At 70.1% G+C, this 111,628-nt stretch carries 105 protein-coding genes and 3 tRNA genes (2 of these 108 cut by a window edge); 60 read left to right on the top strand and 48 right to left on the bottom strand.

Annotation, left to right across the window (positions count from 1 at the left end):
- The 7 genes in view from zigA to KTR66_RS13380 are tightly spaced (at most 45 nt apart) and all read left to right on the top strand, a layout consistent with a single transcriptional unit that may run on beyond the window.
- Positions 1-14: the 3' end of a zinc metallochaperone GTPase ZigA gene (zigA, locus tag KTR66_RS13410; protein ID WP_213613140.1), read on the top strand. It extends 1,201 nt beyond the left edge of the window; the window shows 14 of its 1,215 coding nt (coding positions 1,202-1,215); its start codon lies off the left edge, out of view; the stop codon is at positions 12-14.
- A 45-nt stretch (positions 15-59) separates the two neighbouring features.
- Positions 60-1,001: an NAD(P)/FAD-dependent oxidoreductase gene (locus KTR66_RS13405; RefSeq protein ID WP_213613138.1), complete on the top strand. Its 942-nt coding sequence runs from the start codon at positions 60-62 to the stop codon at positions 999-1,001.
- A complete protein-coding gene (locus tag KTR66_RS13400; protein ID WP_213613136.1) occupies positions 998-1,597 on the top strand; it encodes a pyridoxamine 5'-phosphate oxidase family protein in 600 nt (199 codons plus the stop codon). The genes KTR66_RS13405 and KTR66_RS13400 overlap by 4 nt, the downstream gene beginning before the upstream one ends.
- The gene (locus KTR66_RS13395; RefSeq protein ID WP_213613134.1) at positions 1,594-1,881 is read left to right on the top strand and encodes a DUF3253 domain-containing protein; all 288 of its coding nucleotides are present in this window, start codon (positions 1,594-1,596) and stop codon (positions 1,879-1,881) included. Before KTR66_RS13400 ends, KTR66_RS13395 begins: the two co-directional genes overlap by 4 nt.
- Entirely contained in the window at positions 1,878-3,101 is a 1,224-nt protein-coding gene (locus tag KTR66_RS13390) for a DUF1499 domain-containing protein (RefSeq protein WP_213613133.1), read from the top strand. Before KTR66_RS13395 ends, KTR66_RS13390 begins: the two co-directional genes overlap by 4 nt.
- Positions 3,101-5,281, top strand: a complete 2,181-nt coding sequence (locus KTR66_RS25190; RefSeq protein WP_213613131.1) for a glycosyltransferase — start codon at positions 3,101-3,103, stop codon at positions 5,279-5,281. The genes KTR66_RS13390 and KTR66_RS25190 overlap by 1 nt, the downstream gene beginning before the upstream one ends.
- The gene (locus KTR66_RS13380) at positions 5,278-7,011 is read left to right on the top strand and encodes an ABC transporter ATP-binding protein/permease (RefSeq protein WP_213613129.1); all 1,734 of its coding nucleotides are present in this window, start codon (positions 5,278-5,280) and stop codon (positions 7,009-7,011) included. The genes KTR66_RS25190 and KTR66_RS13380 overlap by 4 nt, the downstream gene beginning before the upstream one ends.
- On the opposite strand, the gene KTR66_RS13375 is transcribed toward KTR66_RS13380, so the two are convergent.
- From KTR66_RS13375 to KTR66_RS13365, 3 genes are all read right to left on the bottom strand, one after another.
- Entirely contained in the window at positions 6,998-7,885 is an 888-nt protein-coding gene (locus tag KTR66_RS13375; RefSeq protein WP_213613127.1) for an S-methyl-5'-thioadenosine phosphorylase, read from the bottom strand. The genes KTR66_RS13380 and KTR66_RS13375 overlap by 14 nt on opposite strands.
- Positions 7,886-7,957: 72 nt before the next feature.
- A complete protein-coding gene (locus KTR66_RS13370; protein ID WP_213613125.1) occupies positions 7,958-9,331 on the bottom strand; it encodes a dihydroorotase family protein in 1,374 nt (457 codons plus the stop codon).
- 92 nt (positions 9,332-9,423) lie between these two features.
- Complete coding sequence (locus KTR66_RS13365; RefSeq protein WP_213613123.1) at positions 9,424-9,801, bottom strand: hypothetical protein; 378 nt, start codon at positions 9,799-9,801, stop codon at positions 9,424-9,426.
- Between the two features lie 161 nt (positions 9,802-9,962).
- On the opposite strand from KTR66_RS13365, the gene KTR66_RS13360 reads away from it, so the two are divergent.
- Together KTR66_RS13360 and KTR66_RS13355 are read left to right on the top strand one after the other, a co-directional pair.
- On the top strand, positions 9,963-11,084 hold the full coding sequence (locus KTR66_RS13360; protein ID WP_213613121.1) for a bifunctional 2-methylcitrate synthase/citrate synthase: 1,122 nt from the start codon (positions 9,963-9,965) through the stop codon (positions 11,082-11,084).
- Between the two features lie 580 nt (positions 11,085-11,664).
- Complete coding sequence (locus KTR66_RS13355; protein WP_213613120.1) at positions 11,665-12,165, top strand: hypothetical protein; 501 nt, start codon at positions 11,665-11,667, stop codon at positions 12,163-12,165.
- Positions 12,166-12,247: 82 nt separating this feature from the next.
- Here the strand turns inward: KTR66_RS13355 and KTR66_RS13350 are convergent, their stop codons facing one another.
- Genes KTR66_RS13350 through otnK form a run of 3 tightly spaced genes read right to left on the bottom strand, consistent with a single transcriptional unit; the run spans position 12,248 to position 14,726 of the window.
- Complete coding sequence (locus KTR66_RS13350) at positions 12,248-12,832, bottom strand: nitroreductase family protein (protein WP_213613118.1); 585 nt, start codon at positions 12,830-12,832, stop codon at positions 12,248-12,250.
- Between the two features lie 8 nt (positions 12,833-12,840).
- Positions 12,841-13,461 (bottom strand): aldolase, encoded by a 621-nt coding sequence (locus tag KTR66_RS13345; RefSeq protein WP_213613172.1) that lies wholly within the window; start codon positions 13,459-13,461, stop codon positions 12,841-12,843.
- Positions 13,462-13,463: 2 nt separating this feature from the next.
- The gene (gene otnK, locus KTR66_RS13340) at positions 13,464-14,726 is read right to left on the bottom strand and encodes a 3-oxo-tetronate kinase (protein ID WP_213613116.1); all 1,263 of its coding nucleotides are present in this window, start codon (positions 14,724-14,726) and stop codon (positions 13,464-13,466) included.
- Positions 14,727-14,811: 85 nt separating this feature from the next.
- On the opposite strand from otnK, the gene KTR66_RS13335 reads away from it, so the two are divergent.
- Complete coding sequence (locus tag KTR66_RS13335; RefSeq protein ID WP_249732095.1) at positions 14,812-15,126, top strand: hypothetical protein; 315 nt, start codon at positions 14,812-14,814, stop codon at positions 15,124-15,126.
- An 8-nt stretch (positions 15,127-15,134) separates the two neighbouring features.
- On the opposite strand, the gene KTR66_RS13330 is transcribed toward KTR66_RS13335, so the two are convergent.
- Positions 15,135-16,073, bottom strand: coding sequence for a Gfo/Idh/MocA family protein (locus tag KTR66_RS13330; protein ID WP_213613114.1), 939 nt, complete (start codon positions 16,071-16,073; stop codon positions 15,135-15,137).
- Between the two features lie 91 nt (positions 16,074-16,164).
- On the opposite strand from KTR66_RS13330, the gene secD reads away from it, so the two are divergent.
- From secD to KTR66_RS13315, 3 genes are all read left to right on the top strand, one after another.
- A complete protein-coding gene (gene secD / locus KTR66_RS13325) occupies positions 16,165-18,744 on the top strand; it encodes a protein translocase subunit SecD (RefSeq protein WP_213613112.1) in 2,580 nt (859 codons plus the stop codon).
- A 41-nt stretch (positions 18,745-18,785) separates the two neighbouring features.
- The gene (locus tag KTR66_RS13320) at positions 18,786-19,814 is read left to right on the top strand and encodes a S1C family serine protease (protein ID WP_213613110.1); all 1,029 of its coding nucleotides are present in this window, start codon (positions 18,786-18,788) and stop codon (positions 19,812-19,814) included.
- A gap of 125 nt (positions 19,815-19,939) precedes the next feature.
- Positions 19,940-21,109, top strand: coding sequence for an EAL domain-containing protein (locus tag KTR66_RS13315; RefSeq protein WP_213613108.1), 1,170 nt, complete (start codon positions 19,940-19,942; stop codon positions 21,107-21,109).
- On the opposite strand, the gene KTR66_RS13310 is transcribed toward KTR66_RS13315, so the two are convergent.
- From KTR66_RS13310 to KTR66_RS13300, 3 genes are read right to left on the bottom strand one after another with little or no spacing between them, the layout of a single operon-like run.
- Positions 21,085-22,254, bottom strand: coding sequence for an iron-containing alcohol dehydrogenase (locus KTR66_RS13310; RefSeq protein WP_213613106.1), 1,170 nt, complete (start codon positions 22,252-22,254; stop codon positions 21,085-21,087). The two genes, KTR66_RS13315 and KTR66_RS13310, sit on opposite strands and share 25 nt — an antisense overlap.
- 44 nt (positions 22,255-22,298) lie before the next feature.
- A complete protein-coding gene (locus KTR66_RS13305; protein ID WP_213613104.1) occupies positions 22,299-22,493 on the bottom strand; it encodes a hypothetical protein in 195 nt (64 codons plus the stop codon).
- A 12-nt stretch (positions 22,494-22,505) separates the two neighbouring features.
- The gene (locus KTR66_RS13300) at positions 22,506-22,775 is read right to left on the bottom strand and encodes a PepSY domain-containing protein (RefSeq protein ID WP_213613102.1); all 270 of its coding nucleotides are present in this window, start codon (positions 22,773-22,775) and stop codon (positions 22,506-22,508) included.
- 138 nt (positions 22,776-22,913) lie between these two features.
- Between KTR66_RS13300 and KTR66_RS13295 the strand changes: the two genes are divergently transcribed.
- Genes KTR66_RS13295 through KTR66_RS13285 form a run of 3 tightly spaced genes read left to right on the top strand, consistent with a single transcriptional unit; the run spans position 22,914 to position 25,251 of the window.
- Positions 22,914-23,219: a PepSY domain-containing protein gene (locus KTR66_RS13295; RefSeq protein ID WP_213613100.1), complete on the top strand. Its 306-nt coding sequence runs from the start codon at positions 22,914-22,916 to the stop codon at positions 23,217-23,219.
- The gene (locus KTR66_RS13290; protein ID WP_213613098.1) at positions 23,219-23,884 is read left to right on the top strand and encodes a response regulator transcription factor; all 666 of its coding nucleotides are present in this window, start codon (positions 23,219-23,221) and stop codon (positions 23,882-23,884) included. Before KTR66_RS13295 ends, KTR66_RS13290 begins: the two co-directional genes overlap by 1 nt.
- Positions 23,881-25,251, top strand: a complete 1,371-nt coding sequence (locus tag KTR66_RS13285) for a HAMP domain-containing sensor histidine kinase (protein WP_213613096.1) — start codon at positions 23,881-23,883, stop codon at positions 25,249-25,251. The genes KTR66_RS13290 and KTR66_RS13285 overlap by 4 nt, the downstream gene beginning before the upstream one ends.
- Here the strand turns inward: KTR66_RS13285 and KTR66_RS13280 are convergent.
- The 7 genes from KTR66_RS13280 to KTR66_RS13250 are packed head-to-tail and all read right to left on the bottom strand — an operon-like array spanning position 25,248 to position 33,835.
- Positions 25,248-26,321, bottom strand: a complete 1,074-nt coding sequence (locus KTR66_RS13280; RefSeq protein ID WP_213613088.1) for an ABC transporter ATP-binding protein — start codon at positions 26,319-26,321, stop codon at positions 25,248-25,250. The genes KTR66_RS13285 and KTR66_RS13280 overlap by 4 nt on opposite strands.
- Positions 26,318-27,304, bottom strand: coding sequence for an ABC transporter ATP-binding protein (locus KTR66_RS13275; RefSeq protein WP_213613087.1), 987 nt, complete (start codon positions 27,302-27,304; stop codon positions 26,318-26,320). Before KTR66_RS13275 ends, KTR66_RS13280 begins: the two co-directional genes overlap by 4 nt.
- Before the next feature lie 7 nt (positions 27,305-27,311).
- Entirely contained in the window at positions 27,312-28,745 is a 1,434-nt protein-coding gene (locus KTR66_RS13270; RefSeq protein WP_213613086.1) for an amidohydrolase family protein, read from the bottom strand.
- A gap of 3 nt (positions 28,746-28,748) precedes the next feature.
- On the bottom strand, positions 28,749-30,353 hold the full coding sequence (locus KTR66_RS13265) for an ABC transporter substrate-binding protein (protein WP_213613085.1): 1,605 nt from the start codon (positions 30,351-30,353) through the stop codon (positions 28,749-28,751).
- A gap of 17 nt (positions 30,354-30,370) precedes the next feature.
- Positions 30,371-31,240 (bottom strand): ABC transporter permease, encoded by an 870-nt coding sequence (locus KTR66_RS13260; protein WP_213613084.1) that lies wholly within the window; start codon positions 31,238-31,240, stop codon positions 30,371-30,373.
- A 13-nt stretch (positions 31,241-31,253) separates the two neighbouring features.
- Complete coding sequence (locus KTR66_RS13255) at positions 31,254-32,195, bottom strand: ABC transporter permease (protein ID WP_213613083.1); 942 nt, start codon at positions 32,193-32,195, stop codon at positions 31,254-31,256.
- The gene (locus KTR66_RS13250) at positions 32,195-33,835 is read right to left on the bottom strand and encodes an amidohydrolase (protein ID WP_213613082.1); all 1,641 of its coding nucleotides are present in this window, start codon (positions 33,833-33,835) and stop codon (positions 32,195-32,197) included. The genes KTR66_RS13255 and KTR66_RS13250 overlap by 1 nt, the downstream gene beginning before the upstream one ends.
- Before the next feature lie 150 nt (positions 33,836-33,985).
- Here KTR66_RS13250 and KTR66_RS13245 point away from each other — a divergent pair, with 150 nt between their 5' ends.
- The 8 genes from KTR66_RS13245 (at position 33,986) to KTR66_RS13210 (ending at position 40,142) form a co-directional block, all read left to right on the top strand.
- Complete coding sequence (locus tag KTR66_RS13245) at positions 33,986-35,296, top strand: FAD-binding oxidoreductase (protein ID WP_213613081.1); 1,311 nt, start codon at positions 33,986-33,988, stop codon at positions 35,294-35,296.
- Positions 35,296-35,718, top strand: coding sequence for a cupin domain-containing protein (locus tag KTR66_RS13240; RefSeq protein WP_249732094.1), 423 nt, complete (start codon positions 35,296-35,298; stop codon positions 35,716-35,718). The genes KTR66_RS13245 and KTR66_RS13240 overlap by 1 nt, the downstream gene beginning before the upstream one ends.
- A 98-nt stretch (positions 35,719-35,816) precedes the next feature.
- Positions 35,817-36,797 carry a tripartite tricarboxylate transporter substrate binding protein gene (locus KTR66_RS13235; protein ID WP_213613079.1) on the top strand — a complete coding sequence of 327 codons (981 nt, stop codon included), beginning with the start codon at positions 35,817-35,819 and terminating at the stop codon, positions 36,795-36,797.
- Positions 36,794-37,222 (top strand): tripartite tricarboxylate transporter TctB family protein, encoded by a 429-nt coding sequence (locus KTR66_RS13230; protein WP_213613078.1) that lies wholly within the window; start codon positions 36,794-36,796, stop codon positions 37,220-37,222. The genes KTR66_RS13235 and KTR66_RS13230 overlap by 4 nt, the downstream gene beginning before the upstream one ends.
- Complete coding sequence (locus KTR66_RS13225) at positions 37,219-38,703, top strand: tripartite tricarboxylate transporter permease (protein WP_213613077.1); 1,485 nt, start codon at positions 37,219-37,221, stop codon at positions 38,701-38,703. The genes KTR66_RS13230 and KTR66_RS13225 overlap by 4 nt, the downstream gene beginning before the upstream one ends.
- 48 nt (positions 38,704-38,751) lie before the next feature.
- A tRNA-Leu gene (locus KTR66_RS13220) sits at positions 38,752-38,838 on the top strand.
- Positions 38,839-38,901: 63 nt separating this feature from the next.
- Entirely contained in the window at positions 38,902-39,690 is a 789-nt protein-coding gene (locus tag KTR66_RS13215) for a helix-turn-helix transcriptional regulator (RefSeq protein WP_213613076.1), read from the top strand.
- An 11-nt stretch (positions 39,691-39,701) separates the two neighbouring features.
- Positions 39,702-40,142, top strand: coding sequence for a nuclear transport factor 2 family protein (locus KTR66_RS13210; RefSeq protein WP_213613075.1), 441 nt, complete (start codon positions 39,702-39,704; stop codon positions 40,140-40,142).
- A gap of 6 nt (positions 40,143-40,148) precedes the next feature.
- On the opposite strand, the gene KTR66_RS13205 is transcribed toward KTR66_RS13210, so the two are convergent.
- From KTR66_RS13205 to hpnA, 4 genes are all read right to left on the bottom strand, one after another.
- Positions 40,149-41,324, bottom strand: coding sequence for an NAD(P)/FAD-dependent oxidoreductase (locus KTR66_RS13205; RefSeq protein WP_213613074.1), 1,176 nt, complete (start codon positions 41,322-41,324; stop codon positions 40,149-40,151).
- Between the two features lie 69 nt (positions 41,325-41,393).
- Positions 41,394-43,409, bottom strand: a complete 2,016-nt coding sequence (gene shc / locus KTR66_RS13200; RefSeq protein WP_213613168.1) for a squalene--hopene cyclase — start codon at positions 43,407-43,409, stop codon at positions 41,394-41,396.
- Positions 43,410-43,524: 115 nt separating this feature from the next.
- Entirely contained in the window at positions 43,525-44,646 is a 1,122-nt protein-coding gene (locus KTR66_RS13195; RefSeq protein WP_213613073.1) for a glycosyltransferase, read from the bottom strand.
- Positions 44,643-45,641 (bottom strand): hopanoid-associated sugar epimerase, encoded by a 999-nt coding sequence (hpnA, locus tag KTR66_RS13190; protein ID WP_213613072.1) that lies wholly within the window; start codon positions 45,639-45,641, stop codon positions 44,643-44,645. The genes KTR66_RS13195 and hpnA overlap by 4 nt, the downstream gene beginning before the upstream one ends.
- 108 nt (positions 45,642-45,749) lie before the next feature.
- On the opposite strand from hpnA, the gene KTR66_RS13185 reads away from it, so the two are divergent.
- Positions 45,750-46,352 carry an ABC transporter substrate-binding protein gene (locus KTR66_RS13185; protein WP_213613071.1) on the top strand — a complete coding sequence of 201 codons (603 nt, stop codon included), beginning with the start codon at positions 45,750-45,752 and terminating at the stop codon, positions 46,350-46,352.
- The gene (locus tag KTR66_RS13180) at positions 46,349-47,674 is read left to right on the top strand and encodes a cytosine deaminase (protein WP_371819118.1); all 1,326 of its coding nucleotides are present in this window, start codon (positions 46,349-46,351) and stop codon (positions 47,672-47,674) included. Before KTR66_RS13185 ends, KTR66_RS13180 begins: the two co-directional genes overlap by 4 nt.
- Here KTR66_RS13180 and KTR66_RS13175 read toward each other — a convergent pair.
- From KTR66_RS13175 to KTR66_RS13165, 3 genes are read right to left on the bottom strand one after another with little or no spacing between them, the layout of a single operon-like run.
- Positions 47,664-48,911: a hypothetical protein gene (locus KTR66_RS13175; protein WP_213613070.1), complete on the bottom strand. Its 1,248-nt coding sequence runs from the start codon at positions 48,909-48,911 to the stop codon at positions 47,664-47,666. The two genes, KTR66_RS13180 and KTR66_RS13175, sit on opposite strands and share 11 nt — an antisense overlap.
- 8 nt (positions 48,912-48,919) lie before the next feature.
- Complete coding sequence (locus tag KTR66_RS13170) at positions 48,920-50,326, bottom strand: amidase family protein (RefSeq protein WP_213613069.1); 1,407 nt, start codon at positions 50,324-50,326, stop codon at positions 48,920-48,922.
- Positions 50,313-51,029: a pyridoxamine 5'-phosphate oxidase family protein gene (locus tag KTR66_RS13165; protein WP_213613068.1), complete on the bottom strand. Its 717-nt coding sequence runs from the start codon at positions 51,027-51,029 to the stop codon at positions 50,313-50,315. Before KTR66_RS13165 ends, KTR66_RS13170 begins: the two co-directional genes overlap by 14 nt.
- Positions 51,030-51,140: 111 nt before the next feature.
- On the opposite strand from KTR66_RS13165, the gene KTR66_RS13160 reads away from it, so the two are divergent.
- The gene (locus KTR66_RS13160) at positions 51,141-52,562 is read left to right on the top strand and encodes a PLP-dependent aminotransferase family protein (protein WP_213613067.1); all 1,422 of its coding nucleotides are present in this window, start codon (positions 51,141-51,143) and stop codon (positions 52,560-52,562) included.
- A 3-nt stretch (positions 52,563-52,565) separates the two neighbouring features.
- Here KTR66_RS13160 and KTR66_RS13155 read toward each other — a convergent pair whose 3' ends face one another.
- The 10 genes from KTR66_RS13155 to htpX form a co-directional block, all read right to left on the bottom strand.
- Entirely contained in the window at positions 52,566-53,327 is a 762-nt protein-coding gene (locus tag KTR66_RS13155) for an SDR family NAD(P)-dependent oxidoreductase (protein ID WP_213613066.1), read from the bottom strand.
- Positions 53,324-54,304 (bottom strand): 3-hydroxyacyl-CoA dehydrogenase family protein, encoded by a 981-nt coding sequence (locus KTR66_RS13150; protein ID WP_213613065.1) that lies wholly within the window; start codon positions 54,302-54,304, stop codon positions 53,324-53,326. Before KTR66_RS13150 ends, KTR66_RS13155 begins: the two co-directional genes overlap by 4 nt.
- Before the next feature lie 142 nt (positions 54,305-54,446).
- Positions 54,447-54,914 (bottom strand): MaoC family dehydratase, encoded by a 468-nt coding sequence (locus KTR66_RS13145; RefSeq protein WP_371819117.1) that lies wholly within the window; start codon positions 54,912-54,914, stop codon positions 54,447-54,449.
- Positions 54,911-56,533, bottom strand: a complete 1,623-nt coding sequence (locus KTR66_RS13140) for a hydantoinase B/oxoprolinase family protein (RefSeq protein ID WP_213613064.1) — start codon at positions 56,531-56,533, stop codon at positions 54,911-54,913. Before KTR66_RS13140 ends, KTR66_RS13145 begins: the two co-directional genes overlap by 4 nt.
- The gene (locus KTR66_RS13135) at positions 56,530-58,575 is read right to left on the bottom strand and encodes a hydantoinase/oxoprolinase family protein (RefSeq protein WP_249732093.1); all 2,046 of its coding nucleotides are present in this window, start codon (positions 58,573-58,575) and stop codon (positions 56,530-56,532) included. The genes KTR66_RS13140 and KTR66_RS13135 overlap by 4 nt, the downstream gene beginning before the upstream one ends.
- Positions 58,576-58,577: 2 nt before the next feature.
- Positions 58,578-59,561: a tripartite tricarboxylate transporter substrate binding protein gene (locus tag KTR66_RS13130; protein ID WP_213613063.1), complete on the bottom strand. Its 984-nt coding sequence runs from the start codon at positions 59,559-59,561 to the stop codon at positions 58,578-58,580.
- 17 nt (positions 59,562-59,578) lie between these two features.
- Positions 59,579-60,943, bottom strand: coding sequence for a TRAP transporter large permease (locus KTR66_RS13125; protein WP_213613062.1), 1,365 nt, complete (start codon positions 60,941-60,943; stop codon positions 59,579-59,581).
- Complete coding sequence (locus KTR66_RS13120) at positions 60,940-61,533, bottom strand: TRAP transporter small permease subunit (RefSeq protein ID WP_213613061.1); 594 nt, start codon at positions 61,531-61,533, stop codon at positions 60,940-60,942. The genes KTR66_RS13125 and KTR66_RS13120 overlap by 4 nt, the downstream gene beginning before the upstream one ends.
- Before the next feature lie 2 nt (positions 61,534-61,535).
- Positions 61,536-62,612 carry a TRAP transporter substrate-binding protein gene (locus KTR66_RS13115; protein ID WP_213613060.1) on the bottom strand — a complete coding sequence of 359 codons (1,077 nt, stop codon included), beginning with the start codon at positions 62,610-62,612 and terminating at the stop codon, positions 61,536-61,538.
- 123 nt (positions 62,613-62,735) lie between these two features.
- The gene (htpX, locus tag KTR66_RS13110) at positions 62,736-63,647 is read right to left on the bottom strand and encodes a zinc metalloprotease HtpX (protein ID WP_213613059.1); all 912 of its coding nucleotides are present in this window, start codon (positions 63,645-63,647) and stop codon (positions 62,736-62,738) included.
- Positions 63,648-63,683: 36 nt separating this feature from the next.
- Between htpX and KTR66_RS13105 the strand changes: the two genes are divergently transcribed.
- The 5 genes from KTR66_RS13105 (at position 63,684) to prpF (ending at position 71,426) form a co-directional block, all read left to right on the top strand.
- Positions 63,684-63,872: a DUF1674 domain-containing protein gene (locus KTR66_RS13105; RefSeq protein WP_213613058.1), complete on the top strand. Its 189-nt coding sequence runs from the start codon at positions 63,684-63,686 to the stop codon at positions 63,870-63,872.
- Between the two features lie 45 nt (positions 63,873-63,917).
- A tRNA-Ser gene (locus KTR66_RS13100) sits at positions 63,918-64,008 on the top strand.
- Positions 64,009-64,376: 368 nt separating this feature from the next.
- The gene (locus KTR66_RS25295; RefSeq protein WP_213613057.1) at positions 64,377-67,355 is read left to right on the top strand and encodes a calcium-binding protein; all 2,979 of its coding nucleotides are present in this window, start codon (positions 64,377-64,379) and stop codon (positions 67,353-67,355) included.
- Positions 67,356-67,607: 252 nt separating this feature from the next.
- Entirely contained in the window at positions 67,608-70,214 is a 2,607-nt protein-coding gene (gene acnD / locus KTR66_RS13090; protein WP_213613056.1) for a Fe/S-dependent 2-methylisocitrate dehydratase AcnD, read from the top strand.
- A gap of 30 nt (positions 70,215-70,244) precedes the next feature.
- Positions 70,245-71,426 carry a 2-methylaconitate cis-trans isomerase PrpF gene (prpF, locus tag KTR66_RS13085; protein WP_213613055.1) on the top strand — a complete coding sequence of 394 codons (1,182 nt, stop codon included), beginning with the start codon at positions 70,245-70,247 and terminating at the stop codon, positions 71,424-71,426.
- Between the two features lie 75 nt (positions 71,427-71,501).
- Here prpF and KTR66_RS13080 read toward each other — a convergent pair whose 3' ends face one another.
- The 3 genes from KTR66_RS13080 to KTR66_RS13070 are packed head-to-tail and all read right to left on the bottom strand — an operon-like array spanning position 71,502 to position 73,887.
- The gene (locus KTR66_RS13080) at positions 71,502-71,825 is read right to left on the bottom strand and encodes a hypothetical protein (RefSeq protein ID WP_213613054.1); all 324 of its coding nucleotides are present in this window, start codon (positions 71,823-71,825) and stop codon (positions 71,502-71,504) included.
- A 38-nt stretch (positions 71,826-71,863) separates the two neighbouring features.
- A complete protein-coding gene (locus tag KTR66_RS13075; RefSeq protein WP_213613053.1) occupies positions 71,864-72,859 on the bottom strand; it encodes an isopenicillin N synthase family oxygenase in 996 nt (331 codons plus the stop codon).
- Entirely contained in the window at positions 72,856-73,887 is a 1,032-nt protein-coding gene (locus tag KTR66_RS13070) for a ring-opening amidohydrolase (protein WP_213613052.1), read from the bottom strand. The genes KTR66_RS13075 and KTR66_RS13070 overlap by 4 nt, the downstream gene beginning before the upstream one ends.
- Before the next feature lie 133 nt (positions 73,888-74,020).
- On the opposite strand from KTR66_RS13070, the gene KTR66_RS13065 reads away from it, so the two are divergent.
- Together KTR66_RS13065 and KTR66_RS13060 are read left to right on the top strand one after the other, a co-directional pair.
- Positions 74,021-75,295, top strand: a complete 1,275-nt coding sequence (locus tag KTR66_RS13065) for a DUF1800 family protein (RefSeq protein WP_213613051.1) — start codon at positions 74,021-74,023, stop codon at positions 75,293-75,295.
- Between the two features lie 48 nt (positions 75,296-75,343).
- Positions 75,344-76,534 carry a DUF1501 domain-containing protein gene (locus KTR66_RS13060; RefSeq protein WP_213613050.1) on the top strand — a complete coding sequence of 397 codons (1,191 nt, stop codon included), beginning with the start codon at positions 75,344-75,346 and terminating at the stop codon, positions 76,532-76,534.
- 36 nt (positions 76,535-76,570) lie between these two features.
- On the opposite strand, the gene KTR66_RS13055 is transcribed toward KTR66_RS13060, so the two are convergent.
- Genes KTR66_RS13055 through KTR66_RS13045 form a run of 3 tightly spaced genes read right to left on the bottom strand, consistent with a single transcriptional unit; the run spans position 76,571 to position 79,003 of the window.
- Positions 76,571-77,758 carry a urate hydroxylase PuuD gene (locus KTR66_RS13055; protein WP_213613049.1) on the bottom strand — a complete coding sequence of 396 codons (1,188 nt, stop codon included), beginning with the start codon at positions 77,756-77,758 and terminating at the stop codon, positions 76,571-76,573.
- Positions 77,758-78,108, bottom strand: coding sequence for a hydroxyisourate hydrolase (uraH, locus tag KTR66_RS13050; protein WP_213613048.1), 351 nt, complete (start codon positions 78,106-78,108; stop codon positions 77,758-77,760). Before uraH ends, KTR66_RS13055 begins: the two co-directional genes overlap by 1 nt.
- Before the next feature lie 58 nt (positions 78,109-78,166).
- On the bottom strand, positions 78,167-79,003 hold the full coding sequence (locus tag KTR66_RS13045; RefSeq protein WP_213613047.1) for a hypothetical protein: 837 nt from the start codon (positions 79,001-79,003) through the stop codon (positions 78,167-78,169).
- Positions 79,004-79,120: 117 nt separating this feature from the next.
- Here KTR66_RS13045 and KTR66_RS13040 point away from each other — a divergent pair, with 117 nt between their 5' ends.
- Both KTR66_RS13040 and serA read left to right on the top strand, forming a co-directional pair.
- Positions 79,121-80,401 (top strand): M20 family metallo-hydrolase, encoded by a 1,281-nt coding sequence (locus tag KTR66_RS13040; protein WP_213613046.1) that lies wholly within the window; start codon positions 79,121-79,123, stop codon positions 80,399-80,401.
- A 30-nt stretch (positions 80,402-80,431) separates the two neighbouring features.
- Positions 80,432-81,676, top strand: a complete 1,245-nt coding sequence (serA, locus tag KTR66_RS13035; protein WP_213613045.1) for a phosphoglycerate dehydrogenase — start codon at positions 80,432-80,434, stop codon at positions 81,674-81,676.
- A gap of 7 nt (positions 81,677-81,683) precedes the next feature.
- Here serA and KTR66_RS13030 read toward each other — a convergent pair whose 3' ends face one another.
- Positions 81,684-82,274, bottom strand: a complete 591-nt coding sequence (locus KTR66_RS13030; protein ID WP_213613044.1) for a transposase — start codon at positions 82,272-82,274, stop codon at positions 81,684-81,686.
- 104 nt (positions 82,275-82,378) lie between these two features.
- Between KTR66_RS13030 and KTR66_RS13025 the strand changes: the two genes are divergently transcribed.
- Entirely contained in the window at positions 82,379-82,885 is a 507-nt protein-coding gene (locus tag KTR66_RS13025; RefSeq protein ID WP_213613043.1) for a GNAT family N-acetyltransferase, read from the top strand.
- A gap of 38 nt (positions 82,886-82,923) precedes the next feature.
- Here KTR66_RS13025 and KTR66_RS13020 read toward each other — a convergent pair whose 3' ends face one another.
- Both KTR66_RS13020 and KTR66_RS13015 read right to left on the bottom strand, forming a co-directional pair.
- On the bottom strand, positions 82,924-83,895 hold the full coding sequence (locus tag KTR66_RS13020; protein WP_213613042.1) for a tripartite tricarboxylate transporter substrate binding protein: 972 nt from the start codon (positions 83,893-83,895) through the stop codon (positions 82,924-82,926).
- A gap of 120 nt (positions 83,896-84,015) precedes the next feature.
- Positions 84,016-84,089, bottom strand: a tRNA-Gln gene (locus tag KTR66_RS13015).
- A gap of 192 nt (positions 84,090-84,281) precedes the next feature.
- On the opposite strand from KTR66_RS13015, the gene KTR66_RS13010 reads away from it, so the two are divergent.
- The 9 genes from KTR66_RS13010 (at position 84,282) to KTR66_RS12970 (ending at position 93,503) form a co-directional block, all read left to right on the top strand.
- A complete protein-coding gene (locus KTR66_RS13010; protein ID WP_249732092.1) occupies positions 84,282-85,235 on the top strand; it encodes a Ppx/GppA phosphatase family protein in 954 nt (317 codons plus the stop codon).
- A 32-nt stretch (positions 85,236-85,267) separates the two neighbouring features.
- Positions 85,268-85,951: an RlmE family RNA methyltransferase gene (locus KTR66_RS13005; protein WP_213613040.1), complete on the top strand. Its 684-nt coding sequence runs from the start codon at positions 85,268-85,270 to the stop codon at positions 85,949-85,951.
- Positions 85,952-86,216: 265 nt separating this feature from the next.
- Positions 86,217-87,707: an IMP dehydrogenase gene (gene guaB, locus KTR66_RS13000; protein ID WP_213613039.1), complete on the top strand. Its 1,491-nt coding sequence runs from the start codon at positions 86,217-86,219 to the stop codon at positions 87,705-87,707.
- A complete protein-coding gene (locus tag KTR66_RS12995) occupies positions 87,700-88,410 on the top strand; it encodes a haloacid dehalogenase type II (RefSeq protein WP_213613038.1) in 711 nt (236 codons plus the stop codon). Before guaB ends, KTR66_RS12995 begins: the two co-directional genes overlap by 8 nt.
- Positions 88,407-89,714 carry an RsmB/NOP family class I SAM-dependent RNA methyltransferase gene (locus KTR66_RS12990; RefSeq protein ID WP_213613037.1) on the top strand — a complete coding sequence of 436 codons (1,308 nt, stop codon included), beginning with the start codon at positions 88,407-88,409 and terminating at the stop codon, positions 89,712-89,714. The genes KTR66_RS12995 and KTR66_RS12990 overlap by 4 nt, the downstream gene beginning before the upstream one ends.
- A gap of 60 nt (positions 89,715-89,774) precedes the next feature.
- Positions 89,775-90,296: a GNAT family N-acetyltransferase gene (locus KTR66_RS12985; RefSeq protein WP_249732091.1), complete on the top strand. Its 522-nt coding sequence runs from the start codon at positions 89,775-89,777 to the stop codon at positions 90,294-90,296.
- 2 nt (positions 90,297-90,298) lie between these two features.
- Entirely contained in the window at positions 90,299-91,126 is an 828-nt protein-coding gene (gene bla, locus KTR66_RS12980) for a class A beta-lactamase (protein ID WP_213613035.1), read from the top strand.
- A gap of 98 nt (positions 91,127-91,224) precedes the next feature.
- A complete protein-coding gene (gene guaA / locus KTR66_RS12975; RefSeq protein ID WP_213613034.1) occupies positions 91,225-92,793 on the top strand; it encodes a glutamine-hydrolyzing GMP synthase in 1,569 nt (522 codons plus the stop codon).
- Positions 92,790-93,503, top strand: coding sequence for a methyltransferase domain-containing protein (locus KTR66_RS12970; protein WP_213613033.1), 714 nt, complete (start codon positions 92,790-92,792; stop codon positions 93,501-93,503). Before guaA ends, KTR66_RS12970 begins: the two co-directional genes overlap by 4 nt.
- A 19-nt stretch (positions 93,504-93,522) precedes the next feature.
- On the opposite strand, the gene KTR66_RS25085 is transcribed toward KTR66_RS12970, so the two are convergent.
- Positions 93,523-93,840: a multidrug efflux SMR transporter gene (locus KTR66_RS25085; protein ID WP_213613032.1), complete on the bottom strand. Its 318-nt coding sequence runs from the start codon at positions 93,838-93,840 to the stop codon at positions 93,523-93,525.
- A 111-nt stretch (positions 93,841-93,951) separates the two neighbouring features.
- Here KTR66_RS25085 and KTR66_RS12960 point away from each other — a divergent pair, with 111 nt between their 5' ends.
- The 11 genes from KTR66_RS12960 (at position 93,952) to KTR66_RS12910 (ending at position 104,496) form a co-directional block, all read left to right on the top strand.
- Positions 93,952-94,491, top strand: coding sequence for a TetR/AcrR family transcriptional regulator (locus tag KTR66_RS12960; RefSeq protein ID WP_213613031.1), 540 nt, complete (start codon positions 93,952-93,954; stop codon positions 94,489-94,491).
- Between the two features lie 32 nt (positions 94,492-94,523).
- Entirely contained in the window at positions 94,524-94,868 is a 345-nt protein-coding gene (locus KTR66_RS12955) for an ArsC family reductase (protein WP_213613030.1), read from the top strand.
- Positions 94,869-94,941: 73 nt separating this feature from the next.
- Entirely contained in the window at positions 94,942-95,799 is an 858-nt protein-coding gene (locus tag KTR66_RS12950; protein WP_213613029.1) for an amino acid ABC transporter substrate-binding protein, read from the top strand.
- Between the two features lie 80 nt (positions 95,800-95,879).
- Positions 95,880-96,092, top strand: a complete 213-nt coding sequence (locus KTR66_RS12945; protein WP_213613028.1) for a hypothetical protein — start codon at positions 95,880-95,882, stop codon at positions 96,090-96,092.
- Positions 96,093-96,155: 63 nt separating this feature from the next.
- Positions 96,156-97,721 carry an ABC transporter substrate-binding protein gene (locus KTR66_RS12940; RefSeq protein ID WP_213613027.1) on the top strand — a complete coding sequence of 522 codons (1,566 nt, stop codon included), beginning with the start codon at positions 96,156-96,158 and terminating at the stop codon, positions 97,719-97,721.
- A 19-nt stretch (positions 97,722-97,740) separates the two neighbouring features.
- Positions 97,741-99,027, top strand: coding sequence for an ArgE/DapE family deacylase (locus tag KTR66_RS12935; RefSeq protein ID WP_213613026.1), 1,287 nt, complete (start codon positions 97,741-97,743; stop codon positions 99,025-99,027).
- A gap of 433 nt (positions 99,028-99,460) precedes the next feature.
- A complete protein-coding gene (locus KTR66_RS12930; RefSeq protein ID WP_213613025.1) occupies positions 99,461-101,311 on the top strand; it encodes a ribonucleoside-diphosphate reductase subunit alpha in 1,851 nt (616 codons plus the stop codon).
- 219 nt (positions 101,312-101,530) lie between these two features.
- Positions 101,531-102,586 (top strand): ribonucleotide-diphosphate reductase subunit beta, encoded by a 1,056-nt coding sequence (locus tag KTR66_RS12925; protein ID WP_213613024.1) that lies wholly within the window; start codon positions 101,531-101,533, stop codon positions 102,584-102,586.
- 56 nt (positions 102,587-102,642) lie between these two features.
- Positions 102,643-103,338: an SCO family protein gene (locus KTR66_RS12920; RefSeq protein WP_213613023.1), complete on the top strand. Its 696-nt coding sequence runs from the start codon at positions 102,643-102,645 to the stop codon at positions 103,336-103,338.
- A 79-nt stretch (positions 103,339-103,417) separates the two neighbouring features.
- The gene (locus KTR66_RS12915) at positions 103,418-103,705 is read left to right on the top strand and encodes a hypothetical protein (RefSeq protein ID WP_213613022.1); all 288 of its coding nucleotides are present in this window, start codon (positions 103,418-103,420) and stop codon (positions 103,703-103,705) included.
- 77 nt (positions 103,706-103,782) lie between these two features.
- Positions 103,783-104,496 (top strand): response regulator, encoded by a 714-nt coding sequence (locus KTR66_RS12910; protein WP_213613021.1) that lies wholly within the window; start codon positions 103,783-103,785, stop codon positions 104,494-104,496.
- Positions 104,497-104,826: 330 nt separating this feature from the next.
- Here KTR66_RS12910 and htpG read toward each other — a convergent pair whose 3' ends face one another.
- On the bottom strand, positions 104,827-106,641 hold the full coding sequence (gene htpG / locus KTR66_RS12905) for a molecular chaperone HtpG (protein WP_213613020.1): 1,815 nt from the start codon (positions 106,639-106,641) through the stop codon (positions 104,827-104,829).
- A gap of 127 nt (positions 106,642-106,768) precedes the next feature.
- On the opposite strand from htpG, the gene KTR66_RS12900 reads away from it, so the two are divergent.
- Genes KTR66_RS12900 through KTR66_RS12890 form a run of 3 tightly spaced genes read left to right on the top strand, consistent with a single transcriptional unit; the run spans position 106,769 to position 109,203 of the window.
- Positions 106,769-107,737, top strand: a complete 969-nt coding sequence (locus KTR66_RS12900; RefSeq protein ID WP_213613019.1) for a tripartite tricarboxylate transporter substrate binding protein — start codon at positions 106,769-106,771, stop codon at positions 107,735-107,737.
- A gap of 10 nt (positions 107,738-107,747) precedes the next feature.
- Positions 107,748-108,905: a mandelate racemase/muconate lactonizing enzyme family protein gene (locus KTR66_RS12895; protein ID WP_213613018.1), complete on the top strand. Its 1,158-nt coding sequence runs from the start codon at positions 107,748-107,750 to the stop codon at positions 108,903-108,905.
- A gap of 55 nt (positions 108,906-108,960) precedes the next feature.
- Entirely contained in the window at positions 108,961-109,203 is a 243-nt protein-coding gene (locus tag KTR66_RS12890; protein ID WP_213613017.1) for a hypothetical protein, read from the top strand.
- Positions 109,204-109,246: 43 nt separating this feature from the next.
- Here the strand turns inward: KTR66_RS12890 and KTR66_RS12885 are convergent, their stop codons facing one another.
- The 3 genes in view from KTR66_RS12885 to KTR66_RS12875 are tightly spaced (each overlapping or abutting the next) and all read right to left on the bottom strand, a layout consistent with a single transcriptional unit that may run on beyond the window.
- The gene (locus KTR66_RS12885) at positions 109,247-110,107 is read right to left on the bottom strand and encodes a CoA ester lyase (RefSeq protein ID WP_213613016.1); all 861 of its coding nucleotides are present in this window, start codon (positions 110,105-110,107) and stop codon (positions 109,247-109,249) included.
- Entirely contained in the window at positions 110,107-111,309 is a 1,203-nt protein-coding gene (locus tag KTR66_RS12880; RefSeq protein WP_213613015.1) for a CaiB/BaiF CoA-transferase family protein, read from the bottom strand. The genes KTR66_RS12885 and KTR66_RS12880 overlap by 1 nt, the downstream gene beginning before the upstream one ends.
- Positions 111,306-111,628, bottom strand: partial view of a MaoC family dehydratase N-terminal domain-containing protein gene (locus KTR66_RS12875; RefSeq protein WP_213613014.1) — the 3' end only. It continues 544 nt past the right edge of the window; the window shows 323 of its 867 coding nt (coding positions 545-867); its start codon lies off the right edge, out of view; the stop codon is at positions 111,306-111,308. Before KTR66_RS12875 ends, KTR66_RS12880 begins: the two co-directional genes overlap by 4 nt.

Raw genomic sequence — 111,628 nt, 5'->3', positions numbered from 1 at the left:
CCTGGTCCCGCTGAGGCCCCCCACTTGCGCGGCGCGCTGCAAATGCCGTTGATGCAGGCATGCTCCCCATCGCTGTCCTCGGCGCCGGCCTCGCCGGCCTCTCCGCCGCCCAAGCCCTGACCGCCGCGGGCCGCACGGTCCGGCTCTTCGACAAGGGCCGCGCCGCCGGAGGGCGCCTCGCCACACGGCGGATCGAGCATGCGGGGCGGAGCCACCGCTTTGACCATGGCGCGCAGTATCTCCGCGCCGAGCGGTCGGGCTTCGCCGCCCTGCTGGAGGCGGCGCGCACCCTGCCCTGGCCGGACGCGAAGCGCCGCGTGCCGAGCCCCGGCATGTCGGCGCTGGGCCGTCATCTCGCGCATGGGCTCGATCTCCAGGCGAGCCGCCATGCCGGCGCACTGCACCGGACGGAGGCGGGCTGGATGGTGGCGCATTGGGACGCGGCCCTGGTCCGCCCCGGCAAGCCATTGCCCGAGACGCCACCCGAGATGGCGGGCCCCTTTTCCGCCGTGCTCGTCACCTTCCCGGCCGAGCAGGCGCGCGCGATCCTGCCTCGCGATTTCGCGGCACCCCTCGCCCCCATCGAATACGCGCCCTGCTGGACGGTGATGGCGGCCTTTCCGGGGAAGCTCGATCTGCCGGACACGCTGCGCTACCACGGCCCCATCGGCTGGGCGGCGCGGGACAGCGCCAAGCCCGGCCGCGACCGCGCGCAGGAGAATTGGGTGATCCAGGCCGGACCGGAATTCAGCCGCGAGTTCCTCGAAGCGGCGCCCGAAGAGGTGATCGCGCGGCTGCTGGCGGCGCTGCCCGCGCCGCCCCCGCTCTTCGCGGTCGCGCATCGCTGGCGGTATTCGTTGCTGGAGGTGGCCTTGGGTCAGCCCTGCCTGTGGGATGCGTCGCTCGGCCTCGGCTATGCCTCGGATGGCTGCCTCGCGGGCCGGGCGGAATCCGCCTGGGAGAGCGGGCAGGCGCTGGCCGCCCGGGTGCTCGGCGCATGAGCGCGCGCGCGCAACCGGCGCCCCGGCCGGCCCATGCCGATGACCTCGGCGCCGTGCGCGAGGCCGCCTTCGCCCTGCTTGCCGAGGGTGTCACCAACCGCCGCAGCCCCCTGCACACGCCGACACTCGCCAGCATCGGCCTGGACGGCACGCCGCGCGCCCGCACGCTGGTGCTGCGCGGCTTCGACGCCGGCACCCGCACGCTGCGCCTGCACAGCGACCGCCGCAGCGAGAAATTCGCGGAACTGACGCGCGACCCGCGCTGCGCCCTGCACGCCTATGACCCCGTGGCGCAGGTGCAGATCCGCCTCGAGGGCATCGCCTCGCTCCATACCGAGGATGCGGTGGCGGAGGCCGCCTGGCAGGCCAGCCGCAGCTTCAGCCGCATGTGCTACGCGATCGAGCCCGGGCCGGGTGCCGAGATCGCCGCCCCGCTGCCCGCCCCGCAGGACCCGGTGAGCGGGCGCGCGCATTTCGGCACCATCCTGCTGCACGCGCACGCCATGGAGTGGCTCTGGCTCGCCGCCGAGGGGCACCGCCGGGCGCGCCTGGAATGGCTGCCGGGCGGGGAGCGCGCCAGCTGGCTCGTGCCATGAGCCGCCCCACGCCCGCACCCGCGGCGATCGAGGCGGAGATGCTGCGCCGCCTGGACGCGACCGCGAAATCCATCTGCCCCTCCGAGGTGGCGCGCGGCCTGGAGGCGGAGAACTGGCGCCCGCTGATGCATCTGGTGCGCCAGGCGGCGGCGCGGCTTTCCGCGGCGGGCGAGATCGAGATCCTGCGCAAGGGCAAGCCCATCCCGCCCGAGGCGATGCATGGCGTGATCCGCCTGCGCCGGAAGCGGGCCGGCGCTGAAACCCAGGGCGAAGACGAGGCGTGAGCGGCCTGTCCGCGCTGCTGGGCCAGGGCCCGAACGGCCTTGAAGGGCCAAGCCCGGTCGAATTCGCCTCCCTCGTGCCGCCGCCCTCTCCCAATGCCTGCCTCGCGGCCCCCGCCTCGCATCCCGGGCCGAAGCAGGTGGTGGCCCCCACCCTGCCAGGCACGCCCGATGCGGTGTTCGAGCGCCTGCTGGCCCTTGCCAAGGGCTTCCCGCGCACCTGGCAGCTCGCCGCATGGCCGGAGCGGCGGCAGGCGCAATGGGTGGAACGCTCGGCGCTGAACTTCCCCGATATCATCGTGGCCGAATGCGTGGCGACGCCGGAGGGAAGCAGCCTCTTCCTCTATTCGCGCCGCCTGCTGGGCCCCGCGGATTTCGGCGCCAGCCGCCGCCGCGTCGAACGCTGGCTCGGCGCGCTCGAGGCCCTGGCCGCCGAAGCCGCCCCCGAACCGCCGCCCCTGCCGCCCAGCCGCTTCGCCGCGCGCGCCATCGAGGCCGCGCAGGGGCAGCGCGTCCTGCTCGCCTGGGGCGATGCGCGCGAGACGCCCGAGATCACGCTCCGCGCACTCGCCGCGGGCGCCGTCGCGGTGCAGGTGATGTCCGCCGAACGGCCTGACCAAGCCGATGCGCTGCTGCTGGAGGCCGGCCAGCGCCTTGGCCTCACCGCCGAGGCGGAAGCGGTGGTCGAGGCTCGAGCGGCGGCACGCGACCCATTGCCGCCGCCCCTGCATGCGGACCCGGGGGCCTGGCGCGCCTGGTGGATGCGCGGCTCGCTCGATGCGCCGGATCTGCGCGAGCGTCTGCCGGAGGTGGACCTCGTGCTGGACGGCGCCGATCTGGCCCGGCTGGATGGGGATCCGCCGCGCCGCCTGCGGGGCCTCGCCGCCACGGGCGGGCGGCGGCTCATCCTGCGCAGCAGCGTGGTGCCGGCCACACCCGACCTCGCCGCGCTGGGCTTCGATGCCTGGCATGCGGGGGAGCTGGATGCGGCACGCGCCGCGGCGCTGGATGCGGCCCTGCAGGCCCATGGCATCACCCTGCCGCAATTCGCGGCCTTCCCAGGCCGGCTGACGCGCGAGGCCGCAGAGGCCGCCGGTCTCGCCGCCCCCTGGTGGTGGTTCATCGGCGAGGCCGCGCTGGAGGAATGGCTGGGCGAAGCCGGCTGGCGCATCCAGGAGCGCGAACGGGACGGCATCGCGTTCATCGTCACGGCGATCGCCTGATGCGCATCTGCCTGCTGACGCTGGATTTCGTGGGGCCCATCCGCAATGGCGGGATGGGCACGGCCTTCCTGGCACTGGCGGAAACGCTGGTCGCCGCCGGGCACCAGGTCACCATCTGCTACCCTTCCTCCTACACGGAGAACGAGCCGGTCACGCGGTGGCGGCGGCATTACGCGAAGCGCGGCATTGATTTCGTCTCGCTCTTCCTGGAGGGCGGCGAGGCGGAGCTTTCGCTCGGCGCCTATCACTGGCTGAAGACGCGCGACTTCGACGCGATCCATTTCCACGAGATGCGCGGCATCGGCTACTGGATCACGGTCGCCAAGCGCTGCGGCCTCGCCTTCCAGCGGACGCGCCTGATCTGCCAGATCCATAGCCCGACCTTCTGGCACTTCGCCCATTCCGCCCAGTTCATCACCCATAGCGGCGAGCTGGAGACCGACTGGATGGAGCGGCGCAGCGCGGAGGGGGCGGATCTCGTCACCGCGCCGTCGCGCTACATCCTCGACCAGGTGGCGGAGATGGGCTGGAAGCTGCCGCAGGCGGCGGTCATGCCGAACCTGCTGCCGGCGAGCTTCCTCGGCCGCGCGGCAACCGATTTCACGCCGCGCCCGGTGACGGAGCTGGTCTTCTTCGGCCGGCTGGAGGAGCGCAAGGGCCTCGGCCTCTTCTGCGAGGCGGTGACGCGGCTGGTGCGCGCCGGCCAGGCGCCGGCGCGGGTCACCTTCCTCGGCAAGGTCGGGCACATGGCGGGCGTGCACGCGCTCGCCTGGATCGGCGCCGCGGCCGAGGCCTGGCCCATGCCCTGGACGGTGGTGAACGACCTCGATCCGCATGAGGCGCGGGAATATCTGGCGGGGCCCGGGCGGCTGGCGGTCATCGCGTCGCGCATGGAGAACGCACCCTATGTGGTGCTGGAGTGCCTGGCGGCGGGGCTGCCCCTGCTGGCGCCAGATGTCGGCGGCATCGGGGAGCTGGTGGCCGAGGCGGACCGCGCGCGGCTGCTCTATCCGCGCAACCCCACGGCCCTGAGCGCGGCACTGGGCCGCGCGCTGAACGAAGGCGCCGCACCCGGGCGTGCGGCCATCGCGCCCGAGGATGCGGCGCGGCTCTGGCTCGACTGGCATGCGGCGCTGGCGCCGCTGCCCGCGCCGCCCGTGCTGGAGGGCCATCCCCTCGTCTCGGTCTGCATGGCGGCCTTCAATCGGCACGGGCCGCTGGCCCACGCCATCGCCTCCATCGAGGCACAGGATTATCCGCACCTCGAACTCGTCCTGGTGGATGACGCGAGCACGGACCCCGCGGCCCAGCGCTTCCATGAGGCGCTCAGGCCCCGCTTCGCCGCGCGCGGCTGGACGCTGCTGCGCAATGCGGAGAATTCCTGGCAGGGCATCACCCGCCACCGCGCGGTGGAGGCGGCGCGCGGCGAGTTCCTGCTCTTCATGGATGACGACAACGCCGCCTGGCCGGATGAGGTCTCGACCTTCGTCGCCGCCGCGCGCCGTTCGGGCGCCGATGTGCTCACCTGCCAGATGCAGTCCTTCCGCGGTGCCGGCGCGCCGCCGCGCCATCGCAGCGCACGGCCCATCGGCTGGATCCCGACCGGGCCCAACTCGGCACTCGGCGTCTTCCGCAACGGCATGGGCGACGCCAACATGTTCATGCGCCGCAGCGCGTGGGACCGCATGGGCGGCTTCACCCTGGACCGCGCCTATTTCGAGGATTGGGAATTCCTGCAGGCGGCGGCCCTGGCCGGGCTGCACCTCGAATGCCTGCCCGAGATCCTCTACTGCTACCGCATCTGGGAGGGCGCGCAGACGGCGGCGCATGATCCGGATTTCCTCTATCGCAGCTATGCCCGCGCCATGCGCCCGGCGCTGGCCGCCTTGCCCGAGGCGCTTCGCCCGGCCATGCGCCTCGCCCTCGAGAGGGAGCTCGCCGGCATGCAGGCGCGGCGCGAAGCCTATTGGCAGCACGCGCCGCACGTGACCGAGGCCCAGGGCGAGGTCGCGCGGCTGCCGCCCAACAGCGCCGAGGCCATGCTGGCCACCGCCCGCCTCGCGCTGCGGCAGGAGCAGCCGGCCAGTGCCAGGCTGCTGGCAGCGCAGGCGCTGCGCATCGCGCCCGGCCATCCGGGCGCGCTCGATCTTCTCTCCCGCATTCCGGAGCTTCCCGCATGACGGCCATCCGCGAGGCCCTCTCGCTCGCCCTGCCCTATTGGCGGAGCGAGGAACGCTGGGCCGCGCGCGGCCTGCTCGGCATCGTCGTCGGGCTGAACCTCGCGCTGGTCGCGATGTCGGTGATGCTCTCCTACTGGAACCGGGAGTTCTTCAACGCGCTGGAGGCGCGCGACGCCGAGGCCTTCTCGGCCCTGCTCTTCACCTGGAAGGACACCGAGAGCGGCCTGATGCCGGGCTTCGTCTGGATCGCGACGGCCTATATCCTGATCGCGGTCTACGCGATCTACCTGCGCCAGGCGCTGCAGATCCGCTGGCGCCGCTGGACGACGGAGACGCTGCTGGCGGGCTGGCTCGCGGATCGCGTCTATTATCGGATGGCGCTCAGCAGCTACGGCACCGACAACCCGGACCAGCGGCTCTCCGAGGATGCGCGCCTCTTCGTGGATGAGACGCTGGCGCTGGGGCTCGGGCTGATGCGCAGCGTGGTGACGCTCTTCTCCTTCCTGCTGGTGCTCTGGGCGCTCTCGGGGCCGGCGACCCTCTTTGGCATCACCATCCCGGGCTACATGGTCTGGGTCGCCATCCTCTATGCGGCGCTGGGCACCTGGCTCGCGCATCTGATCGGGCGGCGGCTGACGCGGCTGAACTTCAACCAGCAGAAGGTGGAGGCGGATTTCCGCTACGCGCTGGTGCGCTTCCGCGACAGCACGGAAGGGGTGGCGCTGCATCGCGGCGAGGCGGAGGAGCGCGGCGCGCTCGTCACCCGCTTCCGGGCGCTGATGGAGAATTTCTGGGCGCTGATGGTGGCGACCAAGCGCCTGACTTTCTTCACCGCCGGCTATACCCAGGTGGCGACGGTGTTTCCCTTCGTGGTCGCCGCCCCCGCCTTCTTCGCCGGGCGCATCCCGCTGGGCGGGCTGACCCAGACGGCGCAGGCCTTTGGCGAGGTGCAGGGCGCACTTTCCTGGATCGTGGACAATTACGCGAGCCTGACGGAATGGCGCGCGACGGTGACGCGCCTCACCGGCTTCCGCGACGCGCTGGACGCCGCGCGCCTCGCCGCGCGCGAGGGGGAGGGCATGCGCGCGGAGACGGGTGAGCCCGGCCGCATCCGCCTTTCGGGCCTGACGCTGCGCCTGCCCGATGGCCGCGTGCTGCTGGAGGATGCGGCGCTGGAACTGCGCGCGGGCGAGCGCGTGCTGCTCACCGGCGCCTCGGGCAGCGGGAAGTCCACGCTGTTCCGCGCGCTGGCCGGCATCTGGCCCTTCGGCCATGGCCGGCTGGAGACGCCGGAAGGCGGGCGCGCGCTTTTCCTGCCGCAGCGGCCCTATCTGCCGCTCGGCACGCTGCGCCGCGTGCTGTGCTACCCCGCCCCGGCCGATGCCTTTACCGATGAGCAAATCCTGGCCGCGCTGGAGGATGCGGGCCTCTCGCATCTGGCGCCCAAGCTCGATCTGGAGGAGGCCTGGTCCCAGCTCCTCTCGGGCGGCGAGCAGCAGCGGGTCGCGCTGGCCCGCGCCCTGCTGCTGAAGCCCGACTGGCTCTTCCTGGATGAGGCGACGGCGAGCCTCGATCCGGCCGGCGAGCGGCGGCTCTATGAGGTGCTGGCCGAACGCCTGCCGGGGGCGATGATCTTCTCCATCGCGCATCGTCCGGCCGTGGCGGAATACCACAGCCGGCACATCGCCTTCCGGGACGGGGCGCTGGTGGAGCCGCTCAGCGCGGGTTGAGGACGCGGCCGGCCACGGCGTCCAGCTTGGCCAGCATCCGCGGGTCGCGCATCTCGGGTGCCGTGATCAGCGCATGGTCCAGCGCGCGGTCGCAGCCCGCCTCGCAGGGGCCGCGCGGCGCGCCGATGCGGGGGATCAGCGCCTTGACCAGCGCGCGTGCCTTGTCGGCATTGGAGAAGAGGACCTTCACCACCTGGTCCACCGTGACGTGGTCATGGTCCGGGTGCCAGCAGTCGAAATCCGTCACCATGGCGACGGAGGCGTAGCAAAGCTCCGCCTCGCGGGCGAGCTTCGCTTCGGGCATGTTGGTCATGCCGATCACGTCGCAGCCCCATTGGCGATAGAGCAGGCTCTCGGCCTTGGTGCTGAATTGCGGACCTTCCATGACGAGGTAGGTGCCGCCCTTGGTCATCGGCAGGTCGAGCTCCTTGCCGGCCTCGGCGATGGCGTCGGACAGGCGCGGGCAGGTCGGGTGCGCCACGCTGACATGGGCGACGCAGCCCGGGCCGAAGAAGGATTTCTCGCGGGCGAAGGTGCGGTCGATGAACTGGTCCACGATCACGAAATGGCCGGGCGGGTATTGCGGCTGCAGCGAGCCGACCGCCGAGAGCGAGATCACATCGGTGACGCCGCTGCGCTTCAGCGCATCGATATTGGCGCGGAAGTTCAGCGCGGAGGGCGGGTTGGGGTGGCCGCGGCCATGGCGCGGCAGGAAGACGCAGCGCACGCCCCCCAGCGTGCCGAAGAGCAGCTGGTCGGAGGGCGAACCCCAGGGGGTGGGCACATGCCGCCACTCGCGGTCCTGCAGCCCGTCAATGTCATAGAGGCCCGAACCGCCGATCAGGCCGATGACGGGGGTGATGCTGGCGGACATGGGCAGGCGCTCCGGGTGGTGACGGGACGTCCATACCGGCGCCCCGCCTTCCCGCCAACCACCCGGCAGGCGTCAGCCCGTGAAGGTCTCGCGATGCTGGCGCGGCACGAAGCGGCCGGTGCCCGGGCGGGCCAGCACCTTCTGGCCGTCCCAGATGCAATGGCCGCGCAGGAAGGTACCGGCGACCCGGGCCTTCATCGCCATGCCGTCATAGGGCGACCACTTGGCGTCCTCGCGGTCCTGGATGTCGCGCGCGTCGAAGGTGAACTCGCCCTCCTCCATCACCAGCAGGTCGGCGTCGCAGCCGATGCGGATGGCGCCCTTCTTCGGAAAGAGGCCGTGGAACTTCGCCGGGCGCTCGGCGCAGAGGCTCGCCATCAGCGTGGGCGAGAGGCCGCGCTGGCGCAGCAGGGTGAACATGAGCGGCGCGAAGCTCTGCAACCCGGTCAGGCCCGCGCCACAGGCGAAGATGTCGCCCGTATATTCCTTGCGGTGGCGCGGCCAGGGCGCGTGGTCGGTCGAGACATAGGCGACCTTGCCCTCGGCGATGCTGCCCCAGATGCGCTCCACCTCATCCTTCGTGCGGAAGGGCGGGTTGCACTTGCCGAAGCCCTGGAGCCGGACGAGGTCCTCCTCCGTCATGCACAGGTACTGGATGCAGGCCTCGCCCGAGGTCTTGCCGCCCTGCCTGCGGAAGATCTCGGCGAGGTCAAAGCCGCGGGCGAGGGAGGAATGGGCGATATGGACATGGGCGCCGGTCTCCAGCGCCATTTCGAAGATGGCGAGGTCCGCCATGGTCTCGCAGAGCGGCGGGCGGGTGCGGGCATGCATGATCGGGTCGGTGCGGCCGGTGGCTTTCGCCGCGGCGATGGCGCCCTCGACGATCTCCTGATCCTCATTGTGGATGCCCACCATCAGGCCGGTCTTGGCGATCTCGGCGAAGGCCTCGACCATCATGGTGTTGTTGATGCGCGGGAAGCGCACCGCGTCATATTCATAGGTGGAGAGCTTGAAGGAGCAGACGCCGGCCTTGGCGAGGCCCGCGATCTCCTCCACGCCACCATCCTTCCGGATGGTGCCATAGAGCGCCATGTCCACATGGGAGGTGGCGTTCACCACCTGGATCTTCTCGGCGAGGATGCCGGCATCCGTCACCGGGCGCGGCACGTCATAGGGCATGTCCACGCAGGTGGTGACCCCGCCGGCGGCGGCGGACATGGAGGCGCCCTCGATTCCCGGCCAGCCGGTACTGCTGCTGGTGTGCATGTGGCCATCCACGAGGCCCGGGAAGATCAGCTTGCCGCGATGGTCCACCACCTCGGAGGCGGCGGGCGGGCTGCCCTGGCCGATGGCGGCGATCACGCCGCCGGCCACCGCCACGTAGCCGTTCTCCAACATCCCATCAGGCAGCACCAGGCTGCCGCGCACCACCAGATCGAAAGCCATGCTCGCGTCTTCCCCAACCGTGCCGCGATCGAGACGATGCGGCGCGAGGGAAAGCTAGGCGCGGAGGCCGCGCGCGCCAACCCGTTTCAGCCTCAGGCCGGCGTGCAGTTCACCCGCAGGCCATTCCGCAACTCGCTGTCGGAGAGGGGCGGGCCGTTGCGGGTACCCAGTGACACCCGGGTCGGCACGCCGACGGGCAGCTCGGGCGCGATGGAGACGAGAGGCGCATTCGGCGCGGTGAACAGGACATTGACGAAGCGCACAGGCCGGGTGGCGCGGAGGGTGACCACATACTCGAGGATCAGCGATGGCGTCTCGAGCCTCCCCCCGACGATCCGCGTCTCGAAGCCGGCCAGGGCGATCAAGCCGGCCGTGACGCACTCGGGCGGGGGAGGCGCGAACTGCGCCCGCGCCGGCTGGACCGCGAAGACACAGGCGGCAAAGCCAAGGGCGGCGAAGGGGCGAAGCATGGTTCTCTCCTGTCATGCGAGGGCAAAGCATGCCGCTGCGGGAAGCTTCGGGAAAGAAGATCGGCCCGATGCCCGTGATCGGCGCGGCCCATGGACAGAAGCGCGCGCGCGCTTAAGCTGCACCGCACAAGAAACCGCCCGTGCACACGATGAGGAATGCCATGGCTGAACAGATCGAAGTCCGCAAAGGGCTGGTCGGCGTCTATGCCGACGAGTCGAGCGTCTCGAAGGTGATGCCCGAGACCAACAGCCTGACCTATCGCGGCTATGCCGTGCAGGACCTGTGCGAGAACTCCAACTTCATGGACGTCGCCTACCTGCTTTGGAATGGCGAGTTGCCGAATGCCGCCGAGCGCGCCGCCTTCGCCGAGGCTGAGCGCTCGCAGCGCGCCCTCTCGCCCGAGCTGATGCGCGTGCTGGCGGAATTCCCGAAGGAGGCGCATCCGATGGATGCGATTCGCACCGCCGTTTCCTTCATGGGGATGGAAGACCCCGAGACGGCCGACATCAGCGATGCCGCGCAGCGCCGCAAGGCGATCCGCCTGCTGGCGAAGATCCCGACGGCGGTGGCGGCGACGAACCGGCTGAGCAAGGGCCTGGCACCCATCGCGCCGGACGCCTCGCTGCCCTTCTGCGAGAACTTCTTCCACATGGTCTTCGGCCGCGTACCGCAGCCCGAGGTGATCAAGGCCTTCGACGTCTCGATGATCCTCTACGCGGAACACACCTTCAACGCCTCGACCTTTGCCGCGCGCGTCGTCACCTCGACGATGGCGGACCTGCACGGCGCGATCACGGCGGGCATCGCCGCACTCAAGGGCCCGCTGCATGGCGGCGCCAATGAGGCGGTGATGCACATGCTGAAGGAGATCCCCTCGCCGGAGGCCGCGGAGTCCTGGCTGCGCGACCGTTTCGACCACAAGGCGCTGGTGATGGGCTTCGGCCACCGCGTCTACAAGAACGGCGACAGCCGCGTGCCGACGATGAAGAAATACGCCGAGATCATGGCCGACGTCGTGGGCGACAAGCGCTGGATGAACACCTCGGCCGTGCTCGCGCGCGTCATGCTCGCCGAGAAGAACATCCACCCGAACCTCGATTTCCCGGCGGGCCCCGCCTACTACCTGATGGGCTTCGACATCCCGATGTTCACGCCGATCTTCGTGTGCAGCCGCATCACCGGATGGGCCGCGCATGTCTTCGAACAAGGTGCGGACAACCGGCTGATCCGGCCGCTCTCGCTCTACAACGGCGTGGAGCAGCGGCCCGTTCCGGCACGCTGAACGACGCGCGAGAGTGTTAACGCGAAGGGCCGCCCGAGGGATCGGGCGGCCCTTTTCGCAACGTCGCGATGATGCGTGCGGCGCTCTCGATGCATCGTGCGCGATGCACATCACGCGGCGTGCGCGGCGCTGAGCGTGATGCATGCGCGACGCGCGAGCAAAAATTCTCGCCACAAAAGCAGAATGTGTTTGACACGCAACTCGCGCATTCCGATAGCGTTGCGCACGCACGCATTGACGCGCGATTCGTACCTTGCTCGACCGCCGCATATCACGCGAACCACGGAGAGCCAGGCATCGCGATCGCAGAGCAGGGCGAGCGGCGGACGGAAGGGGGAAACCTCGATGAGGTTAGCCGGAACAACATTCCGGCCTCTGCGGGAGGAAGGCGCAAGCCTCCGCCGGGCGATGGGTGATCATGGTGGTCAACCGGGAACCGCGCGGTTGCGCGACTCAGCGCAAGAGCTCCTCACGACGATGATCTTCGCCTGTTCGAACTCTCTGCCATCCGCCGCGGTGCGATGCCGCCGCGGCCAGTAAGTCCAACCCCACCGATGCGCCACGGCGCAAGGAGAGCCTGATGACCGACACGACCGAAACCCCCGACGTCGCGCCACGCGCGCAAGCCATGGCGGTTGCCGCCGGCGCCCGCCGCACCGCGAAGAAGCCCGCCACCGCGCGCGGCCGCGTCGCCGCGAAGAAGCCGGCTGCCAAGAAGGCCGCGCCCGCGAAGAAGGCCGCGCCCAAGAAGGCCGCCGCGAAGAAGCAGGCTGCCAAGAAGGCCGCCCCCGCGAAGAAGGCCGCGCCCAAGAAGGCCGCCGCCAAGAAGCCGGCTGCCAAGAAGGCCGCCCCCGCGAAGAAGGCCGCGCCCAAGAAGGCCGCCGCCAAGAAGCCGGCTGCCAAGAAGGCCGCCCCCGCGAAGAAGGCCGCCCCCGCGAAGAAGCCTGCTGCGAAGAAGGCCGCTCCCGCGAAGGATCCGAAGCGCGCCGAGGCCGCGAAGAAGGCTGCCGCGACCCGCGCCGCCAAGAAGGCCGCCGCCGCTGCTCCGGCTCCGGCCGCTTCCGAGACGCCGTCCTCGTAATCGGACGGACCCTCGGGTCCAAAAAGGAAGGCGCCACCCTCGCGGGTGGCGCCTTTTTCGTGCGGGCCTCAGCGGCCCTGCATCAGCCCCACTTGCCGAAGAAGAAGACTTCACCCGCCGGCTTGCGCATGCGCGGGGCCGTCTCGCGCTGGGCGAGCTGCTCGGGCAGCGCGGAGGCCGGGCCGGGCGTGCCCAGGACCATCGCCGCGATCGGCGCAACATCCTCGGGGATGCTGAAGGCGGCGCGGGCGGCGGCCGCATCGAAGCCCGCCATCTGGTGCAGTTGCAGGCCGAGCGCGGCCGCCTGGATCGCCATGGCACTGCTCGCCTGACCGGCATCGTAATGCGACCACGGGTTGGGCTTGCCGTTGCCGGCCGAGTTCAGCCGCGCGCAGGCGAGCATCAGGACGGGCACCTCACCGATCCAACCCTGGTTGAAGGCGACGAGGCAGGCCTTCAGCTTCTCATAGGCCTCGGCCTCCACGTTCTTGCGCGCGACCAGATACTGCCAGGGCTGCTCGTTATAGGCGGAAGCGGCCCAGCGGCCGGCCTCCAGCACGGAGTGCAGCTGCGCATCCGTCACCGGCGTGGCCAGGTAGCTGCGCGGGCTCCAGCGCGCCGCGATGGCGGGCAGCACGGGGTGCTCGGTGGGGGCGGTGCGATCCATGAAACGTCCTATCCAAAGGTGTTGAGAAGATCATCCACCTGCGCGGGCGTGAGCAGGCGGGGATTGAGCGTGCGGAGCATGAGGGCAAGGCGTGCCGCCTCCTCCAGCTCCTCGGCCGCGTTGACCGCATCGGTCAGCGTGGGGCCTGAGATCACCGGGCCGTGATTGGCGAGCAGCACGGCCTTGGCCGTCTTCGCCGCCGCGTGGATGGCGGGCTCCATCGCCGCATCGCCGGGCCGGTAATAGGGAATGAGGGGAAGCGTGCGCCCCACGCGCATCACGAAATAGGGCGTGAGCGGCGGGATCACCGCCTCCTCCAGGCAGGAGATGGCGGTGGCGTGCGTCGAGTGCAAATGCACCACCGCCCCGGCATCGGGCCGCGCGTCGAGGAAGGCGCGATGCAGGAACACCTCCTTCGTCGGCTTGTCGCCCCCCACATGCCGCCACTCCAGGTCGAGCTTGCTGATGCGCGCGGCATCGAGCCGGCCGAGCGAGGAGTTGGTCGGCGTCATCAGGTAGCCATCGGGCAGGCGCACGCTGATGTTGCCGGCACTGCCCACGCTGAAGCCGCGCGCGAAGAGCGAGGCGCCCAGGCTGACGAGAAGCTGGCGCTGCTCCTCCTCGTGCAGGCTCACGAGAAGGCCTTCAGGAAGAAGTCGCGCGCGCCGAAATTGCCGCTCTTGAGCGCGAGCAGCATCCCCTCGGGCGCAGTGGCCGGCGTGGCATGCGTCCAGGGCACGCCGGGGTCGATCTCGGCACCGATGCGCAGCGCCTCCACGCCGAGGCGCTGCACCACCGCGCCCGAGGTCTCGCCGCCGGCGACGACCAGACGGCGCACGCCGGATGCGACGAGATCGGCGGCGATCCCGGCCAGCGCCTCCTCCACCAGGGCACCCGCCGCATCGCGGCCGAGCTTGGCTTGCAGGGCGGCGACACGCTCCGGCGTGCCGGAGGCGGCGATGACGATGGGGCGCGCGGCGTCGAGCTTGCCCGCCATCCAGTCGCGCGCCTGCCGGATCAGAGCCGAGGCATCGGGTGTCGCGAGCGCATCCAGTTCCAGCGTCGGCACATGGTCGCGCGCGAGGCCGATCTGCCCGAGCGTGGCACGCGAGCAGGAGCCGGCGATGACGGCGCAGGGGCCGCCCACTTCAGGCAGCGTGCCCGCATCGGCGCGCGCGGGCAGCAGGCCGGCGCGGCGGAAATTCTCGGGCAGCCCCATCGCGATGCCCGAGCCGCCGGTGATCAGCGCGTGGTTCGCGCAGGCCTCGCCCAGCGCCATGAGGTGCTGGTCGGTGATGGCATCGGCGATGGCGAAGCGGCGGTTCGCGTCGCGCAGCCGCGTGACTTCGGCGCGGATGGCCGCCGCCCCCTGCTCCACCACCGTGAACGGCAGCAGCCCCACGCTGCCCTCGGTCTGTCGGCCCAGCACGCGCACCAGGTTGGCGTCACGCATCGGCGTCAGCGGATGGTTCTCCATTCCGCTCTCGTTCAGCAGGTTCGCACCCACGAAGAGATGGCCCTGGTAGATGGTGCGGCCATTGGTCGGGAAGGCCGGGCAGGCGATGGCGAAGCCGCCATCCAGGCGCTTCAGCAGCGCTTCCGCCACCGGGCCGATATTGCCGTCATCGGTGCTGTCGAAGGTGGAGCAGTATTTGAAGAGGATCTGCTTGGCACCCGCCGCCAGCAGCGCCTCGCCGGCGGCAAGCGACTGCGCCACCGCATCCGCCGCCGAGATGGTGCGGGACTTGAGCGCGATGATCACCGCATCCGCCTCGGGCAGCGGCCCGGCGGGGACGCCGATCACCTGCACCGCGCGCATGCCCTGGCGGACGAGGGTGCTGGCGAGGTCGGTGGCGCCGGTGAAGTCATCGGCGATGCAGCCCAGAAGCGGCATGGGATTCTCCATTGATCACGCGTGATGTAGGCCGAGCCGCCCCTGCCCGCAAACGGCCCTTGAACCCCGGGCCGCGCAGGGCAACATGACCGGCATGGACAATCCGACACACCATCGGCCGGTGCTGGACATGACGCCCGAGGGCGAGTTCCGGGAAGCGCCGAAGCCCAGCGGCTTCAACCTGCTGCTCGCGCGGATGGGCGGGATCGCGATGCTCGTCGCGCTCGCGGCCGGCGGGCTGCTGCTGGTGGCTGTCGCCATCTTCTTCATCGGGCTTCTGCTGCCCGTCGTCATCGGCGCGGGGACCATCGCCGCCATCTCCCTCTGGTGGCGGCGGCGGCAGATGCGCAAGGCCGGGATCGAGCCCATGCCGATCCGGATCATCGTCCGCCGGCAATAGGGCGCAGGCTAGCCCTTCAGCGCCGCTTCGACCCTGAGCGCCGCGTCCAGGGCGGCGCGGCCCTGGTCGCCATTCGCCTCATGCGGGATGCCGTCCAGAATGGCGGCGATGAAGGCGCTCTGCTCGGCCTCCAGGCTGTCGTAATCGGTCCAGCTCCGGCGGACCAGGCTCCAGCCCGCCATGTGCTCGACGCCCTGGCCGCCATCGGGGGCCAGGAACTCGATGCTGCGGGCCATGAAATCCACCCGCATCTCGCCCTCCGGTCCCAGCGCGCGCAGCTTGCGCTCCAGCCCGACCGCGACCCGGCTTGCCGTCACCTGGGCCTGGGCGCCATTGGCGAAGCGCAGCTGCGCCACCGCCCAGTCGGGCAGGTTGGTCATGACCGCGCCGCCCACGGCCCGCACCTCGGTGAGCGGGGCGGGCACCAGCGAGAGGATCAGGTCCAGGTCATGGATCATCAGGTCGAGCACCACCGAGACATCCAGGCTGCGCGGCCGGAAGGGGGCGACGCGCGTCGCCTCAAGCGACATCAGCCGGCGGCCGGCCAGGTTCTCGCGCAGGGTGCGGATGGCGGCCGAGTGGCGCTCGATCTGGCCGACCATCAGCACGCGCCGCTCTCGGGCGGCGAGGGCGATCAGCGCATCGGCCTCGGCCAGGGTCGCGGTGATCGGCTTTTCGACGAAGACGTGGCGGCCCATGGCCAGCGCCTGCTCGGCGATCCGCGCATGATATAGGGTGGGCGTCGCGATGATCACGGCGTCGCTGGCCGCCATCAGGGCCTCGGCGGTCAGCGCCTGGCAGCCGGCCTCGCCCGCCACCAGGGCGGCGCGGGCCGGGTCCGGGTCATGCAGGCCGGCCAGCGCCGCCCGCGCCGCGCCGCGCAGCTTGAGGGCATGGAAACGGCCGAAATGGCCGGCGCCGAAGACGCCGATCTTGAGGGATTTCATGGCGCTGCACTAACAATTCCCGGCAAGGCTTGCATCCCCCCCTCCCCCTCGTCATGTTCCGGCGGTTTTCAGGTCAGGGCCTCGTCTCGTCATGATGTATTTCGCGCGCTGGAAGACGGCCGCCATTATCCTCGTCTGCCTGCTGGGCACGCTGGTCAGCCTGCCCAACCTGCTGCCCCGCGCCGCCTTCCCCGAATGGGTGCCGGTGCGGCAGATCTCGCTCGGCCTGGATCTGCGCGGTGGCTCCTACCTGCTGCTGGAGGTGGACACCTCCGTCCTGCTGCGCGAGCGCCTGGAGGGCCTGGTCGAGGGCACGCGCCGCGGCATGACGCAGGCCAATCCGCGCATTTCCTACACCGGCCTCTCCGCCCAGCCTGACCAGCGCCGCATGTCGCTGCGCATCACCGAAGCGAGCCAGCGTGACGCGGCGCTTCGCGTGGTGCGCGAGTTGGCCAATGCCGTGAATGTCGGCGGCGGCGCGCAACAGCCCGACATCGAGGTGGCGATCAACGCGGAAGGCCTGCTGACGGCCACCGTCACCGAGGCCGGGCTGCGCGCCAAGGCGACCAGCGCGGTGGAGCAGTCCATCGAGATCGTCCGCCGCCGCATCGACGAGACGGGCGTGGTGGAAGCAACGATCGTCCGGCAGGGCTTGAACCGCATCCTGGTGCAGCTCCCCGGCGTCGAGGACCCCGACCGCATCAAGAACCTCTTGGGCCGTACCGCGCGGATGACCTTCCATCTGCTGGATGAGGCGGTGAACACCCAGGCCGCGACGCCCCCGCCCGGGATCATGTTCCTGCCCGGCGAGCGCGCGGGCGAGCGCTATCCGGTGCGCCGCCGCGTCGAGGTGGATGGCGCGAACCTGACCGATGCCCGCGCCAGCCAGGACAGCCGGACCGGCGAATGGGTGGTGAACTTCACCTTCGATTCGGTCGGCACCCGGCGCTTCAGCGAGATCACCCGTGCCAATGTCGGCCGCCCCTTCGCCATCGTCCTGGATGAGAAGGTGATCACGGCCCCCAACATCCGCGAGCCCATCACCGGCGGCCGCGGGCAGATCTCCGGCAACTTCACTGTCCGCTCGGCCAATGACCTGGCCGTGCTGCTGCGCGCCGGCGCCCTGCCCGCGCCACTGACGGTGGTGGAGGAACGGACCGTAGGGCCCGAGCTGGGGGCGGATGCCATCCGGGCCGGCATCATCAGCCTGGCCGTCGGTGTCGCTTTCGTCTTCCTCTACATGGGCTTCGCCTACGGGCTGTTCGGCTGGTTCGCCAATGTGGCGCTGGCCATCAACATCATCCTGCTGATTGCGTGTCTTTCGCTGCTGGAAGCGACGCTGACGCTGCCCGGCATCGCCGGCATCGTCCTGACATTGGGCACCGCGCTGGATGCGAACATCCTCATCAATGAGCGCATCCGTGAAGAGGTGAAGAATGGAAGGTCACCGATCAACGCGCTGGAGATCGGCTACACCAAGGCCTCGGGGACGATTCTCGACTCGAACCTGACCAACCTCATCGCCATGGCCTGCCTTTACGGCTTCGGCTCAGGCCCGGTGAAGGGCTTCGCCGTCACGGTCGCCATCGGCACCATCGTGCAGATGTGGACGGCGACGGTCGTCACCCGCCTGCTGGTTGTCTGGTGGTACCGCTGGCGCCGGCCGAAGGAGCTGCCGGTGCTCGAGAAGCCCGGTCTGAGCTTCTTCCAGCGCCTGGCGCGGCCGCTCTTCCGGCTCTGCCCGGATGTGACGAAGATCCCCTTCATGCGCGGCGCCGTCGCGGGCCTCGTCGTCTCGGGCGTGCTCTCCACCGCCTCGGTGATCGGCGCCTTCTATCCGGGCCTGGAGAAGGGCATCGACTTCAAGGGCGGTATCGTGATGGAGGTGCGGACCCAGGGGCCCGCCAATATCAACGCGCTGCGGGCAGCAACCGCGACGCTGGGCGTCGGCGATGTCGGCCTGCAGCAATTCGGTGATGAGAGCACGCTGCTCATCCGCGTGCCCGCGCCCGCGCAGGAGGCGCAGACGCAGCAGGTGGTGAGCACGGTGCGCGGCGCGCTGGAGGCAGCGGCCCCCGGCATCCGCATCATGCGGGTGGAGGCGGTGGGCAACCGCGTCTCGGATGAGCTGTTCCGAGGTGGCCTGACGGCGCTCGGCCTCAGCCTCATCGCCATGCTCATCTATATCTGGGTGCGCTTCGAATGGCAGTTCGGCGTCGCCGCCATCAGCACGCTGCTGCTCGACACCACCAAGACCATCGGCTTCATGGTCCTGTTCCAGATCGAGTTCAACCTGACGACGATCGCGGCCATCCTGACCGTCATCGGCTTCAGCGCGAACGACAAGGTCGTGGTGTTCGACCGCATGCGCGAAAATCTGCGCAAATTCAAGACGATGCCCCTGCAGGAGCTGACCGACCTTTCGATCAACGAAACGCTGAACCGCAGCCTCGGCACCTCGGTGACACTGCTGCTCTCGGCCCTGCCGCTGGCGCTCTTCGGCGGCGATACGCTGGCCGGCTTCGCCTGGGTGATGGTGTTCGGCATCTTCATCTCGGCCTCCTCCTCGGTCTTCATCGCGGCCCCGATCGTGCTGTTCAGCGGGCGCAACTCGCTGCGGCGGGGCGAGCTGGAGCCGGTGGCGCCGAAGGGGCAGACCGCGATCCGGTGAATCGTCTTGGCGTGCCGGCACCCGCGCCGGCATACTGAGGCATGATCCTGTTGGCCCTGTTTCTGGTCCTGGCGCTGCCGGCGGCCGCACAGCCAGGTGGGCCGGCCGTGCGGGAAGCAGCCGCCGCCTGGGTGCGCGCCCAGCCCGGCCCAGGCCCCCAGGCCCCGCCCTATGCCGGCTGGAGCCAGGAGCGCGCCGAGGCCATGCGCGGCCTGAACCGCCGCTTCTGCGGCAATCTGCGCCTGAGCCTTCCCGGCCCCGCCTTCCCCTTCGCGGATGACGCAAGCTGCGTCGCGCGGCAGGAGGCGTTGCTGCCGCGCCTCTGCGACGAGGCCGGCGCCTCCCGCGCGCGCCCACAAAGCGCCTGCTTCGCCGCGGTGAATCGCGACATGCGCGAGGGGCTCAACCGGCTGGCGGCCCTGGCGGAAGCGGCAGCCCCCCGCCACGCCACACATCCGCTCCCCCTGCCGCCCAGGCCCGGCCCCGCCCCCCCGCGGGACATCCCCGCGACCGAAATCTTCGCGGCCAACCAGGCTTCCACCTGGCGCGTGATCGTCGAGGCGGGCATTCCCGGGCGCGGCCCGGTCCAGGGCTCGGCGGTGGCGGTGGGGCCACGCCATGTGCTGACCAATTGCCATGTCGTCCGCGCCGGCGCCGCGATCCGCCTGGTGCGAGGGCGCGACTCGCTGCCCGCGAGCGTCTCGGCGATGGACCTGGAAGGGGATCGCTGCGTGCTTCAGACCGAGGCGGACCGCCTGACGCCGATCCGCCATCTCCGCCCGCATGGCGATCTGCGCGTGGGTGAGAGGATCTACGCCATCGGCGCCCCCTTGGGGCTGGAGCTGACGCTGACCGAGGGCATTCTCTCGGCTTTGCGCAGCCGGGGTGGGATTGCGCTGGTGCAGAGTTCGGCCACGGTGGCCCCAGGTTCCAGCGGCGGGGGGCTCTATGACGCCCGGGGCAATCTGATCGGCATCACGACCTTCGGCGTCGGCCGCCAGGGCGGACTTGAATTTGCCATAGCCCCGGAGGGATTCTGGACCATCCCATTGCTTGTGGCAGCTCGCTGAACATCGGATCCCGACGGGCCGCCGGCGACCGTCTTGGATTTTGGGGCGGAATGGGCTAGTCTCAATTTTAAGTTAATTGGGCCTGATTTTTGACGAAAATTGAGACAGGCGAGACGGCGGCAGCAATGCGTTCCGCCCCCCAGGCGCGCTCCCCGGCGCGCGTGCTGGTCATTGCCTGCGACCCTGGCCTGATCGAGGCCAGCCGCCTGGCCGTCGCCGCTCTGGGCGGCCACCCTCCGCTCGTGCTGAGCACCGAGCGTGAGGTGCTGCGCGCCGTGGTCACCAGCGTGAGCGGTTTCAGCCACCTCATCCTCGAGGATGGCGAGCTGCCGATCGAGCAATCCCTGGTGGATGCCATGGCCGAGGCCTCGCCCGCCGCCGTCATCTCTCTGCTGACGCCGGAGGCCGCCCTCTCCGAAGACGGCGCCTTCCTGCGCGGGCTGCTGGGCGGCACGCGGCATCTGGCGCATGACGCGAACCGGGCGAGCCGCAATTCCAATCGCCTCCAGGCCGGGCTGCAGGGCAACAGCCTGTTGCTGCGCTACCAGCCCATCATCCATGTCCGCACGCGCCGCCTCGTCCTCGTCGAGGCGCTGGCGCGCTGGCGAAGCGAGCCGGTGGCGCTGACGCCGGTGAACTTCATCCCGGCCATGGAACAGATGGGCCTCTCCCGCCCGCTGGCCGCGGCGGTGACGCGCATCGCGGCGCGCGACATGTCCCGCCTGCCTGCCCGGCTTGGCATTCCTGTCTCGGTGAACCTGCCCGCACCGGAGCTCGACAAGCGTGACGTGGTGGCCTGGCTCGGCCATCAGCTCAGCCGCACGCGCTTCCCCCGCCGCCGGCTGATGATCGAGCTGACCGAAACGGCGCCCGTGCGCGATCTCTCGCGCATGGCGCGGACGCTGCGGCGGCTGAAGGCGGCCGGCCATGGCGTGCTGATGGATGACTACCTGCTGGATGATCCGCGCCAGCGGCTGCTGCGACTGGATTTCGCCGGCATCAAGCTCGATCGCTCGCTGGTGCAGTCGCTGCCGAAATCGGCCCGGGCGCGGAACCAGGTGCACCGCATGGCCAAGCGCGGCCTGACCATGACGGCGGAGGGCGTCTCCACCCCTGCCCTGTTGCGGACCCTGCGCTTCCTCGGCGTGGCGCGCGCGCAGGGCTTCTTGATGGGCCGGCCGCTGCCGGTGGTGGCCCTGCCGGCCTGGAACCAGCGCTGGCGCAGCGCGGAGGGGCTGGCGCCCCCGCGGAAGCCTCAGGCGCCGAAGCCTCAGGCGCCGAAGGCCTCGACGTAGAGTTCCATGATCTGCGCCGCATCGGGCACGCGCGGGTTGTTGCCCGGGCTGCCCGAGGCCAGCGCCTGCTCGGCCATCACCGGCAGAAGCGCGTTCCACTTCGCCTGCGGAATGCCATAGGCGGCGGGGCTCGGCACCTCCAGCTCGCGGTTCAGGGCGCGCAATTCCTCCATGAGTTTGGCACCCGCCACCTGATCCGCGTCGCCGGGCGCCGCGCAGCCGATGCAGCGCGCGGCCTCGGCATAGCGCGGCAGGGCGTGGTTCAGGCCGAAGCCGGTCACGGCGGGCAGCAGCATGGCGTTGGAGAGGCCGTGCGGCACGTGGAAATGCGCGCCGATGGGGCGCGACATGCCATGGATCAGGGCCACGCTCGCATTGCTGAAGGCCAGGCCGGCCAGCGTGGCACCCAGCATCATCGCCTCCCGCGCCGCGTCATCGGCGGGGTCGGTGTAGACCCGGCGCAGATGCGGGCCGATCAGGCGCATCGCGCGCTCGGCATACATGTCCGACACGCTGTTCGCCCGCTTGCTGACATAGGCCTCCAGCGCGTGGGTCAGGCTGTCGATGCCGGTATCCGCCTTGGTGCGGGCGGGGACGGTGCGCGTCAGTTCATGGTCCACGATGGCGGCGAGCGGCAGCGCGCCGAGGCCCGCGATCAGCATCTTCTCGTCCCGCGCCACATCGGTGATGACGGTGAAGCGCGTCGCCTCGCTGCCCGTGCCCGCGGTGGTGGGGATGCAGATGACGGGGAGCGCCGCATGGTCGGCCGCGACAGGGACCTTGAAGGCGGACATGGGCGTGCCGGCGGGGGCGGCGGCGAGGATCGCCATGGCCTTGGCCGTGTCCATCGGGCTGCCGCCGCCGAAGCCGATCAGCACGTCAAAATCACCGGACTGGAGCACCGCCACGCCGGCCGCGATCACCGTATCGGTCGGATCAGGGACCGTCTCGTGGAAGACGCCGGGCGCGAAGCCCGCGGCGCGCATGGGCTCCAGGCATTTCTCGACCGTGCCGCTGCTCTGCATCCAGGGGTCGGTGACGACCAGCGGGCGCGAGAAGCCGAGTTGCTTCAGGAGTTCGCCGAGGCGGGAGAGGCTGCCCCCGCCGATGATCATGTGCCGTGGGGCGAAGATGTTCTGGGTCATGGCGCGAGGTTACGCGCGCCCGCCCGGGTTGGAACAGGGGGGCCTCAGGCGCCGAGCGTCGTGCCCGGACCGGCCCAGGCCAGGGAGGCCCAGGCGTGTGGGGCGTCGCCCCGGCGGCGGGCGGCGCGCACCTCCTCCCGGCGCCGCTTGTCCATCCAGATCAGGACCAGGGGCGCCACGGCGAGGGCGAGGAGAAACAGCATCAGCCGCGCGCCGGTCGGGTCGAGGAGGAGGTGCATCGCCGCCTCCCCTTACCGGTGGCCGTCGCGGGTGCGCGCGTCCTGCCGCAGGATCGCGCCCGTGGTCGCATCCACGTCGAGGCGGAGGCGCTGGCCCTGGGCGTTCATCGCCTTCACCTCGAAGCGGTCGTTCTTCCGCTCCATCTCCTGGATCTGGAAGCCCTGGCCTTCCAGGCGGGCGGCGATGTCGGCGAAGCGCGTCGTGGTGGCGGCGGGTTGCGCGGCCAGCGGGCCGGCTGCGATGCTGGTGGCGAGGGCGGCGAGGAGGAGCGTCTTGCGCATGGGGGTCGGTCTTTCCGTCTGTCACCCCGCCGGCCGATCCAGCGGGTGTGGGAGGATGTGTAGCGAGGCCCCCCTGACGGGCCGCCGCGCCCCGCCGTCAGGATTCCGTCAGCGGGCGCGCGGTAGGGAAGGCAGGTGATGTTCCGCCGCACCCTGCTGGCCCTGCCGCTGCTCGCCCCTGCCCTGCCCGCCCGCGCGAATGACCGCCGGCGCCGCGAGGAGCAGGAGCGCGTGCGCCGCGCCATCGCCGAGGGGCGCATCCTGCCGCTCTCCGAGATCCTCGCCATGCTGCGCCCGCAGCTGGGCGGCGAGGTGATCGGCGTGGAGCTGGACGAGGAGGACGGGCGCTTCGTCTATGAGATCAAGGTGCTGATGCGCGGCGGGCGGCGGCGCGAATTCGAGGTGGATGCCGCGACGGGCCGCATCCTGAAGGTGGATGACTGATGCGCGTCCTGCTGGCCGAGGATGACCCGCGAATCGCCGCCCATGTCCAGCGCGCGCTGGAGGCGGCGGGCTATCGCGTGGAGGTGGTGGGCGATGGTGAGGAGGCACTGTTCCGCGGCGAGACGGAGGACTACACGCTGGCGGTGCTCGACCTCGGCCTGCCGCGCATGGATGGCCTCGCCGTGCTGAAGCGTTGGCGCAGCGCGGGGCGGCACATGCCCGTGCTGGTGCTGACGGCGCGCGGCGCCTGGTCCGAGCGCGTCGAGGGCATTGATGCAGGTGCCGATGACTACCTGCCCAAGCCCTTCCGCATCGAGGAATTGCTGGCGCGTGTGCGGGCTTTGCTGCGGCGCGCGGCGGGACTGGGTTCGCCGGTGATCGAGGCCGGACGGCTCACCCTCGACACGCGGCTGAAGGAAGTGCGGCTGGATGGGATTCCCGTGGCGCTCTCCGCGCTGGAATGGCGCTTCCTGAGCCTGCTGGCGCATCGGCCCGGTGAAGCCGTTTCGGTCGGCACCATCGTCGAGCAGCTCTATGGCGATGACGACGCGCGCGATGCGAATGCCGTCGAGGCGCTGGTGCTGCGGCTGCGGCGCAAGCTGGGGGGCGAGGTGATCGAGACACGGCGCGGCCTGGGCTACGCGCTCGCCACGACGCCCGCTTGACGAGCTGGGCGCGCTCACTGCGGCTTCGGCTGCTGCTGGCGGGGCTGGTGGCGGCGGGGCTGATGCTGGCCGCCGCGATGGCCGGCCTTTCGCTCCTGTTCGAGCGGCATGCGGAGCGGCAATTGGCGCGGGAACTCTCCGCCCTCGCCGAAGGGATCGCGGCGCAGATCGACCGGCCGGCCGGGGGCGACTGGGCGCTCAGCGCACCGCCGGGCGACCCGCGCTATGACCGGCCGCTCTCGGGCTTCTACTGGCAGGTCTCGCGCGCCGCGGGCGGGCCGCCGCTGCTGCAATCGCGCTCGCTCTGGGATGCGACTCTGACGGCGCCCGCGGGCGCGCCGACGGATGAGACGCTGTTTCCCCTGGCCGGGCCGGGCGGGGAGGCGCTGCTGGCGCTCAGCCTGCCGGTGACGATGCCGGCGCGGCTGGGCGGCGAGCGGCTGGTGGTGCTGGCAGCGCGCGACGCGGCGGAACTGCGCGAGGCGGCGGCGAATTTCCGGCGCGACCTGCTGCCCTTCCTCGGCGTGATTGCACTCGCCCTGCTGGCGGCCTTCGCGGCGCAGGTGGCGGTGGGGCTGGCGCCGCTGCGCCGGATGCGGGCGCGGCTCATCGCCATCGGCTCGGGCCGGGCGGCGCGGCTGGGCGAGGAGGGATTCCCGAGCGAGATCCTGCCGCTGGCGCGCGAGCTGGACGGGCTGCTGGCACAGCGCGAGCGCGACATCGCCGCCGCGCGGGCGCGCGCGGGAGATCTCGCGCATGGGCTCAAGACGCCGATCCAGGTCCTGCTGGCCGAGGCCGAGCGCCTGGAATGGCCGATGACGGAGGAGGAGCGGCGCGAGACGGCAACGGCCGTCGGTGAGGCCACGGAAGCGATGCGCCGCCATGTGGAACGAGAGCTCTCCCGAGCGCGGCGGGCGCTCCGCGGCAGGGCGGATCGTGCCGATCCTGTCCGCGTGGCGCGGCGGCTGGTGGCGGTTCTGGCGCGCACCGAAGCGGGCGCGCGGCTGGATTGGGCGGTGGAGGGCGCGGAGGGGAGTGAGGCCGCGATCCATGAGGATGACCTGGCCGAGGCGCTGGGCGCCGTGATGGAGAACGCCGCGCGATTCGCGCGGGAGAGCGTGCGCGTGACGATCACGCGCGATGGCCCGGGCGTTGCGATCACCGTGACCGATGACGGGCCGGGCCTACCGCCCGAGAGCCATGCCGAGGCGCTTCGCCGCGGCGGGCGGCTGGACGAGGCGGGGCCGGGCACGGGGCTCGGCCTCGCCATCGCGCGGGAGATCCTGGAGGAAGTGGGCGGCGCGCTCGGCCTGGGGCCGACCGCGCCAGGGGCGATGACGGTGACGCTGCGTCTGCCCGCCGGCTAACCGGCGACGTTGCCCGCCGCGTAGAGCGCCATGCGCCGCGCCGCCTTCTCGGTCAGCCCGCCCGAGAAATCCAGGCCATGCGGCGGCAGGTCGCCATCGCGGTGGCAGGCGACACCATCGGTCAATGCGGGTTCCTCGACCTTGCAGCGTTCGATGGCGAAGGGGCAGCGCGTGTGGAAGCGGCAGCCCGAGGGCGGGTTGAGCGGGCTCGGCAGATCACCGCCAAGCGGCTGCACCTTGCCGCGCCGCGACGGGTCCGGATGCGGGATCGCGGCCAGCAAGGCGCGCGTATAGGGGTGGCGCGGATGGGCGAAGAGCTCCCGCTTCTCCGCGATCTCCACGATGCGGCCGAGATACATGACGGCGATGCGGTCGGCCACATGCTTCACCACCGCCAGGTCATGCGCGATGAAGAGGTAGGAGAGGCCGAGGCGCTGCTGCAGGTCGCGCAGCAGATTGACCACCTGCGCCTGGATGGAGACATCGAGCGCGCTGACCGGCTCGTCGCAGACCACGAGGTCGGGCTCGGTGGACAGCGCCCGGGCGATGCCGATGCGCTGCCGCTGGCCGCCCGAGAATTCATGCGCGAAGCGGGCGGCCTGGTAGGGCGCGAGGCCGACCAGGCGCAGCAGCTCATCCACCCGCGCGCGGCGCGACGCGGGATCGCCGATGCCATGGACTTCCAGGGGCTCCATGATGGTCTGGCCAACCGTGAGGCGCGGATTGAGCGAGGCGTAGGGATCCTGGAAGACGATCTGCGCGCGGCGGCGGAAGGCCTTGAGCGTCGGACCCTCCAGCTTCGTGATGTCGGTGCCCTCGAAGCGGACGCTGCCCTGGCTCGGCTCGATGAGGCGCAACACCAGGCGCGCGGTGGTGGATTTGCCGCAGCCGCTCTCGCCCACCAGCGCCAGCGTCTCGCCGCGGCGGAGCGTGAAGGAGACGCCATCCACGGCGCGGACGCGGCCGATCTCCTTGGCAAGGATCAGCCCGCTCCGGACGGGGTAGTGCTTGGCGAGGTTCTCGACCTCGAGCAGGGCGCCGCCATCGGCGGAACGGTTCACGCCGCTCATGCCAGCGCCTCCTCGACGGGCGCGCGCAGGCAGGCGGCCTCATGCCCCATGCCGATGGCGCGGAGTGCGGGGATTTCGGCACGGCAGGCCTCCACCGCAAAGGGACAGCGCGGCGCGAAGCGGCAGCCGGGCGGCAGGGCGAAGGGCGGCGGCACGGCACCCTGGATGGCGAGAAGCCGCTCGCGATCCTCATCGAGCCGCGGGATGGAGCCGAGAAGGCCCAGCGTATAGGGGTGCTGCGGGTCCTCGAAGAGGTCACGCGCGCTGGTGCGCTCCACCACGCGGCCGGCATACATCACGGCCACGTCATCGGCCATTTCCGCGATCACGCCGAGGTCATGGGTGATGAGGATGATGGCCATCCCCGTCTCGGCCTGGAGGTCGCGCAGCAGATCCAGGATCTGCGCCTGGACCGTCACGTCCAGCGCCGTGGTCGGCTCGTCCGCGATGAGCAGGCGGGGCGAGCAGGCGAGCGCCATCGCGATCATCACGCGCTGGCGCATGCCGCCCGAGAGCTGGTGCGGGTATTCGTCGAAGCGCCGCTCCGGCGAGGGAATGCGGACGCGGGCGAGCGCCGCGATCCCACGCTCGCGCAGTTCGGCCTTGCTGGCATGCGGTTCATGCGCGCGGATGCCCTCGGTGATCTGGAAGCCCACCGTGTGCACCGGGTTCAGCGAGGTCATCGGCTCCTGGAAGATCATGCCGATGTCGCGGCCGCGCACGCCGCGCATCTCGGCATTGGAGAGGCCGGCGAGGTCCCTGCCCTCCAGCAGCACGCGGCCCGAGGCGATCCGCCCCGGATGCGCCACAAGCCGCATGATGGAGAGGGAGAGCACGGATTTCCCGCAGCCGCTCTCGCCCACGATGCCCAGCGTGCGGCCGCGCGGCACCTCGAGCGAGACGCCATCCACCGCCGCGACATCCCCGCCCGAGGTGCGGAAGACGGTGCGGAGGTTCTCGATCTGCAGGAGTGGTCCGTTCATGCTCCCATCACAGCCACTTGAAGGTGGGGGCCGCGATCTTGTCCACCGGCCGATGCGCCCAGTCCTGCTGCGGCGCGCGGGCCACGATGCGCTTCTGTGCCTCGCTCAGGTTCAGGGCGGCCTGCTTGAAGTCCATGGTCAGCACCTGGCCATCGCCGACCACCTTGATGCCATCCACATAGACATCGCGCACGGCACGGTCGCCCGCCGCATAGATCAGCGCACGGACCGGGTCGTGATTGGGCTGCATGCGCGGATGCGTGGCATCCACCAGCACGAAATCCGCCCGGCAGCCGGCCGCGAGGCGGCCGATGTCGTTGCGGCCCAGCGCCCGCGCGCCGCCGATGGTGGCGGCGTCGAAGACATCGGTCGTGGTCATGGTGCGCGGGTCATTGGCCTGGGTGCGGGCGAGGTAGGCGACGAGCCGCATCTCATCGAGGATATTGTGCGGATAAGTGTCCGTCCCCACGCCGAGATTCACGCCGCGCCGCTTGTAGCGCCCGAAATCCTTGAGCGTGATGCCGCGCCGGGCGAAGACCGTCGGGCAATGCGCCACGGTGGTGCCGGTATCGGCCAGGATGTCGAGGTCGCGCCTGGTGTGCCAGGGCGTGCTCGGGTGGTCATCCAGGAAGATGCCGTGGCCGATCACCGCGCGCTCATCCAAGAGGCCCATCTCGTGCAGCCACTGGATGGGCGTGAAGCCGTGGCGGCGCGTGATCTCGTGGAACTCGACGACCGATTGCGCCGCGTGGATCTGCCAGGAGAGGCCACGCGCCTTGGCCTCGGCCCGGCTGTCGCGCAGCAGCTCGGGCGCGCAGGTGTCGATCTGCGCCGGGCAGGCCATGCCGAAGAGGCGCCCTGACGGGTGCTGCTCGGCGCGCTGGATGAGGGCGAAGGCCTCCTCCATCGCCTTCACGCCGGCCGCCTCGTCCCACTCATATTCGACGACATGGCCGTTCTTGGTGAACCAGCGGGCCGATTTGAACATGGGCGCGATGCAGACGCGCATCCCCGCCTCGGCCAGCAGGTCGAGCCAGCCGGGATGGGCCATGGAAAGGTCGGCCAGCGTGGTGACGCCACTCAGCAGCAATTCGGACAGCGCCACGCGCACGCAATCCGGGATGGCTTCCGCATCGGAGCGGAAGATCGGCATGAACTCGTAGAGCGAGGAGTTGTAGAGGCCGGGGGAGCCGATCTCGTCGATCAGCCCCTTGTTCATCGGCTCGCTGGTCGGGTGCGAGTGGATGTTGACCAGACCGGGCATGACCATGAGGCCGCTGCCCGAAATCTCCACATCCGCCGTGCCCTCATAGCCGCGGCCGACGAAGCGCAGCACGCCATCCTCGAAGGCGACATCGCCGCCGGGGAGGTAGGCGTGGCGCTTCTCGCCCTCATCCCAGGCGACGACGAGATCGGCGTTCTTGATGAGCGTGATGGTCATGTTTCAGCGCACCCTCAGATCCAGGCCCTTGTAGATGCCGATGCCGTAGAGGCCATGCGCCCGGGCGCCGGTGACGCGCTGGTTGGCGAAGACCACCATCTGGCTGCGCGCGAGCGTGAGCCAGGGCGCTTCCTGGGCCAGCTGCCGCTGGACATTGGCGGCGAGGCGCGCGCGCTCGGCCGGGTCGATGGCGCGGCGCGCACCTTCCAGCCAGGCGTCGGTCTCGGGGTTGTTCCAGTTCATCCGGTTCGGCGTCGGCCGGTTGCGGCTCGGCCAGTAGAGGTTCAGCGCATCCGTCGCGGAGAGGTACGGGTAGCTCAGGAAGAAGGCGTCGAACTCCTGCGTGGCCAGCCGCCCCCAGGCGACCGTCGCGTCGAAGAGCTGCACGCGCATCTCGATGCCGACCTGCCGCAGCGCCTGCTGGATGATCTCGCCCGAGCGCTGGTTGGCCAGCGTGTTGATGCCATAGAGCAGGAAGGTGGCGCGCTGGCCGTCCTTCACGCGGATGCCGTCGCTGCCCATGCGCCAGCCGGCCTCATCCAGCGTGCGGCGGGCGGCGGCCTGGTCGAAGGCGGGGACCATGGCATCCGACTGCGCGTCATAATCCGGCGCGCGGGGGTTGATGATGTTGCGCGCGACTTCCGCATGGCCGGACCAGACGGCGCGGACCAGGCCCTCGCGGTTGACCGCCTGATGCACGGCGCGGCGGATGGCGACGTCGCTCACCACGGGCTTGTCCACCTTGAAGCCCATGAAGAAGTCCCAGAAGTAGTTGGGCTGCTGCGAGGTGGTGACGGTTGGCACGCGGCGGATCGCGTCCCAGAAGGCCTCGGGGATGTAGTTCGTCACATCCGCCTGGCCGGCCTGGAGTGCCGCGACGCGGGCCGCGGCCTCCGGGATCACGCGCCAGACGATGCGCTCGACATGGGCGGGGCCACGGTTCTCGAGGGCGGGCGGGCCCCAGCGGTAGTTGGGGTGGCGCGTCAGCACCATCTCGTTGCGCGGCGTCCAGTTGCCCCAGCAATAGGGGCCCGTGCCATTGAAGCCCTGCACGCCGAAATTGTCGCCGAGCCGCTCGACCGTCGCGGGATCGATGGCGGAGCCGAAGAAGAGGGTGAGCTGGGAGAGCAGCTCGCCGAAGGGCTCGTTCAGCTCATAGACCAGCGTGTGAGGGCCCGTCGCGCGGATCTCCTTCACATTGCCGGCGCGCCAGGCGACGGGGGAGGCCACGCGCGGCGTGGTGCGGCCGATCCAGCGGTTCAGGCTGAAGGCCATGTCCTCGGCCGTGAAGGGCTTGCCGTCGCAGAAGGTGACGTCGGTGCGCAGGTGGAAGGTGTAGGTCAGGCCATCGGGCGAGACCTCCCAGCGCTGCGCGAGGCCCGGCTGGATGGTGCGCATGTCGAAATCCATGCTGACCAGCGTGTCGCTGAGCATGGTCAGCACCTCGCCCGCCGCCAGCGCGGTGGAGCGGTGCGGATCGTAGCGGTCGCTGTCGATCTCGCGCATGATCGTGATCTGGTTGCGTGGCTGGGTCTGGGCCTCAGCCGTCACCGCGAGGCCGAGGGCGGCGAGGCCGCCCAGCGCCGCGCGCTTCCAAAGATTGCGCATGCTTGTCACTCCCTTGTTCAGATGCGAAGCCGGGGGTCGAGCGCGTCGCGCAGCGCATCCCCCAGCAGGTTGAAGGCGAGCACGATCACGAAGATCCCGACGGAGGGGATCACGCTGATATGCGGCGCGATGAAGAGGAAGTTGCGGCCCTGCGCCGCCATGGCCCCCAGCTCCGCCATGGGCGGCTGCGCGCCAAGGCCGAGGAAGGACAAGGCCGAGCCCAGCAGGATCACCTGCCCGAGCCGGAGCGTGGAGAAGACGAAGATGGCGGAGAGGCAATTGGGTGCCAGGTGCCGCAGGATGAGCCGCGTATCGCTCATGCCGATGGCGCGCGCCGCTTCGATGTAGTCGAGGCCCATGACGACGAGGGCGGAGCTGCGCACGATGCGCGCCATGAGCGGAACGGTCGCGATGGCGAGCGCGATGATGACGGAGGTCAGCCCCGGGCCGAAGATGGCGGCGAGTGCCAGGCCGAAGAGGATGGCCGGAAAGCTCAGCAGCATGTCCATGAAGCGCATGAGCAGCCCATCCACCCGCTTGTAGAAGGCGGCGAGGAAGCCGATCAGCGCGCCGATCACGCCGCCCGCGATGAGCGAGGCGAGACCCATGCCGAGTGTGATGCGCAGCCCGTAGAGCATGCGGGAGAAGATGTCGCGCCCCTGCCCGTCCGTCCCGAACCAGTATTCGGCCGAAGGCGGCTGCATGATCGCCATGAGATCCGTCTCGAACGGGTCGCGCGGGGCGAGCCAGGGGGCGAGGACGGCGGCGGCGATGATGAGCAGGACGAAGACGAGGCTGATGGCGCCGCCCGTGTCGCGCATCAGCATGCGCAGCGGCGTGGGGCGACGCGGAGCTTCGGGCGTGGCGGTGGCCGTGGTGGCGCTCATGACTGCCGCCCCCTCATGACTGCCGCACTCTGGGGTCGAGCACCGCGTAGAGCAGGTCCACCGTCAGATTGATCAGGATGAAGCCGGCGGAGAGCACGATGATGGTGCCCTGCGCCATCGGGAAATCCGCCGAAAGGATGGCACCCACCGCAAGCCGCCCCACGCCGGGCCAGGAGAAGATGGTCTCCGTCACCACCGCGCCGCCCAGCAGGAAGCCGATCTGCAGGCCGATCAGGGTGACGACCGGGATGAGCGCGTTGCGCAGCGCGTGGCGCAGCACGACGAGGTGCTCGGAGAGACCCTTGGCACGGGCGGTGCGGACATGGTCGGCCGAGAGCGTGTCCACCACGGCCGTGCGTGTCATCCGCGCCACGGGGCCGACCAGGACGCCACCCAGCGTGACGGCGGGCAGGATGATCGCGCGGATCCCGTCCATGCTCCACAGCGGCCCGCCGCGCCCGGTGAAGGGCAGCCACTGCCACTGGAAGCCCACGAACCAGATGAGCACGAGCCCCAGGAAGAAGACCGGCACCGAGACGCCGGCCACGCTCACCGCCATGATCGCCTTGTCGAGCAGCGAGCCGCGCCAATAGGCGGCGATGGTGCCGAGGAAAATGCCCGTGGGGATTGACCAGAGCAGCGAGGCGAACATCAGCTCCAGCGTCGGGCCGATGGTGGCCCCCAGTTCCTGCGTCACCGGCACGTTGTTGATGATGGAGACGCCGAGATCCCCCTGCGCGAGGCGGCCGAGATAGATGCCGAACTGCACCCAGATGGGCTCGTCCAGCCCCAGCTCCGTGCGGATGGCGGCGACGACATCGGCCGTCGCCTGCGGGCCGGCGCGCACCGTGGCAGGGTCGGTCGGCACGACCTGCATGAGCAGGAAGCCGATCAGCAAAACGCCGAAGAGCACGGGGATGGCGAGGCCGATGCGGTGGAGGGCATGGCGCAGCATCAGGCGAGTTCCCCCCGCCTGAGTTCATCATGCCGGTCATGGATCGCGATGCCGCCACGCAGCGTCACGTCGCAGCGGACGCCCAGATATTCCTCGGGCGCGAGGGCCGTCACATCCTGGCTGAGGATGGCGATGTCGGCATCCATGCCGGGCTCCAGCGTGCCGCGGGCGCCCTCGGCGAAGCTGCTATAGGCGCCGCACCAGCTGTAGCAATGCAGCGCCTCCTGGATGCTCAGCCGTTCGTCGGCGCCAAGCACTGTCGCGCGGTTGGTCTGGCGGGTCACCATGGTGAAGAGATTGGGCCAGGGCTCGACGGTGGAGACGGGGCTGTCGGAGGAGGCGGAGGGGTGGTGGCCCTCGGTGAGCCAGGTCTTCATCGGATAGGCGGCCTCGGCGCGCGCGCGGCCGAGATTGCGGAGGTAGAGGTCGCCGAACTCGTACATGAAGACGGGCTGCGGCACGGGCAGGATGCCGCGCGCCTTCATCCGCCGGCGCTGGTCGCGCGTCACGAAGCCGCAATGCTCGATGCGGTGGCGGCGCTCGGGGGTCGCGCCGGCTTCTTCCATGCCGGTCAGCACCTGCTCGATCGCGGCATCGCCGATGGCGTGGATATCGAGCTGCCAGCCCTGGTCATGGAACTTCTTGAGCAGCGCGTGGATGGCCTCGGTCGGGAAGGTGAAGACGCCGGTGCCGCCGCCCGCTTCCTTGAGATAGGGGTCGAAGAAGGCGGCGGTGAGCCCGCCCGCGCTGCCATCGGCGAAGACCTTGACCGCACCCCAGCGCAGCGGTGCTTGCGGGTCATCGCCCGGCTTCCAGGGGCGCAGGCCGCCCTCCCAGGCGGCATCGGCGATGCCCTCGGGATTGCCGGCGAGCACGAGCCACATGCGTTGCAGGCAACGGCCCTCACGCGCCGCGCGTTCAAAGGCGGCGATCTCGGCGAGGCCGCCGCTCATGCCCACATTCATGTCGGTGGCGGAAGCGAAGCCGAGCGAGGCCAGGCGCTGGCCCGCGGCCTCGATCGCGTTCACCATCCGCGTCTCGTCGGGGGCGGGCATGGCGGCCTTGATGAGGCTGAGCGCGCGTTCCTGGATCAGGCCCGTGAGCGCGCCATTGCGCCGCTCGATCACGCCGCCCTCGGGATCGGGCGTGTTGTGGCCGATGCCGGCGGCGCGCAGGGCCGCGCTGTTCGCGACCCCCATATGGCCGCAGGTCCGCATGATGAGCAGCGGGTGGTCGGGCACCGCGGCGTCGAGCTCGCTGACCGTCGGGTGGCGGCCGATGTCGAGCGCGCCGTGATCATAGCCCCAGCCCATCACCCATTGGCCCTTGGGGGTGGCTTGCGCCGCCTCGCGCAGGCGGCGGCGGGCTTCCTCCAGCGTGCGGACCTCCTCGGCGCGGAGATTCACCATGGAGAGGCCGAGCCCGAAGGGCAGCAGGTGCATATGCGCTTCGTGGAAGGCGGGAATCGCAAGCCGGCCATCAAGGGCCACACGCCGCGTATCCGGCCCGGCCAGCTCCTCGATCTCGGCGGCGCTGCCGACCGCCATCACCTTCCCGCCGGACACCGCCAATGCCTCGGCCATGCCGGAGTGGAGGCTGCGGAAAACGCCGCCGCCCGTGAAGATGATGTCCGCGCTCAACCCGGCCCTCTTTCGTGATCAGATTTTCATGCTCCCTTGGCCTTGCCATCGCGTCAACCGCACAGGCAGCCCTTTCGCGAGGTGCATCGCCCGTGCAACCCTCTGATTGCAGCAAGGAGGACACCACATGCCGAAGCCTTGGGCAGCGCCATGAACGACCGCATCTTCGCGCCCGGATTCCAGGCCAAGCCCTTCTGGTGGGAGGCGGCCGAGCCGCCCTCGCGCGACAATGCGCTGCCGGAACGCTCCCGCGTCGCCATCGTGGGCGGCGGCTATACGGGGCTTTCCGCCGCACTCACGCTGCGGCGCCTGGGCCATGAGGTCACGGTGCTGGACGCCGAGCGCATCGGCTGGGGCGCCTCCTCGCGCAATGGCGGCATGGTCTCGGGCGGGCTGAAGGTGGCGCGCGGGCCGCTCACCAAGAATTTCGGCGAGGAGCGCGCGGCGGAGATCGCGCGCGCCTGCGGCGCGAGCTTCCCCTTCATCGAGGAACTCATCGCGCGCGAGGGGCTCGATTGCGACTATGTGCGCTCAGGCCGTTTCGTCGGCGCCTATACGCCGAAGCACCTCGCCACACTCGCCGGCAATCGCGCGCGGATCGAGGAGATCAGCGGCGATGCGGCCACGATGATCGACAAGGCCGGCGTGCGCGGCTTCGTCGCGACCGATCATTACTATGGCGGCCTGCATGCGGCGGGCGCGGGCAGCCTGCATCCCGGCAAATATGCGCGCAGCCTGGCCGCCGCCGCCGAGCGGCTGGGTGCCCATCTGGTGGACCAGGTCCGGGTGACGGAGACGGTGAAGGAAGCGGGCGGCTTCCGCCTGGTCACCACGCGCGGCGAGATGCGGGCCGATGCGGTGCTGATGGCGACCAACGGCTATAGCCGCGGCGGGCCCATGCCCTGGCTGACCAAGCGCCTCATGCCCATCGGCAGCTACATCATCGCGACCGAGGAGCTGGGCGAGGAGCGGATCAACAGGATCTTCCCGCATCGGCACATGATCAGCGACACCAAGCGCGTGCTGAACTACTACCGTCCCTCGCCGGACGGGAAGCGCATCCTCTGGGGCGGGCGGGCGAGCTTCGGGCCCGGCACGCCGGAAGAGGCCGCGCCCACGCTCTACGCGATGATGCTGGAGGTGCTGCCCGAATTGAAGGATGTGCGCATCACGCACGCCTGGACGGGCAATGTCGCCTTCACCTTCGACTACCTGCCGCATCTGGGCGTCGAGGACGGCGTGCATTACGCCGCCGGCTGCCAGGGCAGCGGGGTCGCGATGGCGAGCTGGATGGGCCACAATGCCGCGTTGAAGATCGCGGGCGCGGCCAATGAGGGCTTCGCGCTGGACAGCCTGCATTTCCCGACGCGCGCCTTCTATGACGGCAATCCCGATTGGTTCCTGCCCATCGTCGGCGGCTGGTATCGGCTGCGGGACCGCGTGGACCGCGTGCTGGCGTGATGGAGATCATCCGTGTGGGCGGGCTGGAGCTGCGCTTCTTGGCCGACAAGCGCAGCACAGGCGGTAGCCTCGACATGTTCGAGCTGATCGTGCCCGCCGGCGCGCGCGTGCCCATCCCGCATTACCACGAGGCCTGGGAGGAGACGGTCTATGGCCTCTCGGGCGAGATGACCTGGACGGTGGACGGGATGGAGATCAACGCCCGCCCGGGCGATTGCGTCTTCATCCCGCGCGGTGCGGTGCATCACTTCGCCAATCGCGGCAGCGAGACGGCCAAGGCCCTTTCCGTGCTGACGCCGGGCGTGCTGGGGCCTGAGTATTTCCGCGAGATGGCCGCCGTCATCAATGCGGGCGGGCCGCCTGATCCGGCGCGCCTGGCGGAGATCATGCGGCGCCACGGCCTGGTGCCGGCGCCGGGCTGAGGGCGCTTGCAACGCCGCGCTGAATCCCGCAGGAAAGCGCAGATAGTCACTCAAGGCCGCGCATGAACTCGTTGCGCGGCCGCACCGGGGAGACCTCCATGCAACGCCGCGCGCTGCTCGCCGCCACCGCACTCATGCCGTTCGCGGCCCGGGCGCAAGGCTTTACCCCGCAGAACCCGGAATGCATCGCGCCCGCCGCCCCGGGCGGCGGCTTCGACCTGACCTGCCGGCTCACGACGCGCATGCTGAACGAGACGGGCATCGTGACGCAGCCCATCCGCACGCAGAACATGCCGGGCGGCATCGGCGCCGTCGCCATCAACCACATCAATGCGCAGCGGCGGACGGATGCGAATGTCATCGTCGCCGTCTCCACCGGCTCCTGGGTGAACATGGCGCAGGGGCGCTTTGGCCGCTTCGCCGAGAACGACGTGCGCTGGATCGGCGCCATCGGCGCGGATTACGGCGTGATCGCGGTGCGGCGCGACAGCCGCTTCACCAATCTGGGCGAGCTGATGGCCGCACTCCGCGCCGACCCCGCCAGCGTGCCGATGGGTGCCGGCGGCGCCGTGGGCAGCCAGGACTGGCACAAGGCAGCGCTGATCGCCCGTGCCGCCGGCGCCGACCCCCGCCGCATGCGCTACGTGCCCTTCGAGGGCGGCGGGCAATCCATGGCGGCCCTGCTGGGCGGACATATCCAGGTCTTCCCCGGCGATGCCTCCGAGGTGCGTGGCCAGTTCGAGGCGGGCGAGATCCGGCTGCTGGCCGTGCTCTCCGCCCAGCGCCTGCCGGGCGCGCTGGCCCAGGTGCCGACGGCGCGCGAGCAGGGCGTGGAGGTGGATTGGCCCATCGTGCGCGGCTTCTACGGCCCGCCGCAGATGCCGGACGCCGCCTACAACTTCTGGGTGGATGCCATCCGCCGCCTGCAGGCCAATCCGGCCTGGCCCGAGGCGCGCTCCGCGCAGGGGCTGTTCGAGTTCAACCTGGTCGGCGCCGAATATGCCGAGCTCGCCAAGCGCCGCACGGCCGAGTTCCGGCAGCTCGCGCGCGAGGTCGGGCTGGTGACGCAGACACAATGACGGCCGGGCGGCTGCTCGGGGTTTTCCTCGTCGCTCTTGCCGCGCTGGCCATCTGGTCGGCGCAGTCGCTCGAGGTGCCCTTCGCGGCCGACCCGCTGGGGCCGCGCGCCTTTCCCTCCACCGTCGCCCTGCTGATGGGGCTTTGCGGCGCGCTGCTGCTGGTGCCGCGCGGGCCGGCCTTTGAGATGCCGGAACGCAAGGCGGCGCCGCCGCTGCTGGTGCTGGTCATGGCCGCCTATGCGCTGCTGCTGGTGCCGCTGGGCTTCCTGGTGGCGACCGCCCTGCTCGCCATCGGCGTGGCGCTGCTCTTCGGCGCCCGTCCGCTCGCCGCCATCGGCACGGGGCTCATCACCAGCGCGGTGCTCTGGGCCTTGTTCGACCGCGTGCTGGATCTGCCCCTGCCGAAAGGATTCCTCGGCGCATGATGGAAACCTTCGCCGCGCTGGGTGGCGGCTTCGCCGTGGCGCTCCAGCCCACCAACCTGTTCCTCGCACTGATCGGCTGCATCATCGGCACCGCGATCGGCGTGCTGCCGGGCATCGGGCCGCTGAACGCCATCGCGCTGCTGCTGCCCTTCTGCCTCGCGCTCAAGCTGCCGCCGGAATCGGCTCTGATCCTGCTGGCCGCCGTCTATTACGGCTCGGGCTATGGCGGGCGGATCACGGCGATCCTGCTCAACATGCCGGGCGAGCCCTCGGCCGTGCTGACCACGCTGGATGGGCACCCCTTGGCCAAGCAGGGGCGCGGGGGAGCGGCGCTCGCCATCTCCGGGATCGGCAGCTTCGTCGGCGCCACCATCGCGGTGGTGCTGATGAGCTTCCTCTCGGTGCCGCTCGCGCGCGTCGCCGTCGCCTTCTCGCCGGCCGACTATGTCGCGCTGATCGCCTTTGCGCTCTCCTTGCTCGGCGCGGTCGGCGGGGGTTCGGCGCCCAAGGCCTGGGCGGCGGGGTGCCTCGGCATCCTGCTCGCCATGGTCGGCATCGATTCCGGCACCGGCGTCGAGCGCTACACCGCGGGCTCGATGGAGTTGCTGGGGGGCCTGGATTTCACCGTGCTCGCCATCGGGCTCTTCGCCATCGGCGAGATCCTGCTGCTGATCGAGACGCGCATCCGGGCCGAGGCCGCGAAGCTCGGGCATGGCCAGCGGCTGACCTTCGGCGAAATCCTGTTCTGCCTGCCGGCGATGTTCCGCGCCACCGGCATCGGCTTCGTCATCGGCGTGCTGCCGGGCGCGGGGGCTTCGGTGGCCAGCGCCCTCTCCTACACCGCCGAGAAGCGGCTGAACGAGAACACGGGCAAGTTCGGCCAGGGCGACATGCGCGGCGTGGCCGCGCCCGAGACGGCGGACAATGCCGCGCAGATCGGCAACCTCGTGCCCATGCTCTCGCTCGGCATTCCGGGCTCGGGGACGACGGCCGTGCTGCTGGGTGCGCTCTTGATGTACAACATCACGCCGGGGCCGCTGCTCTTCGAGCAGAAGCCGGATGTGGCCTGGGGCCTCATTGCGTCGATGTATATCGGCAATTGCATGCTGCTGCTGCTGAACCTGCCCTTGGTCGGCATCTTCGCGCGGCTGCTGACGGTGCCGGCCTGGGTGCTCTATCCGGGCGTGCTGGCGCTGAGCTTCGCCGGCGTCTATGCCGCCAGCAATTCCGCCTTCGACCTGCTGCTGGCCATCGGCTTCGGCATCATGGGCTGGGCCTTCCGCAAGCTCGACGTGCCGCTGGTGCCCATCATCCTGGGCTTCGTGCTGGGGCGCATGCTGGAGGATAATCTGCGCCGCGCCATGTCGCTCTCGGATGGGGATGTGATGGCGCTGGTCGCCTCGCCCGTCTCCATCGCGCTCTGGGTGATGACGCTGGGCGCGCTGCTCTGGCCGCTGCTGGCGCGCCGCCGCGCGGCCTGACCTTGGGGTGTTGAAGCGCGCCGCCCCGGCGTGTAGGACTGGCGACATGCGGGCGTGGTGGAACTGGTAGACGCGCCGGACTCAAAATCCGGTTCTGGTGACAGAGTGTCGGTTCGATTCCGACCGCCCGCACCACATCCTTTCGCGCATGACCTCCGACGTCATTGCGAGCCGGTCCGCCCCCGCTAGTCTGGCCATGTGACCCGCCCCCGCCCCGCCGCGCCCTTCGGCCCGCTCCTGCGCCATTGGCGCCAGCTTCGGCGCCTCAGCCAGCTCGAGCTGGCGCTGGAGGCGGGCATCTCCGCGCGACACCTCTCCTATCTGGAGAATGGCCGCGCGGCGCCAAGCCGGGAGATGGTGCGGCTGCTGGGCGCCAGCCTCGACCTGCCACTGGATGCGCAGAACACGTTGCATGGGGCTGCGGGCTACGCGCCCCCTTTCCCGCCGCAGGACCTGGATTCCACCGGCTTCCAGCATGTGCGCCAGGCGCTGGACTTCATCCTGCGCCAGCAGGAGCCGCATCCTGGCCTGGTGCTGGATGGCGGCTGGGAGATCCGGCTGCGCAACGCCGCGGCGGGGCGCGTCTTCGCGCCCTTCCAGGCCGCCTATGCGATGGAGGAGCGGCACCGCGGCAATGCCATGCATGTGGTCTTCCACCCGCGCGGGCTGCGGCCCTTCATCGCGAACTGGGCGGAATTCGCGGGCCACATGCTGCAGATCCTGCTGCGCGAGGCCGCGCAGGGCGGCGCGGCGGCGGCCCGGCTGCTGGCGGAGCTGCAGGCCTATCCGGACCTGCCGGCCGGCGCGGCAGCCCCCGGCAGCGGCCCCGTGGCCACGCTCAAGCTCGCCCTGGGCGAGCTGCGGCTCAACTACTTCTCGACCTTCACCACCTTTGCCATGCCGCAGGACGCGGCGCTGCAGCAGCTGAAGATCGAATGCTTCTACCCGGCCGACGATGCCACGGCCGCCCATGCCCAGACCCCGTGACGGAGACCGCCATGCCAGAGGCCCTCGACGAACTGCGCGCCCTCAATGCACGCTTCATCCACAATTTCGTGACCAATGACGTCACCGGGCACGATGCCATCCTGCACCCGGCCTTCCTCTGCATCTCCAGCAGCGGCCGGCGCATCAACCGGGCGGATTACCTGGTCGGCTGGGCCACCGGCTTCGATCCGGAGGTCTATCTGCACTGGGACACGCGCGATGAGCAGATCACCGTGCTTTGCGATGTCGCGCTGGTGCGCGCCACCAACAAATGGGTGATGCGCGAGGGCGGCCGCGAGACCAGCGGCATGACCGCCTATACCGACACCTATCTGCGCGAGGGCGGGCGATGGCTCTGCATCCAGGCGCAGCTCACGCCCGTGGCGCCCGAGCATTTCCCGAGCGATGCCAGCGTCGTGAACCTCTACCTCAAGGGCGTGAAGCAGATGTGAGGCGCCTCAGGCGGCCTCGCCCGCCGCCCAGCCGCTCGCCCAGGCCCATTGGAAATTATAGCCGCCAAGCCAGCCGGTGACGTCGACCGCCTCGCCCACGACGAAGAGGCCGGGAACCGATTTCGCCATCATCGTCTGCTGCGAGAGGGCGGCCGTGTCCACGCCGCCCAGCGTGACCTCGGCCTTGGCGTAGCCCTCGGTCGTCGCGGGGATGAGGCGCCAGGATTTCAGCAGGTTGGCGAGGCTGATCAGCGCGCGGTCCTGGAGGTCGGCCATGCGCTGGCCCGGCAGATGCCGCTCGGCCAGCGCCTGGGCGAGGCGCGCGGGCAGGAGGTCACCCAGCGCCGTGCGGGGCTCGGCCTTGGGGCGGGCGCGCTTGGCCGCCAGCAGCAAGCCCACCGCGTCCTGGCCGGGCAGAAGGTCGAGCGTGATGGGCTCGCCGGGGTGCCAGTAGGAGCTGATCTGCAGGATGGCGGGGCCGGAGAGGCCGCGATGGGTGAAGAGCATCGCCTCGGGGAATTTTGCCGCGCCCGCCTTCGCGAGAATGGGCAGCGAGACGCCGGCCAGCGGCTGCATCAGCGCCAGTTCCTCGCCGCCGAAGGCGAAGGGGACGAGGCCGGGGCGGCGCTCCACAAGGCCGAGGCCGAAGCGCCTGGCCACGTCATAGGCGAAACCCGTCGCGCCCATCTTGGGGATGGAGAGGCCGCCGGTGGCGAGCACGAGCGAGGGCGCGGAGACGGCGCCGCGATCGGTGGTGACGGTGAACTCCGTGCCGCGGGTGATGTCGGTGACGCGCGTTTCGAGGCGCAGTTCCACGCCCACCGCCTCGGCTTCCGCCAGCAGCATGGCCACCACCTGGCGGGCCGAGCCGTCGCAGAAGAGCTGGCCGAGCGTCTTCTCGTGCCAGGCGATGCGGTGTTTTTCGATGAGGGCGAGGAAGTCGCGCGACGTGTAGCGCGAGAGGGCCGAGCGGGCGAAGGCCGGGTTGGCGGAGAGGAAGCGCTCGGGGCGGATATCGCGGTTGGTGAAGTTGCAGCGCCCGCCGCCGGAGATGAGGATCTTCTTCCCCGGCGCCTCGGCATGGTCGAGCAGCAGCACGCGCCGCCCGCGCTGCCCCGCGCGGATGGCGGCCATGAGGCCTGCGGCACCGGCGCCGATGATGATGACATCCTGGGGGTTCATGGCCATCCGGTCGGAGATGCAAGAACCTGAGGTTCTTGCCGGGGTCGAGGGGCGGAGCCCCTCGGTTTCTCAAAGTCCGTAGCTGACCCTGCGCGTGTTCGACGCGCGCAGGTTCCGCAGCCGCGCCAGCGCCCAGAGCGGAAAGATCCGCCGGTAGCCGTGGTAGCGGAGGTAGAAGACGCGCGGGAAGCCGGTGCCCGTATAGTCCTCTTCCGGCCAGTCGCCGTCTTCCTTCTGGTGCTGCATGAGCCAGGCGGCGGCGCGGCTGACCGCCTCGTGCCCGGCCTCGCCGCATGCCATCAGGGCCAGCATGCCCCAGGCGGTCTGGCTGGCCGAGGAGGGGGCGGGCTGGCGCGGATCGGGGCGGGTGCCGCCACGGGCGGGGTAGCTCATGCCATCCTCGCCCCAGCCGCCATCGGGGTTCTGGGTCTTGAGCAGCCAGGCGACGGCGCGGCGCATCGCGTCATGCTCGGGCGGCAGGCCGGCGGCGTTCAGCGCGGTGACGGCCGACCAGGTGCCGTAGATGTAATTCACGCCCCAGCGGCCATACCAGGAGCCATCGGCCTCCTGCTCGCGCAGCAGGTATTCGATGGCGGCCTTGGAAGCGGCGTCCTCGCCGCGGCCCAGCTGCGCCAGCATGGCGAGGCAGCGGCCCGAGACATCGGCCGTCGGCGGGTCGAGCAGCGCGCCATGGTCGGCGAAGGGGATGTGATTCAGGTAGTGGAAGGTGTTGTCGGCGTCGAAGGCGCCCCAGCCGCCGCCGCGCGACTGCATGCCCACCGTCCAGTCCGTGGCACGCTGGATCGCGCCGTCCAGGCCCGTGTCGGTGGGTGCGGCGGCGCGGTAGCGGTCCATCGCCAGCACGACCACGGCGGTGTCATCCACGTCTGGGTAGTGCGCGTTCTCGTACTGGAAGGCCCAGCCGCCGGGCTGGAGGTCGGGGCGCTTCCAGGCCCAGTCGCCGCGCACGTCGCGGATTTCCTTGGAGAGGAGCCAGTTGAGGCCGCGGCCCACGGCCTCGCGCTCCACCTCGCCGCCCGCTTCCAGCAGGGCGTGGCTGACGAGCGCCGTGTCCCAGACGGGCGAGAGGCAGGGCTGGACGTAGGTTTCGTCCGTGCCGGCACGTTCCTCGACCAGCTTCTCGATGGCGGCCCAGGCGGTGAGCATGCGCGGGTCATCCTGCGCGACACCCAGGCAGTGATACATGAGGACGGCATTGGCCATGGCGGGGTAGATGGCGCCCAACCCGTCCTCGCCGTTCAGGCGCTCGGTCACGAAGCGCTCGCAGGCCTCCTCGGCGCGGGCGCGGTGATTGCGCGGGAAGAGCATGCGGGCGCGGTGCAGCGCGCCATCCAGCGCCTTGAAGAGCGAGGCCCAGGGCTCGGCCTGGTGGGCGCCGCCGGGCCAGTCCTTCACCTGCTCGGGCGGCGTGCGGAACAATTCGTCGATGGTGACGCCACGCGGGTTCTGCGCTTCCGGGCGGCGGGCCATGACGACGGTCAGCGGGACGAGGACGGTGCGCGCCCAGTAGCTGATCTTGCTGACATGGAAGGGGAACCAGCGCGGCAGCAGCATGATCTCAGGCGGCATCATCGGCACGGCGCGCCAGGGCACCGCGCCGAACAGCGCCAGCGCCGCACGGGTGAAGACATTGCTGCGCTCGGCCCCGCCGGCGGCGAGGATCGCCTCACGCGCCTCGGTCATATGCGGGGCGTCGGGCGCGTCACCGATCAGACGGAGCGCCAGGTAGGCCTTCACCGAGCAGGAGATGTCGAGCGGGCCGCCATGGAAGAGGGGCCAGCCGCCGCCCGTGTTCGCGCGCTGCTCGGCCTGGATGCGGCGGAGGTAGCGGCCGATCCGCGCCTCCTTCTCCGGCTGAACATGGCCGAAGAAGTGATGCAGCATCAGGTATTCGGAGGGGATGGTGGCATCCGCCTCGAGTTCGAAGACCCAATGGCCGTCGGGCCGCTGGCGGGCGAGGAGGTGGCGCGCGGCGGCGGCGACCGCCCTGTCCAGCGGATCGTTCGCCTGACCGTCATGCCCTGCATGCGGGTGCGGATGCGCCCCCGCTGTCAGGTTCGGCATGATGTTCAAGTGGCGATACCCCTCACCCCTGGTCCGGAGTCGAATCTCTCGACCCTTCCGATAGGGCATTTCAGCCCCATGCCGGAAGGGTGGAAGCGCGTGTGTTGCCCTGTCTTCATTCGCGCGACAAGGCCTCGCCCTTCCAGAAGCCGCCCCGGCCCCGCCATTCGGCCCAGGCGGAATCGAGGGTGAAGAGCAGGTAGACCGCGGCGATCAGCGGCAGGGCGATGGCGCGCTCGGCCGCCAGGCCATAACGGCGCAGCATGGGGGCGAAGGCCAGAACCATGGCGCACCAGGCCGCAAGACCCAGCCATTTCGCCGCCCCCGTCGCGAAGATTGCAAGCAGCGGGGGCGCCAGGAACACCAGCCCCATGGCGAGCACCATGCCCAGCAGCAGGGCGGGGTTGTAGCCGAGTTGCGCATAGGCGGTGCGCGCCACCATGGCGCGGATGGTGCCGAGGTCATCGTAGCTGCGGAGCGAGCGGACGCGCTCCGTCAGGCCGAGCCAGATGGGCGAGCCGCCGCGCTTCATCAGCCCCGCCAGGGCGCAGTCATCGATGATCCGGCCGCGGATGGGGGCCAGGCCGCCGCGGGCCTCGAAGGGCTCGCGCCGCAGCAGCACGCAGCCGCCGGCCGCGGCCGCCGTGCGGGCCGCGGGGTCGTTCGACCAGCGGAAGGGGTAGAGCATCTGGAAAAAGAAGACGAAGGCGGGGATGGTCCAGCGCTCCGCGGCACTTTCGCAGCGCAGGCGGGCCATGAGGGAGACGAGGTCCAGGCAACCGGCCTCGGCCCGCTGGACGAGGCGGCGCAGGCTGTCCGGCGCATGGACGATGTCGGCATCGGTGAACAGCAGGAATTCGTGGCTGCGCCCGGACACGGCCTGGAGCCCCTGCTGAAGCGCGTAGAGCTTGCCCGACCATCCCGGAGCGCGGCCCTGCCCGTCCAGCACCTCGGCGCCGGCGGCGCGGGCCAGGGCGCCGGTGTGGTCCGTGCTGCGATCATTCACGACGAGGATGGAGAAGCGTCCGGGATAATCCTGCATGGCAAGACTTCGCACCGTCGCGCCAATGGTTTCAGCCTCGTCGCGCGCGGGGATGATGACCTGCACCTCGGGCCAGCGCTCTGGCTCGGGAAGGTCGGCGGCGTCGCGGTCATCGTCGCGGGCGCGCCAGAACATGCCGCGCCCGAAGAGCAGGACGGCCCAGGAGAGGCAGGCGGCGAGCGCCAGCCAGATCACTTCTTCAGCATCCCCGCCTGCTCGAACCAGGCGATGGCGTCGCGCACGCCCTCCTGCCAGGGGCGCGCGGTGAAGCCCAGCACGCGCTGCGCCTTGGCGGAGGAGAAGAACATGTGGTGGCCGGCCATGCGCAGGCCGTCCAGCGTCAGCATCGGCTCCTTGCCGGTGAAGCGGGCCATCGTCTCGGCCATCCAGGCGAGCGGGAAAAGCGGCGCGCGCGGCAGGCGGATCGGCGGGCGGTGGCCGCGTTCGGCGGCGATGAAGCGCAGCATCTCGGCCAGGCTCACATCCTGGCCACCCAATATGTGCCGTTCGCCGGGCGTGCCGTGGTCCAGCGCAGCCACCACGCCGGCCGCGCAATCGGCGACATGGACGAGGTTGAGGCCGGTCTCGACATAGGCCGGCATGCGGCCGAGTGCGGCTTCCAGGATCACGCGGCCGGTCGGCGTCGGCTTCACGTCGTAGGGGCCGATCGGGGTGGAGGGGTTCACGATGACGGCAGGGAGGTTGGCGCGCTCCACCATCGCCTCCACCACGCGCTCGGCCTCGGTCTTGCTCTGCTTGTAGGGGCCGATCGCCTCCTCCGGCATGGCCCAGTCCTCCTCCGTGGCCGGGGTGCCGTCGGGGCGCGGGCGCAGCGTCGCGACGGAGGAGACATGGACGATGCGCGGCACGCCGGCCTCGAGTGCCGCCTGCATCACGGCGGCGGTGCCGATCACGTTGGTCTCGCGCATCTTGCCCGGGTTGGGGACGAAGATGCGGTAATCCGCCGCCGCATGGATGACGCCACCGACACCGGCCATGGCGTAGATCAGGCTCTTCTGGTCCGTCACCGTGCCGAGCGCATAGGAGATGTCGAGCCCTTCCAGGCCGCGGCGCGGCGCCTGCGGACGGACCAGGGCGCGGACCGCATGGCCCTGGGCCAGCAGGGCGCGGGCGAGGGAGGCGCCGAGGAAGCCGGTGGCGCCGGTCAGCAGGATGGTGGTGGGCGGCATGCGGCCTTGTGGCCGAGGTGACGCTTGTGGTCCAGGGGCGTTCGTTACGAAATCGGCTCGAAATGCCGCCGAATTCCGCCTGCCCGCCCGAAGGGCTATAGGGCGCGCATGATCGCCCGCCGAATCCTGCTGCTCTCTCCGCTCCTCCCCCTGGCCGCCCCGTCGGCCGCGCTCGCGCAATCGGCCGCGGCCGAGGTGGTGGAGCGCTTCCACGCCGCGCTCATCGCCGTGATGCGTGATGCGCAGCGGCTGGGCGTGCGCGGGCGCTATGACCGGCTGGCGCCCGTGATGGGCCAGGCCTTTGATCTCGCGGCGATGACGCGCATTTCCGTCGGCCCTCCCTGGACCGGCTTCTCGCAGCCGGAGCAGGCGGCGCTGACCGAGGCCTTCACGCGGTGGTCCATCGCCACCTATGCGGCCCGCTTCGACGGATTCTCGGGCGAGAGCTTCACCACCACCGGCACGCAGGTGCAGCCCAATGGCGATGCGCTGGTGCGCACCACGCTGAACCGCACCGGCGGGCAGGAGCCGGTGCTGCTCTCCTACCTGCTACGGGGCAATCCGCCGCGCATCGTGGACATCTACCTGACCGGGACGATCAGTGAGCTGGCCTCGCGCCGGGCCGAGTTCACGACGCTGATCCGCGAGGGGGGTGCGGAGCGGGTCACCCGCGAGTTGCAGGCGCGGACAGCGCGGCTGCTGGGCGGGTGAGCCCGCTGGCCGCCCGCATCCACGGCGCGCGCTTCTGGCTGCGAGATGCCCGCGCGCCCGCCTGCCTGCTGGATGCTCCGCCCGGGCCGGTGGACCGCGAGGGGCTGGTGCGCCTGGATCTGCGGACGGAGGACGGGCGCATTGCCGCCATCGCGCCGCCGGGGACCGCGCCGGCAGATGCACCAAGCCTGGAGGGCGGGCAGCTCTGGCCCGGCTTGGTGGATGCGCACACGCATCTCGACAAGGGGCATATCTGGCAGCGCGCGCCCAACCCCACGGGGGATTTCGCCGGTGCGGTGAGTTCCGTGATGGCCGACCGCGCGGCGCATTGGGCCGAGGCCGAGATGGAGGCCCGCGCCGATTTCTCGCTGCGCTCGGCCTACGCGCACGGCACGGTCGCCATCCGCACGCATCTGGACAGCTATCTGCCGCTGGCGCGGATGAGCTGGCCGCTCTTCACCCGGCTGCGCGAGGCCTGGGCCGGGCGGATCGCGCTGCAGCTCTGCTCCATCGCGCCGCTGGAACGCTTCGATGGGGAGGAGGGCGAGGCGCTGGCCGATCTCGTGGCGCAAGCGGGCGGCGTGCTCGGCATGGTGACGCGCCTCGCCGGCGGTTTCGGCACACCCCTCCCCGATGACTTCCAGCCCCGGCTCGACCGCTTCTTCGCGCTGGCCGAGGCGCGCGGGCTCGACCTCGACCTGCATGTGGATGAGAGCGGCGAGACCGGTGCGCGGGCGCTGCGCGAGATCGCCGCCACCGCGCTGCGCCGCCGCTTCCCCGGGCGCATCCAGGTCGGGCATTGCTGCGCGCTGACGCTGCAGCCCGAGGCGCATCAGCGCGAGACGCTGGCGCTGATGAGCGAAGCGCGGATGCGCGTGGTCGTGCTCCCCATGTGCAACATGTATCTGCAGGACCGCATGGCCGGCCGCACGCCGCGCTGGCGGGGCGTGACCCTGGTGCATGAGATGCGAAAGGCGGGGGTTCCCGTCTCGCTCGCCTCGGACAACACGCGGGATGGGTTCTACGCCTATGGCGACCTCGACATGATGGAGGTCTATCGCGAGGCCACGCGCATCCTGCATCTCGACCACCCCTTCGGCGACTGGCCGCGCGCGGTCACCGCCGACGCTGCGGATGCGATGGGGATCGAGGCCGGTCGGCTCAGCATCGGCGCGCCGGCCGACCTGGTGCTGTTTCGCGCGCGCCACATGACGGAGCTGCTCTCGCGCCCGCAATCGGATCGCGTGGTGCTGCGCGGCGGGCGGGTCAGTGACGCCGTGCCGCCCGATTGGCGCGAGCTGGACGGCTTCGTCAGGGCGTGACCGGGACCGGCCGCGCCTCGCTCTCCGACCAGAAGGTGACCGGCAGATGGCCGCGGCCGGTCGCCGCCAATTCCCGCGCGAGGCGCTGGGCAAGGCGCAGCCCCTCGGCCTCATGCGCCGCCGACTCGGCCTCGCTCCAGCGCGGCGTGGCATCCATGCCCATGCCCTCGTCGTAATCCAGCGCCCAGGCGTGGAGGTCGAGCGCGAGTGCCCAGGAGAGGCCGAATTCCTGCGGGTTGACGGGCTGGTGTCCCTGCCCGTCCGAAAGCCAGAGGGCATCCACCTGCTGCTCGGCCATGACGCGCACCGCCGTCGCACCATGCCGGGTGAGGCGCGGCCAGGGCACCGGCTCGAAGCGCAGCGGGCAAGGGGCGAGGCGCGCGGCCAGCTGCTCGAAGACCCATTGCCCTTCGGCGGCCATCCGGGCCGCGCCATCGGGTGCGGTGAAGCCGCAGCGATGTGGATCGGCCGGGTCCCCCACCTCGCGGAAGACGCCCAGCCAATGCCGGAGGGCGTCCCGATCCGCCTCGGTCAGCATGTCGGGCGGGAGGGAATCGAGGACGGGGCGCCGGGTCTCCGTCTCGAAGAGCGCGCCCTCATTCCAGGAGGGCGAGAGGAGGAAGGCGGCGTGGCGCAACCGCTCATCCGCCATGGGCAGTTCGGGCGGCGGTGGCTCATCGGGCCGTGGCAGGTCCAGCGGCGGCGTGGCGGACGGTGCCCTGGGCATGCCGCGCAGCAGATGCGCCGCATAGGCGACGAGCCCGAGGGCCAGCAGCGCCGCCAGGGCCAGCACCGGCCAGGGCTCGGAGCGCGCGTCGCGCAGCCATCCCGCCGACGCCGCGGCGAGGACGAGCAGCGTGACGGCGGCGTAGAGCATCAGGCTGCGGCCCCGCTGCGTCAGCGTGGCGGCATCGGGCGGATCGCCCGGATCGACAAGGCGGGGTGCCAGGAGGAAGACATAGAGCGCATGCAGCCCGAAGGTGATCAGGAACAGCACCGCGGCGAGGTTCAGCAGCGCCATGAGCGCGATGCCGCCAAGGCCGACCAGCACCAGCAGGGTGAGCTGGATCCAGACGCGCCGTTCCTCGGCGCGCGTCTCCTCGGAAGCAGGCTCTCCGAGCGCCTGGAGGGCGCGCGTCAGCAGCAGGTCCATCGCGCAGCGGCGCAGGCCCGCGATTGCGCCCAGGGCGTAGAAGGCGCCGAGGAGGCGCAGGATCAGCCCGGCGAAATCCTCCATCGCCGCACTCAAGGCCGGGCGGGCGTGATCTCGAAGGGATGCGCGGCGAGGAAGGCCGCACCCGCGCGCAGCACCAGCGAATCCATGAGGCGCGGGCCGGCGAATTGCAGGCCGACGGGCAGGCCCTCGCGGCTCAGCCCGCAGGGCACGGAAATCGCCGGGCCATGCGAGAGGTCGAAGGGGTAGGAGAATTCCGCCCAGACCAGCCAATCCCAGGGGTGCTGCGGCCAATGCGCGGGGATCTGGCGGCCGACATCGAAGGCGGCGACGGAGGCGCTGGGGGTCACCAGCAGGTCGAAACCCGCTTCCTCGAACCAGGCGTTCACGGCGGCGGCATAGGCGATGCGGCGGCCTTGCGCGGCATGCGCGTCCATGAAGCCGTAATGGCGATAATCCTCGGTGCAGGCGACCAGGCCCGGGTCCATCTGCGCCGCCTCCTCGGGCGTCTTCGCCAGGAAGGGGCGCATGCCGAAGCCCCAGATGTCGCGCTCCAGCGCAGGGCCGGTGGGGCCCCAGGGGGGCGTCACCTGTTCGACCCGGGCGCCCAGGCCTTCGAGCTTGCGCACCGCATCCGCGACGGCGGCGGCCACATCCGGGTCCACGCGGGCATGGCCAAGATCGGGGCTATAGGCGATGCGCAGGCCCTTGAGGCCGCCGGGTTCGATCCCGGGCGCGAAGCGGTCCGGCAGGGTGGTGTGGTCCAGCGCATGCGGGCCGGCGATGACGGAGAACATCAGCGCCGCATCCTCGACGCTGCGCGTGATGGGCCCGGCATGGGAGAGCGCGCCATTGTTGGGCACGGGCACATAGGGCACGCGCCCATAGCTGGGCTTGAAGCCGACCACGCCGCAGAAATGCGCGGGGATGCGGATGGAGCCCGCGCCATCCGTTCCGAGATGCAGCGGCGCGCAACCCGCGCCACACAATGCCGCGGCGCCGGAGGAGGAGCCGCCCGCGGTGCGGCCATGCATCCAGGGATTATGCGTGCTGCCGGTGAGCGGGCTGTCGCTCACCGCCGTCCAGCCCTGTTCGGTGCTGGTGGTCTTGCCGAGCAGGATGGCGCCGGCCGCGCGCATGCGCGCCGAGACGGGGGAATCCACCTTGGCCGGCGCGGGGTCCGTCAGGCGCGAGCCGCGCCGCGTGGGCAGGCCCGCGATGGATTGCACATCCTTGATCGTCGCCGGCACGCCATGCAGGGGGCCCAGTTCCTCGCCGCGCATGATGGCGAGTTCCGCCGCGCGGGCGGCGGCGCGCGCCCCTTCCGCATCGAGCGCGGCGAAGGCGTTGAGATGCGGCTCCTTCGCCGCGATCCGCTCCAGCACCGCCTCGGTGATCTCGAGCGGCGAGGCGCGCTTCGTGCGCACCAGCGCCGCGAGCTCGACCGCCGAGGCGGTCGCCAGGTCAATTGTCGCCATAAGTGGTCTTGTAGCTCTCGGTCATCACCTCATCGAGCCTACGGCCGGGCGTGAAACCCGCAAGGCCCGGCGGGAAGGGAACGCCCGGCAGCAGCCGCGGGCAGGGTTCGGCGGCGCCGATCACCTGCGTCACCGGGAAGCGCGCCGCATAGATCGGCAGCGCGTAGTCCTCCTCCTCATCGCCCACGCCCTTGCTGCGGATCTTGCCCGAGGCCTCCTCGATCTCCATGCCGATCACCATGGTCGCCTTCAGCTCCTGCGTGGTGCTGGGGCGGAGCGTCGCGTTGCGGCCGGGGTAGAAGCGCTCGATCATCAGGTCGAGCGCTTTCGCCTTCTCGTCCAGGTCCTCGATGATATGCGCGCTGCCGAAGCACATGGCCGAGCGGTAGTCCACCGAATGGTTGAAGCCGCAGCGCGCCAGCACCAGGCTGTCGAGATGCGTGACGGTAAGGCAGACGGGCAGGCCCGGCTTCTGCACGCGCAGCATGCGGCTGGCGGAGGAGCCGTGCCAGTAGAGCTTGTCGCCCTCGCGCCAGAAGGCCGTCGGCGTGCAATAGGGCTGGCCGTCGATGATGTAGGCGATGTGGCAGAGCATCGCGGCGTCGAGGATGGCGTAGACGCTCTCGCGGTCATAGCGGCCGCGCTCGTGCAGGCGGCGCACCTTGTTGCGCTCGGTGACGGGGAAGCTTGTGGTCTCGGTCATGGCGGGGCCCTTGGCTGGCTTGCGATGGAGCCATCAGACCGGGCCGATTGGTCCGGCGCGAGGGCCAATTCCGGCTTGCGGGGCTGGTCCAATTCGCGCCTAAGCTGCCACATGGCCGCCCTGCCCGACCTTCTGCTGGACCTCGACCGCGCGGGCAGCGTGCCGCTGCTGCGCCAGCTCTATCTGGAGCTGCGGCGCGCGATCCTGGCCGGCGTGCTGCCGCCGGGTGCCAGGCTGCCGGCGACGCGCGCGCTGGCACTGCAGCTGGGGGTCGCGCGGAACACCGTCGTCGCCGCCTATGACCAGTTGCTGGCCGAGGGCTTCATCGAGGGGCGGACGGGCGCGGGCAGCTATGTCTCGCGCGATCTTCCCGAGGGGCTGGAGGCGCGGCCCGCGCCGCCTGTCGCGGCCCCCCTGCCTGCGCCGATCCCGAACATGGCGCAGCCAGGGACCGCGCCCTTCAACACCGGCCGCACCGCCTGGGATGAGCGCACGGCGCGCATCTGGCGGCAGCTCACGCTGCGGCGGGTGCAGACGCCCGACCCCGCCATGCTGGGCTATGGCGACCCGCAGGGCGCGCGCCCGCTGCGAGAGGCGATCGCGGCCTATCTGGGCGCCGCCCGCGCGGTGCGCTGCACGCCGGAGCAGGTGGTGGTGACCTCCGGCGCGCAGCAGGCGATCGGGCTCGTGCTGCGCGTGCTGCTGCGCGCAGGCGACGCCGCCTGGCTGGAGGATCCGGCCTATCCGGCAGTGCGCGCGGCGCTGGCTGATGCGGGTGCGCGGATCATCCCGGTGCCGGTGGATGGCCAGGGGATGGTGGTGGGCGCCGGCGTCAGCGCCGCGCCGGAGGCGCGCCTCGCCTATGTCACGCCCTCCTCGCAATATCCGCTGGGCGTCACCCTCTCCATGGCGCGGCGGATGGAGCTGCTGGCCTGGGCGCGCGGCGCGGGCGGCTGGGTGATCGAGGATGATTACGACAGCGAGTTCCGCTACGCCGGCCGCCCGTTGGCCTCATTGCAAGGCGTGGATGAGGCGGGGCGCGTCATCTATATCGGCACCTTCAGCAAGGTCCTCTTTCCCGGACTGCGGCTGGGTTACGCCGTGCTGCCGCCGGAATTGCTGCAGCCCGTCCTTGCCGCCCGCCTGCTGGCCGATTGGCACCCCGCGACGCTGCAGGAGGGCGTGGTGACCGACTTCCTGGCCGAGGGGCATTTCGCCCCGCATCTGCGCCGCATGCGCCAGCACTATCGCGCGGCGCGCGACACGCTGGTGGAGGCGCTGACGCGCGAATGCGGGGATGCGCTGGAGGTCGAGGCGCCGGAGCAGGGGATGAAGCTGATCGCGCGCCTCGCACCTGGCCTGGCCGATACCGAGATCGCCGCTGCTGCCGCCGCGCGCGGCGTGATCGCGCGCGCGGTGAGCCCCATGTATCTCGCCGCGCCGCCGGTGCAGGCGCTCATGCTGGGCTTCACCGGGCACGAGCCCGGCGCGCTGCGCTGGGCGGCGAAGACCCTCGCGGCCTGCCTGCGCTGACCGCTACAGCGTCAGCCCGCCATCCACGACCACGGTCTGGCCCGTCACCATCGCGGCCCCGGCCAGCAGGAAGACCATGACTTCCGCCAGATCTTCCGGCTCGCAGCGGCGCTTGAGGACGGCGCTGTCAATCGAGCTGGCGCGCTCCTCATTGGTCCACTCCACCGTCCAGCTGGAATTCACCGCGCCGGGCGCGATGGCGTTCACCCGCACCTCGGGCCCCAACCCGCGCGCCAGGTTCTTCGTCAGCGAGATCACGCCCGCCTTGGTCGCGCCATAGGCCATGGAGGAGCCGGCCGAATTGATGCCGGCGATGGAAGCGACCGAGACGATGGCGCCGCGCGTCTTCTTCAGATGCGGCGCCGCCGCCTTGGAGCAGCGGAACACGCCGAGCAGGTTCACCTCGATCACCGTGGCCCAGAGCTCTTCCGTCAGCCGCTCCAGCTCGGTCGGCTTGATCGTCGTGCGCGTGCCCGGCGTGCCGGCATTGTTCACGAGGTAGTCCAACCGGCCCAGGTCGCGCGCCGCCTGCTCCACCATGCGCGGGCCGTCCTCGGCATCGCCCACATTGCCGGGGGCGGAGATCACGTCGAAGCCCTCGGCCGTCAGGGCCGCCACCTGCTCCAGCCCGCGCGGATCATCGGCCAGGTGGTTGATGGCGACCTTGCAGCCATTCTTCGCCAGCATGCGCACGGTGGCGAGGCCGATGCCGGAGGCGCCGCCCGTCACCAGCGCCGCCTTGCCCTTGAGGTCGTAGCTGATCATGCCTTGTTCGCCTTCACGTCGAAGCCCGCCATGTATCCGATCTTGCGCAGGCTCTGCTTGAGCTGGATGAGCTTGCGGTCGCGCTCCTCGAACAGCTCGGCCGGGGGCCGGCCTTCCCAATCGTAATAGCCGCGGCCATCCATCACGCCACCCATGCCCTTGGCCACCAGCGCATCCATGCTCGCACTTCCGCCCTTGTCCTCGGGGGGCGTGTACATCTTGTTGCGGGCCGCGTGCTGCAGCATGGGCAGGCCGGTGAAATCCGCCTTGGCCATGACGCCGATGATGTTGAGGCGCAGGCCGATGCCGTGCAGCACGGCCGCATCCACCTCCTGCGCCGTCGCATAGCCCTCATCGATCAGCATCTGCACCTCGGCCTGGACCGCGGCCTGGATGCGGTTGGCGATATAGCCGGGGATGAATTTGCGCATGACGATGGGGACCTTGCCCATCGCTTCCACCACCGCCTTCACCTCCTGCAGCACCGCCTCCTCCGTTTCGGCATGCGGCACGAGGTCCACCAGGTCCACGAGGTAAGGCGGCGTGTACCAATGGGCGATCAGCGCGCGCTTCAGGCGATGCGGCGGCATCAGCGGAAACACGTCGAGGTAGCTGGTGTTGCTGGCCCAGATGGCATTGGCCGGCGCGCAGGCATCGAGGCGCGCATACATCTCGCGCTTGGCCTCGGGGTTTTCCACGATGGCCTCGACGATGAGCTCGGCGCCCTCGACGCATTCCTCCAGCGTCGCATGCCGCGTGCAGGCCTGCGCCAGCTGCGCGCTGCCCCAGCCCGTCGGCGCCTCGCCCACCTCCTCCAGTGTCGCGAGCGCCTTTTCCATCAGCACCTGGGCGCGTGCGAGCGTCGCCTCGCTCGCATCCGTCAGGCGCACCTGGTGGCCGCCCATGGCGAAAACCAGGGCCAGCGCATGGCCCATGGTGCCGGCGCCGATCACGGCGACGCGGAGTTGCTTTGGCATGGATACCCTCCCTCAAGAGAAATCGGGGGCTTTGCCCCCGAGCCCCCAGCAGGGAACCAGTTCCCTGCACCCTGTCAATTGAAGGTCCAGGAAACCTGTTTCCTGGTGGGGGGAGCGCGAGGGGGGCAAAGCCCCTCTCGCATCACCGCTTGCGAAGAAGGTATCGCTGCCGGCCATCCATCACGAGGACGCCCGCCTGGTTGTGGACGGTGGAGGCCAGCCCCAGCACGCCCGTCGTCCGGCCCGGCGTCAGCTCATCCACCGTGAGCGTGGCGTAGAGCGTGTCCCCCACATAGACCGGATGCAGGAAGCGGCTGGACTGTTCGAGAAACCCCTTCAGACTGTCCTCGATCAGGAAGGGCAGCATCCCGGCACCCGCCGCCGTCTGGATCAGCACCTGGAAGCCATGGGCCAGCATATGCGGCATGCCGCGCGCGCGGCAGAACTCCACGTCGTAGTGGACGGGGTGGTTGTCGCCGCTGGCGGCCTGGAAGGCGAGGAAGATCGCCTCCGTCATGGTGCGGCTGGGCAGGCGGAACTGCTCGCCCAGGGTAAAATCCTCGAACCAGCGCTGCGGCGCCATCCGGTGTTCGCGGGGGTCGAAGCTCACAGATAGCCCATCCGCGCATCGCGCGCGGCCGCCTCCGACGCGCGCTGGTCGGGCGGGCCGAAGCCGCCGCCGCCGGAGGTCTCGAGCCGCACCACATCGCCCTGGCGCAGCGGCAGGTTGTCGGTCTTGGGCGGGATAGCGCTTTCCACGCCGTCGCGGCGCAGCACCAGCGCGCCCTTGGCCGCGGGGCCGCCGCCGGCCAGGCCATAGGGGGCGTGGTCGAAGCGGTCCATGTTGCTGGTGAAGAAGCAGGCCGGGCTGTCGATGCGCCATTCGCGGATCAGCCCCAGGCCGCCCCGGAAGCGCCCCGCCCCGCCGCTGCCCTGGCGCAAGCCGTAGCGCATGATGGTGAGCGGCATCTGCGCCTCGATCATCTCGATCGGGATGTTGCTGTTGTTGTGCATGCCGGACGCATAGGCGTTCACGCCATCCTTCGCCGGATGCCCGCCCGAGCCGCCGATCTCGATCTCCACCAGCACTTCGCGCGTCTCGGCCACGGTCTGGAAGGTGGTGACGTAGGAGTTGCCGTAATAGGCGGCCGGGATGATGTCCGGCACCGCCTGATGCAGCGCGCCCATCATGGCATTCAGCAGCCGGTGTGTGACGGCCACGCGATGCGCCACCGGCGCCGGGTGGCGGGCGTTCACCACCAGGCCCTCGGGCGCGATGACGCTGATCGGCCGGTAGCAGCCCGCACTCATATGCAGCGACGGGTCGGCGCAGCACATGAGCGAGAACATCACCGCCGCATTGGTGCTGGCGAGCGTCGCATTGGTCGGCCCCGCCACCTGCGGGCCGCAGCCGGAGAGATCCACGCTTGCCGTATCGCCCGTGATGGTGATGGCGACATGCAGGCGGATGGGGACGCCCAGCGCGATGCCGTCATCATCGAGGAAATCCTCGAACTCATAGGTGCCGTCGGGCATGCGGGCGATGGCGGCGCGCATGCCGGCCTCGCTCATGGCGAGGATGCGGTTCCCCGCCTCCAGCATCGCCGCCGCGCCATAGCGGCGGGCCAAGCGCAGGATGGCGGCGGCGCCGACATCAAGGCTGGCGAGCTGCGAGGAGAGATCGCCCAGCAGCAGGTCGGGCTTGCGGATGTTCTGGCGGATCATCGCCCAGACGCCGTCATTGCGGACGCCATTGGCGATGATCTTCACCGGCGGGATGCGCAGCCCCTCCTGGAAGATCTCCGTGGCCTTGGCGGCATAGCTGCCGGCGGCGAGGCCGCCCACATCAATGTGGTGGCAGAGCGTGCCGACAAAGGCGATGCGCTGCCCCTCATGGAAGACCGCCTTGAAGGCCAGGATGTCCGGCAGGTGCTGGCCGCCGCAATAGGGGTCATTGGTGATGACGACATCGCCCTCGCCCCAGGCGTCGCGCGGCACGTGGTTCGCCAGCAGCTCGCGCAGCGCGTGGCTCATCGAGTTCAGATGGCCCGGGATGCGCGCGGATTGCGCGAGGTTCCAGCCCTCGGCGTCGAAGACGGCGGTGGAATAGTCGAGCAACTCGCGCACGATGGTGCTGCGGCTGGTGCGCCAGACGGTGACGTCCATTTCGGCCGCAGCGGCGTTGAGCGCGTTGCGGATGACCTCGATCTCGATCGGTCCGAGTGTCATGGGATTTTCCTCGCGATCACGGCGCCTTCAGGGTCGAGGCCGGCCCGCCAGCCCGGCGAAATCACATGGGTGGCGAAGGCTTCCTCCACGATGGCGGGGCCTTCGATCACGTCCTCGGCGTGCAGCGCCTCGCGCCGCCAGACGGGCCAGCTCGCCGCACCGCCCTGCTGCCAGACCTGGCGTGTGCCGGGGGGCATGCGGGTCGCGGGCGGGATGGGCGCGGCTTCGGCGGGCTTGGGCAGGCGGCCGATGGCGGCCATGCGCAAGGTCACGATCTCCACCTTCTCCTCCTCGGCGGCGTAGGAGAAGCGGGCGCGGTGCTCGGCATGGAAGCGCGTGAGCAAAGCGGGCAGGTCGGGCGCCTCGGGCCAGGGCACCAGCAACTCGAAGGCCTGGCCGTGATAGCGGAGATCGGCGGAGATTTCCGTGGCGCGCATCTCCTCCGGCACGCCATCGGCATCGAGCCGCGCCACCGCCTCGGCGCGCATCGCGGCCAAGGTCGCTTCGATCTCGGGCAGCGAGGCGGGTTCGGCCGGCAGCAGGCGGGAGCGCGCCATGTCCTGCACGAGATCCGAGAAGAGGATGCCATAGGCGGAAAGCGTGCCGGGCTCACGCGGGAAGATCACCTCCGTCATGCCCAGCTCATCCGCCACTTCCGTCGCATGCAGCCCGCCCGCCCCGCCGAAGGAGAGCAGCGCAAAATCGCGCGGGTCGAGACCCTTCTCGAAGAGCGAGAGGCGCACCGCGGCGGCAAGGTTCACATTGGTGACGCGCATCACGCCCTCGGCCGCTTCCTCGACCGGGAGGTTGAGCGGCACGCCCACATGCTCCGCCATGGCGGCGCGGGCGGCGTCCAGCTCCAGCGCCATGGCGCCGCCCAGGAAGAAATCGGGGTCGAAGCGGCCCAGCACGGCGTTCGCATCGGTCACGGTCGGCTGCGTGCCGCCGCGCCCATAGCAGACGGGGCCCGGGCGTGCGCCCGCCGAGCGCGGCCCGGCGGTGAGGCGGCCCGAGGCGTCCACGGCCGCGATGGAGCCGCCGCCCGCGCCGATGGTGCGCATCTCCACCATGGGCAGGCGCACCGGCAGCCGGTCCACCTCGCCCTGCGTGACGAGGCCGATGCGGTGATCCTGCACCACGCTCACATCGAAGCTGGTGCCGCCCATATCCACGGCGACGAGGTTGGGGCGCGCGAGCCGGCGCGAAAGGCGCTCGGCCGCCAGCGCCCCGCCCGAGGGGCCGGAGAGCAGCAGCCGCGCGGGCTGTTCGGCGGCGCGCTTCAGGCTGCACATGCCGCCATTGGACTGCACGAGGAAGATGCGCGGCGCGAAGCCCCCCTCCCCCACCCGCGCCTCCAGCCGCGCGAGGTAGCGCTGCACGACCGGCATGAGCAGCGCGTTCAGCACGGTGGTGGAGAGGCGTTCGTATTCGCGGATCTCGGGGCTGATCTCGCTGGAGAGGCTGATGGGCACGTCCGGCAGCGCGGCCCGCACCGCGTCGCGCAGGGCCAGCTCATGCGCCGGATTGGCATAGGCATGCAGCAGGCCGATGGCGATGGCTTCGGGCTGCAATTCCTTGAGCCGCGCGATGACGGTCGAGACATCACCCAGCGGCGTTTCCACGCTGCCATCGGCGCGCAGGCGCTCGGGTACGCCGAGGCGCATGTCACGTTCGATCAGGCAGGGCAGCGGGTCGGGCGCCAGGCCATAGACGTCACGCCGGAAGTGGCGGGTGATTTCCAGCACATCCTCGAAGCCCGCGGTCGTCAGCAGCACGCCGCGCGCGAGCTTGCGCTCAAGCACGGCATTGGTCGCGATGGTCGTGCCATGCAGCAGCAGGCCGACATCGGCGAGCGCGAAGCCGAAGCGCTCCGCCGCCTCGCGCACGCCGGTCATCAGCCCCTCGGAGGGGTCGGCCGGCGTGGTGGGGGTTTTCCAGGCGACCACCCGGCCCGCCTGTGCCCCTGGGCGCGCATCGAGGATCTGCAGGTCGGTGAAGGTCCCGCCGATATCGACGGCGATGCGGACGGGCCGGGTTTCCATGATCAGCGCTGCCGCTCGATGCCGACCTGGCGGGCGACGCGGCCCAGGGCATCGCTCTCGCTGTTGATCAGCGCGGCCGAGGCGGCGCTGTCCCGAAACTCGGGCGTGACACCGGATCGCGCGAGCTGCGTCTGGAAGCGCTCAGTGCGCCAGGCGGCCTCGAAGGCCGCCATCAGCGCGGCGCGGCGATCGGCCGGCAGGCCCTTGGGCGCCAGCATGCCCCACCAGATCAGCGTCTCCTCATTCGGGATGCCGAGGGCGTCGAGGCCGGAGCCGGTTGGCACCTCGGGGTGCTGGGCGCGCTGCGTCAGGATCAGGCAGCGGGCGCGGCCATCGCGGATGGCGGGCATGGCGACGGCGATGGAGCCGCCATAGAGATCGATATGGCCGCCGGTGAATGCCGTGAGCGTCTGCGCGGCCCCCTGGAAGGGCACCATGGTGCCTTCGATGCCCAGCGCACGGAAGACGCGCTCGGCGGCGAGATGCATGTTCCCGCCCACGCCATCCGTGCCGTAGGTGAAGCGGCCGGGCGCGGCGCGCATCGCGGCGATGAGCTGCTGCGCGTTCTGGATGGGGCTGTCCTGCCGCACGCAGAGCGTGAAGCCGGTGTGGCCCACGATGAACATGGGATCGAGCTGATCCAGCGTGTAGCGCACGTTCATCACATGGGGGGCAGCCGTGATCGGCGCATTGGCGGTGAAGAGCAGCGTGGTGCCGTCCGGCCGCTGGTCCGCCACGAATTGCGTGCCGATGGTCGACGAGGCGCCGGGCCGGTTCTCCGCCACGATGGGCTGGCCGAGCGAGGTGCCCACGATCTCGCCCAGCAGGCGGGCGAAGACGTCGGTGCCGCCGCCGGGGGCGATGGGGATGATGATGCGGATGGGCCGCTCGAAGCCCGGCCCGGATGAAGCGGCCGGGGCTTGCGCCTGGGCGAGCGAGACCGGCGCCAGGATTGCGGCGGCGAGGAGAAGCATGCGCTTGAACATGAAGGGGCTCCGAAAAATCAGGCGAGAGCGCGCGGCAACCAGAGCGCGATCTCGGGAAATATCAGCAGGAGTCCGACCGCCGCCAGATAGGCCAGCAGGAAGGGCATCACGCCGACGAAGACATCGGTGATCGGCCCCGGCTTGGGCCGCATGCCCTGCAGCACGTACATCACCGTGCCGTCAGGCGGGCTGATCTGCGCGATCTCCACCAGCATGGTGATGATGACGCCGAACCAGATGGGGTCGTAGCCGAGCGCCACCACGATCGGGAACACCACGGGCACGGTGGTGATGATCATGGAGAAGCCCTCCATGAAGGTGCCCAGCGCGAAATAGAGGCCGATGATGCAGAGCATGATGGCCCAGGGCGGCAATGGCAGGTCGGCGATCAGGCCGGCCAGCGCCTGGGGCACGTTGATGGTGGTGAGGATGTAGTTCAGCAGATAGGCGCCGAAGATGATGAGGCCGAGCAGCGCGGTGTTGCGCGCGGTCGCTTCCGCCGAGGCGTGCAGCATGCGGAAGGACAGCTTGCGCTCCAGCGCCGCGAAGAACATGGCACCCGTGACGCCGAGCGCAGCGGCTTCGGTCGGCGTGGCCCAGCCGGCATAGATGGAGCCCAGCACCAGGACGATCAGCAGCATGGTGGGGACGAGGTCGCGCAGCGCGGCCAGTTTCATGGAAAGCGGCAGCGGCGGCGGCTTTTCCATAGGGTGGCGCAACCCGTGGGCCGCGATCAGCAGCAGGAAGAGGCCCGTGACCAGGATCGAGGGCAAGAGGGCCGCGATATAGAGCTGCCCGACCGAGGTCTCGGTGATCAGCCCGTAGATGATGAAGGTGATGCCGGGCGGGATCAGGTTGCCCAGCGCGCCCCCGGCGGCGAGCGAGCCCAGCACCCAGCGCTGGTTGTAGCCCGTGCCCTGGAAATAGGGCAGCGCCACCGAGCCCATGGTGGCGGCGGTGGCCACGCTCGATCCGCTGATGGCGCTGAAGACGGCGCAGCTCACGATGTTGGTGTGCAGCAGGCCGCCCGGCAGGCGGTTCAGCCAGACGTTCAGCGCGCGGTAGAGACGGTCGCTCAGCCCCGCGCGCAGCAGGATCTCGCCCATCAGGAGAAACAGCGGCACGGCGACGAGAACGAAGTTGGAGGACGGCCCCCAGAGCGTCTGTCCCGCGAAGTTCCACCAGGGCCGGTCGCTGAAGATGAAGCCGGTCAGGAAAGCCAGCACCCCCAGCACGGCCGCGATATAGACGCCCGAGCCGAAGAAGACGACGAAGACGCCGATCAGCATCAGGATCTCGGCAATGGGCAGCGCCTGGGCGCCGGATGCGGCCGCGACGACGAGCACGCCGAGCAGCCCCAGCAGGAAGACGATCGCGATCATTTGCGGGCCATGGCGACGGCTTCCAGCGCCTCCTCCGTCTCATCGGCCAGGGTGCGGGAGCCGAGCAGGTTATCGAGCCTGGCCCCCTCGCCCAGCAGCAGAGCGAGCAGGGATTCCAGCAGGAGGACGCCGCACATGAGCACGAAGGCCGAGAGCCCCACGGCCCAGATCCCCTGCGGGATCACCAGCGGCACGCGCAGCGCGGAATTGTCATGCGCGTCAAACAGCGCGCTCTCATCCACCAGCTCCCAGGCGGCCCAGGCGATGAAGAGGGCGAAGCCCGTCAGCAGCAGCAGGGAGAACACATGCAACGGCGCGCGCAGGCGCGTGGGCAGGCGCATCAGCAGCACATCCACCCGGATATGCGCGCGGCAGGCGAGCGCATGGGCGAGGCCCCAGGCGATGCCGCAGGCCAGCATGTAGCCGGTGATCTCGACCGTCGCGGCGGAGGAGACGCCCAGCGCGTTGCGCCCCACGATGTCGGCCGTGATGAAGAGGGCGCAGGCCACGTAGTTCCAGCCGGCCGCCCAGGCCATCAGCGCCGCGAGGCCAGCGACCCCGCGGCGCAGCAGCGAAGCCGCGCGCAGCAAGCTCAGCCGCCGAACCGGACGCCGGTGAGCGGGGAGACCGTCTGGTTGTAGATCTCGCCGCAGCGGGCCCCACAGCGGCGCACCCAGCCGGGCAGCACCACCTGCTCGAAGATGCGGCGGGTCTCGGCGCGGTCGGCATCCGAGGCCTTCACCTCGGTCATCGGGCGCGTCGCCATCGTATGAATGCGGCAGCCCTCGCGGTTGCCGATGGCGCAGTCGATGCCGTCACGCGTCGCGGCGGCGCCCAGCGCCCATTGGGCATCGGCCACCTCGCGGAAGGTCTGCTCCAGCAGGGCGCGGACGGCGGGGTCCTGCCGGTTCCACCAGCTGACATTCACGATATAGGCGGCGACGGCCCAGCTCACCGGCAGGTCGCTGATATGGGTGGAGACCTCGGGCCAGCGGGCGGCGACGCCCGAGCCCGTGCCGGTGATCGCGCAATCCACCACGCCGCGCTCCAGCGCCGAATAGACCTCGGGGAAGCCGATGGAGGTGGGCTGCGCGCCGACCGCGTTGAAGAAATCCACCAGGCTGTTGCCGAAGGTGCGGATGCGGCGACCGCGGAGATCGGCGAGCGAGGTGAAGGGCGCGCGGCAGAAGACCACCTGCGCCGGGAAGGGATACATGGCGAGGATGCGCGTGCCGAAGCGCTCCAGGTCCCGGTTGGCCACCGGCGTCATCGCATCCGCGATGCGCCGGGCGAGCGCGATATCGGGCGCCAGGCCCGAGAGATCCACGCCGTCCAGGATGGGCACGTCGCCCGAGAGGGTGGAGAGCGTGCCGGCGCCGATCTCGGCCTGGCCGGCGCGGACGAGGCGCACGATCTCGGCGCCGCCGAGGTTGCGCTCGGCATGGCTTGCCAGGGTCACCTCGATGCGGCCGCCGCTGCGCTCACGCAGGCCGTCGCGGATCAGGCGCTGGTCCACCAGGATGTATTGCGGCTGCGTCGGCAGCGGTTGGGTCACCGCCGTGATGGCGATGCGCGGGCCGGGGGGCACGGCGGGGGTTGCGGTCTGCGCCGTGGCGGCGCTGCTGATCAATCCGGCGCCGAGCAGCGCGGCCAAACCCCTGCGGAACATCTCGCCTCCTGCATGAATGCTGGGGCGAGCATGCCACGCAGGTGCGCAGGCGAAAGACAGAGAAAGATTACGTCCCTGTCAGGCGTATCCGCCCTGCCCGGCCCGGGGGCAGCGCGGCGGGCCTCATGCCCAAGGGTTGCGCTTGCTCTGCGGCGCCGCCCAGGGAGAGGCGCCCCGCGATGCGCTCACCATGGCGGGCGCGCCCCCCATCGGGCCCATCGCCATGAGGCGGGCGATGCGCTCCTCCGTCGGCGGATGCGTCGCGAAGAGGCGATCCATGCGCAGGCCCGAAAGCGGGTTGATGATGAACATATGCGCGCTGCCGGGATTGGCCTCGGCCGTCTGGTTCACATGGCCGATCTTGCCGCGCTCAAGCTTGGCGAGGCCGTTCGCGAGCCAGGAGGGATCGCCGCAGATGCGCGCGCCCTCGGCATCGGCCTCGAATTCCCGCGCGCGGGAGATGGCCATCTGGACCAGCGCGGCGGCCATGGGCGCCAGGATCACCATGAGCAGCATGGCGATGGGGTTGGGCCGGTTCTCCCGCCCGCGGCCCAGCATGAAGGCGAATTGCGCGAGGAAGCCGATGGCGCCGGCCAGTGTCGCCGTCACCGCCATGATCAGCGTGTCGCGGTGCTTGATGTGGGCCAGCTCATGCGCGATCACGCCCGCCACCTCGCGCTCGTTCATCAGGTCGAGCAGGCCGGTGTTGACGGCGACGGCGCCGCGCTCGGGGCTGCGGCCGGTGGCGAAGGCGTTGGGCTGGTCCTCATGGATCACATAGAGCGCGGGCATGGGCATGCCGGCGCGGGCCGCGAGATCGGCCGTCATGCGGTAGAGTTGCGGCGCCTCGGCCTCGGTCACGGGCTGGGCGTTGTGCATGCGCAGCACCATGCGGTCACTGCCCCACCAGGCGAAGAGGTTCATGCCGCCGGCGATCAGCAGCGCCATGGTGGCGCCGGCCTCACCGCCGAGCGCATAGCCCACCACCATGAAGAGCGCGGTCAGGCCGCCGAGGAGGATGAAGGTCTTGAGCATCTTTCGCGAATCCCTCTGCCATCCCACATCGGCATCATGAGTGACGAAGAAAAGACCCCCCCGGCTTATCCCGCCGGCAAGCCCCGCACCGCGCCGCCGCTGACGCCGGTGAACCGCCCGCCGCGTCCCGCGGCGCCCGCCGCCGTGGAGGATGGCGGCCCGACCGGCCCGGAGCCCACGCGCTACAATGACTGGGAAAGGAAGGGCCGCGTCAGCGATTTCTGACCCCGCTTGCCCTGGGGCACGACCCGCCCTAGAGAGGGGCCCGCTGGATGGGTGGCCGAGTGGTCGAAGGCGCGCGCCTGGAAAGTGCGTATAGGTCAAAAGCCTATCGTGGGTTCGAATCCCACCTCATCCGCCACTTCTGAAGACCCAGCATAGCCTGCCGCGCAACCGACACTCGGCTCCCGAGGGATGATCGGCATCAGGCCCCTCCCGCGAACGGCCTGTTTCAAGGAAACGGCGTGAGCCAGGGAAGCGGCTCTCCCTTCGTGCTTGGACGCCTCATGGGGAACCCCGATGCGCGGTGGCCGGGAAGGCGCCTCCATGAGGACGAAGGCCCGCCCGGGGGCTGACCAGGCGAACGCCCAGGACGCGCCCACCGGGACCGCCCACGCTGTCGGTCAGAATCTGCTCCGTGATCATCGCCGGCCGCAGCGTCACCCGCGGCGCCCTTGCGCTCAGCCGAACCTTGCCAATAGGTTACCATAAACATCCTGGATAAATAATGTGTCGGCATCAATTGCATCCTACGGCCTTTCTGACATCTCGAACCTGGTGACGCTGAACAGCCAGGGTGCCGGCGTCACCGCCGGCACACAGGGCACGCCGGCAGCGGTGGCACTGGATGCGGGGCGCTTCGCGGCGGCCTGGGTCAGCAACAGCAGCGGCAGCGGCGAGAGCATCCAGTTCGGCATCTTCAATGCGGCGACGCGCGCCCTGATCCCCGGCGCCATCACCGACCTGACGGGCGGTACGGGCAATCTCTACGGCCTCAGCATGACGTTGCTGTCGGATGGCAATGTCGCGCTCGCCTGGGCCGAGACGGCGGGCGGCACCACCACCTACTGGACCGCCGTGGTTCATGGCAGCACGGGCCTGGCCGTCTCGGCGCCCCTCGCGCTCGCCAGTGCCTCCATCACGGGCGGCGCGATCAGCATCGCGGCCCGGGCGGACGGCTATGTGGTCGCCTATTCCGGCACCGCCACCCCGGCCAATTCTCCCGCCTTCGTGGCCGGCTTCACCAATGCCGGTGCGGCGGATCCCGGTTTCACCACCTTCACCGCCATCGAGCGTGACCGGGGGGTGAGCGAACTCGGCGTGGCCGTGCTGACCAACGGCACCATCGTGGTCGTGGCCGAGGGCGCTGAGGGCCCGCCGGGCGTCGCCATTCCTGGCGTTTCCACATCGCGCCCGCCGGAGGGCGGCCTGCTGGGTTTCCGCTACTGGAACCCTGATGGGACGCCTGTGCTCAGAAACGGCGATCCGGTCCTGGCGGATGCCTTCGATGCCTATGTGGACAGCCGGATCGTCACGGCCGCGCTGCCGAACGGCAATGTCGTGTTCGCCTATGATTCCGGGAATATCGCGAACGACACCAACAAGGTCGTGGTGAGGGTCCACGGTCCCAAGGGACAGTATATCGGCGGCGGCGATACCTTCGTGCTGAGCGGGGAAGACCAGCTCTGGCCCTCCATCGCGGTGCTGGGAGACGGCGGCTTCGCCGTCTCCTGGAGCCGGCGCCTCGTGTCCGATGGATCGCCGACCGGCACCATCGTGACCACCTTCCTGCCGGACGGCACGCGCGCGCCCGGCGACACGATCCGCTCCACCGCTGCGTCGGATGTGGGTGCCCTGGTGGGCTTCGCCGATGGCCGCATGGTGCTGGTCGCCCAGGGCGGCAATGACGGCTCAGGGACCGGCATCATCGCCTCGCTCACCCGCGTGACCGAGAGCTTCGACGGCACCGCCGGCAATGACGTGATCAACGGCAGCAGCCTCGCGAATGTCATCAATGGCTTCGCGGGCTCGGACACGCTGAGCGGCATGGGCGGAGACGACCTGATCGCAGGCGATGACGGCTTCGCGGTCGGCGCGGCCGACCGGATCAGCGGCGGCGCGGGCAACGACACCATCACCGGCGGCATCGGCGACGACACCATCTCCGGCGGCACCGGCAATGACCAGCTGGATGGGGGTGCGGATGATGACCGCCTGAGCGGCAGCGATGGTGCTGACACCATCACCGGCGCCAATGGCGATGACGTGATCTCCGGCGGCATCGGGAACGACTCGCTGGATGGCGGCGCGGACAATGATCTCCTGACCGGCGACGACGGCAACGACACCTTGCGCGGGGGCGACGGCATTGACGTGCTGGATGGGGGGCTTGGCGCCGACAGCATGGTGGGCGGCGCCGGCAACGACATCTACCGCGTGGACAGCTTCGGTGATGTGGTGGTGGAACTGGCCGGTGGCGGCGAGGATCGCGTCCTCTCCTCGGTCAGCTTCACGCTTGGCGCCCATGTCGAGAGGCTGAGCCTGGTGGGCACGGCGGATCTGAACGGAACCGGCAATGTCCTCGCCAATCGCCTCGATGGAAACTCCGGCGCGAACAGCCTCGCCGGCGGTGATGGCCAGGACACGCTGTACGGCGATGCCGGCAATGACACCCTGACCGGCGACTCGGGCCATGACCGGCTGGAGGGCGGCACAGGCGCCGACAGCATGACGGGCGGCACGGGCGACGACACCTACATCGTGGACGACGCGGGAGACGCCGTGATCGAACTGCAGAATGGTGGATACGATCGCGTCCTCGCCTTCGCCAGCACCACGCTCAGCGAACATGTGGAGCGCCTGAGCCTCGCCGGCACGGCCGACATCAACGGCACCGGCAACTTCGGGGCGAACCAGATCGACGGGAATGCGGGCGCCAATATCCTCGATGATGGTGACCTCAATTTCGTCTTCCTGGGTGGCCAGGCGGATTCGCTGTACGGCGGCGCGGGCAATGACACGCTGATCGGCGGTGGCGGCGCAGACAGGCTGGATGGCGGGCTGGGTGCCGACAGCATGTCCGGCGGCATTGATAACGACATCTATCTGGTGGACGACGCTGGCGATGTGGTGGTTGAGGCCGCCGATGCCGGTGATGACCGCGTTCTCGCCTCGGTGAGCCACAGCCTGGCCACGAACGTCGAACGCCTGAGCCTGACCGGGTCGGCGGATCTGGATGGCACGGGCAATGCGCAGGCCAACCGTCTGGATGGCAATGCCGGGGCGAACCGCCTCGACGGGAGCGAGGGCAACGACACGCTGGGCGGGCTGGGTGGCCAGGATACGCTGATCGGCGGTGATGGGGCGGACCTGCTGGATGGCGGCCTGGGCGCAGATGTCCTGACGGGCGGCCGGGATGCCGATCGTTTCGTCTTCCGCAGCGTGATCGAGGCGGCAGGCGATGTCATCACCGACTTCAGCGTGACAGATGGCGACAGGATCGATCTGCGCCCCATCGACGCGGACGACGGGGCGTTCGGCAACCAGGCCTTTTCCTGGATCGGGGGCAGCGCATTCAGCGCCGTCGCCGGGCAGTTGCGCTTCGCCGGCGGTGTCCTGGAAGGCGATGTGGATGGCGATGGCGGCGCCGATTTCCAGATCGGCATGAGCGGCCTGCTCTCCCTCACCTCGGCCAGCATCTGGCTCTGACGCGCAGCCCGCGATGAGCACCCGCGCGGCGCGGTAGCGGCCGCGCGGACCATCGGTGACGGTTCACGCCGAAGGCGGGCCAGCTGGGCGCTGAGCGCCGTTCCGCGATCCTGGTCCGCCCCGGTGCCGAGGCCGGCTTCGCCCCGCATCTGGCCACCCCGCGCCGCGTGGCGCAGAATGGCCGCGCGGCCGTTGCCGCGGCATGGACCTCGAAGGAAGATCGCCGGGCCGAACCCGGCAGGGAGCAGAGTGATGAACACGCAGCACCGCAAGCGCCTGCCCGGCACGGAGCTGGATTTCTTCGACGCCCGCGCCGCCGTCGAGGCGATTGCGCCCGGCGCCTATGACACCCTCCCCTATGTCTCCCGTGTGCTGGCCGAGAACCTGGTCCGCCGCTGCGACCCCGCCCTGCTGCCCCAGGCGCTGGGCCAGCTCATCCATCGCAAGCGCGACATCGACTTCCCCTGGTTCCCCGCCCGCGTCGTCTGCCACGACATCCTGGGCCAGACGGCGCTGGTGGACCTCGCCGGCCTGCGCGACGCCATCGCGGAGAAGGGCGGCGATCCGGCCAAGGTAAACCCGGTGGTGCCCGTCCAGCTCATCGTGGACCACTCGCTCGCCGTCGAGCATGCCGGCTTCGAGAAGGACGCCTTCGCCAAGAACCGCGCCATCGAGGACCGCCGCAACGAGGACCGCTTCCACTTCATCGAATGGACGCGCCACGCCTTCGAGAACATGGAGATCGTCCCCCCCGGCAATGGCATCATGCACCAGATCAACCTGGAGCGGATGTCGCCCGTCATCTACACCAAGGACGGCGTGGCCTTCCCCGATACGCTGGTCGGCACGGACAGCCACACGCCGCATGTGGATGCGCTGGGCGTCATCGCCATCGGCGTGGGCGGGCTGGAGGCCGAGAATGTCATGCTCGGCCGCGCCTCCTGGATGCGGCTGCCGGATATCATCGGCGTGGAGCTGACCGGCAAGGCCGGGCCCGGCATCACCGCCACCGACATCGTGCTGACGCTGACCGAGTTCCTCCGCAAGGAACGCGTGGTCGGCGCCTGGCTGGAATTCTACGGCCCGGGTGCGACCAGCCTCACGCTGGGCGACCGCGCCACCATCTCGAACATGGCGCCCGAATATGGCGCGACCGCCGCGATGTTCTCGATCGACCAGCAGACGCTGGACTATCTCCGCCTCACGGGGCGCGAGGAGGCGCAGGTCAAGCTGGTCGAGACCTATGCGAAGGAGACGGGCCTCTGGTCCGACGCGCTGGGGAAGGTCCAGTTCGAGCGCGTGCTGCGCTTCGATCTCTCGACCGTGGTGCGCACCATGGCCGGCCCCTCCAACCCGCATCGCCGCCTGCCGGTCTCCGACCTCGCCGCCCGCGGCATCGCGGGCACGGTGGAGAACGCGCCGGGGCTGATGCCCGATGGCGCGGTGATCATCGCGGCCATCACGAGCTGCACCAACACCTCCAACCCGCGCAACGTCATCGCGGCGGGGCTGCTCGCGCGCAACGCCAATCGCGCGGGGCTGACGCGCAAGCCCTGGGTGAAGTCCTCGCTGGCACCGGGCTCGCGCGCCGTGGCGCTCTACCTGGATGAGGCGGGGCTGACCTCGGAGCTGGAGGCGCTGGGCTTCGGCGTCGTCGCCTTCGCCTGCACCACCTGCAACGGCATGTCCGGCGCGCTCGATCCGAAGATCCAGCAGGAGATCATCGAGCGTGACCTTTATGCGACGGCCGTGCTCTCGGGGAACCGGAACTTCGATGGGCGCATCCACCCCTACGCGAAGCAGGCCTTCCTCGCCTCGCCGCCGCTGGTGGTGGCCTATGCCATTGCCGGCACCATCCGCTTCGACATCGAGCGCGACGTGCTGGGCGTGGATGCGCAGGGCAAGGAGATCCGCCTGAAGGACATCTGGCCTTCCGACGCCGAGATCGACGCCGTCGTCGCCGCGGCCGTGAAGCCCGAGATGTTCCGCAAGGTCTATGCGCCCATGTTCGGCAACCAGGGCGCCCGCAAGAAGGTGAGCCCGCTCTACGACTGGCGCCCGCAGAGCACCTATATCCGCCGCCCGCCCTATTGGGAGGGCGCGCTCGCCGGCGAGCGCACGCTGCGTGGGATGCGCCCGCTGGCGCTGCTCGGCGACAACATCACGACCGATCACCTCTCGCCGTCCAACGCCATCCTGGCCGACAGCGCGGCGGGCGAGTATCTCGCGCGGATGGGCCTGCCGGAGGAGGACTTCAACTCCTACGCCACCCATCGCGGCGACCACCTGACGGCGCAGCGCGCCACCTTCGCCAACCCGACGCTGCTGAACGAGATGGCTCGCCACGAAGATGGCAGCGTGCGCAAGGGCTCCCTCGCCCGCGTGGAGCCGGAGGGCAAGGTCATGCGCATGTGGGAGGCGATCGAAACCTATATGGAGCGCCGGCAGCCGCTCATCATCGTGGCCGGCGCCGATTACGGCCAGGGTTCGTCCCGCGACTGGGCGGCCAAGGGCGTGCGCCTCGCGGGGGTCGAGGCCATCGTGGCGGAGGGCTTCGAGCGCATCCACCGCACCAACCTCATCGGCATGGGCGTGCTGCCGCTGGAATTCCTGCCCGGCACCAACCGCATCACGCTCGGCCTCGACGGCACCGAGACCTATGACGTGGCGGGTGCGCGCACGCCGCGCGCGACGCTCACGCTGGTGATCCACCGCCGCGACGGCAGCACAACGGAGGTGCCCGTCACCTGCCGCCTGGATACGGCGGAGGAGGTCTCGATCTACGAGGCGGGCGGCGTGCTGCAGCGCTTCGCGCAGGATTTCCTCGAGGCCGAAGGCCCGGCGCGCCAGGCGAGCTGAAACCCGAAGACCATCGCGCAGGACGCACCCATGGCCCACGCACCCCAGATCAAGATCCCCGCCACCTATATGCGGGGCGGCACCAGCAAGGGCGTCTTCTTCGCGCTGCAGGACCTGCCCGAGGTGGCGCAGGTTCCTGGCCCCGCGCGCGATCGGCTGCTGCTGCGCGTCATCGGCAGCCCCGACCCCTATGGCAAGCAGACCGACGGCATGGGGGCCGCCACGTCGAGCACCAGCAAATCGGTGATCCTCAGCCGCAGCACGCGGCCGGATCACGACGTGGACTACCTGTTTGGCCAGGTCTCCATCGACAAGCCCTTCGTGGATTGGAGCGGCAATTGCGGCAACCTCACCGCCGCCGTCGGCCCCTTCGCCATCCGCAACGGCCTGGTGGACCCGGCCCGCGTGCCGCGCGACGGCATCGCCATCATCCGCATCTGGCAGGCGAATATCGGCAAGACCATCATCTCCCATGTGCCGATGACGGCGGGCGAGGTGCAGGAGACCGGCGATTTCGAGCTGGACGGCGTGACCTTCCCGGCAGCCGAGGTGCAGCTGGAGTTCATGGACCCGGCGGATGACGCCGATGGCGGCTCCATGTTCCCCACCGGCAACCTCGTGGACATGCTGGAAGTGCCCGGCATCGGCAGCTTCCAGGCCACGATGATCAACTCGGGCATCCCCACCATCTTCCTCAACGCGGAGGCACTCGGCTTCAAGGGCACCGAGCTGCAGGACGACATCAACGGCGATCCGGCCCTGCTGGCGAAGCTCGAGACCATCCGCGCGCATGGCTCGCTCCGCATGGGGCTCATCAAGTCCATCGAGGAAGCGGCGGGCCGGCAGCACACGCCGAAGCTGGCCTGGGTGGCGCCGCCCCGCGACTACACCGCCTCCAGCGGCAAGAAGATCACGACGGGCGATGTGGATCTGCTGGTGCGCGCCATGTCCATGGGCAAGCTGCACCACGCGATGATGGGCACGGCCTCGGTCGCCATCGCGACGGCCGCCTGCGTGCCGGGCACGCTGGTGAACCTCGCCGCCGGCGGGGGCGAGCGCGAGGCGGTGCGCTTCGGCCACCCCTCGGGCACGCTGCGCGTCGGCTCCAAGGCGCAGCTGGTGGACGGGCAATGGAGCGTGACGAAGGCGATCATGAGCCGCAGCGCGCGCGTGCTCATGGAAGGCCGGGTGCACGTGCCCTTCGGGGGCTAGAGCATGATCCGCTCAGGTGGAATCACCGAAGCGGTGCATCATCCTCTCAACAAGGCTGGATCGTGATCCAGCCGGTCAGTGCGGCGCGATCTTCCGCCGCACCATCCGCACCTGGCCCGTCACCCCGCAATTCTGCGCGCGGGCGAGCTGCGCCTCCGCCGCCGCGCGCGAGGGCAGCGGGTCCGAGATCACCACATAGAAGCCCGAGGCCAGGCCCTCATAGAAATTGCTGTCCTCGGCCGCCACCTGGATGCCGCAGGCGATCAGCCGCCGCATGGTCACGAGGTCCGCGCGGTCGCGCGTCGAACTGTAGAGGTTGTGCGGCTGCAGCCCTCCGCCCTGAGCGCCCGCGAGGCTCGCGGGCAGGCAGAGCGCGAGCGCCAGGATCAGGCGTCGCATGGGTCATTCCTCCTCAAGGGCTGGCCGGTGGCTCCGGCTCAGCGTGTTGCCACCGGGCGTCGCACGGCGGAGATCTTCTGGTTCATGTAGACGCCCGCCAGGACGGGCGCATGCTTCGGCGCCTCGCCCGCCGGCACCGTGCCGGGCAGCGCCTCCACCGGGGCATCGTAATTCGGGTGGCAGAAGAAGCCGAGCGAGAGGCGACGTTGCGCCCAGCCCTCGCCTTGCGGATTCACCACGCGATGCACCGTGCTCACCCAGCGCTCATTGGTCCATTGCTGCATGAGGTCGCCGATGTTGATGACATAGGCGCCGGGCGGCGGCTCCACGGGCGCGAAGCTGCCATCGGGCTTCTGCACCTCGAGCCCCATGCCGCCCTCGGCGGGCGGCATCAGGATGGTGAGGCTGCCGAAATCGCTGTGCGCGCCGGCGCGCAACTGCCCGGGCGCGGCTGGCGTGGTCCGCGCGCCGTAATGCAGCGCATGGAGGGCGGCGAAGTGGTTGTCGATCTTGTCGTCGAAGAAGCCGATCGGCAGGCCGAGGCCGACGGCGAAGGCCCGCATGATCTCGGTGGAAAGCCGCTCCATCTCGCGGAAATAGGCGGTGAAGGCAGGCCGAAGCCCGGCGGGTTCGGCCGGCCAGAGGTTGGGCTGGTAGAAGGGCCGCGCCTCCGGGATCTCCGCATATTGCGTGCCATCCGCCTCGGGCCGCCCCATGGAAAACAAGGAGCGCATGTCGGGCGGCGTCTCGATCCCGCGCGAGCGCGAGAGCGTATTGGTCTCGGGCGGCGTATAGCCGCGCAGCATGGTGCCCGGCGGCGGGCGCACCGCCTGCTTCTCCTCCTCCGGCAGGTCGAAGAAGGCATAGCTCTGCCGCCGCACCTCGGCGATGAGCGCGGGGTCCACGCCATGCCCCTCGACGATGAGGAAGCCGATCTCGCGGCAGGCGGCATCCACCTCACGCCCCAGCGCGGCGATGGCGGCCGGGTCGTTGCCGCGGATCGGGCTCAGGTCAATCACGGGCACGGCATTCATGCGCTCTCTCCTTGCGTGGCGGCGATGATGGCGGCGAAGCCCCCATCGGGCGGGCCCTGCGCCTCGGCCCCGCCCGAGACGAGGACCGCGCCATGGCCGATCAGCGAGCCAAGCATCGCGCCATAGGCGGCGCGCGCGTGGCGATGCATCGCCACGTCATTGTCGAGGCCCATGGCATGCGGCAGGCCGCGGATCAGCCCGTCCCGCGGCGCATCGCCCTTGGAGATCACAGCCAGCACCCGCGCCGAATCCTGCGCCGAAAGCTGCGGCGCGGCGATCAGCCCGAGGCGCGCCAGGATGGCCGCGGCCCCCGGCGAGTCCAGCGGATCCTCCAGCACGCCGCTCGCGATCGCGGCACGCGCATCGCCACCCGGGCCATGGGCCAGCAGCAGCACCTGCTGCGTGGGTCCGTCATGCCGCGCCACCACGAAGGCGCAATGCGCAAAGGCCTCGGGCTCATCCAGGGCCAGCGCCTCGATCTGCCCCAGCGCCAGCGCCACCCCTTGCGCGCAGGCCGCGCGGACCCGCGCGTCGTGCCCGGCCCGATCCGCGTCGGCCGGCGCGCGCACCAGCACGAGCCCCACCTGGGCGGGATCGGTGAGGCCGAGGCCCGCCATCGCCGCCCGCACCATCGCCGCCGTCGCCATGGCATGCAGCACGCCGCCCTGGTCCTCGGGCGCGACCAGCGCGCGCTCCACGCCGGCCAGCAGCCCGTGCCGGCCCGGCCGCCCGCGCGACCAGATGACGAGATGCGGCGAGACCGCGCCCTCTGACCCGCCGGAGACCAGGATGGGCACACGCTCGGCCACCGCCGCCTCATCCAGCTCCAGGCGCCGGCCGATGGCGAGGCGCAGCAGCAGGTCCACCCAGGGCTTGGTGAAGTCGTTGCGCAGACCGTTGCCCCGCGTCTTGCACCAGACCGAGACGATGTCCGCCGCATCAAGGCGCCCGTCATCCAGCATCGCCTCGAAAGCGGCGAGGTCATCGGGGGCCGCCATGGGCAGGCGGGTGGGAAAGATCGCGGTCATGCACACGCTCCCTGCGGGCCGTGCATCTTGTCCACAGCCGCCCGCGCTTGCGAAGCCGCCCGCGCGGGCCGCACCCGGGGGGTGAAACAATTTGTGGCGCGGGCTTGGGCAGGGCCGATGCTATCGAGGCAGGATGACGCCATCGGCCGCCCATGCCGCGATCCGCTTCGGCCTCGGCGCGCGCCCGGGTGACGCGCCCCCCGATGATCCGCGCGCCTGGCTCGAATCCCAGATCGCGCCCCTGCCCGAAGCAGCCGGACCGACCCCGGACGAGATTCGCGCGGCCCTGGATGCCCGCCGCCGCGATCCGGCCAGCAACCCCATCCGGGCCTTCAACCGCGACGAGGCGCTGGCCTGGGCCACCCGCCTGCTGACGACCGGCCGCCCCTTCGCCGAGCGCTGGGCGGAGTTCTGGTCGAACCATCTGGCGATCAGCCGGCGGGGTGCCATCGCCACCGCCTTCGGCGGCCATTACCACCGCCAAGGCATCCGCCCCCATGTCTTCGGCCGCTTCGACGCGATGCTGCTCGCCGCCTATCGCGAGCCCGCGATGCTGGCCTATCTCGACCAGGCGGGCGCCGTCGGCCCCGGCAGCCCCGGCGGGCGGCGCCGCAATGCGGGGCTGAACGAGAACCTCGCCCGGGAATGCCTGGAGCTGCACAGCATCACCCCGGCCGGCGGATACAGCCAGGCCGATGTCGGCGCGCTGGCCCGGATCCTCACCGGCTGGTCCATCGGCCGCGGCCCGGAGGCGAGTGAGCCCACCGGCTTCATGTTCCGCCCCCTCGCGCATGAGCCCGGCCCCAAGACCCTGCTCGGCCAGGAATTCCCGGAAGGCGAGGCCGGCGGCGTCGCCGCGCTCGCCCTGCTGGCCAATCACCCGGCCACGCATCGCGCCCTCGCCGCCAAGCTCGCGCGGCATTTCATCCGGGACGATCCCCCGGCCGGGTCCGTGGCCAGGATCGAGGCCGCGCTCAGGGATTCGGGCGGCGACCTCGCCGCCGCCGCGCGGGCCGTCATCGCCGAGCCGCTGGCCTGGGAGCCGCTGACCAAGCTCCGTTCGGCGCAGGACTACGTGCTCGCCGTGATGCGTGGCCTCGGCCTTGGGGCGGCCGCGGCACCCGCGCTCCTGGCCGCGCTGGCGCGGCTGGGCCAGCCGCTCTGGCTGGCGCCCGCTCCCATCGGCTGGCCGGATGACGCGGCCGCCTGGGCCGTGCCCGAGCAACTGATGCGCCGGGTCGAATGGGCCAACGAAATGGCCTCCCGCGCGGCCTTCACGCCGGCGCTCACCGAGAGCTTCCTCGGCCCCCTCGCCCCGGCCGAGACCATCGACGCCGCCCGCCGCGCCGGCTCGGCCCGCGAGGCGGTGCTGCTCCTCCTCGCATGCCCCGAGGCGCATCGCCGATGAAAAAAGACCAGGCGCATCGCCGATGAGAAAAGACCAGGCGCAACGCCGATGATCCTGCAACGCCGCTCCTTCCTGCTGGGCCTCGCCGGCGCCGTCGCCCTGGGCCGCTCGCGCATGGCGGTCGCCGCCGGGCCGCTGGGCGAGCGCCGCCTCGTCGTCGTGCTGCTGCGCGGCGCGCTGGACGGTCTCGCCGCCGTGCAGCCCTATGGCGACCCCGAGCTCGCCGCGCTGCGCGGCCCCCTGGCCCTGCCCGAGCCAGGGCAGGAGGGCGGCGTGCTCGACCTCGGCGGGCATTACGGGCTGCATCCGGCCCTGCCGCACCTGCATGCGCTCTACCGGCAGGATCAGGCGCTCCTGCTGCATGCGGTGGCCGGCCCCTGGCGCAACCGCAGCCACTTCATCGCCCAGGACTTCATGGAGATGGGCGCCACGCGGCGGCTGCCCGATGGCTGGCTGAACCGCGCCCTTGCCGCCGAGCCCGAGGCCGCGCAAGGCGCGCGCCGGGGCCTCGCCCTGGGTCTGCAACTGCCGCTCATCCTGCGCGGGGAGGTGCGCGTCGGCAGCTACGCCCCGCCCGGCCAACAGGTGCCTGAGCCCGATGTCCTGGCGCGGCTCGCCCAATGGCACGCGGCCGACCCGATGCTGGGCCCCGCCTTCGCCGAGGGTCTGCGGTCCCGGGGCTTCACCGCCGCGGTGCTGGCCGGCCAGGAGCCGCCGCCGCCTGGCATGCAGCCCTTCGTGACGCTGGCCGGCGCGGCCGGGCGGCTGCTCGCGGCGGCGCGCGGGCCGCGCGTCGCCGCCCTCGAACTGGGCGGGTGGGACACGCATGCGGCCCAGGCCGCGCGCCTGCCCGGCCCGCTGGGCGCGCTCGATGCCGGCATGGCCGCGCTGAAGGAGAATCTCGGCCCCGCCTGGGCCGAAACGGCGGTGCTGGTGCTGACCGAGTTCGGCCGGACCGCCCGCGTCAACGGCACGGGCGGCACGGACCACGGCACCGCCGGCGCCGCCTTCGTCATCGGCGGGGCCGTGCGCGGCGGCCGCGTCATCGCCGATTGGCCCGGCCTCGGCCCCGGCCGCCTCTTCGAGAACCGGGACCTGATGCCGACGCTGGATCAGCGGCGCATCGCCAAGGGGCTGCTCGCCCAGCATCTGGGCCTCGGCCCCGCCGCCCTGGCCCGCGCCTTCCCGGAGAGCGACGACGCTCCGCCGCTCACCGGCCTGCTGCGCGCCGAGGCCTGACCCCGGGCGCGCCTCGGCGCGCGGGCGCCCAAGCATTCACCGTGCGGGTGCCCCCGCGGCAACCCAGGCGATGATCTTGCCGCGCTCCTCATCGGTGATGTCCGTGACATTGCCGGGCGGCATGGCCTCGGTCTGCACCTGCTGACGCATCGCGGCCGCCCAGCGGCGGATCTGCGCCGGGCTGTCCAGCAGCACGCCCTTGGGTGCGGCCGCCACCCCCTCGAAGCTCGGCCGCGCCGCGTGGCAGGCGGCGCAGCGGCTCGCCACGATCGTCTGCACCTCCTCGAAGGCGGGAAGTTCGACGCCCGCGAAGCGCGGATCGGGCCGCGGGGCCACCAGCAGCGCCAGCAGGCCGAGCGCCACCACGCCGCCTGCCGGCAGCGCCCAGTTGCTGCGCCCCGTATGCCGCAGCACGAAGAATTGCCGGATCAGCGCACCCGCCACCGCGATCAGGATCAGCACCAGCCAGTTGAATTTGTGCTGATACAGCATCGGGTAATGCGGGCTGATCATCAGCAGCAGCACCGGCAGCGTCAGATAGGTGTTGTGCACGCTGCGCTGCAGGCCGCGCTGGCCATGGATCGGGTCCGGCGCCTCGCCCGCCTCGATGGAGCGCACCATCTTCTTCTGGCCGGGGATGATCACCATCGCGACATTGGCCACCATGATGGTGCCGGTGATGGCGCCGATCAGCAGGAAGGCCCCGCGCCCCGAGAAGATGTGCGTGGCGATGAGCACCAGCACCACCAGCAGGCCCGAGCCCGCCAGCAGCAGCTTCCGCTCATCGGCCATGCGCTTGCACAGCATGTCGTAGCCGACCCAGCCCACCACGATCATCAGCGCCGAGACCAGGATCGCGACCCAGGGGGCCATGTCCAGCACGGCGGGATCAATCAGATAGGTGCTCGCCTGCCCCCAATAGATCAGCATGAAGAGCGAAAAGCCGGAGAGCCAGGTCCAATAGGCCTCCCACTTGAACCAGTGCAGCGTCGTGGGCATCGCCTCGGGCGCGCCCTTGTATTTCCGCTTGTAGTAGAAGCCGCCGCCATGCAGCGACCATTGCTCGCCCCGCACCAGCGGGTTGCCGTCCTTCGGCGGCTCCAGGCTCATGTCCAAGGAGATGAAATAGAAGCTCGCCCCGATCCAGGCGATGCCGGTGATGATGTGCAGCCAACGCAGCAGCAGGTTGGCCCATTCCATCACATAGGCGGCATCGATCTCCATCAGCTGCCCCGGTAGCTGGTGTAGCCGAAGGGCGAGACCAGCAGCGGCACATGGTAATGCGCGTCATTCGCCAGGCCGAAGGAGAGCGTCACCTCATCCAGGAAGGGTGGCTCCGGCAGGGTCACGCCCTGCGCCCGGAAATAGGCGGCCACCTGATAGACCAGCTGGTAGCGCCCGGGCTGGTAGGTCGCTTCCGGCAGAAGCTCGCCGGGCGCCCGGCCATCGGCGGTGGTGACACCTTCGGCCATCTTCACGCGGCTCTCGCCCTCCAGCTTGTAGAGGGCGAAGCGCATGCCCGCGCCGGGCCGTCCATGGGCGGTGTCGAGGACATGGGTGGAAAGACGGCTCATCGGCTCACCTCGTGTTGCGCTGCAAAAACTGCCCGGCGGCGCATCCCCTGGCAAGGATTCATGCGGCCAGCAGCCGCATCGCGACCACCTCCCGCCGGCTGCGGATGATCATCCAGAGCAGGTCCGGCTCCGCCCTGTCCCAGGCGATGGCCTGGCCCTCCGCCTCGATCGGCAGGGTCGCCACGCGCTCCAGCCGCGAGCCCATGCGCGGCAGGCGCAGCGCATAGACCTCCTTGTGGTCATGCCCCGTGCACCAGAGCAGCGGCCCGGGATGGCCGGGCAGCCCCGGCCCCCAGGAGGCACCCGAGATGCTCATCGGCTCCGCCCGGGTCAGGATATCCGCCGGGAAGGACCAGCCGGCGGTCTGCCGCATGTCGGGGGCGAGGCGCGTCAGATGCGTCCAATGCGTGTGCCCATAGGGCCGCTGGTTGCGTCCGAAGACGCGCGAGTAATTGGCCCAGACCGCCCAGGCGTGCCCGCCCTGCCATTCGAAGGTGGTGAGGCTGCCCGGCATCAGCCCGAAGGAGTGGTTGCCCTCATGCCGCAGCGTCGCCGCGTCGAAGATCTCGACGGAGGAGAGCATCGGCTCCTCCGGATAGTTGGAATGCGCGGCCAAGAGCCGCCCCTCATGCAGGGAGAGGCTGTTCATGTGGATGATCGGCCCCTCGCGCGGGCTTTCGAAGCGCGCCACCTCGCGGAAGCCCGACTTCGTGAACTTCACGATCAGCCGGTCATCCACGACATAGACATGCTCCTCATCCGCGCAGACGCCCTGGCGGGCGGCCGGCGTGGTGAAGCGGTGCACCGGCTCGAAGCGCGGGCCAGCAGCCTGGGCGCGCAGGAGGGCGGGTGCGGCGAGAAGCGGCGCGGCAAGCGCGAGACGACGTGTCCACATGGGGCAAGCCTGACCCCCCGCCCCGCCGCGATCAAGGGGAGAGGCCGCCCCCCAGCATGCCAGACCATAGAGGGCCGCGCTTGATCCCCCGGGCCCAGGGCCGTAATGCGCTCCCCCATGCCCGATACCGTCGCCCCGAACCTCGTCGCCGCCGTCAGCGAGGCACGCCAATGGCAGCGCCTCATGGAGATGGGGGAGCTTGGCGGCTTCCGCGACGCCGATGGGCATTGGGGCGTGAACCGCGCCTGCCTCACCGACAATGACCGCAAGTCCCGCCGCCTGCTGATCCGCTGGGCCGAGGAAGCGGGCCTCACCGCCAGCATCGACCAGCTCGGCAACCTCTTCCTCCGCCATGAGGGCACGGACCCCACGCTGGCCCCGGTGCTGACCGGCAGCCACATGGACAGCCAGCCGGCCGGCGGCCGCTTCGACGGCATCTGGGGCGTCATCGCCGGCCTCGAGGCCGTGCAGGCCCTGCGCGAGGCGGGTGTGCGCACGAAGCGCCCCATCGAGGTCGTCGCCTGGACGAACGAGGAAGGCGGCCGCTACGCCCCGGGCTGCATGGGCAGCATGGCCTATGCCGGTTATCGCCCGCCCGAGACCTGGGACGCCGTCATGGACAAGGACGGCATCCCCTTCGGCCAGGCGCTGGCCGAGCATCTGAAGAGCGAAGCCGACATCCCCCGCCGGCCGCTGGGCGTCGTCGAGGGCACGGCCCCCTTCGCCTATGTGGAAGCCCATATCGAGCAGGGGCCGACGCTGGAAAGCCAGGACGCCGATATCGGCATCGTCACCGGCATCCAGGGCAGCCGCTGGTTCCTCGTCGAGATCACCGGCAAGTCCGACCATGCCGGCACCACCCCCGTGGGCCTGCGCCGCGACGCCGTGCAGGACATGGTCCGCGCCATCAACGCGCTGAACACCCTGATGCATGATCCGACGGACACGCTGCGCTTCACCGTCGCCTCCATCGAGATCCTGCCCAACTCCTCCAACTCGGTGGCGCAGACCGCGCGCTTCACCATCGATCTCCGCCACCCGGACAACAGCATCCTCCAGCCGCGCGGCAATGCGATCGAGGGCGTGGTGCAATCCGCCATGCGCTTCTGCACGGCGAAGGTGATCGAGCGCTTCCATGCGACGCCCACCGTCTTCCATCCGATGGTGCCGAATGCCGTCGAGGCCGCCGCCCGCGCCCAGGGGCTGCGCGCCATCCGCCTGCCCTCCGGCGCCTTCCACGACGCGCAGTTCATGCACCCGCTCTGCCCCACCGGCATGATCTTCGTGCCCTGCCGCGGCGGCGTCTCGCACCATCCTTCCGAATACTCCGAGCCCTCCGAGCTCGCCGCCGGGGCGCGCGTGCTCGCCCAGGTTCTGACCGACCTCGCGAATTCCTGACCCATGCCTTTCCTGACCAGCGGTGCCCCCATGAGCGACCAACTCTCCCTGCCCAAGGAGCGCATCCGCGCCTTGCTGCTGGAAAACATCTCCGAGACCGCGGTCGAGCTGCTCGGCCAGGAGGGCTACACGAATGTGGGCCGCGAGAAGAAGGCGCTGGAAGGCCAGGCGCTGGTGGAGGCCGTGCGCGGCGTCCATATGCTCGGCATCCGCAGCCGCACCACCATCACCGAGGAGGTGCTGGCGAACGCGGACCGGCTGATGAGCATCGGCTGCTTCTGCATCGGCACCAACCAGGTGGACCTCGACGCGGCGCGCCAGCGCGGCATCCCGGTCTTCAACGCGCCCTTCAGCAACACGCGCTCCGTCGCCGAGCTCACCCTGGGTGAGATCGTCATGTTGCTGCGCGGCATCTTCCCGAAATCCAACGCGGCGCATCGCGGCGAGTGGGATAAGTCGGCCGACGGATACCGCGAGGTGCGCGGCCGCACGCTCGGCATCGTGGGCTATGGCAATATCGGCAGCCAGCTCTCGGTCCTCGCCGAGGCGTTTGGCATGCGCGTCATCTATTTCGACACGGCGGCCAAGCTGCCGCATGGCAATGCCAGCCGCTGCGCCAGCCTCGATGAGCTGCTGCACTGGTCCGACATCGTGACCCTGCATTTGCCCGAGACGCCGGCCACCATGAACATGCTGGGCGCCGAGCAGATCGCGAAGATGAAGGCCGGCGCCTTCCTCATCAACAATGCCCGCGGAACGCTGGTGGATGTGGACGCCCTCGCCGCCGCTCTCCGCTCCGGCCATCTCGCCGGTGCCGCGCTCGACGTCTTCCCCGAGGAGCCCAAGCGCAATGGCGACCCCTTCGTCTCGCCGCTGCAGGGCATCGAGAATGTGATCCTCTCGCCGCATATCGGCGGCAGCACGGAGGAGGCGCAGTCGCGCATCGGCGAGGAAGTCGCGCGCAAGCTCGCCGATTATTCCGACACCGGCAGCACCGAGGGCGCGGTGAACTTCCCGCAGGTGGCACTGCCCGCGCGCCCCACCGGCACGCGCTTCATGCATGTGCACCGCAATGCGCCGGGCGTGCTGGGCAATGTGAACCAGGTCTTTGCCAAGCGCGGCGTGAACATCGCGGGCCAGTATCTGCAGACCGATGGCGAGATCGGCTATGTCGTCGTGGATGCCGGCGCGACCCGCGACAGCGACGCGATCCTGGCCGAGCTCCGCGCCCTGCCGCACACCATCCGCGCGCGGCTGCTCTACGAGCGCGAGTAGAACCAGCTCACGGCATGGCGAGCCTGACGGAGCGCGGGATGTGGCGCCGGCCGGTCGCGGCGCTGAAGAGCCGGATATAGGTGCGGCCCATCTTGCGCCACCAGCGCCGGAAGCGGCGGGGTTCCGGATCTTCGAATTTGCGTTTGAAGAGCTCGACCAGGGTTTTGGACAAATCCGGATCGGGCAGCAGCCAGGGCGGCCCAGGCAGGGCTTCGAGAAGCTGCAACCGTCTCGCCAGCACAATGATGCGCAATCCGACGAGCTTCGCCGCCCGTCGCGCGCCCCGGAAGATCACGCGGCGGAGCTGCTGGAGCGGATGGCGCGGGCCGAGGTCATGCAGCGCCTCCAGCAGGTGTTCCCAGAACCCGCCATGGCTGAGCCGGCGGAAATGGCGCGAGACGGTGCCGGGGGGGCCGTAGCGTTCGGGGAGTTCCCGCCAGGGGGCATCGGTCGAGAGCAGGAAGAGGATGGCGTTCATGCGCTCGCGCAGGTCCACCATCTTGCGCCCGGCATTGCTGGCCTTTTGCGCCAGGACATAGGGGCGCAGGGCGTCCCACTGGCGGTCTGAGAGGGCGGAGAAGGGGACGCGCTTTCGCATCTATGGAATTTAGTCCTAGTTCCCTGCGGAATGCAAGGATTTACGTCCGCCTTCCGACGCCAGGCCCCGCTTCGGCCCGGGCACCACCGCGGCTATGCTGGGCCATGACCGCGCTCACCCTCCGCCGCGCCGCCGAGGCCGACCTCCCCTTCGTCATGGCGACCGAGCGGCGCGAGGGCTATGACGCGCTGGTTGGCCGCTGGGACGAGGCCCGTCACCGGGCCGCGCTGCGCGATGGCCGGCACGCCTATTTCCTCGGCGAGGCCGGGCGGGAGCCGATCGGCTTCGCCATCCTGCGCGACTGGGCCTCGGAGGATCGCGTCACGCTCATCAAGCGCATCGCGGTGGCGGCGCCCGGCCAGGGCCAGGGCCGCCTTCTGCTCGCCCGCGTGGTCGAGGCCGCCTTCCGACAGACGCCGGCGCATCGGCTCTGGCTCGGCGTCTTTCCCGAAAATCCCCGCGCCCGCCGCGCCTATGAGGCGGTGGGCTTCGCGGCGGAGGGCATCGCGCGGGGCAGCGCCTTCTTCGGCGGCCTGCACCGCGACGAGCTCATCATGGCGATCCTCCGGCCGGACTGGGAGAAGGCGCAGGGCCTGCATCCCGGCGCATGAGGCCGCGGGGCCGGCCGTCCATCACGCCCCGCCGCCCCTCACCCATCCACCGTCACATTCGCCGTGCGGATCACGCCGGCCCAGCGCGTCACCTCGGCGCGCAGGAAGGCGCCGGTCTCGGCCGAGTTCCGCCCTTCCACCACGAAGCCGATCTCCTGCAGGCGCCGCGTCATCGCGGGCTCACGCACGATGCGCCCCACCTCGGCCGAGAGCCGGTCCAGGATGGGCTGCGGCGTGCGCGGGGGGGCGAGCAGCATGCACCAGGAACTCACCACGAAATCCGGGATGCCGCCCTCGATGATCGTCGGCAGTTCCGCCGCGAAATCCGGCCGCGTGGCCGTCGCGATGCCGAGCGGGCGGATATTCCCCGCCGCGAATTGCGGCTTCAGCGTGGAATAGGTGTCGAACATCAGCCCGATATGCCCGGCCAGGAGGTCGGCCAGCGCGGGCTGCGTGCCGCGATAGGGCACATGCACCATGCGCAGCCCGGTGCGCAGCTGCAGATCCTCCATCGCCAGATGCGCCGTGGCGCCGATGCCGCTCGATCCATAATTCACCTGGCCCGGGCGGGCGCGGGCGTAATCCAGGTATTCGCGCAGGTTCTGCGCCGGCACATGCCGGCTGCCCGCCAGCACCAGCGGCGCCTGGACCACCAGCGAGACCGGCGTCAGCGCCAGCGGGTCGAAGGGCATGCGCCCGGCCTGCAGCGTGGCATTGGCCGCATGGGCGGGCAGCACCATCACCAGGGTATGGCCATCGGGCGGGCTGGCCGCCGCCACCCCCACGCCCAGGATGCTGTTGGCCCCGGGCCGGTTCTCCACCACCACCGGCTGCCCCAGCGCCTGGGCCAAGGGCTCCGCCACCAGGCGCGTCGCGATGTCCGTCGTCCCGCCCGGCGTATAGGGCACGATGATGCGCAGCGGCTTGTTCGGGAAATCACCGGTCTGCGCGTGGGCGGAGGACGCCGCGCCGGCCAGGGCCAGCGCGGAACGGCGGGTGATGCGGGTCATGGCGTGCTTCCTTCCGGTTCTTGCTTGCGCCCATGGAAGCAGGGAAACACGGCCGGCGGCTAGGGGCATGGGGCCCCAAGTGGTGGTTTTCGCTCGATTTTCAGGAGATCAGGCGGGCGATGGCTGGGGGACCTGGATTCGAACCAAGACTGTCCGAGTCAGAGTCGGAAGTTCTACCGTTAAACTATCCCCCAAGCGGCCTTCGCTCGGCTGGCGGGCGTCCTACCACCGCATTTCGCACTTGCCAAGCGCACTTCCCGCTTGCGATGACAGCCCTGCTTCACGATCATGACAGCATCGCCCCCGCAGGACCCGTCATCCCCCCGATGAGTGCCCTCCTCCCCCGCCACGGCCCACATGGTCCGTCCTTTGGCCCGCCCCCCGCCTTGTTCGCGGCGCTGGACCTCGGCACCAATAATTGCCGCCTGCTCATCGGCGCCCCCACCCGCCACGGCTTCCGCGTGGTGGACAGCTTCTCGCGCATCGTCCGCCTGGGCGAAGGGCTCGCCGGCACCGGCGCGCTGTCGGACGCGGCGATGGAGCGCACCATCTCCGCCCTTTCGGCCTGCGCCGAGCGCCTGCACCGCCGCCCGGTGCGCCGCCTGGCCGCCGTCGCCACCGAGGCCTGCCGCCGCGCCGCCAATGGCCCGGCCTTCCTGGCCCGCGCCGCGCGCGAAACCGGCCTCAGCCCCCGCATCATCTCGCCCCGCGAGGAAGCGGAGCTGGCGATGGAGAGCTGCGCGCCCCTCCTGGAGCCCGGGGACCGCCGCGCCATCCTCTTCGACATTGGCGGCGGCAGCACCGAAATCGCCTGGATCCGCACCGGCCCCCGACCGGAGCTGATCGGCTACATCTCGATTCCCTGCGGCGTGGTGACGCTGGCCGAGCGCGAGGGCGGCGACTGCTTCTCGCCGCACGGATTCGCGGCGGTGGTGGAGGACATCCATGCGCGGCTGGCCGATTTCGACCGGCTGCACTGCATCGGCCAGGAGATCCGCGCGGGCGGCGTGCGCCTCATCGGCACCTCCGGCACCGTCACCACGCTCGCCGGCGTCGTCATGGCGCTGCCCAAATATCGCCGCCAGCTGGTGGACGGCACGCGGCTGAACGCCGAGGCCGCGGATGCCGCCCTCGAACAGCTCTTCGCCATGGGCCGCAAGGGGCTCGCCGCCCATCCCTGCGTCGGGCCCGAGCGCGCGGATTTCGTGCTGCCCGGCTGCGCCGTCTATGCCGCCATCCGCCAGCTCTGGCCGCTCGGCGAGCTCACCGTCGCCGATCGCGGCCTGCGCGAGGGCATGCTGATGCGCCTGATGCGCGGGGACCGGATGCCCGGCCGATAGGAAGGGCCGCGGAACTGCTCTAAACCCAGCCCATGCCCAAACCGCCGCCCAAGCGGGGCGCCGCCCCGCGCGGCACCCACACCAATGTGAAGACCGCCCGCAGCCGCAGCAATGCGAGCCAGCGCTGGCTGCTGCGCCAACTGAACGACCCCTATGTGAAGGCCGCCCAGGCCCAGGGCTGGCGCTCCCGCGCCGCCTTCAAGCTGATCGAGCTGGATGAGCGCTTCAAGCTGCTCAAGCCCGGCACCCGCGTGGTGGATCTCGGCGCGGCACCCGGCGGCTGGAGCCAGGTCGCACTCCGCACGCTGGGCGAGCGCGGCCATGTCGTGGCCCTCGACCTGCTGCCCATGGACACGCTGGCGGGGGCCACCATCCTGCAGGGCGATTTCCAGGATGACGCGACCGAGGCCGCGGTGCTGGAGGCCCTTGGCGGCCCGGCCGATCTCGTCCTCTCCGACATGGCGCCCAACACAACGGGCCATGCGGCGACGGATCACCTCCGCATCATGGACCTCGCTTCGCTGGCGCTCGATTTCGCGGTGAAGGTGCTGGCCCCGGGCGGCGGCTTCGTCGCCAAGGTCTTCCAGGGCGGCAGCGAGAAGGCGATGCTGGAAAACCTCCGCCGCCATTTCGCGGTGGTCCGCCACGCGAAGCCGCCGGCCAGCCGCAAGGACAGCAGCGAGCTCTACGTGGTGGCCACCGGCTTCAAGGGCTGACGCCGACGCAGGGCAGCCCCGCGCGCAGGGGCGCCCGCCGCAAGACCAGGCCGACAAAATCACGCACACACCCCACGGAATCCGCGCGCAAAGCGCGCGGCGCGCCCCGACGGACCTCCCATCCAGCGCACCCGCCGCGGCGCGAAGCCAAGCGCGCGGAGCGCGCGCCCGGCGCTTGAGGGCACCAAGACTCCTTTACGCGCGCGGCGCGCGCGGTTAAGGGAGCGCGCCAAGGTCGAGTGACCGCCTCCGAAAGGCCCCCGCCATGGCAGCTTCCGATTTCGCCGAACCCATCCGCATCGCAGAGGCCTATGCCTTCGACGACGTGCTGATGCTCCCGGCCTACTCCACCATCCTGCCCGGCCAGGTGGACACGCGCACGCGCCTCACCCGCGAAATCAACCTGCACATCCCCCTCGTCGCCGCCGCCATGGACACGGTGACCGAGGCGCCGATGTCCATCGCCATGGCCCAGCGGGGCGGCATCGGCGTCATCCACAAGAACATGTCCGCCGCCGACCAGGCCGAGCAGATCCGGCAGGTGAAGCGCTTCGAGAGCGGCATGGTGGTGAACCCCGTGATGGTGAACCCCGAGCAGACGCTCGCCGATGTGATGGAGCTGAAGGCCCGCCACCGCATCTCGGGCTTCCCGGTGGTCGAGCCCGGCTCGGGGCGCCTGGTCGGCATCATCACCAACCGCGACCTCCGCTTCGCGACCGACCCCAAGCAGCGCGTCTATGAGCTGATGACGCGCGAGAACCTGGTCACGGCACCCCAGAACGTGACGGCCGAGCAGGCCCGCACGCTCCTGCACAAGCGCCGCCTGGAAAAGCTGCTGGTGGTGGACGATGCCGGCCGCTGCGTCGGCCTCATCACGGTCAAGGACATGGACAAGTCCGAGGCGCATCCGAACGCGGTGAAGGACGGCATGGGCCGCCTGCGCGCGGCGGCGGCCACCGGCGTCGGCGATGACGGCCTGCGCCGCGCCGAAGCCCTCGTCGCGGCCGAGGCCGATGTCATCGTGGTGGACACCGCCCATGGCCATTCCGGCGGCGTGCTGGCGGCGATCGAACGCATCAAGCGCCTCTCCAACACAGTGCAGATCATCGCCGGCAATGTGGCCACGCCAGAGGGCGCGCTGGCGCTGATCGAGGCGGGTGCGGATGCGGTGAAGATCGGCATCGGCCCCGGCTCGATCTGCACGACCCGCATCGTGGCGGGCGTCGGCGTGCCGCAGCTCACCGCCGTCATGGAATGCACGGCGGCGGCGCGCGAGCGCGGCGTGCCCTGCATCGCCGATGGCGGCATCCGCAATTCGGGCGATATCGCAAAAGCCCTCGCGGGCGGCGCCGAATGCGTGATGATGGGCAGCATGTTCGCGGGCACGGATGAAGCCCCCGGCGAGGTCTTCCTCTACCAGGGCCGCTCCTACAAATCCTATCGCGGCATGGGCAGCCTGGGCGCCATGGCGCAGGGCAGCGCCGATCGCTACTTCCAGGCCGATGTGAATGACCAGCTGAAGCTGGTGCCGGAAGGCGTGGAAGGCCGCGTCGGCTACAAGGGCCCGGTCGGCCCGGTGATCCACCAGTTGGTGGGCGGCCTGCGCGCCGCCATGGGCTACACGGGCAGCGCCACCATCGCGGATCTGCAGAAGAACGCCCGCTTCCGTCGCATCACCAATGCCGGCCTGCGCGAGAGCCATGTGCATGACGTGGCGATCACGCGCGAAGCCCCGAACTACCGCACCGATGGGTGAGAGCTGGGAACCGCCCGCGCGGCCCGAGCGCGAGATCGAGGCGGTCATCTTCGACGCCTATGGAACGCTGCTCGACGTGCATTCCGCCGTGGCGCGCCACGCGCCACGGATCGGGCCGCAGGCCGCCGCCTTCTCGGCCGAATGGCGGGTGAAGCAGCTCGAATATTCCTGGGTCCGCAGCCTGACCGGCCCCGCGCATCACCAGGATTTCTGGGTCTGCACGCAGGAGGCGCTGGCCTTCGTCTGCACGCGCCATGGCGTGCGCGACCAGGCCCTCATCCAGGACCTGCTGGACGCCTACCGCACGCTCGACGCCTATGCCGAGGTGCCCGCCATGCTCCAGGCCCTGCGGGAGAAAGGGGCGCGCACCGCCATCCTCTCCAACGGCTCGCCGCTGATGCTGGCCGATGCGACCAAGGCGGCCGGCATCTCGACGCTGCTCGACATGCTGCTCTCGGTCGAGGCCGTCGGCATCTTCAAGCCGGACCCGCGCGTCTATGCGCTGGCCAGCGAGCGCCTGGGCCTGCCGGCGCGCCGCATGGCCTTCGTCTCCGCCAATCCGTGGGACACCCAGGCGGCGCATGCGGCGGGATTTCGCGCCATCCGCGTGAACCGCACCAACGCGCCCGATGAATACGGCCTGGCCGCCGCGGGCGTGCCCAGCCTGACCGACCTCTCTGGCCTCCCCGGCCTCATCCCATGACACCCGAGGGCCGTCTCTCCGCCGCGATCGACCTGCTTTACGCGGTCCTGGACCAGCCGCGCCGCCCGGCGGATGCGATCAGCGCCGATTTCTTCCGGGCGCGCCGCTACATCGGCGGTGGTGACCGCCGCGCCGTCTCGGACCTCGCCTGGGGTGTGCTGCGCCAGCGCCTGCGCCTCGAATGGTGGATCGGGCAGACCGGCGCGCGCCTGACGCCGCGCCTGCTGGTGCTGGCCTTCCTTCTGCTGGCCGAGAAGCGCAAGCCGAACGAGGCCGCGCGCCTGTTTGACGGCGGCCGCTACAGCGCGGGCCCGCTCGATGCGGGCGAGATGGGCGTCGCCGAACAGCTCGTGGGCAAGCCGCTCATGGGCAAGGAGATGCCGGACGGCCCACGCCTGAACCTGCCGGACTGGGCGCTCCCCGGCCTCGCCACCCGCTTCGGCGCCACGCTGGAAACCGAGGCCCGCGCCATGGAGGCGACCGCCCCGCTCGACCTGCGCGTGAACCTGCTCAAGACGACGCGCGAGGCCGCACAGGCCGCGCTGCGCGCCGAGGGCCTGATCTCCGAGACCACGCCCCATTCCCCCTGGGGCCTGCGCCTGCCGCACCGCACGCCCATCACCGGCTCCGCCGCCTACAAGGCCGGCCTCATCGAGGTGCAGGACGAAGGCAGCCAGCTGATCGCGGCCCTGGTGGCCGCGCGGCCCGGGATGCGCGTCGTGGATTACTGCGCGGGGGCGGCGGGCAAGACGCTCGCGATGGCCGCCACCATGGCCAATCAGGGCCGCGTGACGGCCTGCGATGTCTCGGCCCCGCGCCTGGAAGGGGCGGCCAAGCGCTTGCGCCGCGCCGGCGTCCACAATGCCGAGACGCATCTGCTCGAAGCCGGTGACCGCTGGGTGAAGCGCCGCGCCGGGACCTTCGACCGCGTGCTGGTGGACGCGCCCTGCACCGGCACCGGCACCTGGCGCCGCAACCCCGATGCCCGCAGCCGCACGGGCGCGGAGGACCTTGCCGAGCTGCTCGCCAAGCAAGATGAAATTCTCGCAACATCGGCACATCTCGTCCGCCCCGGGGGTAGGCTTGTCTTCGCGACATGCTCACTGCTGCCCGAGGAGGACGAAGTGCAGGTTGAGGCTTTCCTGGCCCGGAATCCGGCGTTCCGCCCGGTCCCCCTGGCCACCGCCTGGGTCGAGGCGGGCTTGCCGGACGCGCCACCTGTGGAGGGCCAGCACATGCTGCTCTCCCCGGCCGCGCATGGCACGGATGGCTTCTTCTGCGCGGTCCTGGAGAAGGCGGCGTGAGCGCCCGGCCTTAGGCCGATGGTCACCATCCGCCGCGCCCGCCCGGGGGATGCCGATGCCATGGCGCGCGTCCACCTCGCCGCCTGGCGCAGCACCTATGCCGGCATCCTGCCCGAAGCCTATCTCACCACCCTCTCCGCCGAGCGCGAAAGCCTCGATTATGAGCGCGCCATCCTGCAGCGCCGCGGCGGCCATGCCGGCTTCGTCGCCATCGCCGATGGGCAGGAGATCCCGGGCGGCGGCGTGGTGGGCTTCATCACCGGCGGCCTCTCCCGCCGCCCCGGCATCGCCGAGGGTGAGGTGGAGACGCTCTACCTGCTCGATGATTTCCGCGACCGCGGCGTGGGCCGGCGCCTGATGCGCGCCATGGCCTCGCACCTCGCGTCCCTCGGCGCCGAATCCGCCTTCGCCTGGGTGCTGGAGGACAACCCCTCGCGCTGGTTCTACGCCCGGCTGGGCGCCAAGCTGGTGGCGCGCGAGGCGCTCACCTTCGCCGGCCAGCGCACCACCCAGCTCGCCTATGCCTGGGAGCCGATCCACACCCTGCTGACGGCGACGGCCACCACCCGGCTGCCGCGCTGACCATGTTGGCCCGCCGCGCCCTGCCGCTGCTGGCGGCCCTTGCCCCGCGCCCAGCCTTCGCAGAGGGGATCGCCGCCATCGAGGCCCGCGTGGGCGGCCGGCTCGGCGTCATGGCGCGCCAGGGCGGGCGTGTGCTGGCCCATCGCGCGGGCGAGCGCTTCCCCATGGCCAGCACCTTCAAGGCGCTGCTCTCGGCCGCCGTGCTGGCGGAGGCGCCCGACATGGCCCGCCGCCTCTCCATCCCGCGCGAGCTGGTGCCCTGGTCGCCCGTCACGGAGCGGCATGCGGGCGGGAGCCTGAGCCTGGATGAGCTCTGCGCCGCCATCATGACGATCAGCGACAACACGGCGGCCAACCTGCTGCTGGGCGTGGTGGGCGGCCCCGCCGGGCTGACATCCTGGCTGCGCGGCATCGGTGACGGGGTGACGCGCCTCGACCGCACCGAGCCCGCGTTGAACGAGGCCCGGCCCGGCGATCCGCGCGACACGACCACGCCCGAGGCGATGGTGGCCACCCTCACCCGCCTGGCACTGGGCGATGTGCTGGCGCCGCCGGCCCGCGCCCGCTGGCTCGGCTGGCTGGAGGGCAACACGACGGGCGGCGCGCGGCTGCGCGCTGGCGTGCCGGCCGGCTGGCGCGTGGGCGACCGCACGGGCGGTGCCGCGCATGGCACCAGCAATGTGGTCGGCCTGCTCTGGCCGCCCGGGGCCGCGCCCTGGGTGGTGGCGGCCTTCCTCACCGAGTCCGCGGCACCGCCCGCCGCCCGCGACGCGGCGCTCGCCGATGTCGCGCGCCTCCTGGCTGGAATCGAAGGTCCAGGAAACTGGTGAAAGCCACGCAGGCTTTCACCCTGGCGGGAGAGCGCGAGAGGGCGGCGCCTTTTCGCATCCGGTCTTGACGCCGCGCCCGCATCATGGTGGGCAGCCCCATGACCAGCACCCCCGCCCAGCACGACCGCATCCTCATCCTCGATTTCGGCAGCCAGGTGACGCAGCTCATCGCGCGCCGCCTGCGCGAGAGCGGCGTCTATTGCGAGATCTGGCCCTATAACGCGGCACCTGAGGCGCGCATCCGCGCCTTCGCGCCGAAGGGCATCATCTTCTCCGGCGGCCCGGCGAGTGTCACCGAGGGCGAAAGCCCCCGCGCGCCGGATTATGCCTTCGCCTCGGGCCTGCCCATCCTCGGCATCTGCTACGGCCAGCAGACGCTGGCGCATCAGCTGGGCGGCACGGTCGAGGGCGGGCATGCGCGCGAATTCGGCCGCGCCGTCGTCACCGTCACCGGCGATTGCCCGCTGACCCAGGGCGTCTGGGCCAAGGGCGCGCTGGAGACGGTCTGGATGAGCCATGGCGACCGCATCACCGTGCTGCCGCCCGGCTTCCGCGTGGTCGCCGAGAGCGAGGGCGCGCCCTTCGCGCTGATCGCCGATGATGCCCGCCGCTATTACGGCACCATGTTCCACCCCGAGGTGGTGCACACGCCGCATGGCGCGCAATTGCTGCGCAACTTCACCCATGGTGTCTGCGGCTGCACCGGCGACTGGACCATGGCCGGCTACCGCGCCGAGACCATCGCCAAGATCCGCGCCCAGGTGGGCCAGGGCCGCGTCATCTGCGGCCTTTCGGGCGGCGTGGATTCCTCGGTGGCGGCGGTGCTGATCCATGAGGCGATCGGCGAGCAGCTCACCTGCATCTATGTGGATCACGGCCTGATGCGCGCCAATGAGAGCGAGCAGGTGGTGAAGACCTTCCGCGAGCGCTTCAACATCAAGCTGGTGCATCGCGACGCGAGCGAGCTGTTTCTCGGCCAGCTCTCCGGCGTCACCGACCCCGAGCAGAAGCGCAAGATCATCGGCCGCCTCTTCATCGAGGTCTTCGAGGAGGAGCAGAACAAGCTCGGCGGCGCCGATTTCCTGGCCCAGGGCACGCTCTACCCCGATGTGATCGAGAGCGTCTCCGCCACCGGCGGGCCTTCGGTGACCATCAAGTCCCACCACAATGTCGGCGGCCTGCCCGAGGGCATGCGCATGCAGCTGGTGGAGCCGCTGCGCGAACTCTTCAAGGACGAGGTCCGCGCCCTCGGCCGCGAGCTCTCCATCCCCGAGGAGATCGTGGGCCGCCACCCCTTCCCCGGCCCGGGGCTTGCCATCCGCATCCCGGGCGAGGTGACGCGCGAGAAGGCCGACCTTCTCCGCAAGGTGGACGTGATCTACCTCGAGGAGATCCGCAACGCCGGCCTCTATGACGCGATCTGGCAGGCCTTCGCCGTGCTGCTGCCGGTGCGCACCGTGGGCGTGATGGGCGATGGCCGCACCTATGACCAGGCCTGCGCGCTGCGTGCGGTGACCAGCACGGATGGGATGACGGCCGATGTCTATCCCTTCTCGATGGAGTTCCTGAGCCGCGTCTCCAACCGCATCGTGAACGAGGTGCGCGGCATCAACCGCGTGACCTACGACATCACCAGCAAGCCGCCGGGGACGATCGAGTGGGAGTGAGCGCCCGCCTCGCCCGCCTCTACGGCGCGCTCGCCACCCTGCCCTTCCGCGCGCGCCGCAGCCAGATCGCGCCGCCCGCGCGGGTCAGCCACGGCCAATGGATCGGCTATCTCAGCCAGGCCTTCAACAAGCCCGGCCTCAATATTCTCGAGATCGGCGCGCGCAACGTCACCGGCATCAACCTGCGCGGCCATTTCAGCGAGGCGCAGTACACCGGCTTCGACTTCTACGCGGGCGAGAATGTGGATGTGGTGGGCGACATCCACCGCCTCTCCACCTATTTCGCCCCCGATCAGCGCTTCGACCTCATCTTCTGCTCCGCCGTCTTCGAGCATCTGCACATGCCCTGGGTCGCCGCCGTCGAGATCCAGAAGATGCTCAAGCTCGGCGGCCATGTCTTCGTGGAGACGCATTTCTCCTTCTCCTCGCATGAGCGGCCCTGGCACTTCTTCCAGTTCTCCGAGATGGGCCTGCGCGCCCTCTTCAACGAGGCGCTGGGCTTCGACCTGGTGGATGCGGGAATGAGCAACCCCATCGCCGGCTTCTTCGGCCCCGAGGCCGAGCCCTATCTGCGCCACCAGCCGGTGACCGAGCTCTACTGCCACAGCGAGATCCTGGTGCGGAAAAGCCGCGAGGTGACGGGCTTCGACTGGTCGAAGGTCGCGCTGGACGATGTGGTGGGCGGCACGCGCTACCCGCCGCCGCGCTGAGCTGAGCCTGGCTCGCGCCTCAATGCGCGAGCTTCAGCGTCACCACGCCCGCGATGATCAGCGCCACACCGGCGAAGCGCATCACCGAGGCGGGGTCATTATAGACCATCACCCCGACCAGGAAGGTTCCCGCCGCGCCGATGCCGGTCCAGACCGCATAGGCCGTGCCCATCGGAATGGTCCGCTGCGCCAGCCAGAGCAGCAGGCCGCTGATCCCCATGAAGAGGATGGCGATGACGATGCCCAGGGCGCGCGTGCCCGGCACCTGCGCCATCTTCAGCCCGACCGGCCAGCCGATCTCGAAGAGCCCGGCCATGACGAGATAGATCCAGTTCACGACGACAACTCCTTCATTCCAGGGCGGCCGCTGGGCCGCGCTCCTGGATTTGACATACACACGTATTTTTATTATTGCAATACGTACGTACGGAAAAACTGGAGCCGCCCCATGGGACGCCGCCCGAGCATCAACCGCGACCAGGTCCTCGCACTCGCCGAGCGCATCGTGGCCGAGCGCGGCGCCGCGGCGCTCACCATCGAGGCCGTGGCCCAGGCCGCCGGCATCAGCAAGGGCGGCGTCCAGTCCTGCTTCGGCACCAAGGAGGCGATGATCGGCGCCATGCTGGACCGCTGGTTCCAGGACTACGCCATAGGCCTCGCTGCCGAACTGGACGGGCAGGAGAGCCTCGCCGCCCATATGGCCGCGCATCTCGCCCTCTCGCTGGACGCGACCGATGACAGCCCGGCGCGCGGCGCCGCCCTGCTCGCCGCCCTGCTCCAGCACCCCGAGCAGCTCCACGCCGTCCGCGCCTGGTATGCCGAGCGCTTCGCGGGCCTTTTCGAGGCGGGCGCGGCCGGCCGGGCGCTGCGCCTCGCCCTGCTCGCCATCGAGGGCGCCGTCCTGCTCCGCCATTTCGGCCTGGCGCAGCTCGACGCCGGACAATGGTCCGTCCTGCGCGACGACATCGCGAGCCTGATCCGGGTTTGATGCCGGGCGCCTTCGGTGCCACACATCCGCCCATGATCACGATCCATGGCATCAAGAACTGCGACACCATGAAGAAGGCCCGCGCCTGGCTGGACGCGAAGGGCATCGCCCACGCCTTCCACGACTACAAGACCCAAGGGGTCACGCCTGAGATGCTGCGCGCCTGGGTGGCCGAGCATGGCTGGGAGAAGCTGCTGAACCGCGCCGGCACCACCTTCCGCAAGCTGCCCGAGGCCGAGAAGGAAGGCCTGGACGAGGCCCGCGCCGTGGCGCTGATGCTGGCCCAGCCCTCCATGATCAAGCGGCCGGTGCTCGATCTCGGCCAGACGCGCCTCGTCGGCTTCAGCCCGGAGAGCTACGCGAAGGCGCTCGACTAACGCCAAGGTAACGGCGCGCCGCGCGCAACCCCGCTAGCCTTCCCCGCAGCATCACGCAGGGAAGGGCGCGTGCATGACATTCCTCCTGGGCCTCGCGGCACTCCTCATCGCCGGCACGGCCAGCGCGCAGCCCGCGCCCGACACGGTCGCCGCCATCCGCGCCCGCGGCATCCTGGTCTGCGGCGTCACCGTGAATTCCGTGGGCTTCGCCAACCCCGACAGCCGCGGGATCATGCGCGGCATGGATGCCGATATCTGCCGGGCACTCGCCGCCGCCGTGCTGGGCGATGCCGAAAAGGTGCGCTTCGTCCCCAACACCGCCGTCCAGCGCTTCCCCATGCTGCAATCGGGCGAGCTCGACGTGCTGGTCCGCAACACGACCTGGACGCTGGGGCGCGAGGCCTCGCTCGGCCTCGCTTTCGCCGGCATCAATGTCTATGACGGCCAGGGCTTCATCGTGAAGCGCGAGAGCGGCATCACCTCCGCCCGCCAGCTCGATGGCGCCACCATCTGCGTGGCGCCCGGCACCACCACCGAGCTGAACCTGACCGACTATTTCCGCACCAACCGCGTGCAGTTCCGTGCCGTGGTGATCGAGGGCATCGAGGAGATCCGCGCCGCCTTCCTCGCCGGCCGCTGCGACGCCTACACCAATGACGCAACCGCGCTCGGCACCTTCCGCCACGCGCAGGGCGCCAATGCCGAGCGCTACATGGTCCTGCCCGAGCGCATCAGCCGCGAACCGCTCGGCCCCGTCGTCCGCAAGGGCGACTGGAAATGGTTCGACATCGTGCGCTGGACGCTCTTCGCCATGATCAACGCGGAGGAGCTCGGCATCAGCCAGGCGAACATCGCCCCCTTGGGCATCGCCCGCGGCCTGAACGACATCTGGACGCGCGGCGGCCTGCACGACGCGCCGCCCATCCGGTGACGCGCCGGCGCTGAATTGATTGGCGCTGCCCGTCCTCCGGGTCTAGCCTCGCGCAAAGCCGTCGAGGAAGGACGCGACCCATGCAAGACAACACCATGCCCGTCCGGAAGGAAGTCTCCGGCCGCGGCAAGTTCCTGGCCTTCGGCATCATCGGCCTCGCGCTGATGGTCTCGATCTTCATCGAGAAGTTCGGCGCGCCCGAGACGGCGAAGAACATCCCCTACATCCTGCTCATCGCCGTGATCCTCGCCATCGCCATCCCGCTCGCCTTCTATCGCCGGCCCATCCGATGATCGCTTGACGCGCATCACCCGCCCTTCAAGATGAACCTACGTTCATCCTGAAGGAGAGCCCCGATGCTGCTGCGCGCCACCCTCCTGGCCACCGCCCTGCTCGCGACGGCGCTTCCCGCCGCCGCCCAGCGCACGCTCACCATCGGCATGGCCGGCATCCCCACGGGGATGGACCCGCATTACCACTCCTCCAACAACAACAACGCGCAGCTCCGCCAGATCTTCAACCCGCTGGTGGATCTCGACACGCAAAGCCGCATCTTCCCCGTGCTGGCCGAAAGCTGGCGCAACATCGACGACCTCACCTGGGAATTCCGCCTGCGGGACGGCGTGCGCTTCCATGACGGGACGCCCTTCGAGGCGGAGGACGTCGCCTTCTCCTTCGCCCGCGTGCCGCAGGTGCCCAATTCGCCCGGCCCCTTCACCCCCATGGTCCGCACCATCGCGGAAGTCCGCATCATCGACCCGCGCACCATCCATGTGATCACGCGCGAGCCCGCGCCCTTCTTCGACCGCGACATCACCTCCATCATGATCCTCTCGCGCCGCATCCATGCGACGGCGCAGCTCGGCGATTTCAACCAGGGCCGCGCGCTGATCGGCACCGGCGCCTACCGCCATGTCAGCTACGCCCAGGGCGAGCGCCACGAATTCACCCGCAACCCGGATTTCTGGGGCCCCCGCCCGCCCTGGGACCGCGTGATCACCCGCTACATGACCAACAATGGCGCGCGCGTGGCGGCCCTCCTCGCCGGTGATGTGGACCTGATCGACGCCGTCCCGGTGCAGGATGTCCAGCGCCTGGCGAATGACCCGCGCCTGGCCGTCTTCACGGCGGACAGCATCACCACCTCCTACCTCATGCCCGACACGGTGCGGGACCAGGCGCCCTTCGTGACCGACAAGCAGGGCAACCCGCTGCCCCGCAACCCGCTGCGCGACCTGCGCGTGCGCCAGGCCATCTCGCTCGCCATCCCGCGCGAGGCGATCGTGACCCGCCTTCTCGTCGGCCAGGGCCGCGCCGCCGAGCAATTCGCCGCCCCCGCCCTGCCGGATCGCGTCCAGGGCCTGCCGCCGATGGCGACCGACCTCGTCCGGGCGCGCGCGCTGCTCGCCGAAGCGGGCTTCCCCGACGGCTTCCGCATGACCATCCACGGCCCCAACGGCTTCATCCCCTCCGATGCCGATATCCTCCAGGCCATCGCCCAGGGCCTGACGCGCATCGGCATCGAGACCCGCGTGGAGGTGCTCCCGCCCGCCAATTTCTTCACCCGCGCCACGGCCCGCGAATTCGGCATGTTCATGACGACCTTCACCACCTCCACGGCGGCCAACATGCTCCGCCAGGTGGTCGCGACGCGCGATCCGGTGACCGGCTTCGGCCCCTTCAACCGCCAGCATTATTCCAACCCGGCGGTGGACGCCCCCCTCTCCGAAGCGCTGCGCACCATGAACCCCGAGCGCCGCAATGCGCTCACCGCCCAGGCGATGCGGGCGGCCACCGATGATCTCGGCGTGATCCCCGTGCATTATCTCCGCGTGAGCTGGGCGGCGCAGCGCGCGCGTGTGCGCTATGATGCGAGCCCCATCTGGTACACCAACGCGCTGCTCGCCTCGCCCGCGGACTGAGCGCCTTCGAGGAGAGACCATGCCGGACAAGTCCATTCTCGCCCGCCTGAGCGACGCCGTGGAGCGCGGCTTCGACGAGCAGGTCCGCTTCCTCGCCGATATCGTCCGCCACCCCTCGCTGCGCGGGCGCGAGGCGCCGCTGCAGGACCACATGGCCCGCTGGTTCGCCGCGCGCGGCTACAGCGTGGACCGGTTCTCGCTCGCCGATGTGCCGCTGGCGGACCACCCCAAGGCGAGCCCCATGGTGGATGTGGACCCCGCCGGCTCCTTCCAGGTGGTGGCGTCGAAGCGCTGCGCCGCCCCCACCGGCCGCAGCCTCATCATCCAGGGCCATATCGACGTGGTGCCCGAGGGCCCCACCGAGATGTGGAGCTACCCGCCCTATGGCGGCACGGTGAAGGATGGCTGGCTCTACGGCCGCGGCGCGAATGACATGAAGGCCGGCGTCTCCGCCATGTGCTTCGCCATGGAGGCGCTGCGCGCGGCCGGCTTCGCCCCCGCGGCGGACGTCCACCTGCAGACCGTGACGGAGGAGGAAAGCACCGGCAATGGCGCGCTCGCCACCCTGCTGCGCGGCTACCGCGCCGAGGCCTGCCTGATCCCCGAGCCCACCGGCGGCACCATCACCCGCGCCCATACCGGCACCATGTGGTTCCGCCTCAAGGTGCGCGGCGTGCCGGTGCATGTCGCCGTCGCGCAATCGGGCAGCAACGCGATCATGAGCGCCTATCACCTGATCCAGGCGCTGCAGGAGCACACGCGCCAGCTGAACGAGGTGGCCAAGACCCACCCCTGGTATGCCCAGGTGCAGGACCCCATCAAGTTCAACCCGGGCATGATCCGCGGCGGCGACTGGGCCAGCTCCACACCCGCCTGGTGCGAGGTGGATTGCCGCATCGGCCTGCTGCCCGGCCAGGATGTGGCCGAATGCCAGCGCGGCGTGGAACAGGCCGTGGCGGCGGCCGCGCGGACCGACAATTTCCTCTCCAACAACCCGCCCGAGGTGCAGTGGCACGGCTTCCTGGCCGATGGCTTCGTCCTCGAGCCCGGCAGCGAGGCGGAGGCCATCCTGGCCGAGGCGCATCGCGCGGCCTCGGGCGGTGAGATGGGGGCGCGCATCACCACGGCGGTGAACGACACGCGATTCTACGGCCTCTATTTCGACATGCCGGCGCTCTGCTACGGCCCGAAGGGCGAGAACAACCACGGCTTCGACGAGCGCACCAATCTGGAGCAGTTGAAGACCACGACTTTGGCGATGGCCTGCTTCATCGCGGACTGGTGTGGATTGCAGCCGGTCGAATAGCGAGAGGGCTTTGCCCTCTCGCGCTCACCCACCAAGAAACCGAGTTTCTTGGATCTTCCAACTGATTTGGGTGCAGGGAACTGGTTCCCTGCCGGGGAGCCCGAGGGGCTGGCCCCTCGGCCCGATTCCATCCACAGCCCCGCCCTTCCTGTGGATTCGGGGGATGCTTTCCCCCAGCCCCGGATTCCGCTTCCCCCCATATCCTGTGGCTGCCATGACACACCCAGGCCGCGTTCGTGATGGACGCCAGCCCCGTGACAGGATATGAACGAACCCAGAACATCGGCAGAGTTACAAGACTTTCCCGCGAGGGGAAGATCGGCCCGGAAACCACAGCATGTGGTGGCCATTAACCCTCCGCTGTCTATATCTAGTTGCCGAGCGCCAGGGCTTCAGGCATAACCCGGGGCCGGGGAATTGAGGGGGAAGTACCGTGTTCGATGCCGTTCAGCTTCAGGGCCACTTCCAGGTGCAGGTGGATCGCAGCCGCGACGCCCTGCTCACGGATTTCGGCCGCGCGACACTCGATGACCGCTACCTCCTGCCGGGCGAGTCCTACCAGGACCTCTTTGCCCGCGTGGCCTCGGCCTATGGCGATGACGCCGCCCATTCGCAGCGCCTCTACGACTACATCAGCAAGCTCTGGTTCATGCCGGCCACGCCTGTGCTGTCGAACGGGGGAACGACGCGCGGGCTGCCGATCAGCTGCTTCCTGAACGAGGCGAATGACAGCCTCGACTCCATCGTGGGCCTCTGGAACGAGAATGTCTGGCTGGCGTCGAAGGGCGGCGGCATCGGCTCCTACTGGGGCAATCTCCGCTCGCTGGGCGAGAAGGTCGGCCAGAACGGCAAGACCTCCGGCATCGTGCCCTTCATCCGCGTGATGGACAGCCTCACCCTCGCCATCTCCCAGGGCTCGCTGCGCCGCGGCTCGGCCGCCGTCTACCTGCCCGTCTCCCACCCGGAGATCGAGGAATTCATCGAGATCCGCCGCCCGACCGGCGGTGATCCGAACCGCAAGGCGCTGAACCTGCACCACGGCATCCTGCTGTCGGACAAGTTCATGCGCGCCGTCGAGAATGACGAGGCCTGGGCGCTCACCTCGCCCAAGGACGGCGCCATCGTGCGCACCGTCTCGGCCCGCTCGCTCTGGATCCGCATGCTCACCGCCCGCATCGAGACGGGCGAGCCCTACTTCATCTTCTCTGACCATGTGAACAACGCCCGCCCCGAGCACCACAAGCTCGCCGGCCTCGAGGTGAAGACCTCGAACCTCTGCTCCGAGATCACGCTGCCCACCGGCATCGACCAGCATGGCGAGCAGCGCACGGCCGTGTGCTGCCTCTCCTCGCTGAACCTCGAGACCTGGATGGAGTGGAAGGACGATCCGCTCTTCATCACGGACGTCATGCGCTTCCTGGACAATGTCATCCAGAACTTCATCGACACCGCGCCGGACAGCATGGCCAAGGCCCGCTATTCCGCGATGCGCGAGCGTTCGGTCGGCCTCGGCGTGATGGGCTTCCACTCCTTCCTGCAAGGCATGGGCGTGCCCTTCGAGAGCGTGATCGCGAAGGTCTGGAACAAGAAGATGTTCCGCCACATCCGCACCCAGGCCGACAACGCCTCGCGCCTGCTGGCGGAAGAGCGCGGCCCCTGCCCGGATGCGGCCGAATACGGCTTCATGGAGCGCTTCTCGAACAAGATGGCGATCGCGCCGACGGCGTCCATCTCCATCATCTGCGGCGGCGCCTCGCCCGGCATCGAGCCGATCGCGGCGAATGTCTACAACCACAAGACGCTCTCCGGCTCCTACATCGTGCGCAACCCCTACCTGAAGAAGGTGCTGGAGCAGCACGGCCGCGACGACAGCGACACCTGGACGACCATCACGGTCAACAAGGGCTCGGTCCAGCACCTCGACTTCCTGACCGAGCAGGAAAAGGCCGTCTTCAAGACCGCCTTCGAGCTCGACCAGCGCTGGGTGGTGGAACACGCGGCCGACCGCACGCCCTTCATCTGCCAGGCGCAGTCGCTCAACCTCTTCCTGCCCGCGAACGTCCACAAGCGGGACCTGCACCAGATCCACATGATGGCGTGGAAGAAGGGCGTGAAGTCGCTCTACTACTGCCGCAGCCTCTCCATCCAGCGCGCCGACGCCGTCAGCGAAAAGGTGGTGGGCCAGAGCGATGTGATGACGCGCCACAAGGACGAGGCGACGCTCCCACTGCAAGCACCGCCGCCGGCTTCGACCAATTATGAAGAGTGTCTGGCGTGCCAGTAAAGGGGTCATGAGGGGCTTTGCCCCTCACACTCCCCAGCAGGAAACTTAGTTTCCTGCACCTTCATCTGATTGATTATTTCGCCAAATAAATTTTTTTCTTGGTCCTTGCGAGTTTTTGGGCCGATCTAAATACAAAGAAGGTGCAGGAAACTAAGTTTCCTGCCGGGGTCCCAGGGGCAGAGCCCCTGGCTTCAACACCATCCAATCCGGGGCAAAGCCATGGCTGACGGCATTTCCATTGACGAGCTTCCCGTGAAGTTCGACCTCCTGACCTCCAACCCGGTCTACAAGCCCTTCCGCTACCCTTGGGCCTATGAGGCCTGGCTGCAGCAGCAGCGCATCCATTGGCTGCCGGAGGAGGTGCCGCTCGCCGATGACGTGAAGGACTGGCAGAAGAACCTCACCCCCGGTGAGAAGAACCTGCTCACGCAGATCTTCCGCTTCTTCACCCAGGCGGATGTCGAGGTGAACAACTGCTACATGAAGCAGTACAGCCAGGTCTTCAAGCCGACCGAAGTGCTGATGATGATGTCGGCGTTCAGCAACACCGAGACGATCCACATCGCCGCCTACAGCCATCTTCTCGATACCATCGGGATGCCGGAAATCGAATACACGGCCTTCCTGAAGTACAAGGAGATGAAGGACAAGTACGACTACATGCATTCCTTCTCGGTCGAGAACAAGACCGAGATCGCCAAGACGCTGGCCGCCTTCGGCGCCTTCACCGAGGGCCTGCAGCTCTTCGCCTCCTTCGCGATCCTCATGAACTTCCCGCGCTTCAACAAGATGAAGGGCATGGGCCAGGTGGTGAGCTGGTCGGTGCGCGACGAGACGCTGCACTGCCTCTCCGTCATCCGCCTCTTCCGCACCTTCGTGCAGGAGAACCCGGAGATCTGGACCGAGGAGCTGAAGCGCGACCTCTATCTGATCTGCGCCACCATCGTGGACCATGAGGACGCCTTCATCGACCTCGCCTTCGAGCTGGGCGGCGTCGAGGGCCTGACGGCCGATGACGTGAAGAAGTATATCCGCTTCATCGCCGACCGCCGCCTGCAGCAGCTGGGCCTCGAATCCCTCTACCACATCGAGAAGAACCCGCTGCCCTGGCTGGATGAGATGCTCAACGCCATCGAGCACACGAACTTCTTCGAGAACCGCGCCACGGAATACTCCAAGGCCTCGACGGAAGGCTCCTGGGAGGAGGCCTTCGCGGATGGCACCTTCACCTCCGCCCAGCCCGAGGGCGCGATCGAGATCGACGCCCGGCACTGAGCAGACCGGCGTCGCTGCGCATTGAAGACATGGCGGGGGGGCGCTAACTCCCCGCCATGCTTCGCATCATCCGTTATTCCAGCATCTTCCTCCTGGCGCTGGTCGCCGGCATCTGGGCCTATGCCTGGGTCAGCAAATCGCCCCAGGAAAGCCTGGGCGAGGCCTTCGCCAACCGCCTCGCCAGCGTCTTCGGCCAGGAGGTGGCCGCGCCCACGGCCAGCGGCGGCGGCATGCAGCTGCCCGCCGGCATGCAGCTCGGCGGCCCCTTCGAGCTGGTGAACCAGGACGGCCGCACCGTCACCGAGCGCGATTTCGCCGGGCGCTGGCTGCTGGTCTATTTCGGCTTCACCTATTGCCCCGATGTCTGCCCGACCGAGCTCGGCACCATCGCCGCCGCTCTCGATTCGCTCGGCCCGCAGGCCGAACAGGTGACGCCGATCCTCATCACCATCGATCCGCAGCGCGACACGCCGGCCCAGCTGGCGGATTATGTCTCGCGCTTCCATCCCCGACTCCAGGGCCTGACCGGCACGCCCGAGCAGATCGCCGCCGCCGCCCGCCGCTACCGCGTCTATTACGCCCGGGTGCAGCGGCCGGAGATGACGGACTATCTGATGGACCACTCCAGCTTCATCTACCTGGTCGGCCCCGATGCGCGGGTGCGCGCCCTCTTCCGCCCGGAAACCAGCCCCGAGGCCATCGCCGCCGCCGTCCAGGCGCAGCTGCGCGCGCCGAGGAACCCGGGTTCGTGACCCTTGGCGAGCATCCCCGATCTGGCGCATAACCTTACCGGAATCGTGGCCCTCGTTCCGGCCACCTAAGGAGTTTCGCATGGCGGAAGATGATGACCGCACGGAAGGGATGGAGGAGGGCGCCCGGGGTGGCGCCGCCCCCCGCCAGGGCCGCCGCCTCTCGGACAAGATCCTGGTCGCCTTCCACCAGGCCTGTGACCAGGCCGATTTCGAAGTGGCCGAGCAACTGCTCCGTGTGCTCGAGATGATGCTGACGCGCCGACCCATCTCGCCCGACATCAACCGCCGCCGCAACATCGAGACGCTGGTGGCCGCCCATGAGCGTCTCTGGCACCTCCGCCACCCCGAGGCGGATGGCGAGCAGTAGCGCCATCTTGTCATTCCGCCCGTGATGCGCCTCCAATGGCGCATGGACGGGATTCGCTCCACGCATGAGACGTTGCGATGAGCGGGCCGACGCGGCTCGCTCTGGTCGAGGATGATCCGCTCCAGCGGCGGATCGTCAGCGAATATCTCGCCCAGCACGGGCTTCGCCCCGCCACCTTCGCCTCCGGCGCGGAATTCAAGCGCGAGCACGCACAGAGCCTGCCCGACCTCGCGCTCTTCGACGTCCATCTGAACGAGGCGGAGGACGGCTTCGCCCTCGCCCGCTGGGCCCGCGCCCGCTCCTCGCGCATGGGCATCATCATGCTGACCGCGGCGGGCGACACGGTGGACCGCGTGGTGGGCCTCGAATCCGGCGCCGATGACTACGTCACCAAGCCCTTCGAGCCGCGCGAGCTGCTGGCCCGCATCAAGGCCCTGCTGCGCCGCGCGGCCGAGGCGCCGCCGCCCCCCGCGCTGCTGACCGAGATGCGCGTCGGCACCGCACGGCTGAACCTGGAGCGCCGCGTGCTGATCCTGGCCGACGGCACGGAGGATGTGCTCTCCGCCAGCGAATTCGACCTGCTGGCCCTGCTGGTGAAGCACCCCAACCGCCCGCTGACGCGCGAATGGCTGCTGGAGACGGCCGCCCATCGCGAGGCCGAGGTCTTCGACCGCGCGATCGACAACCGCATCATGCGCCTGCGCCGCAAGGTGGAGGCCGACCCCGCCAAGCCGGAGGCGATCCGCTCCGTCCGCGGCGTGGGCTACATCTTCGTGCCGCCCAAGGACTGATACCACATCCCATGGATCGTGACCGATCCATGGGATGTGCCATGTTTTTCCTGCCCTCAGACGCCGGGCGCGGCCTCCGGCCGCTTGGCTTCGCCGGACTGCCGGCGGGCCGCATTCGCGGCCTCGCCCGCCTTCGGCGGGCGTGAGTCACGGACCACGCGATTTGGTATCACTCCATCAGTCGTCCCCATGGGTGTCGGTATGAGACCCAGCGCACAAGGTTCCGGCCTGCGGCCCGGAGGGCCGAGCGCGCGAAAGCGCGCCGCGGAGGCGGCCCGCCCGGCGTCCGAGGGCACGAAGGTGAGGCCTTCGTGCGCCTGACATGATGGCTCAGCCCGCCAGTGCCGCCGCCACGCGGCGCGCGAAATCCGCGGGGTCGCGCGGCGCATCGCCATCCTGCAGCCGCGCGAGATCGAAGATCAGCCCCGCCTGCTCGGCCAGCGCCGCATCATCCAGCCCGCCCTCGGCCAGCTTCGCGATCAGCGCATGGCGCGGATTGATCTCCAGCACCGGCAGGCCGCCCGCAAAGCCGCGCCCCGCGCGCCGCAGCAGCCGCTGCATGGCGAGGTCCGGGCCAAATTCGCCGGCCGCCAGCACCGCCGCACTCTCCACCAGCCGGTCCGTCGCCCGCACCTCCGAGACATGCTCCGAGAGCGCCGTCTTCAGCCGCTCCAGCAGCGCCGAGACATCGGGCGCCGCCTCCCCGTCGGCGGGCGAGAGCTTGGCCGCGCCCTGGGTGATGCTGCGGATCGGCTTGCCGTCGAACTCAGCGAGCCGCTCCGGCCAGAAGGCATCGATCTGCTCGGAGAGCAGCAGCACCTCGAGCCCGCGCGCACGATAGCCCTCCAGCTGGGGCGACTTCGCCAGCGTCTCGGCATTGTCGCCGACGAGGACATGGATCGCCTCCTGCCCCTCCTTCATGCGGGAGACGTAGTCGGCGAGCGAGGTCCAGCCTTCCACGGCGGTGGAGCGGAAGCGCAGCAGCCCCGCCACATCCTTCTGGTGCTCGCCCGGCTCCCAGACGCCCTCCTTCAGGACCGAGCCGAAATTCTCCCAGAACTTGGCATAGCCCTCGGCGTCCTTCGCCTTGGTCTTCAACTCCGACAGCACGCGGTTCGTGACAGCCCGGCGGATGCGCGCCAGCACCGGCGTGGATTGCAGCATCTCGCGCGAGACGTTGAGCGGCAAATCCTCCGTGTCCACCACGCCCTGCACGAAGCGCAGGAAGGGCGGCAGCAGCTCCGCCTCATCGGTGATGAACATGCGGCGCACATGCAGCCGCACGCGGCTCACCCGCTCATCCTCCACCGCCTGGAAGGGCTTCATGCCGGGGATGAAGAGCAGCGCCGAGAAATCCAGCGCGCCCTCCGCCCGCCAGTGCAGCGTGGCCCAGGGGCTGTCGAACATGTGGCCGAGATGGCGGTAGAACTCGGTGTAGCTCTCCTCGCTCACCTCGGATTTCGGCTTCTGCCAGAGCGCCGTGCCCTCATTGGCCGGCTCCTCCTTGCCCTCGTTCACGACGAGGATGGGGATGGCGATATGGTCCGCCCATTTGCGGATGATGGCCTTGAGGCGGAAGGGCTCCAGGAACTCCTCCGCATCGGCCTTCATGTGCAGCACGATGTCAGTGCCCGCATCGGCGCGCTCGGCCGGCGCCAGCGTGTAGTCGCCCTTGCCCTCGGAGGCCCAGAGCCAGGCCTCCTCCGTCCCCGCGCGGCGGGAGGTGACTTCCACGCGCTCGGCCACCATGAAGGCCGAATAGAAGCCCACGCCGAACTGGCCGATCAGGCTCGGCTTCTCGCTGGCGGGCGCATCCGCCAGCGATTGCGCGAAGGCCCGCGTGCCCGAGCGCGCGATGGTGCCCAGATGCTGCGCCAGCTCCGCCTTGCCCATGCCGATGCCGGAATCGGAGATCGTCAGCGTCCGCGCGGCCTTGTCCGGCGTGATGCGCAGCTTGGCTTCGGCCGGGAGCGCCAGCGCCTCGTTCGTCAGCGCCTCGAAGCGGCGGCGATCCGTCGCATCCGCCGCATTGGCCACCAGCTCGCGGAGAAAAATCTCGCGCTCCGAGTAGAGCGCATGCACCACGAGGTCGAGCAGCCGCCCCACCTCCGCGCCGAATTCGTGCCGTTCCACCGTCTCGCTCATTGTGCCTCCAGTCTGAAAATCGGGCCGGCCGCGATATGTATGGCGGCGCAGGCCCTTTCAACCTCCCGCGCTTGCGCACCCCCCGCGGCCACGGCCAAGCTGCGGCCCAAGATCAAGGAGGCAGGGGATGTTCACACGGCGCACGGGTTTGGCCATGGCGATGGGCACGCTCGCCACGCCCGCGATCGCGCAGAGCTGGCCGAGCCGCCCCATCCGCCTCATCGTCCCCGACACGCCCGGCACCGGCAATGACGTGACGGCCCGCCTCTTCGCCCCCCTGCTGGAAGCGGCCCTGGGCCAGCCCTGGGTGGTCGAGAACCGCACCGGCGCCGGCGGGCGCATCGGCGTGGAGGCCGCCTTCCGCGCCGCCCCCGACGGCAGCACCTTCCTGCTCGGCAATGCCGGCTCCAACGGCATCAACGCCGCCATCTACCGCGACCTGCCCTATGACCTGCTCACCGCCTTTGACCCCGTCTCGCTGCTGGTCATCGGCCCCAACACGCTCTTCGTGAATCCCCGCCAGATCCCGGTGAACAGCGTGGCCGAGCTCATCGCCTATGTGCGCGCCCGCCCCGGCCAGCTCAGCTATGCCTCGGCCGGCATCGGCTCCTCCGCGCATATGTCCATGGCGCTCTTCCTGAGCCGCACCGGCCTCGACATCCAGCACGTGCCCTATCGCGGCGCCGCCGGCCTCGCCCAGGCGGTGGTGACGGGCGAGGCGCCGGTCGCCTTCGCCAACCTGGTCAACATCATGCCCCAGGCCCGCGCGGGCGAAGTCCGCCTCCTCGCCGTCACCACCCGCACGCGCGATCCCGGCCTGCCCGAGATCCCGACCATGGAGGAAGCGGGCCTGGCCGGCTTCGAGACGCTGGCCTGGAACGCCCTCTTCGCCCCGCGCGGCACGCCGGGCGGCATCCGAGAAAAGCTGGGGAGCGAACTGGCGAAGCTGCGCGACAACCATGACCTGGCCGAGCGCATCCGGCTGTTGGGGGGTGCCCTCGTCATCTCCACGCCGGCCGAGCTCCGGGCGCGGGTCACGGCCGATATCGGCCAATGGCGCCGCCTGGCCGAGGCCGCAAACATCCAGGCGCAGTGAGCGGCGGGCGATGAGCATGCGCATCGCCGCGGTCGAGTTCCTGGGCGTGAACGTCACGCCCAAGACCAACTGGTGCTTCCTGCAGGTCCGCACCGAGTGCGGCCGCACCGGCACCGGCGAATGCACCCTCTCGGATCACGAGGCGCTCCTCGCCGCCGAGGCCGCGCGCCTCGCACCCCGCCTGGTGGGTGAGGACGCGGCTTCCCGCAACCGCCTGGCCCGCCTGCTGCCGCATGCGCCGGGTGGCCTCGTCACCCACAGCCTCGTCTCCGCCCTGGAACAGGCCCTCTGGGACCTGGCAGGCCAGGAAGCGGGCCGCCCCATCCACGCCATGCTGGGCGGCGCCCTGCGCGAGAACGTGCCCCTCTACGCCAACATCAACCGCGGCGCAGCGCCCCGAACGCCCGAGGGCTTCGCCGCCGCCGCACAGCGCGCCATGGCCGCCGGCTTCCGCGCGGTGAAGCTCGCCCCCTTCGAGCCCATGGTCTGGGAGGACGCCGCAGACCCCGCGCTACGCGCCGCCTATGCCGAAGGCCTCGCCCGCATCGCCGCCGTGCGCGACGCCGTGGGCCCATCCGTGGATGTGATGGTGGACGCGCATTGGCGCTTCTCGCCCGGCGGTGCCGCGGGCCTCATCCGCGACCTGGCACCCCTCAACCTCTTCTGGCTGGAATGCCCCGTCTCCGAGGCCAACCACGCCGAGATCCGCCGCTTGCGCGGCCTCGCCAATGCACAGGGCATGCGCCTCGCCGGCGCCGAGACGCTGGCCGGCCTCGCCGCCTATCGCCCCCTCATCGAGTCCGGCTGCTACGACGTGCTGATGCCCGACATCAAATACGCCGGCGGCCATGGCGAGATCACCCGCATCGCGGCCCTGGCCCAGACAGCCGGCATCGAGATCGCGCCCCACAACCCGACCGGCCCGATCTGCCACGGCCATTCCGTGCAGCTTTGCGCGACGCTGCCCAACCTGCTTCCCCTGGAAGTCCAGTTCGGCGAGACCGAGCGCTTCTTCACCATGACTGAAGGCGCCGACCAGCGCTTCCTGGCGGGTACCGCCCCCCTGCCGACCACCCCGGGCCTCGGCCTCGCCCTCGACGAAGCCGACGCCCGCGCCACCCCCTGGCAACCCATGGCGCAGCCCTGGCTCGATCCGCGCCTCGGCTGACCATTGCCGCTGAGGCCGGTTCAGCGGCACCATCACCCGCCATAAGGAGATTCCCATGCACCAGCCCGACCCGAATATCCGCCTCGCCGCGCTGGAAGCCGTGGTCTCCCGCCTGCTCGTCGCCGAAGCCCGCCAATCGCCCGACCCCGCCGGCATGCTCGACCAATTCGCCGCCCGCATGCGCCGCGAAGCCGAAAGCCATCCGATGGCCGGCGATGACCCGCGCGACAGGCTGGCGCTCGCGGCGGCGCTGCTGCAGCTGGTCACGCTCGCCAAGGAAAAGCTGATTACCGAGTAAAAAAGGGCCTCCGGCGGCTGGGGCCGAAAGGCCCCAGACCCCATTACCGGGCGCGCGCCAAAAGCCTGCGGGCGCGCTCGACGACGGGCAGGTCGATCATCGCGCCCTCGAAGGCGACCGCGCCTTGACCCAAGGACAAGGCCTCGTCAAACGCCGCGATCAAACGCCGCGCGCGATCCACCTCCACCGGCGAAGGCCCATACTCCTCATTGATGATCGGCACCTGCGCCGGATGAATGCAGGAGGCACAGCCAAACCCCAACCTCCGCGACCGCCGCAAGGATTGCCGATACGCCTCCAGATCCGAGAAATCCGCAAAGGCACCAATCGAGCCCATGGGCAGGATCCCCGCCCCGCGCGCCGCCGCCACGCACATCATCCCGAAGACGTAAAGCGAATCCGCCCCCGGCACCGCCTCCAGCTCGGTGGAGAGATCCTCACTCCCCACCCCCAAGCCCGCCATCCGCGGATCAGCCCCCGCAATCGCCACCAGGTTCGGCAAGGCCTGCGGCGTCTCCACGACGCCGATGAAGCGCGTATGCCCGATGGGCAGCCCCAAGGCCGCCTCCCGCACCGCCACCACCTCGGAGAGCAGGCGCACATGCTCCGCCCCCATCACCTTGGGCAGCATGAGCACGGAGACCTCCGGCATCACGGCGGCCGCGATGTCGGGCACGCTCATCTCCAGCGGCCGGTTGATCCGCACGCAGACATCGGCGCCGGCCTGCCCCACCTGCTTCGCCGCCGCCGGCAGCGCGGCCCGCGCCGCCTCCTTCCCATCCGGCGGGATGCTGTCCTCCAGATCGAGGATGATCACATCCGCGCCGCGCGTATGCGCACGCGCCACGAACTTCTCCGCCGTCGCCGGCACGAAGAGCAGCGAACGCCAATTCGGTGCGGCCATCAGCTCAACCCCTCGAAGGCCGAACCGCTTTCCAGCATGGCGCTGATCATGGCCTCGTCATGCCCCAGCTCGCGCAGCACCTCCCGCGTGTTGCGGCCGAGCTGCGGCGCGGGCAGCACCTCCTCCCGCATGCCGCCGCTGAAGGTGTTGGGCACGCGCGTGCGGCGGATGCGCCCCTCGGTCGGATGCTCGTCGAAATGCCAGAAGCCCACCTCGGCCAGATGCGGGTCCTCCAGCAGGTCATCAATTTCGTTGTACGGCCCGGCCGGCACATCGGCCTTGGCGAAGATCTCCAGCCACTCGGCCGTGGTCTTCGTCGCCAGCGCCTCCACCTGCACGCGGAAATAATCCGGCGCGTTCTGCGTGCGCGTCAGCGCCGTCCTGAAGCGCGGATCCTCCTTCAGCTCCGGCCGCCCGATGGCGTCGAAGAAGGCGAAGGCCTGGCGGTTGTTGTTGGGCCGCACCGTCAGGTAGCCATCCTTCGTCGGCAGCGGGCGGTAATCCGGCGAGAGCAGCCGCGCATCGCCCGACGGCCCCTCCGGCGGATCGAAGGTCGCCGCCCCCAGATGCTCGCTCATCACGAAGGACGCCATGTTCTCGAACATCGGTACCTCGATGGCCTCGCCCACACCCGTCTTCTCGCGGCGATACAGCGCGAAGCCCACGGATTGGGCTGCGATCAGCCCCGTCGTGTGGTCCGTCATCACCATGGGCACGAAGCGCGGCTCGCCCGTCGCGCGATGGAAGGTGCCGGCGACGCCCGAAAGCGACTGGATGATCGGGTCATAGGCCGGCCGGTTGTAGTAGCGCCCGCCCTTGCCGAAGGCGACGATGCCGCAATGGATCAGCCGCGGATTCAACGCATGCAGCGAAGCGAAGTCGAGCCCCGCACGCTCCAGCCCCTGCGGCCGCACATTGGTCACGAAGACATCGGCGCGCGCGAGCAGCGCCTTCATCGCCGCCAGCCCCTCGGGCTGCTTGATGTCGAGCCCGATGCTGCGCTTGTTGCGGTTGAAGTTGATGAACTTCCCGCTCATCGCCGGCGTCCGGCTGCCGGCGGCGAGGAAGCGCAGGATATCGCCCCCCGGCGCCTCCACCTTGATCACATCCGCACCCTGGTCGGCCAGGGTGCGTGTGGCGATCGGCCCCACCACCACGGTGGTGAGGTCCACCACCTTCACGCCATCCAGCGGCCCGCTCATGCGAAGTCCAGCTCCATCTCGGCGCAGAGTTTTCCGTCCTGATCCGCCACCCAGGCGCGCATGCGGCCGCCTTCCAGCGCGCCACCCGCCAGCGTGATGCGCGCGCCGACATAGATCGGCCGCGTCAGCCGCGCGGTGTAGCCCGCGAGGCGATGCCCCGGCGTGTTCTCCACCGCCGCATCCAGCAGCAATTGCATGGTCAGCCCGCCATTCTGCACCAGCGCCGGATAGCCCTCCGCCTCACGCGCATAATCCGCGTCGTAATGGATGCGATGCGCATTCCACGTCACCGCCGAATAGCGAAACACCAGCGCGTTGG

Origin of the sequence: Roseococcus sp. SDR, from assembly GCF_019083995.1 — a bacterium.
GTDB lineage: Bacteria > Pseudomonadota > Alphaproteobacteria > Acetobacterales > Acetobacteraceae > Roseococcus.
This window is presented reverse-complemented; position numbering and strand designations above follow the sequence as displayed.

Excerpts from the sequence above, each read along its gene's own strand:
- KTR66_RS13405 (WP_213613138.1), top strand. The coding sequence starts at position 60 with ATGCTCCCCATCGCTGTCCTCGGCGCCGGCCTCGCCGGCCTCTCCGCC.
- KTR66_RS13400 (WP_213613136.1), top strand. The coding sequence starts at position 998 with ATGAGCGCGCGCGCGCAACCGGCGCCCCGGCCGGCCCATGCCGATGAC.
- KTR66_RS13395 (WP_213613134.1), top strand. The coding sequence starts at position 1,594 with ATGAGCCGCCCCACGCCCGCACCCGCGGCGATCGAGGCGGAGATGCTG.
- KTR66_RS25190 (WP_213613131.1), top strand. The coding sequence starts at position 3,101 with ATGCGCATCTGCCTGCTGACGCTGGATTTCGTGGGGCCCATCCGCAAT.
- KTR66_RS13380 (WP_213613129.1), top strand. The coding sequence starts at position 5,278 with ATGACGGCCATCCGCGAGGCCCTCTCGCTCGCCCTGCCCTATTGGCGG.
- KTR66_RS13375 (WP_213613127.1), bottom strand. The coding sequence starts at position 7,885 with ATGTCCGCCAGCATCACCCCCGTCATCGGCCTGATCGGCGGTTCGGGC.
- KTR66_RS13370 (WP_213613125.1), bottom strand. The coding sequence starts at position 9,331 with ATGGCTTTCGATCTGGTGGTGCGCGGCAGCCTGGTGCTGCCTGATGGG.
- KTR66_RS13365 (WP_213613123.1), bottom strand. The coding sequence starts at position 9,801 with ATGCTTCGCCCCTTCGCCGCCCTTGGCTTTGCCGCCTGTGTCTTCGCG.
- KTR66_RS13360 (WP_213613121.1), top strand. The coding sequence starts at position 9,963 with ATGGCTGAACAGATCGAAGTCCGCAAAGGGCTGGTCGGCGTCTATGCC.
- KTR66_RS13355 (WP_213613120.1), top strand. The coding sequence starts at position 11,665 with ATGACCGACACGACCGAAACCCCCGACGTCGCGCCACGCGCGCAAGCC.
- KTR66_RS13350 (WP_213613118.1), bottom strand. The coding sequence starts at position 12,832 with ATGGATCGCACCGCCCCCACCGAGCACCCCGTGCTGCCCGCCATCGCG.
- otnK (WP_213613116.1), bottom strand. The coding sequence starts at position 14,726 with ATGCCGCTTCTGGGCTGCATCGCCGATGACTTCACCGGCGCCACCGAC.
- KTR66_RS13335 (WP_249732095.1), top strand. The coding sequence starts at position 14,812 with ATGACCGGCATGGACAATCCGACACACCATCGGCCGGTGCTGGACATG.
- KTR66_RS13330 (WP_213613114.1), bottom strand. The coding sequence starts at position 16,073 with ATGAAATCCCTCAAGATCGGCGTCTTCGGCGCCGGCCATTTCGGCCGT.
- secD (WP_213613112.1), top strand. The coding sequence starts at position 16,165 with ATGATGTATTTCGCGCGCTGGAAGACGGCCGCCATTATCCTCGTCTGC.
- KTR66_RS13320 (WP_213613110.1), top strand. The coding sequence starts at position 18,786 with ATGATCCTGTTGGCCCTGTTTCTGGTCCTGGCGCTGCCGGCGGCCGCA.
- KTR66_RS13315 (WP_213613108.1), top strand. The coding sequence starts at position 19,940 with ATGCGTTCCGCCCCCCAGGCGCGCTCCCCGGCGCGCGTGCTGGTCATT.
- KTR66_RS13310 (WP_213613106.1), bottom strand. The coding sequence starts at position 22,254 with ATGACCCAGAACATCTTCGCCCCACGGCACATGATCATCGGCGGGGGC.
- KTR66_RS13305 (WP_213613104.1), bottom strand. The coding sequence starts at position 22,493 with ATGCACCTCCTCCTCGACCCGACCGGCGCGCGGCTGATGCTGTTTCTC.
- KTR66_RS13300 (WP_213613102.1), bottom strand. The coding sequence starts at position 22,775 with ATGCGCAAGACGCTCCTCCTCGCCGCCCTCGCCACCAGCATCGCAGCC.
- KTR66_RS13295 (WP_213613100.1), top strand. The coding sequence starts at position 22,914 with ATGTTCCGCCGCACCCTGCTGGCCCTGCCGCTGCTCGCCCCTGCCCTG.
- KTR66_RS13290 (WP_213613098.1), top strand. The coding sequence starts at position 23,219 with ATGCGCGTCCTGCTGGCCGAGGATGACCCGCGAATCGCCGCCCATGTC.
- KTR66_RS13280 (WP_213613088.1), bottom strand. The coding sequence starts at position 26,321 with ATGAGCGGCGTGAACCGTTCCGCCGATGGCGGCGCCCTGCTCGAGGTC.
- KTR66_RS13275 (WP_213613087.1), bottom strand. The coding sequence starts at position 27,304 with ATGAACGGACCACTCCTGCAGATCGAGAACCTCCGCACCGTCTTCCGC.
- KTR66_RS13270 (WP_213613086.1), bottom strand. The coding sequence starts at position 28,745 with ATGACCATCACGCTCATCAAGAACGCCGATCTCGTCGTCGCCTGGGAT.
- KTR66_RS13265 (WP_213613085.1), bottom strand. The coding sequence starts at position 30,353 with ATGCGCAATCTTTGGAAGCGCGCGGCGCTGGGCGGCCTCGCCGCCCTC.
- KTR66_RS13260 (WP_213613084.1), bottom strand. The coding sequence starts at position 31,240 with ATGAGCGCCACCACGGCCACCGCCACGCCCGAAGCTCCGCGTCGCCCC.
- KTR66_RS13255 (WP_213613083.1), bottom strand. The coding sequence starts at position 32,195 with ATGCTGCGCCATGCCCTCCACCGCATCGGCCTCGCCATCCCCGTGCTC.
- KTR66_RS13245 (WP_213613081.1), top strand. The coding sequence starts at position 33,986 with ATGAACGACCGCATCTTCGCGCCCGGATTCCAGGCCAAGCCCTTCTGG.
- KTR66_RS13240 (WP_249732094.1), top strand. The coding sequence starts at position 35,296 with ATGGAGATCATCCGTGTGGGCGGGCTGGAGCTGCGCTTCTTGGCCGAC.
- KTR66_RS13235 (WP_213613079.1), top strand. The coding sequence starts at position 35,817 with ATGCAACGCCGCGCGCTGCTCGCCGCCACCGCACTCATGCCGTTCGCG.
- KTR66_RS13230 (WP_213613078.1), top strand. The coding sequence starts at position 36,794 with ATGACGGCCGGGCGGCTGCTCGGGGTTTTCCTCGTCGCTCTTGCCGCG.
- KTR66_RS13225 (WP_213613077.1), top strand. The coding sequence starts at position 37,219 with ATGATGGAAACCTTCGCCGCGCTGGGTGGCGGCTTCGCCGTGGCGCTC.
- KTR66_RS13210 (WP_213613075.1), top strand. The coding sequence starts at position 39,702 with ATGCCAGAGGCCCTCGACGAACTGCGCGCCCTCAATGCACGCTTCATC.
- KTR66_RS13205 (WP_213613074.1), bottom strand. The coding sequence starts at position 41,324 with ATGAACCCCCAGGATGTCATCATCATCGGCGCCGGTGCCGCAGGCCTC.
- shc (WP_213613168.1), bottom strand. The coding sequence starts at position 43,409 with ATGCCGAACCTGACAGCGGGGGCGCATCCGCACCCGCATGCAGGGCAT.
- hpnA (WP_213613072.1), bottom strand. The coding sequence starts at position 45,641 with ATGCCGCCCACCACCATCCTGCTGACCGGCGCCACCGGCTTCCTCGGC.
- KTR66_RS13185 (WP_213613071.1), top strand. The coding sequence starts at position 45,750 with ATGATCGCCCGCCGAATCCTGCTGCTCTCTCCGCTCCTCCCCCTGGCC.
- KTR66_RS13175 (WP_213613070.1), bottom strand. The coding sequence starts at position 48,911 with ATGGAGGATTTCGCCGGGCTGATCCTGCGCCTCCTCGGCGCCTTCTAC.
- KTR66_RS13170 (WP_213613069.1), bottom strand. The coding sequence starts at position 50,326 with ATGGCGACAATTGACCTGGCGACCGCCTCGGCGGTCGAGCTCGCGGCG.
- KTR66_RS13165 (WP_213613068.1), bottom strand. The coding sequence starts at position 51,029 with ATGACCGAGACCACAAGCTTCCCCGTCACCGAGCGCAACAAGGTGCGC.
- KTR66_RS13160 (WP_213613067.1), top strand. The coding sequence starts at position 51,141 with ATGGCCGCCCTGCCCGACCTTCTGCTGGACCTCGACCGCGCGGGCAGC.
- KTR66_RS13155 (WP_213613066.1), bottom strand. The coding sequence starts at position 53,327 with ATGATCAGCTACGACCTCAAGGGCAAGGCGGCGCTGGTGACGGGCGGC.
- KTR66_RS13150 (WP_213613065.1), bottom strand. The coding sequence starts at position 54,304 with ATGCCAAAGCAACTCCGCGTCGCCGTGATCGGCGCCGGCACCATGGGC.
- KTR66_RS13140 (WP_213613064.1), bottom strand. The coding sequence starts at position 56,533 with ATGACACTCGGACCGATCGAGATCGAGGTCATCCGCAACGCGCTCAAC.
- KTR66_RS13135 (WP_249732093.1), bottom strand. The coding sequence starts at position 58,575 with ATGGAAACCCGGCCCGTCCGCATCGCCGTCGATATCGGCGGGACCTTC.
- KTR66_RS13130 (WP_213613063.1), bottom strand. The coding sequence starts at position 59,561 with ATGTTCAAGCGCATGCTTCTCCTCGCCGCCGCAATCCTGGCGCCGGTC.
- KTR66_RS13125 (WP_213613062.1), bottom strand. The coding sequence starts at position 60,943 with ATGATCGCGATCGTCTTCCTGCTGGGGCTGCTCGGCGTGCTCGTCGTC.
- KTR66_RS13115 (WP_213613060.1), bottom strand. The coding sequence starts at position 62,612 with ATGTTCCGCAGGGGTTTGGCCGCGCTGCTCGGCGCCGGATTGATCAGC.
- htpX (WP_213613059.1), bottom strand. The coding sequence starts at position 63,647 with ATGCTCAAGACCTTCATCCTCCTCGGCGGCCTGACCGCGCTCTTCATG.
- KTR66_RS13105 (WP_213613058.1), top strand. The coding sequence starts at position 63,684 with ATGAGTGACGAAGAAAAGACCCCCCCGGCTTATCCCGCCGGCAAGCCC.
- acnD (WP_213613056.1), top strand. The coding sequence starts at position 67,608 with ATGAACACGCAGCACCGCAAGCGCCTGCCCGGCACGGAGCTGGATTTC.
- prpF (WP_213613055.1), top strand. The coding sequence starts at position 70,245 with ATGGCCCACGCACCCCAGATCAAGATCCCCGCCACCTATATGCGGGGC.
- KTR66_RS13080 (WP_213613054.1), bottom strand. The coding sequence starts at position 71,825 with ATGCGACGCCTGATCCTGGCGCTCGCGCTCTGCCTGCCCGCGAGCCTC.
- KTR66_RS13075 (WP_213613053.1), bottom strand. The coding sequence starts at position 72,859 with ATGAATGCCGTGCCCGTGATTGACCTGAGCCCGATCCGCGGCAACGAC.
- KTR66_RS13070 (WP_213613052.1), bottom strand. The coding sequence starts at position 73,887 with ATGACCGCGATCTTTCCCACCCGCCTGCCCATGGCGGCCCCCGATGAC.
- KTR66_RS13065 (WP_213613051.1), top strand. The coding sequence starts at position 74,021 with ATGACGCCATCGGCCGCCCATGCCGCGATCCGCTTCGGCCTCGGCGCG.
- KTR66_RS13060 (WP_213613050.1), top strand. The coding sequence starts at position 75,344 with ATGATCCTGCAACGCCGCTCCTTCCTGCTGGGCCTCGCCGGCGCCGTC.
- KTR66_RS13055 (WP_213613049.1), bottom strand. The coding sequence starts at position 77,758 with ATGGAGATCGATGCCGCCTATGTGATGGAATGGGCCAACCTGCTGCTG.
- uraH (WP_213613048.1), bottom strand. The coding sequence starts at position 78,108 with ATGAGCCGTCTTTCCACCCATGTCCTCGACACCGCCCATGGACGGCCC.
- KTR66_RS13045 (WP_213613047.1), bottom strand. The coding sequence starts at position 79,003 with ATGTGGACACGTCGTCTCGCGCTTGCCGCGCCGCTTCTCGCCGCACCC.
- KTR66_RS13040 (WP_213613046.1), top strand. The coding sequence starts at position 79,121 with ATGCCCGATACCGTCGCCCCGAACCTCGTCGCCGCCGTCAGCGAGGCA.
- serA (WP_213613045.1), top strand. The coding sequence starts at position 80,432 with ATGAGCGACCAACTCTCCCTGCCCAAGGAGCGCATCCGCGCCTTGCTG.
- KTR66_RS13030 (WP_213613044.1), bottom strand. The coding sequence starts at position 82,274 with ATGCGAAAGCGCGTCCCCTTCTCCGCCCTCTCAGACCGCCAGTGGGAC.
- KTR66_RS13025 (WP_213613043.1), top strand. The coding sequence starts at position 82,379 with ATGACCGCGCTCACCCTCCGCCGCGCCGCCGAGGCCGACCTCCCCTTC.
- KTR66_RS13020 (WP_213613042.1), bottom strand. The coding sequence starts at position 83,895 with ATGACCCGCATCACCCGCCGTTCCGCGCTGGCCCTGGCCGGCGCGGCG.
- KTR66_RS13005 (WP_213613040.1), top strand. The coding sequence starts at position 85,268 with ATGCCCAAACCGCCGCCCAAGCGGGGCGCCGCCCCGCGCGGCACCCAC.
- guaB (WP_213613039.1), top strand. The coding sequence starts at position 86,217 with ATGGCAGCTTCCGATTTCGCCGAACCCATCCGCATCGCAGAGGCCTAT.
- KTR66_RS12995 (WP_213613038.1), top strand. The coding sequence starts at position 87,700 with ATGGGTGAGAGCTGGGAACCGCCCGCGCGGCCCGAGCGCGAGATCGAG.
- KTR66_RS12990 (WP_213613037.1), top strand. The coding sequence starts at position 88,407 with ATGACACCCGAGGGCCGTCTCTCCGCCGCGATCGACCTGCTTTACGCG.
- KTR66_RS12985 (WP_249732091.1), top strand. The coding sequence starts at position 89,775 with ATGGCGCGCGTCCACCTCGCCGCCTGGCGCAGCACCTATGCCGGCATC.
- bla (WP_213613035.1), top strand. The coding sequence starts at position 90,299 with ATGTTGGCCCGCCGCGCCCTGCCGCTGCTGGCGGCCCTTGCCCCGCGC.
- guaA (WP_213613034.1), top strand. The coding sequence starts at position 91,225 with ATGACCAGCACCCCCGCCCAGCACGACCGCATCCTCATCCTCGATTTC.
- KTR66_RS12960 (WP_213613031.1), top strand. The coding sequence starts at position 93,952 with ATGGGACGCCGCCCGAGCATCAACCGCGACCAGGTCCTCGCACTCGCC.
- KTR66_RS12955 (WP_213613030.1), top strand. The coding sequence starts at position 94,524 with ATGATCACGATCCATGGCATCAAGAACTGCGACACCATGAAGAAGGCC.
- KTR66_RS12950 (WP_213613029.1), top strand. The coding sequence starts at position 94,942 with ATGACATTCCTCCTGGGCCTCGCGGCACTCCTCATCGCCGGCACGGCC.
- KTR66_RS12945 (WP_213613028.1), top strand. The coding sequence starts at position 95,880 with ATGCAAGACAACACCATGCCCGTCCGGAAGGAAGTCTCCGGCCGCGGC.
- KTR66_RS12940 (WP_213613027.1), top strand. The coding sequence starts at position 96,156 with ATGCTGCTGCGCGCCACCCTCCTGGCCACCGCCCTGCTCGCGACGGCG.
- KTR66_RS12935 (WP_213613026.1), top strand. The coding sequence starts at position 97,741 with ATGCCGGACAAGTCCATTCTCGCCCGCCTGAGCGACGCCGTGGAGCGC.
- KTR66_RS12925 (WP_213613024.1), top strand. The coding sequence starts at position 101,531 with ATGGCTGACGGCATTTCCATTGACGAGCTTCCCGTGAAGTTCGACCTC.
- KTR66_RS12920 (WP_213613023.1), top strand. The coding sequence starts at position 102,643 with ATGCTTCGCATCATCCGTTATTCCAGCATCTTCCTCCTGGCGCTGGTC.
- KTR66_RS12915 (WP_213613022.1), top strand. The coding sequence starts at position 103,418 with ATGGCGGAAGATGATGACCGCACGGAAGGGATGGAGGAGGGCGCCCGG.
- KTR66_RS12910 (WP_213613021.1), top strand. The coding sequence starts at position 103,783 with ATGAGCGGGCCGACGCGGCTCGCTCTGGTCGAGGATGATCCGCTCCAG.
- htpG (WP_213613020.1), bottom strand. The coding sequence starts at position 106,641 with ATGAGCGAGACGGTGGAACGGCACGAATTCGGCGCGGAGGTGGGGCGG.
- KTR66_RS12900 (WP_213613019.1), top strand. The coding sequence starts at position 106,769 with ATGTTCACACGGCGCACGGGTTTGGCCATGGCGATGGGCACGCTCGCC.
- KTR66_RS12895 (WP_213613018.1), top strand. The coding sequence starts at position 107,748 with ATGAGCATGCGCATCGCCGCGGTCGAGTTCCTGGGCGTGAACGTCACG.
- KTR66_RS12890 (WP_213613017.1), top strand. The coding sequence starts at position 108,961 with ATGCACCAGCCCGACCCGAATATCCGCCTCGCCGCGCTGGAAGCCGTG.
- KTR66_RS12885 (WP_213613016.1), bottom strand. The coding sequence starts at position 110,107 with ATGGCCGCACCGAATTGGCGTTCGCTGCTCTTCGTGCCGGCGACGGCG.
- KTR66_RS12880 (WP_213613015.1), bottom strand. The coding sequence starts at position 111,309 with ATGAGCGGGCCGCTGGATGGCGTGAAGGTGGTGGACCTCACCACCGTG.